This window comes from Streptomyces caniscabiei (genome assembly GCF_014930365.1).
Taxonomy (GTDB): Bacteria; Actinomycetota; Actinomycetes; order Streptomycetales; family Streptomycetaceae; genus Streptomyces; species Streptomyces caniscabiei.
The window spans coordinates 226889-342231 of record NZ_JABXWI010000005.1; the positions used below are offsets into that span (position 1 = coordinate 226889).

The 115343-nt window shown below is 71.4% G+C and carries 96 protein-coding genes and 1 tRNA gene (2 of these 97 running past the window's edge); 44 read left to right on the plus strand and 53 right to left on the minus strand.

The features are described from left to right. The 11 genes from HW837_RS48265 to HW837_RS16165 form a co-directional block, all read right to left on the minus strand. Nucleotides 1-616, minus strand: partial view of a phosphoglycerate kinase gene (locus tag HW837_RS48265; protein WP_193380825.1) — the 5' portion only. The gene continues 596 nt to the left of window position 1, outside the view; the window shows 616 of its 1212 coding nt (coding positions 1-616); it begins with the start codon at nt 614-616; its stop codon lies beyond the left edge, outside the window. A 135-nt stretch (nt 617-751) separates the two neighbouring features. Next, the gene (gene gap, locus HW837_RS16120; protein ID WP_193380824.1) at nt 752-1762 is read right to left on the minus strand and encodes a type I glyceraldehyde-3-phosphate dehydrogenase; all 1011 of its coding nucleotides are present in this window, start codon (nt 1760-1762) and stop codon (nt 752-754) included. Nucleotides 1763-2031: 269 nt separating this feature from the next. Beyond that, nucleotides 2032-4986 (minus strand): M14 family metallopeptidase, encoded by a 2955-nt coding sequence (locus HW837_RS16125; RefSeq protein ID WP_193380823.1) that lies wholly within the window; start codon nt 4984-4986, stop codon nt 2032-2034. A 180-nt stretch (nt 4987-5166) separates the two neighbouring features. Next, a complete protein-coding gene (gene whiA, locus HW837_RS16130) occupies nt 5167-6156 on the minus strand; it encodes a DNA-binding protein WhiA (protein ID WP_045560949.1) in 990 nt (329 codons plus the stop codon). Continuing rightward, nucleotides 6147-7226: a gluconeogenesis factor YvcK family protein gene (locus HW837_RS16135; protein WP_045560950.1), complete on the minus strand. Its 1080-nt coding sequence runs from the start codon at nt 7224-7226 to the stop codon at nt 6147-6149. The genes whiA and HW837_RS16135 overlap by 10 nt, the downstream gene beginning before the upstream one ends. Continuing rightward, on the minus strand, nt 7223-8290 hold the full coding sequence (gene rapZ / locus HW837_RS16140) for an RNase adapter RapZ (RefSeq protein WP_045560951.1): 1068 nt from the start codon (nt 8288-8290) through the stop codon (nt 7223-7225). Before rapZ ends, HW837_RS16135 begins: the two co-directional genes overlap by 4 nt. Continuing rightward, nucleotides 8287-10386: an excinuclease ABC subunit UvrC gene (uvrC, locus tag HW837_RS16145; RefSeq protein ID WP_045560952.1), complete on the minus strand. Its 2100-nt coding sequence runs from the start codon at nt 10384-10386 to the stop codon at nt 8287-8289. The genes rapZ and uvrC overlap by 4 nt, the downstream gene beginning before the upstream one ends. Before the next feature lie 68 nt (nt 10387-10454). After that, nucleotides 10455-11126, minus strand: coding sequence for a response regulator transcription factor (locus HW837_RS16150; protein WP_045560953.1), 672 nt, complete (start codon nt 11124-11126; stop codon nt 10455-10457). A gap of 307 nt (nt 11127-11433) precedes the next feature. Beyond that, nucleotides 11434-14238 carry a PAS domain S-box protein gene (locus tag HW837_RS16155; protein ID WP_093788380.1) on the minus strand — a complete coding sequence of 935 codons (2805 nt, stop codon included), beginning with the start codon at nt 14236-14238 and terminating at the stop codon, nt 11434-11436. Between the two features lie 9 nt (nt 14239-14247). After that, nucleotides 14248-15651, minus strand: a complete 1404-nt coding sequence (locus HW837_RS16160) for an ABC transporter substrate-binding protein (protein WP_234442710.1) — start codon at nt 15649-15651, stop codon at nt 14248-14250. Continuing rightward, nucleotides 15648-17042: an ABC transporter substrate-binding protein gene (locus HW837_RS16165; RefSeq protein ID WP_045560956.1), complete on the minus strand. Its 1395-nt coding sequence runs from the start codon at nt 17040-17042 to the stop codon at nt 15648-15650. Before HW837_RS16165 ends, HW837_RS16160 begins: the two co-directional genes overlap by 4 nt. Before the next feature lie 203 nt (nt 17043-17245). Here HW837_RS16165 and HW837_RS16170 point away from each other — a divergent pair, with 203 nt between their 5' ends. The 3 genes from HW837_RS16170 to HW837_RS16180 all read left to right on the plus strand — a co-directional run bounded on the left by HW837_RS16170 (nt 17246) and on the right by HW837_RS16180 (nt 19964). Continuing rightward, nucleotides 17246-17620 carry a response regulator gene (locus HW837_RS16170; protein ID WP_045560957.1) on the plus strand — a complete coding sequence of 125 codons (375 nt, stop codon included), beginning with the start codon at nt 17246-17248 and terminating at the stop codon, nt 17618-17620. A 228-nt stretch (nt 17621-17848) separates the two neighbouring features. Further along, nucleotides 17849-18832: a hypothetical protein gene (locus HW837_RS16175; RefSeq protein ID WP_045560958.1), complete on the plus strand. Its 984-nt coding sequence runs from the start codon at nt 17849-17851 to the stop codon at nt 18830-18832. 190 nt (nt 18833-19022) lie between these two features. Then, nucleotides 19023-19964, plus strand: a complete 942-nt coding sequence (locus HW837_RS16180; protein ID WP_193380822.1) for a carbohydrate kinase family protein — start codon at nt 19023-19025, stop codon at nt 19962-19964. Between the two features lie 120 nt (nt 19965-20084). On the opposite strand, the gene uvrA is transcribed toward HW837_RS16180, so the two are convergent. Further along, nucleotides 20085-23198, minus strand: a complete 3114-nt coding sequence (gene uvrA, locus HW837_RS16185; protein ID WP_193380821.1) for an excinuclease ABC subunit UvrA — start codon at nt 23196-23198, stop codon at nt 20085-20087. A 225-nt stretch (nt 23199-23423) separates the two neighbouring features. Between uvrA and HW837_RS16190 the strand changes: the two genes are divergently transcribed. The 5 genes from HW837_RS16190 (at nt 23424) to HW837_RS16210 (ending at nt 27739) form a co-directional block, all read left to right on the plus strand. Next, nucleotides 23424-24137 (plus strand): maleylpyruvate isomerase family mycothiol-dependent enzyme, encoded by a 714-nt coding sequence (locus HW837_RS16190; protein ID WP_045560960.1) that lies wholly within the window; start codon nt 23424-23426, stop codon nt 24135-24137. Between the two features lie 9 nt (nt 24138-24146). Then, on the plus strand, nt 24147-24803 hold the full coding sequence (locus HW837_RS16195) for an MBL fold metallo-hydrolase (protein WP_045560961.1): 657 nt from the start codon (nt 24147-24149) through the stop codon (nt 24801-24803). A 325-nt stretch (nt 24804-25128) separates the two neighbouring features. Further along, nucleotides 25129-26028 (plus strand): ABC transporter substrate-binding protein, encoded by a 900-nt coding sequence (locus HW837_RS16200; protein ID WP_193380820.1) that lies wholly within the window; start codon nt 25129-25131, stop codon nt 26026-26028. Beyond that, complete coding sequence (locus HW837_RS16205) at nt 26025-26942, plus strand: amino acid ABC transporter permease (RefSeq protein WP_193380819.1); 918 nt, start codon at nt 26025-26027, stop codon at nt 26940-26942. Before HW837_RS16200 ends, HW837_RS16205 begins: the two co-directional genes overlap by 4 nt. Further along, nucleotides 26939-27739, plus strand: a complete 801-nt coding sequence (locus tag HW837_RS16210; RefSeq protein WP_177261674.1) for an amino acid ABC transporter ATP-binding protein — start codon at nt 26939-26941, stop codon at nt 27737-27739. The genes HW837_RS16205 and HW837_RS16210 overlap by 4 nt, the downstream gene beginning before the upstream one ends. A 54-nt stretch (nt 27740-27793) precedes the next feature. Here the strand turns inward: HW837_RS16210 and aroQ are convergent, their stop codons facing one another. Beyond that, the gene (aroQ, locus tag HW837_RS16215; RefSeq protein WP_045560964.1) at nt 27794-28267 is read right to left on the minus strand and encodes a type II 3-dehydroquinate dehydratase; all 474 of its coding nucleotides are present in this window, start codon (nt 28265-28267) and stop codon (nt 27794-27796) included. A gap of 101 nt (nt 28268-28368) precedes the next feature. Here aroQ and HW837_RS16220 point away from each other — a divergent pair, with 101 nt between their 5' ends. Together HW837_RS16220 and HW837_RS16225 are read left to right on the plus strand one after the other, a co-directional pair. Continuing rightward, a complete protein-coding gene (locus tag HW837_RS16220; protein WP_193380818.1) occupies nt 28369-29415 on the plus strand; it encodes a S66 family peptidase in 1047 nt (348 codons plus the stop codon). A gap of 124 nt (nt 29416-29539) precedes the next feature. Then, on the plus strand, nt 29540-30817 hold the full coding sequence (locus tag HW837_RS16225; RefSeq protein WP_193380843.1) for an MFS transporter: 1278 nt from the start codon (nt 29540-29542) through the stop codon (nt 30815-30817). Between the two features lie 10 nt (nt 30818-30827). On the opposite strand, the gene HW837_RS16230 is transcribed toward HW837_RS16225, so the two are convergent. The 6 genes from HW837_RS16230 to HW837_RS16255 form a co-directional block, all read right to left on the minus strand. Further along, a complete protein-coding gene (locus HW837_RS16230; RefSeq protein ID WP_045560967.1) occupies nt 30828-31928 on the minus strand; it encodes a calcium:cation antiporter in 1101 nt (366 codons plus the stop codon). Nucleotides 31929-32038: 110 nt separating this feature from the next. Next, nucleotides 32039-33046 (minus strand): TerC/Alx family metal homeostasis membrane protein, encoded by a 1008-nt coding sequence (locus HW837_RS16235; protein ID WP_045560968.1) that lies wholly within the window; start codon nt 33044-33046, stop codon nt 32039-32041. Between the two features lie 311 nt (nt 33047-33357). Then, on the minus strand, nt 33358-35436 hold the full coding sequence (locus HW837_RS16240) for a TerD family protein (RefSeq protein WP_045560969.1): 2079 nt from the start codon (nt 35434-35436) through the stop codon (nt 33358-33360). A 46-nt stretch (nt 35437-35482) separates the two neighbouring features. Then, the gene (locus HW837_RS16245; protein ID WP_045560970.1) at nt 35483-36061 is read right to left on the minus strand and encodes a TerD family protein; all 579 of its coding nucleotides are present in this window, start codon (nt 36059-36061) and stop codon (nt 35483-35485) included. A gap of 170 nt (nt 36062-36231) precedes the next feature. Further along, on the minus strand, nt 36232-38367 hold the full coding sequence (uvrB, locus tag HW837_RS16250; protein WP_045560971.1) for an excinuclease ABC subunit UvrB: 2136 nt from the start codon (nt 38365-38367) through the stop codon (nt 36232-36234). Between the two features lie 40 nt (nt 38368-38407). Then, nucleotides 38408-39277, minus strand: coding sequence for an MHYT domain-containing protein (locus HW837_RS16255; RefSeq protein WP_045560972.1), 870 nt, complete (start codon nt 39275-39277; stop codon nt 38408-38410). 280 nt (nt 39278-39557) lie between these two features. On the opposite strand from HW837_RS16255, the gene HW837_RS16260 reads away from it, so the two are divergent. Both HW837_RS16260 and HW837_RS16265 read left to right on the plus strand, forming a co-directional pair. After that, nucleotides 39558-40427 (plus strand): glycerophosphodiester phosphodiesterase, encoded by an 870-nt coding sequence (locus HW837_RS16260; RefSeq protein ID WP_045560973.1) that lies wholly within the window; start codon nt 39558-39560, stop codon nt 40425-40427. Between the two features lie 84 nt (nt 40428-40511). Further along, nucleotides 40512-41066, plus strand: a complete 555-nt coding sequence (locus HW837_RS16265; protein ID WP_045560974.1) for a methylated-DNA--[protein]-cysteine S-methyltransferase — start codon at nt 40512-40514, stop codon at nt 41064-41066. A gap of 131 nt (nt 41067-41197) precedes the next feature. On the opposite strand, the gene HW837_RS16270 is transcribed toward HW837_RS16265, so the two are convergent. Then, entirely contained in the window at nt 41198-41626 is a 429-nt protein-coding gene (locus HW837_RS16270) for a VOC family protein (RefSeq protein ID WP_177261673.1), read from the minus strand. Between the two features lie 108 nt (nt 41627-41734). Between HW837_RS16270 and HW837_RS16275 the strand changes: the two genes are divergently transcribed. Then, on the plus strand, nt 41735-42631 hold the full coding sequence (locus HW837_RS16275; protein WP_234442713.1) for a pseudouridine-5'-phosphate glycosidase: 897 nt from the start codon (nt 41735-41737) through the stop codon (nt 42629-42631). Between the two features lie 129 nt (nt 42632-42760). Further along, nucleotides 42761-43660 (plus strand): carbohydrate kinase family protein, encoded by a 900-nt coding sequence (locus tag HW837_RS16280; protein WP_045561009.1) that lies wholly within the window; start codon nt 42761-42763, stop codon nt 43658-43660. A 67-nt stretch (nt 43661-43727) separates the two neighbouring features. Here HW837_RS16280 and HW837_RS16285 read toward each other — a convergent pair whose 3' ends face one another. Then, nucleotides 43728-44525: a methyltransferase domain-containing protein gene (locus tag HW837_RS16285; RefSeq protein WP_045560977.1), complete on the minus strand. Its 798-nt coding sequence runs from the start codon at nt 44523-44525 to the stop codon at nt 43728-43730. 232 nt (nt 44526-44757) lie between these two features. On the opposite strand from HW837_RS16285, the gene corA reads away from it, so the two are divergent. Continuing rightward, nucleotides 44758-45885: a magnesium/cobalt transporter CorA gene (corA, locus tag HW837_RS16290; protein ID WP_045560978.1), complete on the plus strand. Its 1128-nt coding sequence runs from the start codon at nt 44758-44760 to the stop codon at nt 45883-45885. Between the two features lie 4 nt (nt 45886-45889). Here corA and HW837_RS16295 read toward each other — a convergent pair whose 3' ends face one another. Then, nucleotides 45890-46318 (minus strand): CBS domain-containing protein, encoded by a 429-nt coding sequence (locus tag HW837_RS16295; RefSeq protein ID WP_045560979.1) that lies wholly within the window; start codon nt 46316-46318, stop codon nt 45890-45892. A gap of 167 nt (nt 46319-46485) precedes the next feature. Further along, nucleotides 46486-47121 (minus strand): nucleoside/nucleotide kinase family protein, encoded by a 636-nt coding sequence (locus HW837_RS16300; RefSeq protein WP_193380817.1) that lies wholly within the window; start codon nt 47119-47121, stop codon nt 46486-46488. Between the two features lie 193 nt (nt 47122-47314). Here HW837_RS16300 and HW837_RS16305 point away from each other — a divergent pair, with 193 nt between their 5' ends. The 3 genes from HW837_RS16305 (at nt 47315) to HW837_RS16315 (ending at nt 50216) form a co-directional block, all read left to right on the plus strand. Continuing rightward, the gene (locus HW837_RS16305) at nt 47315-47998 is read left to right on the plus strand and encodes a DUF2293 domain-containing protein (RefSeq protein WP_078853756.1); all 684 of its coding nucleotides are present in this window, start codon (nt 47315-47317) and stop codon (nt 47996-47998) included. A gap of 186 nt (nt 47999-48184) precedes the next feature. Then, the gene (locus tag HW837_RS16310; protein WP_045555780.1) at nt 48185-48664 is read left to right on the plus strand and encodes an anthrone oxygenase family protein; all 480 of its coding nucleotides are present in this window, start codon (nt 48185-48187) and stop codon (nt 48662-48664) included. Between the two features lie 64 nt (nt 48665-48728). Then, nucleotides 48729-50216 (plus strand): glutamate synthase subunit beta, encoded by a 1488-nt coding sequence (locus HW837_RS16315; protein ID WP_045555196.1) that lies wholly within the window; start codon nt 48729-48731, stop codon nt 50214-50216. Nucleotides 50217-50330: 114 nt separating this feature from the next. Here HW837_RS16315 and HW837_RS16320 read toward each other — a convergent pair whose 3' ends face one another. Beyond that, nucleotides 50331-50855: a carboxymuconolactone decarboxylase family protein gene (locus HW837_RS16320; protein ID WP_045555197.1), complete on the minus strand. Its 525-nt coding sequence runs from the start codon at nt 50853-50855 to the stop codon at nt 50331-50333. Between the two features lie 41 nt (nt 50856-50896). Between HW837_RS16320 and pdxR the strand changes: the two genes are divergently transcribed. The 4 genes from pdxR (at nt 50897) to HW837_RS16340 (ending at nt 56672) form a co-directional block, all read left to right on the plus strand. Continuing rightward, nucleotides 50897-52309: a MocR-like pyridoxine biosynthesis transcription factor PdxR gene (gene pdxR, locus HW837_RS16325; RefSeq protein WP_086787160.1), complete on the plus strand. Its 1413-nt coding sequence runs from the start codon at nt 50897-50899 to the stop codon at nt 52307-52309. Between the two features lie 225 nt (nt 52310-52534). Further along, the gene (locus HW837_RS16330) at nt 52535-54913 is read left to right on the plus strand and encodes a PEP/pyruvate-binding domain-containing protein (RefSeq protein WP_193380816.1); all 2379 of its coding nucleotides are present in this window, start codon (nt 52535-52537) and stop codon (nt 54911-54913) included. Beyond that, entirely contained in the window at nt 54913-55803 is an 891-nt protein-coding gene (locus tag HW837_RS16335; RefSeq protein ID WP_045555200.1) for a hypothetical protein, read from the plus strand. Before HW837_RS16330 ends, HW837_RS16335 begins: the two co-directional genes overlap by 1 nt. A 140-nt stretch (nt 55804-55943) precedes the next feature. Next, a complete protein-coding gene (locus HW837_RS16340) occupies nt 55944-56672 on the plus strand; it encodes a phosphatase domain-containing putative toxin (RefSeq protein WP_193380815.1) in 729 nt (242 codons plus the stop codon). Nucleotides 56673-56842: 170 nt separating this feature from the next. Here HW837_RS16340 and HW837_RS16345 read toward each other — a convergent pair whose 3' ends face one another. The 3 genes from HW837_RS16345 to HW837_RS16355 form a co-directional block, all read right to left on the minus strand. Then, complete coding sequence (locus HW837_RS16345) at nt 56843-57658, minus strand: SAM-dependent methyltransferase (RefSeq protein WP_045555202.1); 816 nt, start codon at nt 57656-57658, stop codon at nt 56843-56845. Nucleotides 57659-57737: 79 nt separating this feature from the next. Next, a complete protein-coding gene (locus HW837_RS16350; protein WP_045555203.1) occupies nt 57738-58028 on the minus strand; it encodes a DUF397 domain-containing protein in 291 nt (96 codons plus the stop codon). A gap of 9 nt (nt 58029-58037) precedes the next feature. Beyond that, entirely contained in the window at nt 58038-58898 is an 861-nt protein-coding gene (locus HW837_RS16355) for a helix-turn-helix domain-containing protein (protein ID WP_045555204.1), read from the minus strand. 286 nt (nt 58899-59184) lie between these two features. Here HW837_RS16355 and HW837_RS16360 point away from each other — a divergent pair, with 286 nt between their 5' ends. The 3 genes from HW837_RS16360 (at nt 59185) to HW837_RS16370 (ending at nt 62824) form a co-directional block, all read left to right on the plus strand. Further along, nucleotides 59185-60072 (plus strand): ATP-binding protein, encoded by an 888-nt coding sequence (locus tag HW837_RS16360; RefSeq protein WP_193380814.1) that lies wholly within the window; start codon nt 59185-59187, stop codon nt 60070-60072. Further along, complete coding sequence (locus HW837_RS16365; RefSeq protein ID WP_045555205.1) at nt 60063-60530, plus strand: hypothetical protein; 468 nt, start codon at nt 60063-60065, stop codon at nt 60528-60530. The genes HW837_RS16360 and HW837_RS16365 overlap by 10 nt, the downstream gene beginning before the upstream one ends. Nucleotides 60531-60820: 290 nt before the next feature. After that, nucleotides 60821-62824, plus strand: coding sequence for an ABC transporter ATP-binding protein (locus tag HW837_RS16370; RefSeq protein WP_045555206.1), 2004 nt, complete (start codon nt 60821-60823; stop codon nt 62822-62824). Nucleotides 62825-62827: 3 nt separating this feature from the next. Here the strand turns inward: HW837_RS16370 and HW837_RS16375 are convergent, their stop codons facing one another. The 4 genes from HW837_RS16375 to HW837_RS16390 form a co-directional block, all read right to left on the minus strand. Further along, nucleotides 62828-63013, minus strand: a complete 186-nt coding sequence (locus HW837_RS16375) for a hypothetical protein (protein ID WP_045555207.1) — start codon at nt 63011-63013, stop codon at nt 62828-62830. Nucleotides 63014-63239: 226 nt separating this feature from the next. Then, entirely contained in the window at nt 63240-64649 is a 1410-nt protein-coding gene (locus HW837_RS16380; RefSeq protein WP_193380813.1) for an amidohydrolase, read from the minus strand. Between the two features lie 61 nt (nt 64650-64710). After that, the gene (locus HW837_RS16385) at nt 64711-66693 is read right to left on the minus strand and encodes an FUSC family protein (RefSeq protein WP_193380812.1); all 1983 of its coding nucleotides are present in this window, start codon (nt 66691-66693) and stop codon (nt 64711-64713) included. Between the two features lie 577 nt (nt 66694-67270). Beyond that, the gene (locus HW837_RS16390) at nt 67271-68002 is read right to left on the minus strand and encodes a DUF7873 family protein (protein WP_093788339.1); all 732 of its coding nucleotides are present in this window, start codon (nt 68000-68002) and stop codon (nt 67271-67273) included. A 242-nt stretch (nt 68003-68244) separates the two neighbouring features. Between HW837_RS16390 and HW837_RS16395 the strand changes: the two genes are divergently transcribed. Then, nucleotides 68245-68643, plus strand: coding sequence for a RidA family protein (locus tag HW837_RS16395; RefSeq protein ID WP_045555210.1), 399 nt, complete (start codon nt 68245-68247; stop codon nt 68641-68643). Between the two features lie 129 nt (nt 68644-68772). Here the strand turns inward: HW837_RS16395 and HW837_RS16400 are convergent, their stop codons facing one another. Together HW837_RS16400 and HW837_RS16405 are read right to left on the minus strand one after the other, a co-directional pair. Then, entirely contained in the window at nt 68773-69519 is a 747-nt protein-coding gene (locus HW837_RS16400) for an aspartate/glutamate racemase family protein (RefSeq protein WP_193380811.1), read from the minus strand. Nucleotides 69520-69521: 2 nt separating this feature from the next. After that, the gene (locus HW837_RS16405) at nt 69522-71033 is read right to left on the minus strand and encodes an NCS1 family nucleobase:cation symporter-1 (protein WP_045555211.1); all 1512 of its coding nucleotides are present in this window, start codon (nt 71031-71033) and stop codon (nt 69522-69524) included. Between the two features lie 194 nt (nt 71034-71227). Between HW837_RS16405 and HW837_RS16410 the strand changes: the two genes are divergently transcribed. After that, on the plus strand, nt 71228-71977 hold the full coding sequence (locus HW837_RS16410) for a GntR family transcriptional regulator (protein WP_193380810.1): 750 nt from the start codon (nt 71228-71230) through the stop codon (nt 71975-71977). Nucleotides 71978-72088: 111 nt separating this feature from the next. Here the strand turns inward: HW837_RS16410 and pip are convergent, their stop codons facing one another. Then, nucleotides 72089-73057, minus strand: a complete 969-nt coding sequence (gene pip / locus HW837_RS16415; RefSeq protein ID WP_045555213.1) for a prolyl aminopeptidase — start codon at nt 73055-73057, stop codon at nt 72089-72091. A 117-nt stretch (nt 73058-73174) separates the two neighbouring features. After that, nucleotides 73175-73900: a uracil-DNA glycosylase gene (locus HW837_RS16420; protein WP_193380842.1), complete on the minus strand. Its 726-nt coding sequence runs from the start codon at nt 73898-73900 to the stop codon at nt 73175-73177. A gap of 93 nt (nt 73901-73993) precedes the next feature. On the opposite strand from HW837_RS16420, the gene HW837_RS16425 reads away from it, so the two are divergent. Beyond that, on the plus strand, nt 73994-74533 hold the full coding sequence (locus HW837_RS16425; RefSeq protein WP_045555214.1) for an RNA-binding S4 domain-containing protein: 540 nt from the start codon (nt 73994-73996) through the stop codon (nt 74531-74533). Between the two features lie 59 nt (nt 74534-74592). Here the strand turns inward: HW837_RS16425 and HW837_RS16430 are convergent, their stop codons facing one another. From HW837_RS16430 to HW837_RS16440, 3 genes are all read right to left on the minus strand, one after another. Beyond that, complete coding sequence (locus tag HW837_RS16430) at nt 74593-75111, minus strand: DoxX family protein (RefSeq protein ID WP_193380809.1); 519 nt, start codon at nt 75109-75111, stop codon at nt 74593-74595. A gap of 120 nt (nt 75112-75231) precedes the next feature. Then, on the minus strand, nt 75232-75924 hold the full coding sequence (locus HW837_RS16435) for a class I SAM-dependent methyltransferase (protein ID WP_045555216.1): 693 nt from the start codon (nt 75922-75924) through the stop codon (nt 75232-75234). 103 nt (nt 75925-76027) lie between these two features. Further along, nucleotides 76028-77020, minus strand: coding sequence for an acyltransferase domain-containing protein (locus tag HW837_RS16440; RefSeq protein ID WP_093788525.1), 993 nt, complete (start codon nt 77018-77020; stop codon nt 76028-76030). 87 nt (nt 77021-77107) lie between these two features. On the opposite strand from HW837_RS16440, the gene HW837_RS16445 reads away from it, so the two are divergent. After that, on the plus strand, nt 77108-77374 hold the full coding sequence (locus HW837_RS16445) for a DUF6343 family protein (RefSeq protein ID WP_045555217.1): 267 nt from the start codon (nt 77108-77110) through the stop codon (nt 77372-77374). 15 nt (nt 77375-77389) lie between these two features. On the opposite strand, the gene HW837_RS16450 is transcribed toward HW837_RS16445, so the two are convergent. The 4 genes from HW837_RS16450 to rpsA form a co-directional block, all read right to left on the minus strand. Then, nucleotides 77390-77770 carry a tetratricopeptide repeat protein gene (locus HW837_RS16450; RefSeq protein ID WP_045555218.1) on the minus strand — a complete coding sequence of 127 codons (381 nt, stop codon included), beginning with the start codon at nt 77768-77770 and terminating at the stop codon, nt 77390-77392. A gap of 49 nt (nt 77771-77819) precedes the next feature. After that, complete coding sequence (gene coaE / locus HW837_RS16455; protein WP_045555219.1) at nt 77820-78449, minus strand: dephospho-CoA kinase; 630 nt, start codon at nt 78447-78449, stop codon at nt 77820-77822. A gap of 64 nt (nt 78450-78513) precedes the next feature. Further along, the gene (locus tag HW837_RS16460; RefSeq protein WP_045555220.1) at nt 78514-79452 is read right to left on the minus strand and encodes a PAC2 family protein; all 939 of its coding nucleotides are present in this window, start codon (nt 79450-79452) and stop codon (nt 78514-78516) included. Nucleotides 79453-79621: 169 nt separating this feature from the next. Continuing rightward, nucleotides 79622-81118 carry a 30S ribosomal protein S1 gene (gene rpsA / locus HW837_RS16465; protein WP_045555221.1) on the minus strand — a complete coding sequence of 499 codons (1497 nt, stop codon included), beginning with the start codon at nt 81116-81118 and terminating at the stop codon, nt 79622-79624. 311 nt (nt 81119-81429) lie between these two features. Here rpsA and HW837_RS16470 point away from each other — a divergent pair, with 311 nt between their 5' ends. Then, on the plus strand, nt 81430-82347 hold the full coding sequence (locus HW837_RS16470; RefSeq protein ID WP_078853237.1) for a class I SAM-dependent methyltransferase: 918 nt from the start codon (nt 81430-81432) through the stop codon (nt 82345-82347). A gap of 25 nt (nt 82348-82372) precedes the next feature. Further along, nucleotides 82373-84868 carry an ATP-dependent helicase HrpB gene (gene hrpB / locus HW837_RS16475; RefSeq protein WP_193380808.1) on the plus strand — a complete coding sequence of 832 codons (2496 nt, stop codon included), beginning with the start codon at nt 82373-82375 and terminating at the stop codon, nt 84866-84868. Here the strand turns inward: hrpB and pgfA are convergent. From pgfA to HW837_RS16490, 3 genes are all read right to left on the minus strand, one after another. Continuing rightward, complete coding sequence (gene pgfA, locus HW837_RS16480; protein WP_193380807.1) at nt 84858-85850, minus strand: cell envelope lipid trafficking protein PgfA; 993 nt, start codon at nt 85848-85850, stop codon at nt 84858-84860. The two genes, hrpB and pgfA, sit on opposite strands and share 11 nt — an antisense overlap. Nucleotides 85851-85872: 22 nt before the next feature. Then, nucleotides 85873-86007, minus strand: coding sequence for an SPW_0924 family protein (locus HW837_RS16485; RefSeq protein WP_107073670.1), 135 nt, complete (start codon nt 86005-86007; stop codon nt 85873-85875). Nucleotides 86008-86168: 161 nt separating this feature from the next. Then, a complete protein-coding gene (locus HW837_RS16490; protein ID WP_193380806.1) occupies nt 86169-87956 on the minus strand; it encodes a lytic transglycosylase domain-containing protein in 1788 nt (595 codons plus the stop codon). A 376-nt stretch (nt 87957-88332) separates the two neighbouring features. Between HW837_RS16490 and HW837_RS16495 the strand changes: the two genes are divergently transcribed. After that, nucleotides 88333-89184, plus strand: a complete 852-nt coding sequence (locus HW837_RS16495) for a DUF4184 family protein (protein ID WP_193380805.1) — start codon at nt 88333-88335, stop codon at nt 89182-89184. Between the two features lie 555 nt (nt 89185-89739). Here the strand turns inward: HW837_RS16495 and polA are convergent. Continuing rightward, the gene (polA, locus tag HW837_RS16500) at nt 89740-92466 is read right to left on the minus strand and encodes a DNA polymerase I (protein ID WP_045555226.1); all 2727 of its coding nucleotides are present in this window, start codon (nt 92464-92466) and stop codon (nt 89740-89742) included. 173 nt (nt 92467-92639) lie between these two features. Here polA and HW837_RS16505 point away from each other — a divergent pair, with 173 nt between their 5' ends. The 9 genes from HW837_RS16505 (at nt 92640) to HW837_RS16545 (ending at nt 102627) form a co-directional block, all read left to right on the plus strand. Further along, nucleotides 92640-94919: an FdhF/YdeP family oxidoreductase gene (locus HW837_RS16505; protein ID WP_193380804.1), complete on the plus strand. Its 2280-nt coding sequence runs from the start codon at nt 92640-92642 to the stop codon at nt 94917-94919. Between the two features lie 64 nt (nt 94920-94983). Further along, the gene (locus HW837_RS16510) at nt 94984-95472 is read left to right on the plus strand and encodes a PaaI family thioesterase (protein ID WP_045555228.1); all 489 of its coding nucleotides are present in this window, start codon (nt 94984-94986) and stop codon (nt 95470-95472) included. 81 nt (nt 95473-95553) lie between these two features. Then, the gene (locus HW837_RS16515; protein WP_086786248.1) at nt 95554-95964 is read left to right on the plus strand and encodes a hypothetical protein; all 411 of its coding nucleotides are present in this window, start codon (nt 95554-95556) and stop codon (nt 95962-95964) included. Then, nucleotides 95961-96620: a hypothetical protein gene (locus HW837_RS16520; RefSeq protein WP_045555787.1), complete on the plus strand. Its 660-nt coding sequence runs from the start codon at nt 95961-95963 to the stop codon at nt 96618-96620. Before HW837_RS16515 ends, HW837_RS16520 begins: the two co-directional genes overlap by 4 nt. 279 nt (nt 96621-96899) lie before the next feature. Continuing rightward, nucleotides 96900-98129, plus strand: a complete 1230-nt coding sequence (locus HW837_RS16525) for a branched-chain amino acid ABC transporter substrate-binding protein (RefSeq protein WP_045555230.1) — start codon at nt 96900-96902, stop codon at nt 98127-98129. 108 nt (nt 98130-98237) lie between these two features. Beyond that, on the plus strand, nt 98238-99170 hold the full coding sequence (locus tag HW837_RS16530) for a branched-chain amino acid ABC transporter permease (RefSeq protein ID WP_045555231.1): 933 nt from the start codon (nt 98238-98240) through the stop codon (nt 99168-99170). A gap of 5 nt (nt 99171-99175) precedes the next feature. Further along, a complete protein-coding gene (locus HW837_RS16535; protein ID WP_045555232.1) occupies nt 99176-100999 on the plus strand; it encodes a branched-chain amino acid ABC transporter permease in 1824 nt (607 codons plus the stop codon). A gap of 3 nt (nt 101000-101002) precedes the next feature. Then, a complete protein-coding gene (locus tag HW837_RS16540) occupies nt 101003-101914 on the plus strand; it encodes an ABC transporter ATP-binding protein (protein WP_193380803.1) in 912 nt (303 codons plus the stop codon). Continuing rightward, the gene (locus tag HW837_RS16545; RefSeq protein WP_045555234.1) at nt 101911-102627 is read left to right on the plus strand and encodes an ABC transporter ATP-binding protein; all 717 of its coding nucleotides are present in this window, start codon (nt 101911-101913) and stop codon (nt 102625-102627) included. The genes HW837_RS16540 and HW837_RS16545 overlap by 4 nt, the downstream gene beginning before the upstream one ends. An 86-nt stretch (nt 102628-102713) precedes the next feature. Here HW837_RS16545 and HW837_RS16550 read toward each other — a convergent pair whose 3' ends face one another. Continuing rightward, entirely contained in the window at nt 102714-103370 is a 657-nt protein-coding gene (locus HW837_RS16550; protein ID WP_045555235.1) for an ANTAR domain-containing response regulator, read from the minus strand. 91 nt (nt 103371-103461) lie between these two features. On the opposite strand from HW837_RS16550, the gene HW837_RS16555 reads away from it, so the two are divergent. Then, nucleotides 103462-103544: transfer RNA gene (locus HW837_RS16555), tRNA-Leu, on the plus strand. An 85-nt stretch (nt 103545-103629) separates the two neighbouring features. Then, nucleotides 103630-104415 carry a hypothetical protein gene (locus HW837_RS16560; RefSeq protein ID WP_045555236.1) on the plus strand — a complete coding sequence of 262 codons (786 nt, stop codon included), beginning with the start codon at nt 103630-103632 and terminating at the stop codon, nt 104413-104415. 4 nt (nt 104416-104419) lie between these two features. Here HW837_RS16560 and pyk read toward each other — a convergent pair whose 3' ends face one another. Further along, nucleotides 104420-105856, minus strand: coding sequence for a pyruvate kinase (pyk, locus tag HW837_RS16565; RefSeq protein ID WP_193380802.1), 1437 nt, complete (start codon nt 105854-105856; stop codon nt 104420-104422). A gap of 110 nt (nt 105857-105966) precedes the next feature. Continuing rightward, nucleotides 105967-106686 (minus strand): SIMPL domain-containing protein, encoded by a 720-nt coding sequence (locus HW837_RS16570; RefSeq protein WP_045555238.1) that lies wholly within the window; start codon nt 106684-106686, stop codon nt 105967-105969. Between the two features lie 179 nt (nt 106687-106865). Between HW837_RS16570 and HW837_RS16575 the strand changes: the two genes are divergently transcribed. After that, entirely contained in the window at nt 106866-108674 is a 1809-nt protein-coding gene (locus tag HW837_RS16575) for a 5'-nucleotidase C-terminal domain-containing protein (protein WP_045555239.1), read from the plus strand. 19 nt (nt 108675-108693) lie between these two features. Here HW837_RS16575 and HW837_RS16580 read toward each other — a convergent pair whose 3' ends face one another. The 4 genes from HW837_RS16580 to pepN all read right to left on the minus strand — a co-directional run. Next, nucleotides 108694-109857, minus strand: a complete 1164-nt coding sequence (locus HW837_RS16580; RefSeq protein ID WP_045555240.1) for a GDSL-type esterase/lipase family protein — start codon at nt 109855-109857, stop codon at nt 108694-108696. 64 nt (nt 109858-109921) lie between these two features. After that, a complete protein-coding gene (locus HW837_RS16585) occupies nt 109922-111358 on the minus strand; it encodes a lysine N(6)-hydroxylase/L-ornithine N(5)-oxygenase family protein (RefSeq protein WP_093788317.1) in 1437 nt (478 codons plus the stop codon). Next, nucleotides 111355-112728: a pyridoxal phosphate-dependent decarboxylase family protein gene (locus HW837_RS16590; protein WP_193380801.1), complete on the minus strand. Its 1374-nt coding sequence runs from the start codon at nt 112726-112728 to the stop codon at nt 111355-111357. The genes HW837_RS16585 and HW837_RS16590 overlap by 4 nt, the downstream gene beginning before the upstream one ends. 195 nt (nt 112729-112923) lie before the next feature. Further along, a protein-coding gene (gene pepN / locus HW837_RS16595; protein WP_193380800.1) for an aminopeptidase N crosses the window boundary here: on the minus strand, nt 112924-115343 show its 3' portion. Its footprint extends 85 nt past the window's final position; only the last 2420 of its 2505 coding nucleotides appear in the window; its start codon lies off the right edge, out of view; the stop codon is at nt 112924-112926.

Below are 115343 nucleotides of genomic sequence, written 5' to 3' on the forward strand. Positions count from 1 at the left end.
TGTCGGAGACCTTGGCGCCGCCGAGCGCGACCACGTAGGGCCGCTGGACGTCGTCGGTGAGCTTCCTGAGGACGCCGACCTCGGTGGCGATGAGGTACCCGGCGTAGTGCGGCAGGCGGGCCGGGAGGTCGAAGACCGAGGCGTGCTTGCGGTGCACCGCGCCGAAGCCGTCGCCCACGTAGACGTCCGCGAGGGCGGCCAGCCGGTCGGCGAAGGCGCCGCGCTCGGCGTCGTCCTTGCTCGTCTCGCCGGCGTTGAAGCGCAGGTTCTCGACGACGGCGACCTGGCCGTCGGTCAGGCCCGCGACCGTGGCGGCGGCGGACTCGCCGACCGTGTCCGTCGCGAACGCCACGTCGGTGCCGAGGAGTTCACCGAGGCGGGCAGCGGCCGGGGCGAGCGAGAAGGCCGGGTCCGGGGCGCCCTTGGGGCGGCCCAGGTGGGAGGCGACGACGACGCGCGCGCCCGCCTCGGCCAGCGCCTTCACGGTGGGCAGGACGGCGCGGATACGGCCGTCGTCGGTGATGGTGGTGCCGTCGAGCGGCACGTTGAGGTCGGCGCGGACGAAGACCCGCCGGCCGGCGACTGGCTCGGCGAGGAGCTCGTCGATCGTCTTCATGGAAAGGGCTCCCGAGGAGGCTTGTGGTGCTCGTGATCGTAGGAGGAACCGCTTTTGTACGTGAGTCAGGGCTCGGGCGACGCGTCCCTGCGCCGCCCGAGCCCTGCTCTCACACGGAAGTGCCCGCTCTGTCGATCAGAGCTGGCCGCCGACGAAGACCGTGAGGTCGACGAGGCGGTTGGAGTAGCCCCACTCGTTGTCGTACCAGCCGAGGATCTTCACCGTGTTGCCCTCCTGGACCATGGTCAGGGAGGAGTCGAAGGTGCAGGAGGCCGGGTCGCTGACGATGTCCGAGGAGACGATCTCGTCCTCGGTGTAGGCCAGGTAGCCCTTGAGGTCGCCGTCCTCGGAGGCCTTCTTGAACGCGGCGTTGACCTCGTCCTTGGTGACCTCGCGCTGCAGCGTGACGACCAGGTCGGTGGCCGACCCGGTCGGGACCGGGACGCGCATCGCGATGCCGTCCAGCTTGCCCTTGAGCTGCGGGAGGACCAGCGCGGTGGCCTTCGCGGCACCCGTGGTGGTCGGGATGATGTTCTCGGCGGCGGCGCGGGCGCGACGCAGGTCCGAGTGCGGGAAGTCCAGGATGCGCTGGTCGTTGGTGTAGGCGTGGACCGTCGTCATCAGACCCTTGACGATGCCGAAGTTCTCGTCGAGGACCTTGGCCATCGGCGCCACACAGTTGGTGGTGCAGGAGGCGTTGGAGATGACGTGGTGGTTCACCGGGTCGTACTTGTCCTGGTTGACGCCCATCACGATGGTGATGTCCTCGTCCTTGGCCGGGGCCGAGATGAGGACCTTCTTGGCGCCGCCGGCGAGGTGCTTCGCGGCGTCGGCCTTCTTCGTGAAGATGCCGGTGGACTCGATGACGATGTCCACGCCCAGCTCGCCCCACGGGATGTCGGCGGGGTTGCGCTCGGAGAGCACCTTGATGGTGTGGCCGTCCACGGTGATCGTGTCGGCGGTGTGCGACACCTCGGCCTTGAGGCGGCCCAGGATGGTGTCGTACTTCAGGAGGTGTGCGGTGGTCGCGGTGTCACCCAGGTCGTTGACAGCCACGATCTCGATGTCAGCACCCTGCTCCAGCAGCGCGCGGAAGTAGTTACGACCGATGCGGCCAAAGCCGTTGATGCCTACGCGGATCGTCACGAACCGATCTCCTCGTTGGTACGCCGGCTCAGTGCCGGCGAGCTGTATGGGATGTCCCCGACCGCCTACGACCCTACAGCCCCGGGGGCCGTCGAGTGACATCGAGATGCCCTATACATGCCGGTGCGGTCCGTACTCGCCAGTAGGGGTACGGACCGCCCTGGTTTTACAAGGTGATTACCTTTTGAGCGGCCCCCCGATCATCTGATTTCAGACGTCCGGAGGGCCGCCCACGAGGCCTTTCCTCACCCGTTCGGCTCAGTCGGCACTCAGTTCGTCAGTGCCGCCAGCGCCTTGCCGAGCAGTGCCTTGCGGTCGGCCGCCGAGACGACCTGCTCCAGACCGAAGCCCAGCAGCACCGTGTCGTCCGTGGTGATCGCGCCGAAGGTCTTGAACAGTTCACCCGAGAGTCCCCAGTCCTTCACGACCGCGGGGCTGCCCGCGGGCGGGCCGGGGGTGCTCCACGCGCCGAGCGAGGTCTCGAAGCTGTCCACCGCGCCGGGCGTGCCGCCGACGACGACGGTGGCGTTGTCGGCGAGGAGACCGCGACCGCCGCTGCCGGGGTCGGTGACATAGCTGAGCGACACCTCGACCTTCTTGCCGGCGTACGCGGACAGGTCGAACTCGACCTGCTGCCAGCCGTCGGAGGCCCCGGTGAAGCTGTTCCAGGCGCCGCTGGTGCCGCTGGGCGTGCAGCCCCCGGCGCCCACGGTCAGGTACCGCTTCAGGGCCGGGTGACCCTGGACGAAGAACCCGGCCTCGCACTCGGTGGGCACGGCGGAGGAGGTGGCACCGCCGGCGTCCGGCAGCGTCGTCCAGTCGTCCGCGCCGACGGTGTGCGCCTCCAGGAGGGCGTGGTCGTAGCCCTCCTCGGTGCTCCACAGCAGCTGGGTGCGCAGGGTGGGCCGGTCCGCCGCGGTCACCGACGTGAGGTCGATGGTGCGGGTGAGACGGTTCCACGCGTAGTCGGTGTGCGTGGCGGCAGCCATGGACGCGCCCTCGTAGGGGCCGTACGGGTTGACGGTCCCGGGGTACTGACCCGCGCCTGCGCTCTCGAACTGCGGGAACGTCTCCACGGGCAGGGCGTCGGAGGTGACGCCGAACGATCCGGCGGTGTTCAGTGGGTTCCCGGGCGCGTCGCCGAGGGTTCCCGAGAAGCCGTCGAGCTTGGCGAGACCGGCGAAGGCGGTGGCGTTCGGCAGGGAGGTACGGCTGTAGGCGCCCAGGTAGTACTGGCTGAAATCGTTCGACAGGGTGCCGTCGCCGAGGTCGACGGAGCCGCCGGCGCTCTCGCCCGACTCGATCAGCTTGCCGCCCTCGTTGAGGTAGGCGCGCAGGGCGAGCTGGGTGGCGACGCCCGGCCGGACGGCGCCCGTGTAGTGCACGACCTGCTTGAAGTGCTTCAGCACGCCGAGCGCGTCGGGCGCGCCCTGGGTGGCGACGTCCCAGACGAGCGCCTTCTTGCCGTTGGCCTTCAGCGCGTCGACGTAGACCTGGGTCTGGGTCGCGGTCGCGCCCTCCTCGGCGACGACGAGCGTGTCGGCCTTGGGGCGTTCGGCGATCGTGTAGGTGAAGCGCTCGCTCCTGGTCGGCTTGCCGCTCTTGGTCTCACCGGTGAACCAGACCTCGACCTTGTCGCCCGGCTCGCCGTCCTGCACCTTGGCCCGGTACTCGTCGAAGTACAGGTTGTCCGCGCCGCCGAAGGTCTCGCCGCCCTTCCAGGCCTTGAGCGTCTGGTCGTACGTGGGGCCGCGGCCGTTGATCCGGTAGTTCAGCTCCTTGTCGCGCACCGACCTGCGGGCGACGACGGAGATCGTCTGGTCGGCGCCGCGCGAGTACGACGTGGAGAAGGCGGCCGGGGTGAAGTCGGGGGCGTCGATGCCGACCGAGGACTTCGGCTGGTCGGGCTTGACGGCGGACTCGGCGACGGAGAGCGCGAAGGGGATGTTCTTCGCGAACTCCTGCTGGATCAGCTTCTCGTCGTCCGGGAACGTGAAGACCGAGGCGCAGTCCTCGGGCTTCCAGGCGTCGGCCGGGTCGATGTTCGACGCGGTCTGGCAGGTCGACATCTCGGGGGTGAAGAACGCCGCGCCGTTGACGTTGGAGGCGTGGCCGTTCGCCTCGCCGTTCGTCGTGTACAGCTCGGAGGAGAGCTGGGGGTGGTACCCGGGGATCGCGGGGTTCTCCGGGGTGCCGGCCAGCGACTTGTAGAGCACGTCGTCCGGGCTGGGGCTGGCCACCTGCCAGCCGACGCCGTAGAGGATGAGCTCGGCGGCCGAGTGGTAGTTGATGCCGTACTCGAAGCCGATGCGCTTCTCGAAGGCGTCCAGGACCTTGGTCTCCGGCTCCGAGTTCGGGCCGTCGCCGCGGTAGGTCTCACTGGTGGGGAACGGGGAGGAACCCTCGTTGTCGTAGCCCCACTTGTAGGCGAAGTTGCGGTTGAGGTCGACGCCGTCGCCGACGGTGATGGCGTTGTCGCCGTTGACGTCCCGCAGGTTCTTGCGCCACTGGCGGTTGCCGTCGGCCTGGTGCGTGAAGTCGTAGCCGTCGGGGTTGGCGGAGATCACGAACCACAGCTCGGTGGAGTCGACGATCTTCTTGATCCGCTTGTCCGTCTTGTAGTTGTCCAGGTAGTGGTGCATCAGGCGCCGGGTCATCTCCGGCGTGATCCACTCACGGGCGTGCTGGTTGGACAGGTACAGCACCGACGGCTTGGCGCCGTCCTTGGTCTTCTTCGCGTTCTTGGTCAGTTTGACCGCGAGGATGTCCTGGCCCCGCAGGGTCTTGCCGAGGGAGACCACCTTGGTCAGGGAGGGGTGCTCCTGACCGGTCCGGAGGATCTCCTCCTTGAGGTTGCCGGCGCCGCTGTAGGGGCGGTAGACCCCGTCGCCGGCGGCGTCCACGCGGGCCTCGGCCTTGCTGGTGAGGCGGTGTTCCCTCAGCTCGACGCCCTGCTCCTCCAGGGCGTCCGCCTGCTTGTCGGTGAGGTAGACCTCGACCGACGCGGTGCCCTTCTCCGGCGCCTGCTCGCTGAGTTCATGACCGTCCTGCCCGGCCGCGAGCAGCAGCGGTATCTGCTTCTTCGTCACCTCGGCGCGGAAGACCTTGACCTCGTCCGTGTCCGAGCCGTCGTTCTCGGCAGCCTGGGCGAGCGGTGCGAGTCCCGCACCACCGCCCAGCAGGAGCGCGCCGGCGGCGAGGATCGATCTCGCTCTTCGTCTCATGAGCCCCCCTTGCAGTGGTTCGCCCCAGCGGCGAACAGACGCCAGGCTCATGTCAGACATGGGTCACGTCAAGGGTGCCTCACAGGCCATACGCGGAATTCACACAGAAAGCCGAATGCCGGTGCCGACAGCACCCAAATGGGCGTCGGCACCGGCGAGTTGAGCTGCACGAGGGTGGGGTCACCCCACGAGATTCTCGGCCATCTCCTCGGTCAGGCTGGACTCGGTCCCCGGGATGCCGAGGTCCGACGCGCGCTTGTCGGCCATGGCGAGCAGCCGCCGGATCCGGCCCGCGACGGCGTCCTTGGTCAGCGGGGGGTCGGCGAGCGCGCCCAGCTCCTCCAGGGAGGCCTGCTTGTGCTCCATCCGCAGCCGTCCGGCGGCCGCGAGGTGCTCGGGGACGTCGTCGGCGAGGATCTCCAGGGCGCGGCCCACGCGGGCGCCGGCCGCGACGGCGGCACGGGCCGAGCGGCGCAGATTGGCGTCGTCGAAGTTGGCGAGCCGGTTCGCCGTGGCCCGGACCTCGCGGCGCATCCGCCGCTCCTCCCACGCCAGCACGGACTCGTGGGCGCCGAGGCGGGTCAGGAGCGCGCCGATGGCGTCCCCGTCCCGTACGACGACGCGGTCCACGCCCCGTACCTCGCGCGCCTTCGCCCCGATCGAGAGCCGGCGGGCGGCGCCGACCAGCGCGAGGGCGGCCTCGGGGCCCGGGCAGGTCACCTCCAGGGAGGACGAACGGCCGGGTTCGGTGAGCGAACCGTGGGCCAGGAAGGCGCCGCGCCAGGCCGCCTCCGCGTCGCAGGTGGCCCCGGAGACCACCTGGGGCGGCAGACCGCGGATCGGGCGGCCCCGGCCGTCCACCAGGCCGGTCTGGCGGGCCAGCTGGTCACCGCCGGCGACCACCCGGACGACGTAACGGGAACCGCGGCGCAGACCCCCGGGGGCCATCACGATCAGTTCGGACCCGTGTCCGAAGATCTCCGCGATGTCCCGCTTGAGTCTGCGAGCCGCCATCGCTGTGTCCAGCTCCGCCTCGATCACGATGCGGCCGCTCACCAGGTGCAGCCCGCCCGCGAACCGCAGGATCGCCGAGACCTCCGCCTTTCTGCAGCAGGTCCGGGTGACGGGTAGCCGGGAGATCTCGTCCTTCACCGCTGCCGTCATCGCCATGGGCCGATCCTTCCATGCATCCGAAAAATACGGTCGTACGCGGCGGCCAACAGCTCCGGATCATGCCGCGGAGATCCGTCGGTCCGAGCCACCGGCGCCAGCTCGACCGCGGCGCCGAACCGTTTGGCGGCGTCGGTCAGCAAATCGCGGTCGGGCACGGCGGCCTCGTCGGCCAGCACCACGTCCAGGGCGAGTTTAGGGGCGTGTCGTGCCAAAACCTCCAAATGACGCTGCGGGGAGAAGCCATCGGTTTCTCCCGGCTGCGGGGCGAGGTTCAGCGACAGCACCAGTCGGGCCTTGGTCTCGGTGAGGGCGTCGAGCAACTCGGGCACGAGCAGATGCGGGATCACCGAGGAGAACCAGGAGCCGGGGCCGAGGACCACCCAGTCGGCGTCGCGGACCGCCGCCACGGCCTCGGGGACGGCGGGCGGGTCGTGCGGCACGACGTGCACGGACTGCACCTCGCCCGGGGTGAGGGCGACGGTCGCCTGCCCCCGCACGGTGTCGACGTCGTCCGGGCGGGCCGGATCGTGCCCCTTGACCAGCGCCTGGAGCTCCAGCGGGACCGCGGACATGGGCAGCACCCGGCCCTGGGCGCCGAGCAGCCTGCCAACCAGGTCGAGGGCCTGGACGTGGTCGCCGAGCTGTTCCCACAGAGCGACGATCAGCAGATTGCCGACCGCGTGCTCGTGCAGGTCGCCCTTGGACTGGAAGCGGTGCTGGATGACGCGCGCCCAGGTCTGGCCCCAGTCGTCGTCGCCGCAGAGCGCGGCCAGCGCCTTGCGCAGATCGCCGGGCGGCAGGACGCCCAGCTCGTCACGGAGGCGTCCGCTGGAGCCGCCGTCGTCGGCCACCGTGACGACGGCGGTGAGGTCGCCCGTGATCCGGCGCAGCGCGGCGAGCGAGGCGGACAGCCCCATGCCGCCGCCGAGCGCGACGACCTTGGGCTGGGCTCCTCGGCGGCGCGGCCTGGCACCGCGGGCCTCGACGGGCCTGTCCGCACGGCCCTCCGGGGCGACCCGGCGCAGTCTGCTCAACCTGCTCAGCCGGGACGAGGTGGGTCCGGTCACTCGCGCCCCATGTCCCGGTGCACGACCACGGTCTCGACGCCCTGGGAGGCGAGGCGGGCGGCGAGCTTCTCGGAGGTGGCGACCGAGCGGTGCTTGCCACCGGTGCAGCCGACCGCGATGGTCACGTACCGCTTGCCCTCGCGGCGGTAGCCGGCGGCGATCATCTGGAGCAGCTCGGTGTAGCGGTCGAGGAACTCCTTGGCGCCGGGCTGGTTGAAGACGTACGCGGAGACCTCCTCGTTGAGGCCGGTGAACGGGCGCAGCTCCGGGACCCAGTGCGGGTTGGGCAGGAAGCGCATGTCGACGACCAGGTCGGCGTCGACCGGGAGGCCGTACTTGAAGCCGAAGGACATGACGGTCGCCCGCAGCTCGGGCTCCTCCTCGCCGGCGAACTGGGCGTCCATCTTGGCGCGCAGCTCGTGCACGTTGAGGCTGGAGGTGTCGATGACCAGGTCGGCGTCGCCGCGCAGCTCGCGCAGCAGCTCCCGCTCGGCGGCGATCCCGTCGGTGATGCGGCCGTCGCCCTGGAGGGGGTGCGGGCGGCGCACCGACTCGAAGCGGCGCACCAGGGCGTCGTCGGAGGACTCCAGGAAGACGATGCGCCGGGTGACGTGCTTGGTCTCCAGGTCGGCGAGGGAGTCGCGGAGGTTGTCGAAGAAGCGGCGGCCGCGGACGTCGACGACGACCGCGATCCGGGCGACGTTCCCCTGGGAGCGGGCGCCGAGTTCCACCATGGTGGGGATCAGCGCGGGCGGCAGGTTGTCGACGACGAACCAGCCGAGGTCCTCCAGACACTTGGCGGCCGTGGACCGTCCGGCGCCGGACATGCCGGAGATGATGACCAGCTCGGGGATGGCCGCCTCGGGGACCCCGGCTGTTTCGTTGCCCGTACTCACGTGTGCTCCGTCTTCCTGTGGCGCTGGGGGCCTGGGCGTGTCGTCGCCCGCCGCGCTGTGGGCGGCCCCACGCTCCGCTGTGTGCTCGTGGTGCTGTTGTCCTGGACGCTTGGAGCGCTCCGGGGGTTCTGTGTGTTCCCGTCCGGGGCGTTCTTCGTGCTCGGTCATGTCTCCTGCCCTCGCCGCCGGTCCGGGGGGCCCGCGGCCACGGGCTCCCCAGAGGGGTCCGCCGTCGTACCGGGCTCCTCTTCCTCCATGATCTCTCCGGTCGCCGTGTTCACGGCGGGTGCGGCCGGAGCCGCCTCGGCGAGGGCCACGGCGATCGTCTCGGCGGTCTTGCGCCCTATGCCGGGCACCTCGCAGATCTGCTCGATCGTCGCGGACCGCAGCTTCTTCAGCGAGCCGAAGTGCTTCAGCAGGGCCTGCTTGCGAGCCTCCCCGAGGCCGGGCACGTCGTCCAAGGGGCTCGCCCGGAATCGCTTGGCGCGTTTGGTCCGCTGGTAGGTGATGGCGAAGCGGTGGGCCTCGTCACGGACGCGCTGCAGCAGATAGAGGCCCTCGCTGGTGCGGGGCAGGACCACCGGGTCGTCCTCGCCGGGCACCCAGACCTCCTCCAGCCGCTTGGCGAGGCCGCAGACGGCGATGTCGTCGATGCCCAGTTCGTCGAGGGCCCGGCGGGCGGCGGCCACCTGCGGCTGCCCGCCGTCGACGACGACGAGCTGGGGCGGGTAGGCGAACCGCTTGGGGCGGCCGTCGTCGTCCTTGAGACCGCCTGCCGGGCCCTCGGCCGCGTCCTGGGATGCTGCGGCGTCCTCCTCGACCCACTCGCCGGTCTTCTCCTTCTCCGCGAGGTAGCGCCGGAAGCGGCGGGCGATGACCTCGTGCATGGAGCGGACGTCGTCCTGGCCCTCGCCGTGCCAGACCTGGGTGTCGCCGACGCGGCCCTTGATCTGGAAGCGGCGGTACTCGCTCTTGCGGGCCAGTCCGTCCTCGAAGACGACCATGGAGGCCACGACGTCGTCGCCCTGGAGGTGGGAGATGTCGTAGCACTCGATCCTGAGCGGGGCGCTGTCCAGGTCGAGGGCCTCGGCGATCTCCTCCAGGGCGCGGGAGCGGGTGGTGAGGTCGGAGGCGCGCCTGGTCTTGTGCAGCACGAGCGACTGCTGGGCGTTGCGCGCGACCGTCTCCATGAGCGCCTTCTTGTCCCCGCGCTGCGGGATGCGCAGGGAGACCATGGCCCCCCGGCGCTCGGTGAGCCACTCCTGCACGGGGCCCACGGGGTCGGGCAGCGCCGGGACGAGGACCTCCTTGGGCACGGAGTCGCCGGTCTCCTCGCCGTACAGCTGCTGGAGCGCGTGTTCGACGAGGTCACCGGTGGTGACGGCCTCGACCTTGTCGGTGACCCAGCCGCGCTGGCCGCGCACCCGTCCGCCGCGGACGTGGAAGATCTGGACGGCCGCCTCCAGCTCGTCCTCGGCGACGGCGATCAGGTCGGCGTCGGTCGCGTCGGCGAGCACGACCGCGTTCTTCTCCATCGCCTTCTTCAGGGCCTCGATGTCGTCCCGCAGCCGGGCGGCCCGCTCGTACTCCATCTCCTCGGCCGCGTCCGTCATCCGCTTCTCCAGACGACGGATGTACGTGCCCGTGCGCCCGGCCATGAAGTCGCTGAACTCCTCGGCCAGTTCGCGGTGGTCCTCGGCGGAGATCCGGTCGACGCAGGGGGCCGAGCACTTGCCGATGTAACCGAGGAGACAGGGGCGGCCGGTGCGGGCCGCGTTCTTGAACACCCCGGCCGAGCAGGTGCGCACCGGGAAGACGCGCAGCAGCAGGTCGACGGTGTCCCGGATCGCCCACGCGTGCGCGTACGGCCCGAAGTACCGCACGCCCTTCTTCTTGTGACCGCGCATCACCTGCACGCGCGGGTACTGCTCGTTCATCGTGACCGCGAGGTAGGGGTAGCTCTTGTCGTCGCGGTACTTGACGTTGAACCGGGGGTCGAACTCCTTGATCCAGGAGTACTCCAGCTGAAGCGCCTCGACCTCCGTGGACACCACGGTCCACTCCACGGAGGCGGCCGTGGTGACCATCGAGCGGGTGCGCGGGTGGAGGCCGGCCAGGTCCTGGAAGTAGTTGGCCAGGCGCTGGCGCAGGCTCTTCGCCTTCCCGACGTAGATCACCCGGCGGTGCTCGTCACGGAACTTGTACACCCCGGGGGAGTCCGGGATCTGTCCCGGACTGGGGCGGTAGCTGGAGGGATCGGCCATGCACCACACCCTACTGGCGGGGAGTGACAACCCGGGGGCCCTGTGGACAAGGGCCGACGCCCCCGGTGCTAGCGCGTCTCCAGGAACGTCAGCACGGCCAGTACCCGGCGGTGGTCGTCCGGTTCCTCGGGCAGTCTCAGCTTCCCCAGGATGCTCCGCACATGCTTCTCCACCGTCCCCTCGGTGACCCACAGCCGCCGGCCGATCCCCGCGTTGGACCGCCCCTCGGCCATCAGGCCGAGGACCTCCCGCTCCCGGTTGCTGAGCATCGACAGCGGGTCGTCACGTCGCTGCGCGGCGACCAGCTCCTGCACCAGCGACGGGTCCACCACCGACCCGCCGCGCCGGATCCGGTCCAGCGTCTCCAGGAACTCGTCCACGACGGTGATCCGGCTCTTGAGCAGATATCCGATGCTGCGCCCGCCCGCCAGCAGCTCCAGCGCGTCCTCGACCTCGACGAACGCCGACAGCACGAGGATCCCGACCGACGGGTACCGCTCCCGGATCTCCCGCGCGGCCTTCAGCCCCTCCGTGGACTGCGTCGGCGGCATCCGGATGTCGACGATGGCGATGTCCGGAAGCTCGTTCTCCACCAGCTCCATGAGTCCCGCGGCGTCACCGGCCTGACCGGTCACCTCGTATCCGACGCGCTCGCAGAGGCTCGCCAGGCCCTCCCGCAGCAGCACGTCGTCGTCCGCGAGCACCACTCGTCCGCGCACCGGGTGCGTATCGGCCTCCATGGTCTCGGTCTCCCCCTTGCCCGACCTGTCCCGTTTGTCTCAACAGCCTGCCTGAACACGGTCTTACGGCTAGCCGGAAGCCTAGTTGGGGGCGGGCCGTGAAGACACCTGAACGTTTGGCCGCGATGCTCGAAGAAGCGCAGCCGCGGACGGCACCGGCGACTCTGACGAGAGACGGCGAGGCATCCGCATGCCCGAGAGCCGGACGGCCGTCTCCGCCGTCCGATTCGACCGCCCGGAACGTACGCCCGTACCGAGTCCCGGACTCCCCCCTTTGAACGGGCCTCACCGCGTACGCTTCGGGCGGTCACACGCGCGTCGCGACGGCCGTCGCGGCCTCCTCGGGCGGGGTCAGCGGCAGCCGCACGCTCAGCGTCGTCCCGCCGCCGGGCGGGCTGGTGACCGTCAACCTGCCGCCGATCGCTTCCACCCGGTCGATGAGCCCGATCAGTCCCGATCCCTTGTCGGGTTCGGCTCCCCCGACGCCGTCGTCCCGGATGAGCAGCTCCAGCACGCCCGCGCGTTCCTCCGCCGCGACCGTCACCACGCTCGCGCGCGCGTGCTTGACGGCGTTGGTGAGGCTCTCGGAGGTGACGTAGTACGCGGCCACCTCGACCTGTTCCGGGAAGCGGGTGCGGGCGAACCCGAGGTCGAGCTCCACGGGGACGGCGGAGCGGCGGGCCAGGGTACGCAGGGCGGGGCCCAGGCCGCCCTTGGAGAGGATGGAGGGGTGGATGCCCCGGGCGACCTGGAGCAGGTCCTGGAAGGCGTCGTCGAGACCCTTGGCCAGATGGTCCAGCTGCCGGGCGAGCTCGGAGGAGGGGTCGTCCACCAGGGTCTCCGTCATCCGCAGCTCCAGCTGGAGGGAGACCAGGCGCTGCTGGACGCCGTCGTGCAGATCGCGTTCGATGCGGCGCCGCGAGGCGTCCCCGGCGGCGACCACGCGCGCGCGTGAGGCGGTCAGCTGGTCGCGGCTGTCGGCGTTGGCGATCGCGGTGGCGATCAGCGCGGTGAAGTCGGCGAGCCGGGACTCGGCACCGCCGGGCAGCGGATCGGTCAGCGAGGCCGCCACGACCACCCCCCAGATCCGGCCGTCGACGACGATGGGGGCGCCCACGGCGGTCTCCGACCGGACCACGCACCGGGTCCGGGCCACCTCGTCGATGGTCCTGGCGGCCGCCTCCCGGCGGGTCAGGCAGGCGGCTTCGACTTCGTCCACGCGCGCGTGCGCGACCCCGAGGACCTTGACGCCGCCGTCGGGCTCGTACCGGATGACGGCCGAGGCCGTGCCCAGCAGCGACGCGACCTCCTCCGCCACCGTCGCGAACACCTCGGCCGGCGGCACCCCGCGCGCGACCGCGGTGGCGACCCGGCGCAGCGCGGCCTGTTCGAGCGCGGCCCGGCGGCTCTCGGTCACATCGCGGGCGGCGGCGTAGATGAGGCCCTCCTCGTGGACCGACCGGGCGCTCCACTGGAGCCAGCGTTCGGTGCCGTCGGGCCGGAGGTACCGGTTCTCGAACTCGGCGACCTCGGCGCCGCTCGCCAGCAGCGCGACGGCCGCCCGGGTGCTCTCCCGGTCGTCCTCGTGGACGAAGTCGAGGAACGGCCGGGAGGTCAGGGTCCGGACCGGATAGCCCAGGGTGCGTTCGAAGGCCGGGTTGACGCGCTTGAAGTAGCCGTCGACGCCGCTGATGCAGAGCAGGTCCAGGGAGAGGTTGAAGATGCCCTCCAGTTCCCGTTCCGCCCGCCGGCGCCGGCCGTGGGCCGCGGCGAAGGACGCCATCGTGCCGTTCATGCCGCCCAGCAGCTGGGCCCAGGTGCCGTCGAAGGAGTCGACGTCGGCGCGGTGTCCGAGCCGGCCCGCGTCGATCGCGGTGTTCATGTCCCGGATCTCGCCCGCCAGCCGCTCGCTGGTCACCCGCAGCTCGCGGAACGTGTCGGCGACGTCGCCGAGTTCGTCGCGCCCCGCGTAGCGGATGTCGTACGAGAGGTCGCCGTCCGAGAGGGCGCGGGCGCCCTCGGAGACCTCGCCGAGGGGGCGGGTGATCGAGCGGCACAGGGCGAGCGCGAGGAAGGTGACGAGGGCCAGGACGACGAGGCAGATCGTCAGTTCGATGAAGGTGCGGGTGCTGGTGGTGCGCAGGTCCCGGTGCGCGGTGTCGTCCAGTTGCCTGGCGGCCCGGTCGCGGATGCCGCGCAGGGCGTCGGTGTAGTCCTCGGACTCGCCTAGCCAGTCGGCGTACGAGGGCCAGTCGGCGGGCTGGGGATCGGGGTCGGCGACCAGGTCGCGGGCCGCGCGGACCGCGCGTCCGGGGGCCTGGAACCTCGCGGCGTGCAGTTCGGCCTTCAGCTCGTCCGAAGCGGTCTGCTGGAACGCCCTGAGCTGGGCCTTCTCCAGTTCGGTCCAGCGGCCCGCGGCGGTGGCGTGTCCGTCGCCGGGCGCGTGGAAGAGGATGGCGAGCTCCGCGCGTTCGCTCTCGGCGGCGGCGACGGCCCGCAGCATCGCGATGTGGGCGTCCGCCGCCCGGCCCGCGGCCCGGGTGGGCCGCCCGGATTCGAGGTCGGCGACGATGTCGAGCACCTTGTTCTCGATCGCCTCGTACCGCTGGGCGACGGTCGGCGCCTCCAGGGACCCGGTGCCCGTCTGGACCCTGAGGGCGTGCAGCTGGCGGCGCACGGAGTCGAGGATCCCGGCGTCGTCGGACTCCGTGCGGCCGACGGTCTCCTCGAAGGCCCGGCGCAGCGCGTGGTCGGTGGCCCGCTGGGCCTCGGTCCGCTCGCGCAGGGCGTCCGGTGCGGCACTCAGCCGGGCTTCCACCGCGGCGATCCGCTCCCGGGCGACGGCGTCGGAGACCTCGCTGATCTCGAAGGACACCTCGATCGCGGTGTCGAAGTCGCGCAGGGTGCGGGCCTCACGCCCCTGGTCGACGGCGGCGAACGCCGTGACGGCCAGCAGGACGGTGACCGGCAGCAGGACGAGCAGCGTCAGCTTGGGACCGACGCGCAGCCGGGACAGGAACGGGACGGTGTCCACGGCCGCGGCGCGGCGGGGCGCCGGCTTCGTCTCGGGGCGCGGCGCGGGGGCCGGTCGGCTGGGCGGTGGGCGGAGCACGGCGGGGCCTCACGGACCGGTCGGGGGGTAGTGACCGTGGTCCGCCAGATCCTTGTCGACGGCGCGCACCGCCTCGTCGAGGGCGGGCCGTACCGCCGCTCCCTTCATGATCTTCGCGAACGCCTCGGCGAAGGCGTCGGTGATCGCCGGGTAGGCGGGGGTCTGCGGCCGGGGGCGGGCGGCGCCGCCCCGCAGCTGCTCTATGTAGAGGCGCGCGGGCCCGCCCTCGGCGAACGCGTCGGTGCGTTCGACGGCGGTGCCGGTGGCGGGGATGGCGCCGTTGACGTCGGTCATCCGCAGGACTTCGTCGGGGCGCAGCAGGAAGGACAGGAAACGCCAGACCGCGTCGCCGTCGGCCGCGCCCGCGGGCACGCCCCACTGCCAGGAGCCCATCCCGGTGGCGCTGCCCGTGCCGAAGTCGGGCAGCGGCACGATCGCCACGTCGCCGGGGTGGGCCTCGGTGTAGCGCCCGTACCACCAGTGGCCGGTCCAGGAGACGGGACTGCGGTCCTTCTGGAAGGCCTCGGCGTCCTTGTTCTCGTCCACGTATCCCGCCTTCACCCAGCCCTGCAGCGTCGTCAGCGCCTCGACCGTCCGCGGCCCGTTGAGCACTCCGTCGGCCGTCCGGTAGGTGGAGCGTTCGATCAGGTCGCCGCCCGCCGACCAGACGGCCGGCGCGAAGCCGTACGTCCCCCATTCCGTGCCGGCCCACGGCAGCTGGAGGTCGAGGGGCCTGTCGTAGCCCAGGGCGCGCAGTTTCTTCAGGATGCCGGTGAACTCGTCGGCGGTCCAGGCGTCGTCGACGCCCTTCGGGACGCGTACGCCCGCTTCCTTCAGCACCGACGGCCGTACGTACAGGCCGAGTCCGGAGTCGAACGTGCCGAGGCCCCACAGCCGGCCGCGGTAGGTGCCCTGTTCGAGGACGGACGGGAGCAGGTCCGCGCGCAGGGCCTCCGGGACGCAGGAGTCGATGGGCCTGAGATGGCCGGCCCAGGCGTGGCTGAACAGCTTCGGGGCGTCGAAGTCGAGCAGGTCGGGCAGTTCCCCGTCGGCGGCGGCCGCGCGGACGAGGTCCTCGTAGTCGCCCTCCGGGACGTCGACCAGACGGACCGTCACCTCGTCCTGGGCGGTGTTGAACGCCTCGACCTGGGCGCGTACGGCGTCCAGTTCACCGCGCGCGGACGGTTCGTGGAACCACATCGTGATCTGCGCGGGGGCGTCGATCCGTCCGTCGCAGGTCGCGTCGGCGGCCCGCCGCGGGCGCTCGCCGTCGTCATCGCCCGCCTCGCAGCCCCCGAGCAGCAGGGTCATGCAGAGCGCGAGCGCCGCCCGGGCGCGAAGGGGCGTCCGCCGGACGCGGAGGCGTCCGGTCGTCCGGGGAGCGCTCCGCCGGGGCCGGGCGGCGCGGGTCACGGACCGCTCTTCGGGTAACCGTCGTGGGCGGCGAGATCCTGGTCGATGGCCTCGACCGCGTCATCCAACGTCTTCTCGACGGGTGCTCCGGAGAAGACGATGTCGGCGACGGCGTGCGAGAAGGCGACGGTGACCGCCGGGTACGCCGGGGTCTGCGGCCTGGGCCGGGCGACACCGCCGCGCAGCTGCTCGATGAACAGCCGCTCCGCGCCGTCCTCGTCGTACAGCGGGGAGAGCTTCACGGCTCCCTCGGTGCCGGGGATCGCGCCGTTGGCCTCGCTCATCCGGGCCACCTGCCCGGGTCGCAGCAGGTACTCCAGGAAGCGCCACACCGCGTCGCCGTCGGCGTCCCCGGAGGGGATGCCCCACTGCCAGGAGCCCATGCCGGTGACGGTGCCCGTGCCGAAGTCGGGCAGCGGCACGATCGCCACGTCGCCCGGGTGCGCCTCGCTGAACTCCCCGTACTTCCAGTGCCCCATCCAGGAGATGGGCGTGCGGCCCTTCACGAAGGCGCTCTTGTCCTTCTCCCGGTCCCTGTCGACGTAGCCCTCCTCCACCCAGCGCTGCATGGTGGTGAGCGCCTCGACGGACTCGGGGCTGTTGAGGAACCCGTCGGCCGTGCGGAACTCCACGGGGTCGATGAGGTCGCCGCCGGCGGACCACACGGCGGGTGCGAAGGCGTAGGTGTTCCACTCGTCGGCGGTCCTGGAGTCGATGAAGTTCAGGTCGAGCGGTGCCTCGTAGCCCGCCTCGCGCAGGGTGCGCAGGATCCCGGTCAGCTCGTCGGCGGTCCAGGCGTCGTCGACGCCCTTCGGGATGCGCACGCCCGCTTCCTTCAGCACCGACGGCCGTACGTACAGGCCGAGTCCGGAGTCGAACGTGCCGACCCCCCACAGCCGGCCGTCGTAGGTGCCCTGTTCCCGGACGGAGGGCAGCAGGTCCTTCCTGGTCCTCTCGGGGACGCAGGAGTCGATCGGCCTGAGCGTGCCGGACCAGGCGTAGCTGTAGAGGTTCGGGCCGTCGAAGTCGAGCAGGTCCGGCAGATCGCCGCTGGCCGCCGCGGACAGCACCAGCTCGGTGTACGGGCGCTGCTCGGGCAGGGTGACCAGCTCGACCCGTACCTGCTCCTGGGCTCCGTTGAACTCCTTGACCTGGCGCTGGAGCGTGGTCTGCTCGCCGCTCTGGCCCGCGTGGAACCACATCGTGATGTGGGCGGTTCCGTCGATCCGGCCGTCGCAGGTCGTGTCGCCCGCCGCCTTGTTCTCCTCGTCCACCCGGCCGTCGCCGTCGCCGGAGCCACATCCGGCCAGGAGCAGCGCGACAGCCGCCACGCCCGACATCAGGGCACGGCGGACAGGACGTTTTCCGAGGTCCCGGCATTGCGTGTTCATCGCACACCCCCACTCGACCGGACGGCACGGCCCCCAGGGCGACGACATGCTACTCCTCGTGTCGCGTGCGATTCCCTGAGTGAGGTGAACCCCTCGATCCGGCACAGGACTTCAGCACATTCCCGCTGACGGGTGTCCGGCGGCGACGACACTTTACGGCTAGCCGGAATGTATGCACCTGACCCCCTTGGAAGGCTGTGCCCATGTCCATGCGCTGTCTCATCGTCGATGACAGTGCCCGGTTCCTGGAGGCCGCCCGTACGCTGCTGGAGCACGACGGCGTGCACGTCGTCGGTGTGGCGTCCACGGGCGCCGAGGCACTGGCACGGGCCGGGGAACTGGCCCCGGATCTGGTCCTGCTGGACATCGACCTCGACGGCGAGAGCGGACTGGAGCTCGCGCCGAGGCTCGCGCGCACCGCTGCCCCCGTCATCGTGCTGATCTCCACGCACGCGCCGGACGACGTCCAGGAACTCGTGGCGACCACTCCCGCCCGGGGTTTTCTGCACAAGTCGAAGCTCTCGGGACAGGCGCTGCGGGCCCTGTCGGGGCCCGATCGCGGGGCGTCGGAGCATTGAGGAACCCGGCGACGGTGTCCGGCCATGTCACGCGGCAGGTGTTGTCGGGACCTGACCGACACGCTTCAATGCGGAGGAACTCGGAGCGAGGAACGCGGCCGTACGGATGTGAAGGCGGACGGCCGCCCAGGGTTCCTGGAGCCCCGAGCGTCCGCCGGGCGCCCGATCGGCACGCGCGGTCCCGAGCACGCGTCGCGCACTCGTCATCGTCTACGGAAAGGTCCCTGCATGCGGCACGCCACAGAGCACGCGGACGTCGCGGCGGTCACGGACGTCGCAGCCGTCGCGGACGTCGCCACGGCGGAGCTGGAGTCGGTCCTGCGGGGCGGCCCCTTCCATGTCGCCCTGCGCGCCGCGATCGCCGCCCGCGGGCTGCCGCTGCAGCGCGTGCAGCACCATCTGACGCGCCACGGGGTCAAGGTCGGTGTCACCAGCCTCAGTTACTGGCAGCAGGGCGCCCGGCGTCCGCAGCGTCCCGAGTCGCTGCGGGCGGTGCGGGCCCTGGAGGAGATCCTGCAACTGCCGGACGAGTCGCTGATCCGGCTGCTCGCGCGGGCCGACGAGCAGTCCGGTCCGCAGCGCCCCGCCGGCCGCTCGTACCGCTCGGTGGTGGAGGCCTCCGGCGTTCTCCGGCGGCTCCTCGCCGAGCTGGACGTGCCGCTCGACGGCGGGGTGCACACCGTCGGCCACCACGAGCGGGTCCGGATCGGGGCCCGTCGCGAGCTGCTCGGCCGCGAGTCCCAGCAGATCGTGCGCGCCCACAGGGACGGGGTGGACCGCTATGTGGCCGTCCACCACGGCGATCCGGGCTGCGCGCCGGAGCGGACGGCCGTCCGTGCCCTGGAGAACTGCCGCAGCGGACGCGTGCGCTGGGACCCGGACACCGGTGTCCTGGTCGCCGAGCTCCTCTTCGACACGCGGCTGCGCAGCGGCGACACCCACCTCTTCCGCTACGGCTTCGACGACGGCACGGGCGGTGTCTGCACCGAGTACGTCCGCGCCTTCCGCTCCACCGGCGGCCAGTACGCCCTCCAGGTCCGGTTCGACGACCGTGCCCTGCCCCTGCGCTGCCACCGTTTCAGCCAGCACTCCGCCGCGGCCCCGCGCGGCGGCCGGCAGAACCTCGCCCTGAGCGGCCTCCACCGCACGGTGCACCTCGTCGAACCCCGGGCGCGGACGGGGATCGTGGGCATCGGCTGGGAGTGGGAGTGAGCGGCCGGGCCGAGCCGGGGGCTGAGCGGCCGGCCGGGGACTGAGCCGCCGGGCCGGGGTCTTGGCCGCCGGAGTCCGAGGGCCGGGGAGCACGGCCGGCGGTGGGGTCGGCGCCGGGGCGGGCGCCGTCGCGGGGCGTACGCCTTTGCGGTACGTTCCGGGCCGAGAGCCCCCAGAAAGGATCCGTCCCGTGATCGTCGTCGCCGGTGAAGCCCTGATCGACCTCGTGCCGCAGGGTGCGGGCGCGCTCGTGGATCTGCGGCCGGCTCGCGGCGGCGGCCCCTACAACACGGCCGTGGCGCTCGGCCGTCTCGGCTCTCCCACCGCCTTCTGCTCCCGGGTGTCGTACGACGTCCACGGGGAGGCCCTGCTCACCGGTCTGCGCGAGGCCGGTGTGGACGTGGCCGCCGTGCAGCGGGGCTCCGAACCCACGACCCTCGCCCTGGCCTCGGTCGGCACGGACGGCTCGGCCCGGTACTCCTTCTACGTCGAGGGCAGCGCCGACCGCCTGTTCGAGACGCCCGGCCGGCTTCCCGAGGGTACCCGGGCCGTCTCCTTCGGCACCTGCTCGCTGGTCCTGGAGCCCGGCGCGAGCGCGTACGAGAAGCTGCTGCACACGACCGCCGCCCAGGGGGTGTTCACCGCCCTCGACCCCAACGTCCGGCCGGGTCTGATCCCGGACGCGGACGCCTACCGGGCGCGTTTTCGGAGCTGGTTGCCCTCGGTGTCGTTGCTCAAGCTCTCCGAGGAGGACGCGCGGTGGCTGGGCGGCACCCCCCGTCTGTGGCTGGACTCCGGCCCGGCCGCCGTCGTGGTCACGCACGGCGGCGACGGGCTGACCGTCCACACCCGGGCCGGCGGGGAGCACTCCGTACCGGGCGAGAAGGTCGACGTCGTCGACACCATCGGCGCCGGTGACACCGTCAACGCGGCCCTCCTGCACGGCCTGGCGGTCCGGGACGCGCTCTCCGGCGCGGCCCTCGCCGCCCTGGGCGCCGAGGACTGGACCCGGCTGCTGCGCTTCGCGGCCCGCGCGGCGGCGATCACCTGCTCCCGCGCGGGCGCGGAACCCCCGTACGCGGCGGAGGTGGGCGAGCCGCGGCTCCACTCCCCCGCGGTGCGGGAGGGCTGACGCGAGTTCCGCTGACGCCGGGCGGGTGCGGCCGGCGAGTGAACGGGCGGCGGCCCGTGGGGAGGTTCCCACGGGCCGCCGTGTTCTTCCCGGTGCGACAGCGCGCGCCGCTCGGACGCCTCAGGCCTTGGGCGCCCGCGTGGTCTTCTTCGCGGGAGCGGCCTTCTTGGCGGTCGCGGCGGCCTTCTTCGCGGCCGTGGTCTTGGCCGCGGTGGTCCTGCCTGCCGTGGACTTGGGCGCCGACGTCTTGGCCGCCGTCGTCTTCGCCGCCGATGTCTTGGCCGCCGTGGTGGTCCGGGCCGTCGTCGTCTTCCGCGCGGTCGCGCCGGCGGCGACGGTCTTCTTCGCCGTGGTCCTGCGCGGGGCCTTCACCGGGGCCGCGTCGCTGATCCGGTCGGCGCCGAGGATCTCCCGCAGGAACTTGCCCGTGTGGCTGGCCGGCACCCCGGCGACCTGCTCGGGCGTGCCCTCCGCGATGACGAGGCCACCGCCGGCGCCGCCCTCGGGACCCATGTCCACGACCCAGTCGGCGGTCTTGATGACATCGAGGTTGTGCTCGATGACGATGACCGTGTTGCCCTTGTCGACCAGGCCGGAGAGCACCTTGAGGAGCTTGCTGATGTCCTCGAAGTGCAGACCGGTGGTCGGCTCGTCCAGGACGTAGACCGTGCGGCCGGTGGAGCGCTTCTGCAACTCGCTGGCGAGCTTCACGCGCTGTGCCTCACCGCCGGACAGGGTGGTCGCGGCCTGGCCGAGCCGGACGTAGCCGAGGCCGACGTCCTTGAGGGTCCTGAGGTGGCGGGCGATCGCGGGGACGGCCTCGAAGAAGTCGGTCGCCTCCTCGATCGGCATGTTCAGCACGTCGGCGATGGACCTGCCCTTGTAGTGGACCTCCAGGGTCTCCCGGTTGTACCGGGCGCCGTGGCAGACCTCGCACGGGACGTAGACGTCCGGGAGGAAGTTCATCTCGATCTTGATGGTGCCGTCGCCCGCGCAGTTCTCGCAGCGGCCGCCCTTGACGTTGAAGGAGAAGCGGCCGGGCAGATAGCCGCGGACCTTCGCCTCGGTGGTCTCGGCGAACAGCTTGCGGACGTGGTCGAAGACGCCGGTGTACGTGGCCGGGTTGGACCGGGGCGTCCGGCCGATCGGCGACTGGTCGACGTGCACGACCTTGTCGACGAGGTCGTCGCCGTCCACGCGCGTGTGCCGTCCCGGAACGCTCCTGGCGCCGTTCAGCTCGCGGGCCAGGTGTGTGTACAGGATGTCGTTGACCAGCGTCGACTTGCCGGATCCGGAGACGCCGGTGACCGCCGTGAAGACACCCAGGGGGAACGAGACGTCGATGTCCTGGAGGTTGTTCTCGCGGGCGCCGTGCACCGTGAGCTGCCGGGTCGGGTCGAGCGGGCGGCGGATGTCGGGCAGCGGGATGGCCTTGCGACCCGACAGGTACTGCCCGGTCTGCGACTCGGCGTTGCCGAGCAGTTCCTTCAGGGAGCCGCTGTGCACGACCTTGCCGCCGTGCTCACCGGCGCCGGGGCCGATGTCGACGATCCAGTCGGCCATCTTGATGGTGTCCTCGTCGTGCTCGACGACGATGAGCGTGTTGCCCATGTCGCGCAGCCGGACCAGGGTCTCGATGAGCCGGTGGTTGTCACGCTGGTGCAGACCGATGGAGGGCTCGTCGAGGACGTAGAGCACGCCGACGAGGCCGGAGCCGATCTGGGTGGCCAGGCGGATGCGCTGGGCCTCGCCGCCGGAGAGCGTGCCGGCCGCGCGGTTCAGCGAGAGGTAGTCCAGGCCGACGTCGACCAGGAACCGCAGCCGCTCGTTGACCTCCTTCAGCACGCGCTCGGCGATCTTCTTGTCGCGGGCGCTCAGCTTCAGCTCGCCCAGGAAGTCCGCGCAGTCGCTGATCGACATGGCGGAGACCTCGGCGATCGACTTCTCCATGATCGTGACCGCGAGGACGATCGGCTTCAGCCGGGTGCCCTCACAGGTGGGGCAGGGCACCTCGCGCATGTAGCCCTCGAAGCGCTCACGGCTGGCGTCGCTCTCGGCCTCGCTGTGCCGCCGCTTCACGAAGGGGACGGCGCCCTCGAAGGCCGTCGTGTACACCCGCTCCCGGCCGTACCGGTTGCGGTAGCGCACCTCGATCTGCGTCTTGTGGCCGTACAGCAGAGCCTTCTTCGCGCGCTGTGGGAGACCGGCGAAGGGGATGTCGGTCCGGAACCCCAGGGCGTCCGCGAGGGCTCCGATGAGGCGGCCGAAGTAGTCCTTGGTGTGGCCGTGCGACCAGGGGTGGATGGCGCCCTCGTCGAGCGACTTGTCCTCGTCCGGGACGATCAGCTCGGCGTCGACCTCCATGCGCGTACCGATGCCGGAGCAGTCGGGGCAGGCGCCGAAGGGCGAGTTGAAGGAGAAGGAGCGGGGCTCCAGCTCCTCGAAGGACAGGTCGTCGTACGGACAGTACAGGTGCTCCGAGAACATGCGCTCGCGCTCGGGGTCGTCCTCGGGGAGGTCGACGAAGTCGAGCACGACCATGCCGCCGGACAGACCGAGGGCCGTCTCCACGGAGTCGGTGAGGCGGCGCTTGGCGGTGTCCTTCACCGTGAGGCGGTCGACGACCACCTCGATGGTGTGCTTCTCCTGCTTCTTCAGGGTGGGCGGGCTGGAGAGCTGGACGGTCTCGCCGTCCACCCGGGCGCGGCTGTACCCCTTGGTCTGGAGGTCCGCGAAGAGGTCGACGAACTCGCCCTTGCGCTCCCGCACGAGCGGGGACAGCACCTGGAAGCGGCTGCCCTCCGGCAGCTCCAGCACCCGGTCGACGATCGCCTGCGGCGACTGGCGGGAGATCGGGCGGCTGCACTGCGGACAGTGCGGCTTGCCGATCCGCGCGAAGAGCAGGCGCAGGTAGTCGTAGACCTCGGTGATGGTGCCGACCGTCGAGCGCGGGTTGCGCGAGGTCGACTTCTGGTCGATGGAGACCGCCGGGGACAGACCCTCGATGAAGTCGACGTCCGGCTTGTCCATCTGCCCGAGGAACTGGCGGGCGTAGGAGGAGAGCGACTCGACGTACCGGCGCTGCCCCTCGGCGAAGATCGTGTCGAAGGCCAGCGAGGACTTGCCCGACCCCGACAGGCCCGTGAAGACGATGAGCGAGTCGCGTGGCAGGTCGAGCGAGACGTTCTTCAGGTTGTGCTCGCGCGCGCCACGGACGATGAGACGGTCGGCCACGCCGGTCCGCACCTTTCTTGAGTGAATGACAGGGGCCAGAGCCCCCGTCTTCCACAGACTAGGGGGAGCCACTGACAGCGCCGGTCCTGTTTCCCCGTTCCGACAACAAACCCGGGCCTTCCAGCATGCCCGACGCCACGACCGACCATATAGCACGTGCATTCGATTTACGGCCGCGCTCCGCCACCTTCACCCGAAGGTGTGGCCGGGGCTAGGGTCGACGGCATGATGGATCACGCGCGTGACCTGGCCTCTGTACGCGAAGCGACGGACCGGCTCCTCACCGCAGCCGCCCGCCTGGACAACGCCGCTGTGACCCAGCCGTCACGGCTGCCCGGCTGGACCCGTGGTCATGTCCTCGCCCACCTCGCCCGCAACGCGGACGCCCTCGTGAACGTCCTCGAAGGGCGTCCCATGTACGTCTCCGGCGACGCCCGGGACGCCGACATCGAGCGGGACGCGCCGCGACCGCTGAAAACCCAGCTCGCCGACGTACGCGACAGCGCGAACCGCTTCCAGGACGCCGCGTCGGCGTCCCAGGACTGGTCCCGCACGGTCGAGCTGCGGGGCGGGGTCCTCGACGCCGCGGCCCGGCTGCCCTTCCGGCGGTGGATCGAGGTGGAGCTGCATCGGGTGGATCTGGGGATCGGGTACGAGCTGGAGGATCTGCCGGGGGAGTTCGCCCAGCGCGAGATCAACTTCCTCGCGGACCGGTTCCGTGACCACCCCGACGTCCCCGCGCTGATGATCAGACAGGACGACGGGCGCATGATCCCCACCGGAGCCGTCGGCACCACCACCCCGGAACGGCTGGAGAGCGGCCACCACCTCGTGATCAGCGGCACCCGGGCCGACCTGCTCGGCTGGCTCGCCGGCCGCCGCGACGGCGCCGCCCTGCGCGTCGAAGGAGGCGCGCTCCCCTCGCTGCCCCCGCTATAGGCTGCCCTCATGACGTACAGCGGAGCGGTGAAGGTCGGCGGTCCTGCGGATGTGCACGAGCTGCCGGACCTGATGATCTCCAAGGTCGCGGTGGGCCCGATGGACAACAACGCCTATCTGCTGCGCTGCCGGGCCACCGACGAGCAACTGCTGATCGACGCCGCGAACGACGCCCGCACCCTGATCACCCTGATCGGTGACGACGGGATCGCGTCCGTCGTCACCACGCACCAGCACGGCGACCACTGGCAGGCGCTCGCCGAGGTCGTCGCGGCCACCGGCGCCCGTACGTACGCCGGCCGGGACGACGTCGAGGGCATCCCGGTGCCGACCGACGTGCCCGTCGGCGACGGGGACACGATCCGGGTGGGGCGCGTGGAGCTCACCGCGCGCCACCTGGTGGGTCACACGCCGGGTTCGATCGCCCTGGTCTACGACGACCCGCACGGGCATCCGCACGTGTTCACCGGGGACTGCCTCTTCCCGGGCGGCGTCGGCAACACCCGCAAGGACCCCGAGGCGTTCGCCAGCCTGATCCACGACGTCGAGACCAAGATCTTCGATGTGCTGCCCGACGAGACCTGGGTCTACCCGGGCCACGGCAACGACACGACGCTCGGCGCGGAGCGCCCGCACCTGCCGGAGTGGCGCGCACGGGGCTGGTGAACTCCCGCGTGCCGTAGGGCAGTTGGTGGGGCACTCGGACGGGGGCGCGACCGCTCCGGTACGCGCCCCGTGTGAATCGAACGCACACACCGGTGTCCCGCGCGCGCTCCCGGCGTACGCCGTGGCGTAGTCCACTGGAAGCAGGTCCGCACGGGATGACGGCTCCCGCGCGGATGGGCCGCCGGCCTCACCAACCCCGCCCTCGGCCGGCGGCCCCGCCCTCTCGGTCGGACGCGTTCACGCAGCCGCAACACCCGTTCCCAGAATGCGGACAAACACCCGTGTGACCTCGACAGACGGCATGTCGCGCTGTCAATCTCACGCCATGCGTCCTGTCCCGCGAACCGCGCGCTCCCCGCGCCGTGCCGCCTCCACCGCCATAGCCGCCCTGCTCGCCGTCGTCGCGGTGGGCTGCGCCCCGCAGCCGGAGGAGGACGCCTCCGGCTCGGCCTCCTCCTCGGCGTCCGGATCCTCCTGCGCCAAGGGCGACTTGAGCACGAAGACGTCCGGCAAGCTGACCGTCGCCACCGACGAACCGGCGTACGAACCCTGGTTCAAGGACGACGACCCGAAGAACGGCGAGGGCTTCGAGTCGGCGGTCGCGTACGCCGTGGCGAAGCAGCTCGGCTACGGCGAGGCGGACGTCGTCTGGCAGAGCGTGCCCTTCAACAAGGCCTTCGCGCCGGGGGCGAAGACCTTCGACTTCGACATCAACCAGGTCTCGATCAGCAACGAGCGCAAGAAGGCCGTCGACTTCTCGTCGGGCTACTACGACGTGCGCCAGGCCGTCGTCGCCCTCAAGGGCTCCGCCGCCGCGAAGGCGACGAGCATCGCGGCCCTGAGGAAGCTGCATCTGGGCGCCCAGGTCGGCACCACCAGCCTGAACTACATCCAGGACGTGGTGAAGCCGACCCGGGAGGCCGCCGCGTACGCCAAGAACGACCAGGCCAAGTCCGCGCTGAAGAACGGCCAGGTCGACGCGATCGTGGTCGATCTGCCGACCGCGTTCTACATCACCTCGGCCGAGGTGACGGACGCGAGGATCGTCGGTCAGTTCGAGAACCAGGGCGGCACGCCCGAGCAGTTCGGGCTCGTCCTCGACAAGGGCAGTGCCCTCACGTCCTGCGTGACGACCGCCGTGGACGCCCTGCGCGAGGACGGCACCCTGGCGAAGATCGAGCAGGAGTGGCTCTCCGACGCCGTCGACGCCCCGGTCCTCAAGTGACGGTCGTGAAGCAGGAGCCCGGCCCGGAGGAGTCGGACGACCACGGTGACCCGCCCGGCGCGGACGAGGGCTACGTCCCCTCGCGCCGGCGGCTGGACCGGGAGCGCTACAGGCGCGACCGGGCCCGCCGCGCCACCGCCGTCGCCGCCCTGTCGACCCTGGCCACGGCCGTCGTCCTCTACCTGGTCGTCGTCAACGCCCCCGGCTGGCCGCGCACCAAGGAGACGTTCTTCAGCGCGGAGTACGCGCACGAGGCGCTCCCCAAGGTCCTCGAAGGGCTCTGGCTCAACGTACGGCTGCTGCTGGTCTGCGGAGTCGCCGTGCTCGTCCTCGGCATGCTCATCGCCGTCGCGCGGACCCTGCGCGGCCCGGTGTTCTTCCCGCTGCGGGCGCTGGCGGCCGCGTACACCGACTTCTTCCGCGGACTGCCGCTGATCATCAACCTGATGATCGTGGTCCTGGGCGTGCCCGCGCTCCGGCTCCAGGGGGTGACCGTCGACCCGGTCCTCCTCGGCGGCACCGCGCTGACGCTCACGTACTCGGCGTACGTGGCCGAGGTGTTCCGCGCCGGCATCGAGTCCGTGCACCCCTCGCAGCGCGCGGCGGCCCGCTCGCTGGGCCTGAGCAACCGGCAGGCCCTGCGGCACGTCGTACTCCCCCAGGCGGTACGCCGTCAGGTGCCGCCCCTGCTCAACGACCTCGTGTCGTTGCAGAAGGACACCGGCCTGGTCTCGATCGGCGGTGCGATCGACGCGGTGCGCGCCGCCGACATCATCGTGGGCCGCAGCCTCAACTACACGCCCTACATCGTCGCGGGACTGGTCTTCGTCGCCCTGACCATCCCGATGACCCGCTTCACCGACTGGGTCACGGCCCGCATGGACCGGCAGCGGGCGCAGGGAGGGACGACATGAGCGACAGCCGAGACACGGTGGAGACCGGGCAGGCCGGGCACGCCTCCGAGGGTGGCCCCGTGCTGCGGATGGAGTCCGTGCGCAAGACCTTCGGTGGCTCCGTCGTGCTGCGGGACGTCGATCTGGAGGTCGCACCGCACACCGTGACCGCGCTGATCGGCGCCTCCGGATCCGGCAAGTCGACGCTGCTGCGCTGCGCCAACCTCCTGGAGGACATCGACGACGGGGCGATCTGGCTGGACGGCGAGGAGATCACCGACCCGCGCGTCGACCAGGACGCGGTCCGGCGGCGCATCGGCGTGGTCTTTCAGTCGTACAACCTGTTCCCGCACATGACGGTGCTGGACAACATCACCCTCGCCCCGCGCCGGGTGCACGGCGTTCCCCGCGCGGAGGCCGAGGAGCGGGCGCGGGAGCTGCTGGACCGGCTGGGGCTGAGCGGGAAGGCGGGCGCCTATCCCGACCGGCTCAGCGGCGGTCAGCAGCAGCGAGTGGCGATCGTGCGCGCCCTGGCCGTACGCCCCCGGCTGCTGCTCCTCGACGAGATCACCGCGGCCCTCGACCCGGAGCTGGTCGGCGAGGTCCTGAACGTCGTCCGTGATCTGAAGGCCGACGGCATGACCATGGTCCTGGCCACGCACGAGATGGGCTTCGCCCGCGACGTCGCCGACCAGGTCTGCTTCCTGGACGGAGGTGTCGTGCTCGAACGCGGCACCGCGGACCAGGTCTTCGGCGACCCGCGGCGGGAACGTACGCGTCAGTTCCTGCGCCGGATCGTCGACGCGGGCCGCCTGTAAGGGGCGCCTGCCTGGAGATCGGGCCTTACCCGCCGACCTCGGGCACTGTGGGACTCAGGCGTCCGCCCGGCCCGCCCCGGCGAGCGCGGCGACCCGCTCCACGCCGAAGACGTAGCCCTGCACCCCGCACCCGGCGATCACCCCGTCGGCGCGCAGGGAGACGTACGAGTGGTGCCGGAACGTCTCGCGCTGGTGGATGTTGGAGATGTGCACCTCCAGCACCGGCAGCCCGTCACAGGTGTTGAGGGCGTCCAGGATCGCCACGGAGGTGTGCGAGTAGGCGCCCGGGTTGATGACGATCCCGCTGTGGTGGAGCCGGGCCTCGTGGATCCAGTCGACCAGTTCGCCCTCGTGGTTGGACTGCCGGAAGTCCACCGTGCCGCCGTGCGCGGCCGCCGCCTTGGCGCACATCGCCTCGACGTCGGCGAGGGTGTCCGAGCCGTAGATCTCGGGCTGCCGCTGCCCCAGGAGGTTCAGGTTGGGGCCGTTGAGAATCATGATCGGGGCGTGGGCCAGGCTGCGGGGCACGGTTCCTCCGGTCCGTTCGGGGTGGACGGCCCGTCGGGACCGCCGCTCGCCCCCGGTTTATCACGGTGAAACCGCCGGGCAGGAGGCCGTACCCTCCCCGCATGACCACGCCTTCGTACCCTCCCAAGCCCTCCCCCGGTGACCGGGTGGCCGTCGTCTCGCCCGGTGCCGGTCTGCCCGAGCTCTTCCCGCGCCCCTTCGAACTGGGCCTGGAGCGGCTGCGCGAGGAGTACGGTCTCGTGCCGGTCGAGTATCCGACGACACGGAAGATGGGAACGACGCCGAGGGAGCGGGCGGACGATCTGCACGCGGCCTTCGCCGACCCGGACGTCAAGGCGGTGCTGACGTCGATCGGCGGCGACGACCAGATCACCGTGCTGCCCTTCCTGGACCGGGAGTTGCTGCGGGCCAACCCCAAGCCGTTCTTCGGACTGAGCGACAACACCAACCTGCTGGCGTATCTGTACAACACCGGGATCGTCGGCTATCACGGCGGCACCGTGATGACCGCGCTCGGCAGGTCCGGCGCCATGGCGCCGCTGACGGCCGACTCCCTGCGCGCGGCCCTGTTCACCTCGGGTCCCTACGAACTGCGGCCCGCCGAGCGCTTCAACGACGTCGACCGCGACTGGGCCGACCCGGCGACCTTCGACGCGGAGCCGGCGACGGTGCCGGGCGCCGGCTGGACCTGGGTGAACGCCGATCGCGTGGTGGAGGGCCGCAGTTGGGGCGGCTGTCTGGAGATCGTCGGCTGGCTGCTGATGGCCGACCGCGAGGTGCCGCGCGATCTGTCCGTGTTCGACGGCGGGGTGCTCTTCCTGGAGACCTCGGAGGAACTGCCCGGCGGCGAGGAGGTCTTCCGCACCCTGCGCAACATGGGCGAGCGGGGTCTGCTCCGCCGTTTCTCCGCGCTGCTGATGGGCCGTCCCAAGACCTGGTCCTTCGAGCACCCCAACACCCCGGAGGAGGCGGCCGGTTACGCGGCCGGGCAGCGGGAGGCCGTCCTGCGCGCCATGCGGACGTACGCCCCCGACGCCACGATCGTCTTCGACGTGGACCTCGGGCACACCGATCCGCAGTTCGTCGTCCCCTACGGGGGCGTGATTCGGGTGGACGGGCCCGCCCGGCGCATCACGGTGACGTACTGAGAGCCGTTGACGCCTCCTGGACCACCTTGGCCTCGCACGGGCCTCCGCACGCCCCCCGTAACCGCCCGTCACCGTGGGTAGTTGAGGCGGCATGCAACCTGCACGCACCGTGAAACCGCCCTCCATGCTGCGGCTGGCGTCCGCCTCGCTCGCCGGGACGGCCATCGAGTTCTACGACTTCTTCGTCTACGGGACGGCGGCGGCCCTCGTCCTGGGGCCGCTGTTCTTCCCGACGTTCTCGCCCCTGGCGGGGACCCTCGCGGCCTTCGCGACGTTCGGGGTCGGGTTCGTGGCGCGTCCGCTCGGCTCGGTGCTGTTCGGGCACATCGGGGACCGGCACGGGCGCCGGCCGGTCCTCGTCGCCTCGCTGCTGCTGACCGGGGGCGCGACCGTGGCCGTCGGCTGTGTCCCCACCTTCGACTCGATCGGTGTCACCGCCCCCTTCCTCCTGCTCGTGCTGCGTTTCCTGCAAGGGCTCGGGCTCGGCGGGGAGTGGGGCGGCGCGGTGCTGCTGACGGCGGAGCACGCGCCGGCCGACCGGCGCGGACTGTGGTCGAGCTTCCCCCAGGTCGGGCCGGCGGTGGGCTTCCTGCTGGCCAACGGGGTGATGCTGGCGCTGTCGGCCACTCTGACGGAGGCCCAGTTCGCCGCCTGGGGGTGGCGGGTGCCGTTCTGGGCGGCGGGCGTGCTCGCCCTCGCGGGGCTGTGGCTGCGGTCGTCGCTCACGGAGAGCCCACGGTTCCTGGAGATCACCGAGCCCGCGCGGGTGCCGCTCGCCGAGGTGGTGCGCGACCACTGGCGCCTGGTCCTGCTGACGGCGGGCGCGCTCGCCGTCGGGTACGCGGTGTTCTACTCGGTGACGACCTGGTCCCTCGCCTACGGCACGGAGCGGCTCGGGGTGAGCCGCACGGTCATGCTGACCTGCGTCATGGGCGCCGTGGTGGTGAAGGGTGCCCTGACACCCGTGGCGGCGGTGCTCGGCGACCGCTACGGACGGCGCCCGATGTGCCTGATCGGCTGCGGCGTGACCGTGCTGTGGATGTTCCCCATGGTCGCGCTCCTGGCGACCGGCGAACCCCTGCTGATCTTCTTCGGGTTCCTCGTGGCGATGCTCGGTTTCGTCTCCATGTTCGCCGTCATCGCCGCGTACCTGCCCGAGCTGTACGAGCCCCGGGTGCGCTGCACGGGGGCCGCCGTCGGCTACAACCTCGGCGGGGTGCTCGGCGGCGCCCTCACCCCGATCGTGGCCACCGCCGTGGCGCAGGGCGGGCGGGTGCCGTGGGGTGTGGGCGCCTATCTCACCGGGATCGCCCTGCTGAGCCTCGGCTGTTTCGCCCTGCTGCCGGAGACCCGGCCCGTGCCCCTGACGACGCCGGCGGAGGCGGAGCCCGTGACGGGATGAGCCCCGGGTCCTACGGGTTCACCGCCAGCTCCAGATACGCCGCGAACAGCACCAGGTGCACTCCGCCCTGCAGCGGTGTCGCGCGTCCCGGCACCACGGTCAGCGAGGCCACCACGACGGTCAGGGCGAGCAGCACCATATGGGTGGCGCCGAGGCCGAGGACGAGGGGGCCGGAGAGCCAGATCGAGGCGAGGGCGACGGCAGGGATGGTGAGGCCGATGCTGGCCATGGCGGAGCCGAGGGCCAGGTTGAGGCTGGTCTGGACGCGGTCTCGGCGGGCGGCGCGCAGCGCGGCGATCGTCTCGGGCAGCAGCACCAGCAGCGCGATGATCACACCGACCACCGCGTGCGGCAGCCCCGCCCCTTCGACTCCGGACTCGATGGTCGGCGAGACGCCCTTGGCGAGGCCTACCACGCCGATGAGCGCCAGGCCGAGCAGTCCGAGGCTGATGCCGGCGGTGCGGGCCGACGGCGCCTCGGCGTGGTCGTCCTGCGTGATCACCTCGCCCATCCTGGTGATCGGCAGGAAGTAGTCCCGGTGGCGCACGGTCTGCGTGGCGACGAACAGCCCGTACAGAGCCAGTGAGGACAGGGCCGCGAAGGTGAGCTGGGCCGTGGAGAACTCGGGGCCCGGCTTGCTGGTGGTGAAGGTGGGGAGCACCAGGCTGAGCGTGGCCAGCGTGGCGACCGTGGCGAGGGCGGCGCCGGTGCCTTCCGGGTTGAAGACCGCGAGTCCGTGGCGCAGTGAGGCGACGAGCAGGCAGATGCCGACGATGCCGTTGCAGGTGATCATCACGGCCGCGAAGACGGTGTCCCGGGCGAGGGTCGCGCCCTTGTCCCCGCCGTCGGCCATCAGCGTCACGATCAGGGCGACCTCGATGATCGTGACGGCGACCGCGAGGACGAGGGAGCCGAAGGGTTCACCGACCCGGTGCGCGACGACCTCGGCGTGGTGCACCGCGGCGAGGACGGCTCCCGCGAGCACCAGGGTCACCAGGGCGACGGCTCCAGGGGGCAGATCACGTCCCCAGGTGAAAGCGAGCAGGACGACCGCGGCCACCGGGACGACAGCAGTCCATCGCGTCGTGAGCGACCGGAGCCGAGCGAGCATACGGTGATCCTTTCAGACGTGAAGGGGCCCCGCACTCCGGTCGACGCGTGGAACTGCGTCTCCGTCGTGCGGGGCCCCATCCGTGTATCAGTGTGCGGTGTCGGCCTCCGTCAGGCCTCGACGCTGTCCTTGTCCGCGCCTTCGACCTTGTCCTGATCGGCCTGGGCCTCGGCCTGCGCCTGCTTCTTGGACGCGATCAGGCTGGTGATCGTGGTGACGATCAGCACCGCGCAGATCACGCCGAGAGACACCGGGATGGAGATCTCAGGAACGTGTACCCCGGACTCGTGCAATGCGTGCAGCACCAGCTTCACACCGATGAAGCCGAGGATGACCGACAGACCGTAGGACAGGTGGACCAGCTTCTTCAGCAGGCCGCCGATGAGGAAGTACAGCTGTCGCAGGCCCATGAGCGCGAACGCGTTGGCCGTGAAGACGATGTACGGGTCCTGCGTCAGGCCGAAGATCGCGGGAATGGAGTCCAGTGCGAAGAGGACGTCGGTGGTGCCGATGGCGAGCATCACGACGAGCATCGGCGTCATGACGCGCTTGCCGTTCTCCTCGATCCACAGCTTGGTGCCGTGGTACCGGTCGGCGACGCCGAAGCGCTTCTCGACGGCCTTGAGGAGCTTGTTCTCCTCGTACTCCTCCTCCGCCTCGTCGGCCCTGGCCTCCTGGATCAGCTTCCAGGCGGTGTAGATCAGGAAGGCGCCGAAGATGTAGAAGACCCAGGCGAAGCTGGCGAGGATCGCCGCGCCCGCGGCGATGAAGATCGCGCGGAGCACCAGGGCTATCAGCACGCCGATCAGCAGCACCCGCTGCTGGTACTGCGACGGCACCGAGAACTTCGCCATGATCAGGACGAAGACGAAGAGGTTGTCGACGCTCAGCGACTTCTCGGTGATGAAGCCCGCGAAGAACTCTCCGGCCGGCTGACCGCCGCCGAAGACGAGCAGCCCGAGTCCGAACAGGGCGGCCAGGACGATCCAGACGACCGTCCAGATCCCGGCTTCCTTGATGGACACGTCATGGGGCTTGCGGCCGATGAAGAAGTCGACCGCGATGAGGGCGGCAAGGCCCACCACTGTGAGGACCCAAAGGGTCACGGAAACATCCACTGCGCCTCCGGCAGTACGTAACGGCAAATTTCAGCGTCGTCGCTACCGGAGGTCTCTTCCACCCGGTCCTCCAGGGCGTTCCACAACGCCTGGTGCCGCCGGGCCGACGCCCCGGGATCTGGATCGATCCGTATTGACGGGTACGCCGCAGCAAGTAGGGAGTACTCCCCTCCGCACGAAAAGAGTACCCAATCACCAAGAATAGGTAAAGGGCGAGGCAAAGAAAGTATCAAAACCGCAGGTCAAATAGCTTTACGAGTGCTTGGCACGGGCTCGGAGCGAGGTCGTTCCCGGAGGTTCGGCAGCAGTGCTCAGCGGTTCCAGGAGCGGCGGGCCTCCGCGACCCGGGCGAGCACGTCGTGCATGACCGTGCTGCCCGGCGGGATGCTCGACGGCTCGTACGTCCACGCGTGCCCGACCCAAGGGTCGGCGAGGTGGTCGTCGGGGGTGGGGGTGAGTCGCATCAGCGAACGCCACAGCGGGTCGAGCAACGGCCCGTAGGCGGCGGCTTCCTGCCGGTCGGCGACCATCATCAGATGGACCCCGACCGCGGGGCCCTCGTCCGCGAGATAGCGGAGCTGGGTGACGGCGCGGTCGTCGAAGCCGTGTGGGAAGTCGTTGACGATCAGCAGTTGTTCGGCGGTGTCGAAGCCGGGGGGCAGCGCGTCGGGCGCGCCACCGCGCACGGCCATCTGCACGAGGTCCACGCGCTGGGTGAGCCGCCCCAGCACCTCCGAGACACCCGCCGCTCCGGCGGCGGGCGGCCCGGCGAGCACACCGGCCTGCGTCAGGGGCGCCAGCGCGGACGAGCCCGCTCCGGCCGCGTCGACGACGTGCACGGCGAACTCGCCCGGCGGGTAGACCGCGAGCAGTCGGGCGGCCAGAGCCACCGCCGTGTCCAGCGCCAGGCGGCGGAGCTCGTCGGAGTCGGCGAGCGAGTCGCGGGAGCCTGAGCGGCCGCTGTCGATCCACAGGCCGCGCTCCAGCGGCAGCCGGACCAGCATCGGGATGCGCACGTCCTCGCTCTCCGGCAGATGGAGATCGCCCAGACGCAGGGCCATCGGGATCTCCATCGGCACCCGGTAGCCGTGCCAGACCGGGTTGTCCCAGCTCGCGTACGCCGGGGGCAGTGCGGGCTCGACGACGTCCGCCTCGGCCCCGAGCTGCGCCAGGTCCCGGTCGAGAGCGGCCCTGGCCTGGTCGACGAGCTCGGCGTGCTTGGCGCGGGCCGCCTCGCGCGCGGCGTCGCCCTGGCCGCTGATGCGGCTGCGCGGGTCGGACAGGACCTTGTCCAGCTCCTGTTCCATCCGCGACTCGGCGAAGTCGACGGCGCTGCGGTAGGCGGCCGTGGTGCGGGCGAGGTCCTCGAACATGCCCCACACCTGGTTGTAGAGCCGCTCCTCCATGGACCAGCCGGTCGCGTCCCCGGCGACGGGCCGCGCGGGCTGTCCCGGCTCGGCCGGGGGCGCGGTCGGCGCGGGCGGTGGCGGCGCGGTGGTCTGGCGGCCGGGGTGGGCGTAGTTGACCGGGCCGCCCGCGGTGGCCGGGCCGGGCTGGCCGGTGGCCGGGTCGGCCGGGGTGGAGCCGCCGTGCTGCGCGGCCGCGGTGTGATCGGGCAGCGTGCCGTCGTGCGGGGAGCCGTACGGGGGTGTCGTGCCGTACGGCGAGGTGGGCTGGTGCCCCTGGGACGGCGCGGGGTTGCCCGTCATGCCCTGGGGGGTCGCGCCTTGGGGTGTCGCGCCGCCGTGGGTCTCGTCCGGGCCCTGTGCGGGTGCGGTCGTCCGGTGGGGGCGGTCCGCGTCCGGCAGCCGGGGCGGAGGGGCGGCCACCGAGCGGGCGAGGCCCTGGGCCACCGCCTCGTTGATACTGCCGGCCAACTGCTGGGCCTGCGGCAGTCCCTGGTCGGCGAGCAACGCCGCGAGGCCGCCCGCGTACCCCTGGCCGACGGCGCGGACCTTCCAGGCGCCCTGCCTGCGGTACAGCTCCAGGGCGACGACGGCCGACTCCGGTTCGAGGTCGGTGATGGTGTAGCTGGCGACCTCGGTGCCGTCGAGTCCGGTGACCGCGACGAAGGGGGCGGCCACGGCGCCGAAGCGCGCCGGGCCGCCGGTTCCCGTCGGGAGGGCGAGCAGCACGGTCACCCGGTGCACGGACGGTGCCAGGGCGTCGAGGTCCACGGCGAGGCGGTGGTCGGCCGCCGCCTGCCTGGGCACCTCGATGCCCGGGAGGGTGGGCGCGCCCGGGTGGGCGACCCACTCGACACCGTGCACGCGGCCCTGCTCGTCGCCGAGGGTGGCCCCGGCCACGATCGGCGTGCCGGCCGAGACGCGGATCTCCAGTCGGACCTCGGGCAGCGGATGGTTCTGCCCCCGGACCAGCTCGGCCGTCATCGACTTCGTCCCCCTGTGTCGCGTGCTCTGTGTACTCGGTGCGTGCCTACAGGACCGGCAGGATCGCCGGCATCAGGTCCTGGAAGGTGCGGCCGTTGGCGGGCGTGCCGATGGCGGTCATCTGCCAGCCCGTGCCCGCGCGGTGCACCTTGGCCATGATCTGGGCGGTGTACTGGCCGCCGCCCGCGAGGGTGTAGCGCGCCAGCTCCTGGCCGTTGGTCTCGTCGACCAGGCGGCAGAACGCGTTCTGCACTTCCTGGAAGGTCTGGCCCGTGAAGGAGTTCACCGTGAAGACGATCTGGTCGATGTGGACCGGAACCCGGGCCAGGTCGACGAGGATCGCCTCGTCGTCGCCGCCCTGGCCGACGCCGCCGACCAGGTTGTCGCCGGTGTGGCGGACGGAGCCGTCGTCGCTCACCAGGTGGCGGAAGAAGACGACGTCGACGGGCTGCTTGTCCGCGAACAGCACGGCGGAGGCGTCGAGGTCGATCTCACGGGTGCGGGATCCGAACAGGCCGCGCCTGGGGGCAGCCTGCCAGCCGAGACCCATGCGCACCGCGGTCAGGCTGCCTCCGTCGTTCTTCTGCAGACTGATGGCCTGACCCTTGGTCATGTTGACGGTCACGCGCTGATTCCCCTCTCGACTGTCCCCTGTTCCCGCGGAGTCCGCGGATGTGCAGCACCTTACGCAGCGGCACTGACATTGCCGCAGCCTGTGTCGCACTTTGTGTCGGTCTTGCAACACAGCGCGCCGACGCCGGAGGAGGGCCCCTCCCCCAGCGTCCGTGGGGGAGGTCAGGCCAGGCCCGCCTCCTTCATCTGCCGCAGTTCCTTCTTCATCTCGGACACCTCGTCACGCAGCCGGGCGGCGATCTCGAACTGCAGCTCCGCTGCGGCCGCGCGCATGCGCTCGGTCATGTCCTCGATCTGCTGGGCGAGATCGGCCGCGGGGCGGTCGGTCGGGACGGTCTCGCCGGCCTTGGCCCTGCCCTTGGCGGACTTGGCCGACCTGCCGCCGAGGGAGGGCACGGGGGCCTTGGCACCCTTGCCGTCCTTGCCCTGGCGATAGCCCGAGCCGAGCAGCTGCTCGGTGTCGACGTCCTCGCGGGCGATCTGCGCGACGATGTCGTTGATCTTCTTGCGGAGCGGCTGGGGGTCGATGCCGCGGGCCGTGTTGTACGCGACCTGCTTCTCCCGGCGCCGGTTGGTCTCGTCGATGGCCTTCTCCATCGCCGGGGTGATCTTGTCGGCGTACATATGGACCTGACCCGACACATTGCGCGCCGCGCGGCCGATGGTCTGGATCAGTGAGGTCCCGGAGCGCAGGAAGCCCTCCTTGTCCGCGTCGAGGATCGCCACCAGGGAGACCTCGGGGAGGTCGAGGCCCTCCCGGAGGAGGTTGATGCCGACGAGGACGTCGTACTCACCGGCGCGCAGCTCGCGCAGCAGTTCGACGCGGCGCAGGGTGTCGACGTCGCTGTGGAGGTAGCGGACCTGGATACCGAGTTCCAGGAAGTAGTCGGTGAGGTCCTCGGCCATCTTCTTGGTGAGAGTGGTGACGAGGACCCGCTCGTCCTTCTCGGTGCGTTTGCGGATCTCGTGCACCAGGTCGTCGATCTGGCCCTCGGTGGGCTTGACGACGACCTCGGGGTCGACCAGGCCGGTGGGGCGGATGATCTGCTCGACATGGCCGTCGGAGCGGGACAGCTCGTACTGGCCGGGGGTGGCCGAGAGGTACACCGTCTGGCCGACGCGTTCCTGGAACTCCTCCCATTTCAGGGGGCGGTTGTCCAGGGCGGACGGAAGCCGGAAGCCGTGGTCGACGAGGGTGCGCTTGCGGGAGGCGTCGCCCTCGTACATCGCGCCGATCTGGGGCACGGTCACATGGGACTCGTCGATGACGAGGAGGAAGTCGTCCGGGAAGTAGTCCAGCAGGGTGTTCGGCGGGGAGCCCGGCTCGCGGCCGTCGAAGTGCATCGAGTAGTTCTCCACGCCGGAGCAGGAGCCGATCTGGCGGAGCATCTCCAGGTCGTAGGTCGTCCGCATGCGCAGCCGCTGGGCCTCCAGGAGCTTGCCCTGCTTCTCCAGCTCGGCGAGACGCTCCCCCAGCTCCTTCTCGATGTCGTTGGCGGCGCGCTCCAGGCGCTCGGGGCCGGCGACGTAGTGGGAGGCCGGGAAGACGTACAGCTGCTGGTCGTCGCTGATGATCTCGCCGGTGAGCGGGTGGAGGGTGGAGAGGGCCTCGATCTCGTCGCCGAACATCTCGATGCGGACGGCCAGCTCCTCGTAGACCGGGAAGATCTCGATGGTGTCGCCGCGGACGCGGAAGGTGCCGCGGCTGAACGCCAGGTCGTTGCGGGTGTACTGGATGTCCACGAAGCGGCGCAGCAGCGCGTCCCGGTCGAACTCCTCGCCGACCTTGAGGGGGACCATGCGGTCCACGTACTCCTGTGGGGTGCCGAGGCCGTAGATGCAGGAGACGGAGGCGACCACGACGACGTCGCGGCGGGTGAGCAGCGAGTTGGTCGCGGAGTGCCGCAGGCGTTCCACCTCCTCGTTGATCGAGGAGTCCTTCTCGATGTAGGTGTCCGACTGCGGGACGTACGCCTCGGGCTGGTAGTAGTCGTAGTACGAGACGAAGTACTCGACCGCGTTGTTCGGCAGCAGCTCGCGGAACTCGTTGGCCAGCTGGGCGGCCAGTGTCTTGTTCGGCGCCATCACCAGGGTCGGGCGCTGGAGCTTCTCGATCATCCACGCGGTGGTGGCGGACTTGCCGGTGCCGGTCGCGCCGAGCAGCACGACGTCCTTCTCACCTGATCCGATGCGCCGGGCGAGGTCGGCGATGGCCGTGGGCTGGTCGCCGCTCGGCTGGTAGGGGCTGACGACCTCGAAGGGCGCCACCGTGCGTTCGATCTTGGAAACGGGCCGCATGCAATCCACCGTACGACCCCGCACTGACAACGGGCTCCGATCAGCGATTCTGCGGTGTGCGGGAACGCCGCTCGCGGTGCTCCTGATCGGCGCGGGAGTCCGGGTGCCGGCAGGTGTGGGCGGTCGTCTGGGCCGGGATCCCGGGCCGGCGCTCGGCCGGCGCCGCGTGGAACCTGCCCATGATCATGAACGGGTCGAACATCACGACGACGCCTGCGAGGAGCAGGAACACCAGGGGGCCGATCATCAGCGGGGCGAGCAGGGCGGCGGACGAGGAGCCGTCGGCCGGGGCCGAGCCCGTGGCGCTGTGGAGGTGGACGCTGAGGGCGGCCATGCCGGTGTAGTGCATGCCGCTGACGGCGATCCCCATGACGAGGCTCGCGCCCACGGTCCACAGGAAGCCGCGGACCTGTCCGGCGGCCCACAGGGCGGCGATCGCGGCGACCACGGCGATGACGACCGAAGCGGCCACGGTGACGGTGTTGTACTCGAACGTGCCGTTGAGCCGCATGCCGGCCATGCCCAGGTAGTGCATGGAGGCGATGCCGAGGCCGGTGATGGTGCCGCCGGTGAACAGCGCGGCGCCGGTGGCCCCCTTGGAGGCGACCATGAAGATCCCGATGCCGACCATCACGATCGCGACGGCCAGGCTCGCGAACGTGGTCAGCGGGTCGTACTGGATCGGGGTCTGCAGGACCTTGAACCCCATCATCGCGACGAAGTGCATGGTCCAGATGCCGGAGCCGATGGCCGCCGAGCCCAGCGCGAGCCAGCCGACCCGCCAGCGGCCGTCCACGAGCATCGATCTGGTGGTGCAGCGCAGGCCGAGCGCGCCTCCGAGGCAGGCCATGAGATAGGCCACCACCGGTGTGACGAGTCCGTAGCTGAAGCCGTCGACCGTGCCCTGCATTCGCGGCTGCCTTTCCCGCCCTGTCGCGTCCCTGGATTTCGTGCAATGCCCCCAGCCCCGGCACCGCCACGACGGTCAGGGTTGTCGCAGAGAGTATGACCCCCACCGGAATGGTCGAACGATTTTCCGGCAAAGAAACACGGCCTTGCCCCACTTGTGCGGTGCCCGTGAGCGGACTTGGGCAACTCCATTCAATTCGTGGCCATCCTGCGCCCCTCTGCCGTTGACCCTCTGCTGTCACTCTTGAGCTGACCGTGATCGATCGACGAGAGGAGTACGCATGCACGTGCGCGCAGTTGCCGCCGCGACCACAGCGTTCTTGGGGGCCACCGTCCTCCTGCTCCCCACTTCCGCCGCTCACGCGGCCGCCGACGCCGGCAATCCACTGGTGGTCGCGCATCGCGGAGCTTCCGCCTACGCGCCCGAGAACACCCTGGCCGCTGTCGACAAGGCCTACGAGATGGGCTTCGACTGGGTCGAGAACGACGTCCAGCGCACCAGTGACGGCAGGCTCGTCGTCCTCCACGACGCGACGCTGGCGCGGACGACCAACGTCGAGGACCTCTATCCCGAGCGCGCACCCTGGAACGTGGCGGACTTCACCGCCGCGGAGATCGGGCGCCTGGACGCGGGCAGCTGGTTCGGCGACGCGTACGCGGGCGCGCGTGTGCCCACACTGGAGCAGTACATGCGGCGGGTCTCACGCAACCACCAGAAACTCGTCCTGGAGATCAAGAACCCACAGCTCTATCCGGGGATCGAGCAACAGACCCTGAAGGTCCTCGGCAACGAGGGCTGGCTCGGCCCGGCTCACCTGGAGGAGCTGGTGATCCAGAGCTTCAGCGCCGACACCGTCCGCCGGGTCCACGAACTGAGCCCGGCGGTGAAGACCGCTCTGCTCGGCACACCCGACATCGCCGACCTGCCCGAGTACGCGACGTTCAGCGACCAGATCAACTCCTCGTACACGACCATCTCCGAGTCCTATGTCGCCACGATCCACGCCCTCGGAGGTCCGCACGGCAAACCACTGGAGATCCTCACCTGGACCGTGAACGACGCCGCCAACGCCCGCCGGGTGGCCGACTACGGCGTGGACGGCATCATCACCAACAAACCGGACGTGGTCAGGGACGCCACGCAGGGCTGACCCGGCCGTCCGCGGCCGGTGGTGTGCGTTCCGGGCGGAACGCACACCGCGGTCGTTGTCAGTGGCGGCCCCTACGGTGGTCCCATGAACAGCCATGCGCAGGACGAGCAGCAGGTGGTGTGGGCCGTCGTCGGCTCGGACATCGGCCCGCTGCTGCTGGCCGCGACGGACGAGGGCCTGGTCAACGTCGTGTTCCACGCCACGGACCCGGTGCGCGACCGGGCTCTCGACCGGCTCGCCTCCCGCCTCGGCACCACTCCGGTGGAGGCTCCCGGCGCGCCTGCGCTGGCCGAGGCCATACGTCAGTTCGAGGCCTACTTCGCGGGCGAGCGGCACGACTTCGCGCTGCCGCTCGACTGGTCGCTGATCTCGGGGTTCAACCGTCAGGTGCTGCGCGAGCTGGCGTCGGGCGTCCCCTACGGCTCGGTCGTGGGCTACGGCGATCTCGCGCGGCGCGTGGGACAGCCCGGCGCGGCCCAGGCCGTCGGTGTCGCGATGGGGTCGAACCCGCTGCCCGTGGTGGTGCCGTGCCACCGGGTGGTGGAGAGCGACGGGGGCATCGGCGGGTTCGGCGGCGGCCTGGAGACCAAGCGGAAACTGCTGGCGCTGGAAGGGGTGCTGCCGGAGCCGTTGTTCTGAGGAGGCGGTGGACCGGCCTGTGCGCGTCTCCGGGTGGGGCCTGTGGGCGTCGGTCTGGTCGGCGAGTGGTCTGTGCGCGTCGGTGCGCGGAGGCCGGCCGGAAACCGCTCGCGACGGCGGCCTGGGCGGCGCTACTCGTAGTGCCGCGCCTCGAAGATGTTGCCGTCCGGGTCCCGGAAGTAGAAGCTTCGCCGGGCCGGTCCGCGGGCGCCGAAGGAGTCGTGGGAGACCTCGGAGACAGGGACCTCCTGTTCCTCCAGCCGGCCGCGCAGTTCGTCGAAGGCGGGGCCGGGCATGGCGAGGCAGACGTGGTTGACGGGGTGCCCGGCACCGGCGGCGGCACCCGGCACCATCCGCATCTTCGGGGCCATGGCCAGCGGCATGAGGTCGAGGATTGTCTCCTCGTTGACACGGACGGAGGGGAAGGGCGCCTGTCCCGCCGTGTACTCCGTGACCCTCACGGGTTCCAGGCCCACGGCCTTCTCGTAGAAGCCGGCCGCGGCGATCGGCTCCCGCACCCATAGGACGACATGGTCGAGTCGTGTCGTGTTCTCCTTCATGCACCTCAGGCTGGTGTCCTGCACCACAGCGCGCAAGGGTTTGGCCGGGCGCGCCGTCCGCCAGGGATGAGGGAAGAACGTCAGACAGGAGGCAAGCGCGTGCTGGTGATGTCCGAAGAGGTGCGGGAAGCGGTTGACGCGCGTCGACCCGTGGTGGCGCTGGAGTCGACGATCATCGCGCACGGGCTGCCCCGCCCCCGCAATCTGCGGGTGGCCCTGGAGCTGGAAGAGGTCGTACGGAGTGAGGGCGCCGTACCGGCGACGATCGCCGTGCTGGACGGGCGGCCCCACATCGGCCTCGACAAGCAGCAGTTGGAGCGCGTCGCGAACGAGGACGGCATCCGCAAGCTCGGGCATCGCGATCTGCCGCCGGCGGTGGCCGCGGGCGTGAGCGGGGCGACCACCGTGTCGGCGACCGCCCAGCTGGCGGCACTCGCGGGCGTACGGGTGTTCGCGACGGGTGGACTCGGGGGCGTGCACCGGGAATGGACGGTGACCCAGGACGAGTCCGCCGACCTGGGGCTCCTCGCGCGTACCCGGATCACGGTGGTGTGCGCGGGCGTGAAGTCGATCCTCGATGTGCCGGCGACCCTGCAGCGGCTGGAGACGCTGGGTGTCGCGGTCGCCGGGTACGGCACGGACCGCTTCCCCGGCTTCTATCTGTCCGACTCGGGCCATCCGGTGGAGTGGACACTCGGGTCTCCGGACGAGGTCGCGGACGTCATGCGGGCTCAGGACGCGCTCGGCGGCTCCGAGTCGGCGCTGATCGTCGCCAACCCCGTGCCGGAGGAGGAGCAGCTCGATCCCGAGCTGCACGCGCGCGTGCTCGCGGAGGCGCTGGCGGCGTGCGAGGAGGAGGGCGTCACGGGCCAGGCGGTCACACCGTTCCTGCTGAGCTATCTCGTACGGCACACCGACGGCGCCTCCCTGAGCGCCAACCTGGCGGCCGTACGCGGCAACGTACGGCTCGCGTCACGGATCGCGGCGGCCTGGGCCGGGGCGTGAGGTGACCCGGCGCGGCGTGAGCGAACCCGGTGGTGTGCGGTGAGCGGGTTCGGGGGTGCTGGGGGCGGGTCCGGTGGTGCTGATGGCGGGTTCGGTGCTGGGGGCGAGTCCGGTGGTGGGGGCGGGGCACTGCTCGTCGTCGGGGACGTCGTCACGGATGTCGTCGCCCGGCACCGCGGGCCGCTCGCGGCGGGCACCGACACGGCCTCCGCGATCCGGACGCTGCCGGGCGGGGCGGGCGCCAACGTGGCCTGCTGGGCGGCCCATCACGGCTGCGCGGACGTGCGGCTGCTCGGGCGTGTGGGCACGGACAGCGCCGCGTGGCACGAGCGGGAGCTGCGGGCCTCGGGCGTGCGCCCCCGTCTGGTGGTCGACCCGGAGGCGGCCACGGGGACGGTGATCTGCCTGGTGGACATGGGCGCGGCGGCCGAGCGCACGTTCCTCACGGACAGCGGTGCCGCGCTGCGCCTCGATCCGGACGACTGGTCGCCGTCGTTGCTCGACGGGGTCGCGCGGCTCCATCTCTCGGGCTATCTGTTCTTCGCCGAATCGAGTCGTGCGCTGGTCGCCGTGGCCCTGGAGTCGGCACGCGCGCGTGGCGTGCCGGTGAGTGTGGATCCCGCGTCGGCGGGTTTCCTCACGCGGTTCGGCGTGGACCGTTTCCTCGCCCTCGTCGAGGGGGTCGATGTGCTGCTGCCCAGCCGCGACGAGGCCCACCTGCTGACGGGGCTGCCCGATCCGGCCGACGCGGCGGCCAAGTTGAGCCGGCTCGTGCCCCTGGTGGTGGCCAAGCAGGGGGCGGACGGCGCGCTCGTGGCACGTGGGGGCGGTGTCGTGGCCCGGATCCCGGCGGCACCCGCCACCCCCCGCGACACCACCGGCGCGGGCGACGCCTTCACGGGGGCGTTCCTGGCGGCGCTGCTCGCGGGCGCGAATGCCGAGGACGCTGCGGCCGAGGGGTGCGGGGCGGGAGCGCGAGCGGTGGAGAAGGTGGGCGGGAGACCGCCGGGGGCCGAACAGGCGCCGTGACCGGGCGGCTGGGCCGCATCCCTCCCGCCGCCGGTTCTCCCGTGCCCGCCGCCGGACCGGCCCGCCCCTACGCCTTTCGGCCCCAGGCCGAGATCAGGGGTGGGGCGGCGATGTCCAGCGCGCCGGAGGCCACGGCCGACAGGTGCCGGTCGATCTCCTCCGCCGTGGCGAGGTTCGCCGTGACGAGCGCTTCGCGGAGCCGGTCGACGGTCGTCGCCTCCAGGGCGGCGCAGTCCGGTGAGGCGACGGGGAAGTACGCGTCGGCCTCCACCCGGCGCAGGCCGGCGGCCCGCAGCAGGCGCGGGAGTCGGCGGCCGTGCGCCGGTGCGGTCCCGCGTTCGGCGAGCAGCTCGCCCACGGCCCGGCGAAGCCGGTTGGCCGACTGGTGCTCGGGGCCGGACTCCTCCAGGCAGGCCAGAGGCTGGAGGGCGGTGTCGAGGTCCTCGACCAGGAGTCGGCCACCGGGACGCAAGGCCTTGATCATCGACGCCAACGCTTGCTCGTGGTCCGGTGCGTGCGCCAGGGCGAGCCGGGCGTGCACGAGGTCGAAGCCGTCGCCCGGGGGCTGGTCGACGCCCACGTGGTGGACGAGAGCCTCGACCGGCGGGCGGGTGACCGAGGGCACGGCCCAGGAGATGTCGGTGTCCGTCGCGATGACCTTGCCCGTCGGCCCGACCTTCTTCGCCAGCCAGGAGACCACCGAGGCGCCCCCCGCGCCGACCTCCCAGCAGCGCCAGCCGGACCCCACACCGAAGGCCTCCATGTGCCGGAACGTCGTGGGGTCGAAGAGCGTGGCGAAGGCGTCGGGGCCCTGCCCCGTCTCGGCCCGCCGGTGGTCGAGGAGATACCCGTCGGTTCGCATCATGCCCAGATCATCCCATTTGACTGACTTGCCCTTGACGGCGACTCTCCCGCAGTCGCCGTCCCGTCCCGCAGGACAAGCCGGAAATCCGGAACGGCCCCACCGGCTCGGACGTCTACAAGTGAAGCGGAACGTTCCGTTCCCACAGCCTTACCCGGCTCTCGTTCGGCCCTGGCAAACTGGCGCCACAAGGCACGGAGTGCGGTGCGAGGAGATCCACGCAAGGAGAGACCAGATGTCCATGGCAGGGAATCTGCGGAAGGTCACCGGCCTCGACAGGGTCGTCGGCCTGCGCACGATGGCACGGCTGGCCCGACGGCGTCCCCGCGTCGACCTCAGCCATCCGGCCCGCTCCCCGCTGGGCACCTCGGTGGTGAACTGCGTGACCTACCACAAGGGCGTCCGATCCCCCGCGGTGCGTGATGTCGTCGAGGCCGTCAAACAGGTCCGCAGGCACGACCACGGCTTCGTCTGGCTGGGGCTGCACGAGCCGACACAGCGGGAGTTCGCCGGCATCGCCGAACTCTTCGACCTGCACCCGCTGGCGGTGGAGGACGCGATCGAGGCCCATCAGCGCCCGAAGCTGGAGCGCTACGACGACACGCTGTTCGCGGTGTTCAAGACCGTCTGCTACGTCGAGCACACCGAACTGACCGCGACCAGCGAGGTGGTGCACACCGGCGAGATCATGGTCTTCGTCGGGCCCGACTTCGTGATCACCGTCCGCCACGGACGGCACGGATCGCTCGGTCCGCTGCGGGAGGAACTGGAGGCGAATCCCGAGCAGTTGGCCAAGGGTCCGGCCGCGGTGCTGCACGCGATCGCGGACCATGTCGTCGACGACTATCTGAGCGTCACGGACTCGGTCCAGACCGACATCGACCAGGTCGAGAGCGACGTGTTCGCCGCGAACGGCGCGCGGGTCGACCCGGGCCGCATCTACCAGCTCAAGCGCGAACTGCTCGAACTGAAGCGGGCGGTGGCCCCGCTCGCCCGCCCGCTCCTGGAGCTGACCTCACGACCGATCCGGGTGGTCGACCCGGAGATACAGGCCTACTTCCGCGACGTCTCCGACCACCTGCTGCGGGCGACGGAACAGATCGCCGCGTTCGACGAACTGCTCAACTCGATTCTGCAGGCGCATCTCGCACAGGTCAGCGTCGCGCAGAACGAGGACATGCGGAGAATCACTGCGTGGGCCGCGCTGATCGCCGTGCCGACCATGGTGTGCGGGGTCTACGGAATGAACTTCCAGTACATGCCGGAGCTGCACTGGAAGTTCGGCTATCCGCTGGTCCTGGGAGTCATAGCCGTCGCCTGCGTCACCCTCTACCGGGGCTTCAAGCGCAACGGCTGGCTGTGACGGGTCAGTGCGTCGCGCTCTTCGCGTAGACGCTCTCGACCCAGGAGGCGATCTGGTCGTCCGACAGATGATGGGCCAGGTCGGCCTCGCTGATCATGCCGACGAGACGCTTGTTCTCGATCACCGGGAGCCGACGGATCTGGTGCCCCTTCATCTCCTGGAGCACCTCGCTGACGTCGGCGTCCGCGTCGATCCAGCGCGGTGTGCCCTTGGCCATTTCGCCGGCCGTGATCGTCGAAGGGTCGTGGCCCAGGGCGACACAGCCGACGACGATGTCGCGGTCGGTGAGGATGCCGCAGAGCCGTTCGTTCTGGTCGCTGATGGGCAGTGCCCCGACGTTCAGCTGGCGCATCAGCTGGGCGGCTCGGTCGAGGGTCTCGTGGGCGGGGATCCACTGGGCGCCGCGGTGCATGATGTCTCCGGCGGTGGTCATGTAGTACCTCCCGTTGCCGGACGGCCGGCGCGGTGCAGGACGCACCGCTGGTCCCGGCGCCCTACATTCTTGCCGCGTCCGGGCCGGGGCGCACGTGGAGCGTCGTGCGGTTCGCCACCGGCCGTAGGTCGGAGTTCGCTCGACGCGGCGGACGGACTCGTCGCCGGTCAGCCGTTCCAGGCGGGGTGTCGTGGGTCGTCGGCGCGGACCAGGACATCGGCCGTGGCGGCCGGGTCGGTCTCGTAGCGCTCGAAGGCGGGGAGGGTCCAGTGCTCGTGTTCCGGTGTGCGGCGGCGCAGGGCGCCCGGGGAGAGGAGGACATGGACGGTCAGGTCGAAGGGAAACCAGTGCTTCAGGAGGAGGGGGCCGTGCGTCAGCAGGATCGCGCCGGGCGGGAGTGCGACGTAGGGGCTGCGCGTCGCGCGGTCGGTGGTGGGGTCCCAGAGGTCGGGAAGGATCCGCCCCGTGCCGCCGGGGTCGAGCGGGCCGAAGACCTCGCGCCACAGGGCGGCGGTGTCGAACCAGCCGTCGTAGTACGCCTCCACGTCCTCGTGGCCGTACTCGAACCGCAGCGACGCCGGCCGCAGGAAGCCCTCGGTTCCCACGACGAGGGAGGAGCGACCGCGTATGCGCAGCGCCTCGGAGACCAGGGCGGCGAGGTCGCCGGGGCGAGCCGCTGGGGCGCCGTCGAAGGCGACCCGCGGCCAGGGCGAGCCGTCGTCCGGCTTCAGGTCGAGGAGGCGGTCGGCGAGAAGGTCGCCGAGCCGTTCCCAGGTGATCGCTTCGAATCGCACACGGCCCATGATGCCGCGCGCCGCACACGGCGCCCGACCCGGCCGCCGGCCCGCCCGCCCGAGGGCACATCCGACGACTCGGCGATGCGGTCCACCCGGCGGCCCGGCCGACTGTCCGGTCTGTCCACCGGTCCGCGGACCGGTGGGCCGTCCGGTCCGAGGAGGGCGTGACCGTGCGGTCACCAGGGGGAATGAACCGCGTATGGCAGCGCTCGCTACTCCCCCGCCCCGTACCGGACTCGTCGTCGTGCAGGCGCTCCGGAGGAAGCACTGCGCCGAGTGCCGGAGCGGGCCGGTGGCGCTGCTGGTGCTGGAGGAGGGGGCACCGCGCTGCCTGGACTGCGCGGACCTCGGGCACCTGGTGTTCCTGCCTCGGGGCGACACCGCGCTCACCCGCAGGGCGCGGGAGGAGAGTTCGCTGTCGGCCGTGGTCGTACGGTTCAACCGGCGCCGCGGCCGGTACGAACGGCAGGGGGTCCTGGTCGAGGAGGCCGCGCTCGGCCGGGCCGAGGAGCGGTGCCTGGCGGACGCGGAGGTGCGGCGCCGCCGTCGGGTACGGGACGCGAGGCGGCGGGCGGCGGAGGACGTGCGCTTCACGGACGCGTTCGCCACGGAGGTACGACGGCTGTTCCCCGGCTGTCCGCCCGAGCGGGCCCGGGAGATCGCCGCCCACGCGTCGGTGCGCGGCAGCGGCCGCGTCGGCCGCAGCGCGGCGGGCCGCGCACTGACGGAGGTCGCGGTGACCTCGGCGGTCATCGCGTCCGTACGCCACGTGGACACGCCGTACGACCACCTGCTGATGACCGGCGTGCCCCGGCACGAGGCACGCCGCCGGATCACACCCACCGTGGACGCGACGCTGCGGGGGTGGCGGGGAGCTGGGTGAGGGAGGGGGAGGGGGGAGGGGGCCGGGGGGAGGGGGCCGGGGGGGGAGGCCCCCCGGAGCAGCGGGGCGGGGCCGGGCCTGTGCGTAGGTGAGTGAGTGGCTGGGGGATGGGGGTTGTGCGGAGGTTCACTTGTGGGGAGGGCGAGGGGTGGGAAGGGTTTTCGGGGAATCGAGGTGGGAGCGGACATGATCGATGGGCCGTACTTCGTGCTGACGGTGCTGGGCCTGCTCGGGACGGCGGTCGTGGCGGGCGTGTTCTTCGGGTTCTCGACGTTCGTGATGAAGGGGCTGGCGTCGTTGCCGCCCGCGCAGGGCGTGGCGGCGATGCAGGCGATCAATGTGAGCGCGCTGACGCCGGCGTTCATGCTCCTGTTCGTGGGGACGGCGGTGCTGTGTGCCGTGCTGGCCGTCGTGACGTTTGTGCTGTGGCCGGACGACGGCAGGGTCGAACTGCTGCTGGGCAGCGCGCTGTATCTGTTCGGCTGCTTCGGGGTGACGATGGTGGCGAACGTGCCGCGCAACGAGACGCTCGCCAAGCTGGACGCGGGCACGCGGGAGGCGGCGACGTACTGGCGCGACTATGTGAGCCGGTGGACGACGTGGAACCACGTGCGGGCGGTCGCCGCGGCCGCCGCGGCCCTGTCGTACCTGCTGGCGCTCGCCTGAGGCGGGGGCGGCGGGCCCGTCGTATCGTGGCCCGTACGCGTACCTCTCCGTGAGGGAGACGGCCATGGCCGATCCCAAGGGTTTTCTGACCACACCACGCGAGGACTGGCCCCGTCGCCCCGTGGAGGAGCGGGTCCGGGACTGGGACGAGGTGTATGTTCCCGGGGCCCTGCTGCCGATCATCAGCAAGCAGGCCGACCGCTGTATGGACTGCGGGATCCCGTTCTGTCACGACGCCTGTCCGCTGGGGAATCTGATCCCCGAGTGGAACGACCTCGTGTCGCGGGAGGACTGGCGGGCGGCGAGCGACCGGCTGCACGCCACGAACAACTTCCCCGAGTTCACGGGGCGGTTGTGTCCCGCACCCTGTGAGGCGGGGTGTGTGCTGGCGATCAACCAGCCCGCGGTGACCATCAAGAACGTGGAGGTGGCCATCGCGGACCGGGCCTGGGAGGACGGTTTCACCCCGCCGCGTCCGCCCGACCGGCTGTCCGGGAGGACGGTCGCCGTCGTCGGCTCCGGGCCCACCGGTCTGGCGGCGGCGCAGCAGCTGACGCGGGCCGGACACACGGTCGCGGTGTACGAACGGGCCGACCGGATCGGGGGGTTGCTGCGGTACGGGATCCCGGCGTTCAAGATGGAGCGGCGTCATCTGGACCGGCGGTTGGAGCAGATGCGGGCGGAGGGCACGAAGTTCCGGACGTCGACGGCGGTGGGGGTGGATGTCGGGGCGGCCGAGTTGCGGGCCCGGTACGACGCGGTGGTGATCGCGACGGGGGCCACGGCGTGGCGGGAACTGGACGTGCCGGGGCGGGAGTTGGCCGGCGTTCATCAGGCGATGGAGTATCTGCCGTTGGCGGACCGGGTGTGCGAGGGGGATCTGGAGGTGTCGCCGTTGTCGGCGGCCGGGAAGCATGTCGTGATCGTCGGGGGTGGTGACACGGGGGCGGACTGTCTGGGGACGGCGGTGCGGGAGGGGGCCGCGTCGGTGACCCAGCTGGACATCTATCCGCTGCCGGAGGCGGAGCGTGACGAGGACGTCGAACCCTGGCCGACGTATCCGAAGGTGTACCGGCTCTCGGCGGCGCACGAGGAGGCGCGGGACCTTCGGTCCGCGCCCGCGGCGCACGCGGACGCACGGCTCTTCGCGGCGTCCACGCTCCGCTTCACCGGGGACGGGTCGGGGCGGGTGCGGGAGTTGCACCTGGTCGAGGTGGACGAGCGGCGGCAGGTCAGGCCGGGCACCGAGCGGACGCTGCCCGTCGATCTGGTCCTGCTCGCGCTCGGGTTCTCCGGTCCGGACCGGCACGACGGGCTCGTGGACCAGCTCGGGCTGGCCCTCGATCCGCGCGGGACGATCACGCGGGGGCCGGACTTCGCGACGAACGTGCCCGGTGTGTACGCCGCGGGGGACGCCGCCCGGGGCCAGTCGCTGATCGTGTGGGCGATCGCCGAGGGGCGGGCCGTGGCTGCCGCGGTCGACCGGGGGCTGACCGGGGCGGACAGCCTGCCGTCACCGATAGGACCGTACGACCGCCCGATGACGGCGTAGCCACCGGCCACGCGGCGGGTGCGGGAGGGAGCGGCGGCGGTCGGTCGGTCGGTTCGGTCCGTCGGTCCGACGGACCGACGGACCGACGGACCGACGGCCGGCCGACCGGGGGGACTATCGGCTGTCCGTGCCGGCTTGTTTCGCGGTGGCCAGGGCGATGCGGTTCCACGTGTTGATGGTGAGGATCAGGGCCAGGACGTGGGCCAGTTCGGTGTCGTCGAAGTGGGCGGCGGCTTCGGCGTACACGGCGTCGGGGACCCCGCCGTCGGAGACGAGGGTGACCGCTTCGGTGAGGGCGAGCGCGGCCTGTTCACGGGCGGTGAAGAAGTGCCGGGCCTCGCGCCAGACCGGGATCATGTGCAGCCGGTCCTCGCTCTCGCCGGCCTTGCGGGCGTCGTTGGTGTGCATGTGGAGGCAGTAGGCGCAGTGGTTGAGGTGGGAGGCGCGGATCTGGATCAGTTCGACCAGGGCCGGGTCGATGCCCTCGCGGGCCGCCGCGTCGAAGCCGATGAGGGCGCGGAAGGCGTTCCGCGCCGACTTCGCGAAGTCGAGACGGGGGACGGCGGCTTCCGCCGGGTTCGCCGTCACGGTGGCGCTCACGTTCTTCTTTGCTGTTGCCGTGTTCGTCGTCATGACCATGAATCTATGAGGCGGAAAGACCTGTCATAGGGTGCATTTCCATGGCAGATTCGTGGGTCAATTCGGCGGGGTCGATCGGGGCCGATCTGCATCTCGAACTGTCCGGTGGGGGCGGGCGTCGGGCGGCGCTGATCCGGGCGTTGCGGGACGCGGTGCGGGGCGGCCGGCTGGCGCCCGGGACCCGGCTGCCCCCGTACCGCTCGCTCGCCGCGGACCTGGGCGTCGCGCGCAACACGGTCGCCGACGCGTACGCGGAGCTGGTCGCGGAGGGCTGGCTGACGGCCCGGCAGGGGTCGGGGACGCGGGTCGCGGAGCGGGTCGAACCCCTGGGCGGCACCGCGCGCGGACCTCGGAGGGCGCCGCCACGCGCGCGTGGGCCGCGGCACGATCTGCGGCAGGGCACACCGGACGCGTCGGCGTTCCCGCGGACGGCCTGGGCGGCGTCGTACCGCAGGGCGCTGACGCGGGCGCCCAACGAGGCGTTCGGGCCGGGTGATCCGGCGGGCCGGGTGGAGCTGCGGGAGGCGCTCGCCGAGTACCTGGCACGTGCGCGGGGCGTGCGGACCGAGCCCTCGCGCATCGTGGTCTGCTCCGGTTTCGCGCACGCGTTGCGGCTGCTGTTCCACGACCGGGTGCTGCGGGGGCCGCTGGCCGTGGAGTCGTACGGCCTGGGCTTCCATCGGGAGCTGCTGGCGGCGGCCTCCGTGCGGACCGTTCCGCTGGCACTGGACGAGGACGGTGCCCGGGTGGACGGGCTGGACCGCGAGAGGGCGGTGCTGCTCACGCCCGCACATCAGTTCCCCACCGGCGGGCCGCTGCACCCCGAGCGGCGGGCCGCAGTGGTGGACTGGGCCCGCGCGCGTGGCGGGCTGGTCCTGGAGGACGACTACGACGGGGAGTTCCGTTACGACCGTAAGCCCGTCGGGGCCGTGCAGGGTCTGGACCCCGACCGGGTCGTCCACCTCGGCTCGGTCAGCAAGAGCCTGTCGCCCGCGCTGCGGCTGGGGTGGATGGTGCTGCCGGAGCGGTTCGTGGACGCCGTGCTGGAGGCCAAGGGCGAGCGGGAGGCCTGGGCGAGCGTGCCGGATCAGCTGGCGCTGGCGGACTTCATGGTGTCAGGGGCGTACGACCGTCATGTGCGGCGCATGCGGCAGCGCTACCGGGCGCGTCGTGACCGCCTGGTCGCGGCCCTGGCCGCGCACGCGCCGCACATCGAGGTCACCGGGATCGCCGCCGGCCTGCACGCCGTGCTGCGGTTGCCGCCCGGTACCGAGCGGTCCGCGGTGAAGGCGGCGGCCTGGCGGGGTGTCGCGCTGGACGGGCTGTCGGCGTTCCGGCATCCCGAGGCTCGGGGGGACGCCCCGGACGGGCTGGTCGTGGGGTACGCGACGCCGCCGGAGCACGCGTACGGGGCGGCGGTGGAGGCGTTGTGCGGGGTGCTCCCGCCCGAGTGAGCGGCCGTTAATGGGGGTGAGTCCTGGACGGTCGGGGAGGGAGCGTTCCCGGTCGACAGGAAAAGCGGGGCGGTGGGAACATTGAGGTCAGGAGGTACGTCACCGCTGTCGCCGCGGGCACCCCACAATTCGGTGGTGGCCTGCCCCCATCCTTCGTTCCGTCGTCAGGCGTAGGGCCCCTCCCTCGCGTCCCCCCTGTTGACGGTCGGTCCGGGAGGGTGCTCGATGACGACGCTCGACGAACGTCACGGAGAACACGGAGAAGGTGCGCACGGCGGGGCTCCGCCCCGGAGCGGCCGCACACCGGGTTCCCACGTCGTCCCCCTGCACCAGCCGGCGGCCTCGCTCCCCCTCCTCACCGGTTCCAAGGCGGCCCACCTCGCGCGAGCGGCCCGCGCCGGGCTGCCCGTGCTACCCGGGTTCGTGATCCCGTACGACCTTCGGGATGCGGGTGACGCGAGTGACGCGGGTGACGAGCGGCGGGAGCCCGGTGACCCGCGGGATCTGTCGCGTGCCTGGGCCGAGCTGTCCCGGAACGGTTCGCGGTCCCTGGTCGTACGGTCCTCCTCGCCGCAGGAGGACACGGAGGAGTCTTCTCTGGCGGGACGGTTCGACTCGGTGCTCGACGTGCGGGGGTGGGAGGAGTTCCGGGCGGCGGTGCGCACGGTGCTCGGCTCGGCGCGGCAGCCGGACGGTGACACCGCGCCCATGGCCGTGCTCGTCCAGCCGATGCTCAGGGCCCGGACCGGGGGTGTGCTGTTCGGCGCGGACCCCGTGGCCGGGCGGACCGACCGGATGCTGGTCAGCGTGGTGCGGGGCGGGCCCGACACGTTGGTGAGCGGGGAGCGGCCGGGGACGAGCCACTGGTTGAGCAGGTGGGGGCGGCTGCTGCGGACGGAATCGCCCGAAGCGGGATCCTCCGAAGCGGGATCTGCCGGAGAAGGATCTGCCGGAGCAGAAGCCGTCGGAGAGGGTCCCTCCGTAGCGGAATCCTCCGGAGCGGAATCCTCCGGAGCGGGTGGATCGCAGGCGGCCGGTGCCCCGTCGGCGGTCGGCGGTGGGGCGTTGCTCACCGGGGCCGAGGCGCGTCGTCTGGCGCGGCTCGCGCGGCGGGCCGCGCGGGTGTTCGGCGGGCCCCAGGACATCGAGTTCGCCTTCGACGAGGACGGGCGGCTGTGGTTGCTCCAGAGCCGACCGATCACGGCGATGGGGCCCCGTCCACCGCGTGGCGCCCGGCTGCTCGGTCCCGGGCCGGTGGCGGAGACCCTCCCGGGGCAGTTGGAGCCACTGGAGGAGGATCTGTGGGTGGCGCCGATGGACCGGGGGCTCGCCTGCGCGCTCGACCTCGGCGGGAGCGCGTCACGGCGGCGGCTGCGGTCGGCGCCGGTGGTCACGGCGGTCGGCGGGCGGGCCGCGGCGGACCTGCGGCTGCTGGGCGCCGTCCCGCCGCGGCACCCCGCGCTGGCGTGGCTCGACCCGGCGCCCGGTGCCCGGCGGCTGGGTGCCGCCTGGCGGGTGGGGCGGCTGACCTCGACGCTGGCGGGCCTGGCGACGGACCTGGTGGCCGATGTCGACCGGCGGCTGGTCGAGACCCCGCCGACCGGTGAGCTGCCGACCGTCGAGCTGATCTCGACCCTGCGCTGGACGCGTTCCGTCCTGGTCTCCCTGCACGCGCAGGAGGCCCTGGCGGGTGCTCTCCTCCCGGAGGCCCACGTCACGGCGGCGGGGACCGCGCTCGCCACGCTCACCGAGTCGAGGTACCGGGACCGGCGCCTGTCGGACCACCAGGTGGTGGCCGCCGAGCCCGTGGTCCTCGCCCTGACCGCTCCCAGCCTGTGGGGCGAGCTGCGCCTGCCGCCGCCCGAGCCCGTCCACCACAACGGGGCCTCCGCGACCGCCGCCACGACGACCACCGTCGCGTCCGCCACCACGACGACCACGCCCACAGCCGCCAGGGCAACCGCGACCTCCCCCCTCCGCACCCCCCTCTCCCCCGGCGCCCTCCCGCCACGCGAAGCCCTGCGTCTGCGGATCCGTTGGGTGCAGGAGCTGCAGGTCAGGCTTGTGCGGGAGGCGGCGCGCAGGTTGCTCGTGCGGGGTGTGCTGGGTGAGGCACGGCGAGTGGGGCTGCTGCGCTGGAAGGAGTTCGTGACCGCGCTGGAGACCGGTGGGCTGCCGGGGGACTTCGAGGAACGGCTGCCCCGGGCGGTGTCCGCGCCGCTGCCGGACCGGTTCCGGCTCGCGGAGGGCGGTGTGGTCGTCGCCGAACGCCCCACCGGGCCGTCCGGTGCGGGGGGTGGGGACGGAGGCCGGGGCGTGTCCGGAGGCCGCGGTTTCGGCACGGTGTGGGACGGCGTGGGGACCGGGCCGCCGGAGGCCGTGCTGGTGGTCCGGACGCTCGATCCGGCGCTGGCACCGCTGCTGCCGCACCTCACGGGGCTGGTGGCGCAGACGGGCAGCCCGTTGTCCCATCTCGCGGTACTGGCCCGGGAGTTCGGTGTGCCGACGGTGGTGGGCGTCGACGACGCCGTGCGCCGCTTCCCGCCGGGCACCCGTTTGACGGTCGACGGCGGCTGTGGCGACGTACGGGCGGAGGGTTCGTGATGAGACGCCTCGCCTACCTCTTCGGGGGCGCGGCCGCGCTCGGCGCGGGCGTCTACTTCGTCGTCTATCTCTACCGGTGGCAGTGGCAGCGGGCCATCCTCAGCGGGGTGCTGCTCCTGATCGTCGGGGTGCTGTTGCTCGGGCTGGTGCTGCTGGGGCGGCTGGCGCGGATCGAGGAGCGGATCCGGGAGAGCGACCGGCGGCAGCAGGACGCGCTGGCCCGGCTCCGGCAGACGCACACGCGGGAGCGCGGCGACCGGTTCCGCTGGCTGGAGGATCCGGCGAGTCGTACGTATGTCTTCGTCCCGGTGCTGTTGATCACCGGTGTGGTGCTGTCGGGGATCGCGTGGCTGGTGCAGCGGATCGCGTCGGTCACGGCGCGGCCGGCGGCGGAGCGTCACCTCGCCGGGCGGCTGGCGGTGCTCACCTCGCCCGATCCGGCGCCGGACGCCGATCTGGAGGACACTGCTCCGCCCGGGATCGGCCGGCGTCGGGGGCGGGCGGCGCGCTTGGTCACCGTGGGCGTCGGGGTCGGCCTGTTGGTCTCGCTGGTGGTCGGGCTCGCCGACCTCACCCAGACCAGGAAGGACGAGCGGAACGGGGCCGAGGCGACGTCCGTGCTGGTCAAGGTGGACATGCGGGGTGTGCCGACGAACGCCGAGCGGCAGTCCATGGCCGCGTCGCAGGCCTGGGAGCGGTGCCGGAACTCCACGTCCGTGCCGTTGCGGCGGACCACACTCGGCGAACTGGGCGACGGACTGTTCGCAGGCGTCGTCCGCCCGTCCCTGACCGATCACGACCGTCTGCGGTTGCGGGGCTGCCTGGAGGACGCCGACGTGGACCGCGCCCATCTCACGGTGGTCGGCATCGGCGACGCGGACGAGCAGTGAGACTGCGCAGGTCAAGCGATCGAACAAGATCACCGCAAGTGCCATAAACAGCGTGAAGTTGCACACAATCAGACAGAACACTTATCTCGGGCAGGCTACGATGCCGGACAGACCCCCCGTCCCCAACCCCCGGGTCATCCATGTCTGTCGCCCTCACCCCTCCGCCCGTACACCCGGATCAGCGCCCCGCCCCCTCCGCCCGCCCCCTCTCGCTGCGCCGCAAGGTGGTGCGCGTGTTGATCGGTGTGCTGCTGGGCTACCTCGCCCTGTGGGCCACGGGTTCCCTCGGCATCCTGGCCATGTCGTACATGGCCCGTGAGACCACCTCGGTGCCCGCGGGGACGCACTCGGTGAAGGGCATCCACAACTTCCAGCCCGTCGGCACGGACGGCGAGCTGTGGCGCGGCGCCGCCCCCTCCCCCGCCGGTTACCGCGCGCTCGCCGACCTCGGTTTCACCACGGTCGTCGACCTGCGCGCCGAGAAGCTGAGCGCCGCCCAGCTCGCCCTGCCGCGCGAGGCGGGCCTCGACGTCGTACGGGTGCCGATGCGTGACGGGCAGACCCCGACGCCCGAACAGGTGCGTCGCCTGCTGGACACCGTCTCCGAGAGCTCCGGGCCGGTGTTCGTGCACTGCGGCGCCGGCGTCGGCCGTACGGGGACGATGGCCGCGGCCTACCTGGTGAAGACCGGGCAGGAGGACTCGCCCGGCGCGGTCTGGCGCAACCTGTCGGTCGGGCCGCCGTCGATCGAGCAGATCTACTACGGGCTGATGCTGGAGCGCGAGCGGGAGACCGCGCAGCCGCCGCTGCCGGTGGTCGCGGTGAGCCGCGTCGTCGACGCGCCGCGCCGGATCTGGTCGTACCTGTAGGCGACTGAAGTCGACTCAATGCGACTCAAGGCGGCTGACGGCGGCTGACGGCGGCTGGCTGAAGGCGGCCATAGACGCCTGTGGGCGCACACCACGGAAGACGACTGCGCGGCGCGGGCCTCCTGGCCCGCGCCGCGCAGTCGTCGGTGTGCGGGTCCTCGACGCGGGCGCTACGGCTTGCGTGCCACCGCCCCGTACCCCGGGATGACCCCGTCGTCCTGGCCGGGGACCGGGTCGCCGAGTTCGGGGTGCCAGTGGTGGGGCACCTCGACGCCGGGGTCGACCATTTCGAGGCCGTCGAAGAAGCGGGTGAACTCCTCGCGGGAGCGCAGGGCCAGGGTGACGCCCGCGGCCCTGAGCTTCTCCGTCGCCGCCTTCGACTCCTCCGGCGTGAAGTCGGCGGTGGCGTGGGTGACGACCAGGTAGCTCCCGGAGGGCAGCTCGGACATCAACCGCTGGACCAGGGCGTGCGCGCCGTCCTCGTCGGAGACGAAGTGCAGCAGCGCGATCAGCGAGAGCGCCACGGGCCGGTCGAAGTCCAGGACCTTCTTGGCGCCCTCGACGACGGCGTGCGGGTCGCGCACGTCGGCCTGCAGATACTCGGTGCGCCCCTCCGGCGTACCACGCAGCAGGGCCGCCGCGTGGGCCAGCACGATCGGATCGTTGTCGCAGTAGACGACGCTCGTGTCGGGGGCGACCCGCTGGGCGATCTGGTGCAGGTTCGGCTCGGTCGGGATCCCGGTGCCGATGTCGAGGAACTGACGGACGCCATGCTCAGCGAGCCAGCGGGTGGAGCGGTGCATGAAGGCACGGTTGACCTGAGCCATCACCGGCACGCGGGGGTCGAGGGCCAGCATCTGCCGGCCCATGGCCTCGTCGACGGGGTAGTTGTCCTTGCCACCGAGGTACCAGTCGTACATCCGTGCGGGATGGGGTCTGCTCGTGTCGATCTCGACGGGGGGACGCCCGTTCATGACGTACTCCATAAAATTCCGCAGCAGTAAGTGATCAATTCAGGGCCAACATAGGGGTACCGGCTGAGCAACAGGGAGGGCGCAACAGGCCTCAGGAGAGCAGGAAGTCGGCCACCCCCGCCTTGGCGCCCTGGATGAAGGCGTTCATCTCGTCGGGTGTGTAGATCAGCGCCGGCCCGTCGGGGTCGGTGGACTGCCGTACGGCGATCCGGCCGTCGGCGAGCTTCATGGCCTCCAGGCAGTTCCCTCCGTTGCCTCCGCTCCAGGGCTTGTGCCAGCCCTCGCTGCCCAACTCCCGCGCGGGCATGCCGTTGTAGACGCGCAGGTGCGACTGCGTGCGTGTGCGCGCCTGGGACTGCGACTGCGACTTGATGAGTTCCATTCGGTGTCTTCAGAGCTCCTCGCGGAGATCCCAGAGGATCCCCTTCGTGCGTTGTGCCGTGGCGGCCTGCGCCGCCATGCGGTCCATGACCTCGAGGTGGGTCGCCACCTCTGAGCGGTCGTCCAGGTAGACGGCGCCGGTCAGGTACTCGCTGTAGACCATGTCCGGAAGCTCCGGCATGGCGAAACGGAACAGGACGAACGGCCCGTACGTACCGGGGTGCGGTCCTGTGTCGAACGTGGCGACCTGCAGCGTCACATGGGACAGCTCCATCGCCTCCAGCAGTCGGTCGATCTGGGCGCGCATGACCGCCGGTCCGCCGACGGGGCGGCGCAGGGCGGTCTCGTCCATCACGAACCACAACCAGGGCGCCCCCTCCCGGGTGAGCAGTTCCTGTCGTTGCATGCGCAGGTCGACATGGCGCTCTATGTCCTCGGGCTTGGTCTGGCCGATGGCGCCCGAGGTCATGACGGAACGCGCGTAGTCCTCGGTCTGCAGCAGGCCGGGGACGAAGTGGGGGTCGTAGCCGCGGATCAGGGAGGCCGCGCCCTCCAGGCTGACGTACATGGAGAACCAGCCCGGCAGGATGTCGTGGTAGCGCTGCCACCAGCCGGGTTTGTTGGCCTCCTCGGCGAGCCGGACGAAGGTCTCCGCCTCCTCGTCGCCGACTCCGTACTCCTTCAGCAGGAGCTGGAGATAGGGAATCTTGAGGGCGACCTCGGCGGTCTCCATACGGCGGACCGTGGCGGCGGTGACGTGCAGGACACGTGCGGCGTCCTCGCGTCTGATGCCCGCGCGCTCGCGCAGGTCCAGCAGACGCCGGCCGAGCACGACCTGCCCGACCGTCGGCGCGGACCGCGGCTCGCTCATCTCGCCCCTCTTCCCTGTGACCCTGCGCTGACCTGCGTCGATGTGCGGCCCGTCCCGGTGCCGACAGCCTTGCGGCGCCGTTCGGAGGCCTCACTCGCCGCGCTTGTCCGTGTACACATACGAACACTGTGCGTGCATACGAACGTTGTGCGAGGGATTTCCAACTGGCGCCGCTACACGTGCTGTTGCGTGCAGTGTGCCACGACCGTTCAGAGAGTCATACGGCACTCTGCAATTTTCAGAGTGACACTTGCCAAGTGTTCACGGCGGGGCGATAGTGGCAAGCGTGATTCCGCCCCCTGCGCCGTTAGGAACAGACGCCGCCGGTGACCGTGTCGGTCCCGGGACGGCCGCCGGGGCGCGCCCCGAGACAGTCACCGAGCGCCGGTTCCGGTTCGAGCTGGCCGCGCACCCGGGTGCCGTGGCCCAGGCCCGGCGCGTGACCCGTGACCAGCTCACCGGCTGGGCCCTGTGCGAGGACACCTGCGACACGGCCGCCCTGGTCGTGTCCGAGCTGGTGACCAACGCGATCGTGCACACCGCGAGCACCCAGATCGTCTGCGAGCTGCATGACGTCGACGACCTGGTGCGGATAGCGGTACGGGACGAGGGCTGTGCTCCCGGCGAGCCGCAGCCCTCACCGCAGCGGCCCGAGGAGGAACACGGCCGGGGACTGCTCCTCATAGAGTCCCTCTGCCGATCCTGGGGGGCGCAGCCGGTCGGTCTGGGCCTCCTGGTGTGGGCGGACGTGCCGCGCGGACTCCTCGCCTCCACGGCCCCGGCGATCCCGCCGCAGACCGTCGCGGCCGACGCGCCCGAGACGGTCGCCGACCTCACCCTGGGTACGGGCCGGGGTACGGACACGGCGGCCCGGTCCGATCTGGGCTGGGGTGCGAAGAAGCCGCCGTCGGAGGACCGGGACGGTGAGGTGGAGGCCTTCCGCCTCACGAGCGTCCAAGGCCGCACGAGCGTCCCGGGCCTCGCGACTGTCGAGAGCCTCGCCGGCGTCCAGGGCCTCACGAACGTCCAGGGCCTCACGAACGTCGAGAGCCTCAAGGGCGTCGACGGCCGCCGCGCCGGTGCCGATGCCGGGTACCGCACGGGTTTCGAATGTCGTACGGAAGTCGGAGTCCGGCCGCAGGTCGGCCGGCGGACGGGGGCCGAATGGGTGTGAGCGCGTCGATCGGTCCCCCTCGGCCCCCTGGTGGGGGCAGAGTGGCCCGCGTGGTGAGCCTCGACACCCTGACCCGACTGCGCCGCGCCCAGCGTTCCGCCGCGCCGCCCCGCCCCATTCCCCTGCCCGAGGGCATGACCGCGCCCATGGGATGCGACGCCGTCGCCGTCCCCGCGCGCTTCGGGCCGATGGTCCTGCCCCGGCTGCCCCGGGTGGGCTGTGTCTACGCCGACCGGGCGCACTGGTGGTGGATCGTGCCGTCCGACTCCGACTACGCGCTGGAGTGGCCGTCGCCGGTGCGCTACACCACCGGCGCGCTCGTCTCCGACGGTGCGGCCGCTCCCGGGCTCATCCTCAGGCCCGAGGGGACGATTCCCTATACGCCGCCGATACCGCTGTATCTGGCGCTGTGCCGGGTGACGGGGACGACGCCCACGTGGTCGCGGATGACCGCGTAGGGCTCCGCGCAGGGCTCCGCCGGTTGGGCCGTTCCCGGTAGGGGCTGCGCCCCTGTGCGCGTTCGGTTCAGGTGGGATCCGTCTCATGTGCGGCTGCCCGGTTGTGGGGGCCGGCCGCGCAGTTCCCCGCGCCCCTGACGGGCCTGCGGCCCTTCAGGGGGATCCCGAAGGCGCTTCCCCGCGCGCCCCTTGTGCTCCGGGTGGGTCGTGGTGGCACCGTCGTGCGCCCTGGTCGGGAGCGGAGGGCACCGGGATAGTGGCCGTCTGCGACGACTCGGGGGAGGCCGTGAGTGGGGAAGGCACGTGACGGGGGCAAGCCGGAGACATCCGAGTCGGAGACGCTGCTCTTCGGGGGGCCGCTGCGGTACGACATGGGCTGGTCGCAGCACGCCAACGCCTTTCTGGAGCTGAACTTCCGCGCGATGGTGCGTCGGCTGCCGTCGCTGCTCGCGTCGAGCTTCCGGCTGGCCTGGCAGGCGGACCGGCGGGCCGCCCGGACCGTGCTGGCCGCCGAGACGGGCCGCGGCCTCGCCCAGGCGGTGAGCCTGCTCGCGGTGAACATGATCCTGGCCCGGCTGATGGCCGACGGCACGGTCGAGGAGCGGCTGCGGGAAGCGGTCCCCGCGCTCGTCACCATCGCCGCCGTCATGCTGGTGGCGACGCTGCTGCGGGCCGCGTCGACGTACGCCACGGGCCGGCTGGAACCGAAGGTGGAGCGGGTCGCGACCGAGCTGTACCTGGAGCGGGCGGCGGCCGTGGAGCTGTCCGCGATCGAGGACGACGGCTTCCACAAGCTGCTGGACACCGCGAAGTACGGCGCCCAGTCGGCCCGCCGGATGATCAGCTACTCGGCGCGGGTGGTCAACGCGCTGATCTCGCTGATCGCGGCGGCCGGTGTGCTGACCGTGCTGCACCCGGCCCTGCTGCCGCTGCTGGTCACGATGACCCTGCCGAGCGCCTGGAGCTCCCTGACGATCGCCCGCCGCCGCTACACGTCGTTCCACGCCTGGGTGCAGCACGCCCGGGCGGGCTATCTGATCGGCTCGCTGCTGATCGAGCCGGAGGCGGCCCCGGAGATCCGGGTGCACGGCGTCGGCCCCTTCCTGCTGCGCCACTACCGGTCGATGTCGGAGACCGCGGAGGCCGAGCAGGCCCGGCTGGCCCGGCTGGCGGCCCGTACGGGCCTGTACGCGGCCCTCTGGACCGGGCTGGCCACCGTGGCGACGTACGCGACGCTGGGCGGTCTGCTGCTCGGCGGTGCCATGGCGCTGTCCGTCGCGGGTACGGCGGTGATCGCGATCCGCACCGGCTCAGCGAGCCTCGACACGCTGGTCCTGGAGGTGAACTCGCTGCACGAGGAGGCCCTCTTCGTGGGCGACATGCAGCGGCTCTACGTCGAGGCCGCGAGGCGCGCGATCCCGGAGGGCGGTGACCCGCTGCCCGAAGACCCGCGGGAGATCCGGGTGGAGAACGTGACCTTCGCCTACCCGGGCAAGGCCGGCCGGCCCGCGCTCAAGGACGTCACCCTGACCGTGCCGATCGGCAAGATCGTGGCCCTCGTCGGGGAGAACGGCTCGGGCAAGACGACCCTGGTCAAGCTGCTCGCCGGGCTGTACGCCCCGGACCAGGGCAAGATCATGTGGGACGGTGTGGACGCGGCGGGCGCCGACCGGCGGCAGCTCGCCGAGCGCATCGCGATGGTCGCGCAGGACTTCAAGCGGTGGCCCTTCACCGCCCGCGTGAACATGGCGATCGGCCGCCCGTCGGCCCCGATGACGCAGGAGCGGCTCGCCGCGTCCGTCGCGGAGGCCGGGGCGCAGGACGTGATGGACGATCTGCCGCGCGGCCTCGACACGCTCCTGGGCAAGGGGTTCAGCGGCGGGCACGAGCTGTCGGGCGGGCAGTGGCAGCGCCTGGGCATCGCGCGGGCCGCGTACCGGCGCGGGCACATCCTCATCGTGGACGAGCCGACCGCCGCCCTGGACGCGCGTGCCGAGCTGGAGGTCTTCGAGAAGATCCGCGCGCTGGCGGGCACCGGGCAGACGGTCGTCCTGATCACCCACCGGCTGGCCTCGGTCCGCCACGCCGACCTGGTGCACGTCCTGGACCAGGGGCGCCTGGTGGAGTCCGGCACCCCGGACGAGCTGCTTGCCACCGGCGGGGTCTACGCCGAGCTGTACTCGCTCCAGGCGGAGCAGTTCGCGGTGCGGGCGCCTGCCGAGCAGACGGCCAGGGCCGACATGCCCGCCGAGCAGACGGCCGCCGCGAGGCTTCCCGCGCCGAAGGCGGGGTGACGGTCAGGCCGACGCGGTCGCGGCGGTCTCGGCGCCGCGCACGATGACCAGGAACATGTCCGTCGCGATGTCCATCACGACCTCGGCCTGCTGCCCCTCGAGGCGCGCCGCGTGCGCCAACTCCTCCGCCGGCCACGAGCCGCGCGGCCCACCGGCGGGAAAGCGCCCCAGCACCGTTCGCCCGTTCACCCTGCACCTCCATGTCGCGCTGCACCCGCGAGCCCGTAGCCCGCGGCTAGTCAGCTCGTAGATTTAAACGCCAACCATGGGGTGAACGGCTCGCGAAGTGACGGTACTGAGACGTAGTTGACACGAGGTCAACGAAGGATCGTGAGACACCTCTCAGAAACCACACATTCCGGTGACACCGGGTGCCCACACTTGCACTATTTGTCACTCGGGCGGGACGCGTCGGCTATTCGGGCGGCTTGTCGTAGTCCTGGATCCGGCCGCCGTGGCCGCGGTCGGTGAGCGCGGCCAGGCGGCCGGTCATCTCCCGCACCGTCGCCCGCACGTCGACGGTGAGCAGCTCACGGTCACGCATGAGGACGCGGCCGTCGACGATCGTGGTGGTCACGTCGGCGGAGCGGGCGCTGTGCACGAGGGTGGCGGCGAGGTCGTGCACGGGCTGGGTGTGCGGGCCGCCGAGGTCGACCAGGACGATGTCGGCACGCCGGCCGGGGGCGAGGCTGCCGACGGCATCCCCCAGTCCCACGGCCCGGGCGCTCTGGAGCGTGGCGTGGTGCAGGGCCTGGCGGGAGGTCAGCCAGCGCGGGTCGCCCTCGGTGGACTTCTGCACCAGCGCGGTGAGGGCCATGGCCTCCCACACGTCGAGCGAGTTGTTGGAGGCGGCCCCGTCCGTGGCGAGCCCGACGGGGATCCCGAGGCGGCGCAGGGCGCGGACCGGGGTCGTGGGCCAGGCGAACTTGAGATAGCCGCGGGGTGCGCTCGCGACGGCCACCGGTCCCGTCGCCCGCTCCAGGACCGGCAGGTCGCGCTCGACGATCCCGGTGCCGTGCGCGATGAGGACGCCCGCGGGGAGGCCTAGCAGTCCGGTGCGTTCCAGGACCTCGACGGGGGTGACACCGTGCCGGGCCAGGCTGTTGTCGGTCTGGTCGCGGCTCTCCGCGGCGTGCAGGTGCACCGGGAGGCCGTGGTCGCGGGCGAGTGCGGCGGTCGCGGCGAGGTCGGCGTCGTCGACGGTGTAGGGGGCGTGCGGAGCGAGGGCGGTGGTGATGCGCCCGCCGGCCGCGCCCCGGTGCCGCAGCGCGAACTCCAGGGACTTCTCGCGGCCTTCGGGCCCCTGCGAGGAGAAGAAGGCCTGGCCCAGATGGGCCCGCAGTCCGGTCTCCTCGACCACGGCGGCGACGGTGTCCATCGCGAAGTAGTGGTCGGCGAAGCAGGTCACCCCGCCGCGGATCATCTCCGCGCACGCCAGCCGGGCCCCCAGCTCGACGTCCCGCGCCGTCAGGTTGGACTCGACGGGCCAGATGACGTCGTTGAACCACTCCTGTGCCGGCATGTCCTCCGCGATACCGCGCAGCGCCACCATGGGCGCGTGCGTATGGCAGTTGACGAGCCCCGGCATGGCGATCTGGCCCCGCGCGTCGATCCGTTCCGCGGTGGGCACGGGGGCCGTCTCCTCCGCCGGTCCGATGCCGGCGATCACCCCCTCCCGTACGACGATCGCGGCGTCCTCCAGGAACGCGATCCCCTCGTGCTCGTCGTGGACGAGGGCGGTGCAGCCGGTGATGACGAGATCGGCGGGCGACGGGGGCACGGGGGAAGGGAGTGAAGGCGGCGCATGCGGCGGAGGCGGCGTCATGTCGTCACGGTACGACCGGGGCACGCTCGGGAGGGGGTGACTCGGACATCCGGTGGCGCCGTCACGCCGTCAGGCCCGGCCTCGGCAGGAGGTCGGCCGTGTCCGGTGGGGCCGGGAGGCTGATGTCGGTGTGCCTGCGGTGGCGGGCGAGTTCGTCCAGGAGTGCGGTGAGCCGCTCGGTGTGGTGGCGGCCGAGCCGTCCCGTGTCGTCGAGGTGCACGGCGCAGGCGGTGGTGGTGTCGACCAGCCGTTCGAGCAGGGCGGCGATCTCGTCGGTGCCCTCGGTGTGCCGGGCCAGGGCGGGCAGTTCGGCTCCGGAGAGGGCGATCGCGGCGCGGGCGGCGGCGAGCGAGCGGTAGGCCTCGCGGCGCAGGGTCCAGCGGGCGGCCCGTTCGTCGGCCTCGCCCGGTACGGCGGCCCCGACGGAGACGGTGACCCCGTAAGGCGTGGACGCGCCGCTCGACGGGGGCACTCCGCCCGCTTCCGGGAAGGCGCCCGGTGTGCGCGCCTCGCGCAGGACGTGCGCGAGATAGGCGTGCGCCGCTGTGCCCGCTTCCGTGAGCCGGGCGCGTACGCCCCCGCCGCGCTGCCCCCTGGGCATCGGCAGGTGACCGACGATCAGGACGATGGCGCAGGCCAGCAGGGTCTCGGCGATACGGCTCCAGGATGCCTGCGGGTCTCCGCCGACCATGACGAGGGCGAGCACCAGCACGGTGACGACCGCGGTCTGGGCGGCGAAGTGCCGTGTGGCGACGGGGATCAGCGCCCCGCTGACCGCGACCAGCGCGATCAGCCCCTCCGGCCGGGGCAGCACGGCGGCGAACCCGGCGAAGAGCACGGCGCCCAGCACGGTCCCGGCCGCCCGGCACAGCACCCGGGACACGAGCGGCCCGAGGTCGGGCTTGACCAGGAAGACGGCGGTGGCGGGCAGCCAGTACCAGTGCTGGTGGTGCAGCGCCTGCGCCACGGCCGCCGCGGCACCGAAGGACAGGGCGACCCGCAGCCCGTACTCGCGCCCGCCGGAGCCGAGGCCGAGCCGGACGAGCGAGCCGAGGGTACGGCGGCGGGTGTGCAGGTCGGACGGGTCGCCGCCCCGGTCGAAGGCCTCGGCGGCGCGCAGGAGCGCGTCGTCGAGGGCGCGCAGCGCGGGCGCGGAGCGCGCGGGCGCGGGCAGCGGGCCGGTGCCGGTGTTGCCGCGTACGGCCGCGGCGAGCCGCCGTAGCCCCTCGGACGCGCGGCCGACGACGGCGTCCCCGGCCCAGGCCAGCGCGGTCGCCGCCTCGGCGAGTGGGAGCGCGGCGGTGTACTGGGCGTGCAGGCGCCGCTCCGCCGACGAGCTGGCCCAGCGCCGCAGCCGAGGCCCGGCGAGGGCGTCCTGGGCGTGGTCGAGGGCGGCGGTCAGCGCGGCCCGCCGGGCGATGGCGTCGGGGGTGCCGACGGCGTCCAGCAGCGCCGCGATCGCGTCGTACACGGCGGCGACGGCGTCCCGTTCGCCGTCGAAGCGGTAGTCGCCGGCGGTGAGGACCGCGGGGGTGGGCAGCGCGAGGCGCAGCGCGAGCAGCCATCCGGCGCCGGCGAGGTAGGCGAGCGCCCGCTGCCATCCCGGTTCGGGCAGCGGCATCCCGGCGCCGATGGCGGCGGCGACCAGCAGTTGGGTGCCCGCTCCGGAGGCCACGGGCCCCACCGCGCTCATCGCGCCGGCGAGCAGTCCGAGCGCGGTGAGCAGCAGGGTGAGGACGACGGCTCCGGCGTACTGTCCGGCGTACGTCCCCACGAGGAGCCCCACGGCTCCGGCGAGCGCGGGCACGCCGAGGCGCTGCACGGAGACGCGCCGGCTGCCGGGGCGGTCGTTGATTCCGGCGAGCATGGCGCCGAGTGCGGCGAGGACCCCGACGGAGGGGCGTCCCGACACCACGGCGACCAGCAGCAACGGTCCCCCGGCCAACGCCCCCCGCAGCACCGCGTTCCAGGGCACCGGCCCCCGCTGCGCACGCAGAGCATGGGCGAGCCAGGGCGGCAGGGCGAGGACGGCGCGGCGGGACACGGGGCTCCTGTCGTCGGGTGAGGGCGGGGGTGTGCCTTCGGGCGACGGTGGCCGGGGCGTGGGCGGTGGGCGTGCGCGTGAGCTTGAGCGTCGTGAGTGGGGTGCGTGTGCTGTGCGTTCCACCGTAGGTCTCGGAACTGGAGAATATGGGACGCTCGTATTACCGCGACGTGACGATCTCTGTAGAGGCCATGTTCTTTATGAACGCAATGGAGGTGGACCCGGGGGCGTAGCCGGCCCCCGGGCCCTGGTATGCCGCCTTCTGGCACGCCGTCACGGTTGAGAACTCAGGTCAGTCATCATGTCGCCGCGTCCTGCCTTTGGACCACCACGCATCGAGCTGCGCGGGCTGGACTTGAACCAGCATTTCGACGTCCGGGGCCCGAGTCCGGTCGTTACGGCGATCGGCGGCGAATACTGAGTCTGGAGCAATAGTCTGAGATTGATCACGGCCCGTCCCTGAATTCCTTGGCGGGTACGGACCGCTCCGTCACGACAAGCCTCAGCTTCAGCTTGCGCTCCTCGCGCACCCCGCCCGGCTCACAGGCCGACCGGGGAGTTCATGAGGCTACCCGAACTATCCGAACAGGTAGCCGAATACAGCGTCACCGACCCGCTGGTCGACGACCTCCACGCCGTTCGCTTCCTCCCGCGCGAACTTCACGGCCTGCTGAAGCTTCTCGACGCGGCCGAGGATCTCGTTCACACGGCGGGCGGGCAGGGCTCCGGAGAACTTCACGGTCGTCCAGTAGCCGACCGGAATGTCCTCGTAGTACACCTCCACCTGGGCGGGGTGCTTGTCGGTCGCCTCGGCCTTCACATGGTTGCGCGGGACCTTCTTGGTCCGCACCGTCCGCACCGCCTCGGTCTTCCAGGCGTCGGTGGACGGATCCTGCGCCCACGCCTCGGAGGCGTCGAGCACGGGCAGCTTCCGCACCAGGGCGTTGATCTCGCCGAGCTGCTTCTCCAGGAAGAGCAGATAGGCCACGGGCACATCGGCGACGAGCACCCGGCCCTCGACCTTCACATCCGCCCGCGCCGTGCAGTTGGCCCAGTCCTTGGTGGCGGTCACGTCGAACAGTCGCGTGAGAACGCCGGCCGTCTCCCGCAACACGTCCTCCGCCCGCACCTGCACCCGGGTCGACTCGGGCGGCAACTGCTCGCCCTCCTCGTCCTTCGGCTGATAGGTACGCGCGATTCCGGCCAGCAACGCCGGCTTCTGCAGCCCGTGATGAGCGGCCGTCAGGTCCTGCTGGGACTTGGCCTTGACGCCCTTCTCCACTGCGATGATCTGATTGAGTTTCGCCACGCGGATGACGTTAACAGCGGAACTCCCCTCACTCCGAAGGATTATTTCGAGGGGCTGCTCGGACCGGGATGGGAAATCGGGCGGAATGCCGGCGGGCCCGCCCCTCCGCCGGCACCCCGCCCCTCCGCCGGCACTCCTCCTCCCTCCCGCAGCCATAAATCGGATGCGGAGGGTAGAGCGGAACGCGGATGATCGACAGGTTGTCCCCCCTCGTTCTTCCCCGCCCTCCACCGGGAGCAGTGATGATCCGGCGCACCAACGCCCCCAGCCTCTTCTCGCCGCCCGTCTACGCGCACGCGTCCGTCGTCGAGGCCGGGGCCAGGCTCGCCTTCCTCGCCGGTTCCGTCCCGCTGGATGCCGACGGGAAGCTGGTCGGGGAGGGTGATCCGGTGCGGCAGGCCGAGCAGGTGCTGGTCAACCTCGGGGAGCAACTGCGGGCGGTGGGCAGCGACTTCGAGCACGTCGCCTACACCGACGTGTATGTCGTGAGCAGCGAGCCGGCCGTCCTCTCCGCCGTCTGGAACGTCGTCGAGGCGTCCGGCCTGAGCATCGGCCCCCACTCCTCGACCCTCCTCGGCGTGGCCTGCCTCGGCTACACGGGCCAGCTGGTGGAGATCACGGCGACGGCGGTGGTCCCGTAGCAGCGGAGGTCCGCCAAGAATCGCGAGGGTTCTAGGGGCCGCAAGAACCGCAGGGGCCGCAGGGGCCGCGAGGGCCATGGGAACCGTAGGGGCCGCGAGGGCTGCGGGGGTCGCGGCCCTGCGAGCCCTCTACCGCGCCCCGCCCCCGTCCCCGTCCCCGTCCCCGTCCCCGTTGCCCCAGGTCCTCCTCTTCGGCAGCGGCTTCGCGTAGCTCCCCGCGCGGCTGGTGGTCAGTCCCAGCGTGACCAGCGACTCGGCGAGTTTCACCGCCGCCCCCACCCCGTCGACGACGGGCACCCCCAGCTTCTCCCCCACGGTCCGCTGCAGCCCGGTCATCCCCGCGCACCCCAGGACCAGTACCTCGGCCCCGGCGTCGCGGGCGCGCTGCCCGGCCGCGAGGAAGGCCCGGGTGGTGCGGTCGGTGTCGGCGAGGTCGAGGACGCCGAGCCCGGTGCCGACGATCGCGGCGCAGTTGCGGCCCACACCGGCGGCCTCCAGGCTGTCCTCGATCTGCCCGCAGGTGCGGTCCAGCGTGGTCACCACCCCGTAGCGCCGTCCGAGCAGGCAGGCGAGGTGGGCGGCGGCCTCGGTGATGTCGACGGCGGGGACGTCCAGCAGTTCCCGGGCCCCCTCGCGCCCGTGCTCCCCGAAGCCGGCCATGACGACGGCGTCGTACGGCTCCTCGTAGGTCCGCAGGGTGTCGAGGACGGCGGCGGCGGAGAGGTAGCTGTCGAGCCAGCCCTCCGCGGACTCGGGGCCCCAGGCGGGGGTCAGTCCGGTCACGGTGGTGCCCGGGCCTGCGGCGGCCCGGGCACCTCGCACGATCTCCTCGGTCATTCCCTGCGTCGTGTTGCAGTTCGTGACGACGATGCGCACGCTCAGCCCTCCACGGCGGGGCTCGACGCGGACGAGGAGGTCTCGGGCGAAGCCGTCGCGGAGGGGGCCGACGCCGCGGCCCGCTCGTCCCGGCACAGCACCGCGTACAGTGCGGCGGCCAGCGCCGTACCGATGAACCAGGAGTACGGGGCGACCGCGCTGAAGGTGGTCACGAGGGCGAGCACCGCCGAGACCGCGGCGGCGGGCAGGAACGCCCACAGCGCCTTGGGGTTGACGCCCTTGCGGTAGTAGTAGCGGGAGCCGGGCTCGGCGTTGAAGAGTTCGTCGACGTCGATGCGGCCGCGCTTGACCCAGAAGTAGTCGAGCATGATCACACCGAACAGCGGGCCGAGGAAGGCGCCCAGGCCGCCGAGGAAGTACTGGACGACGGTGGGGTTGGAGAACAGGTTCCACGGGGTCACGACCAGCGCCGCGACCGTGCTGATCATGCCGCCGACCTTGAAGGTGATCTTCTGCGGCCAGACGTTGGCGAGGTCGTACGCCGGTGAGACGAAGTTGGCGACGATGTTGACGCCCATGGTGGCGATGGCGAAGGTCAGGGCGCCCAGGACGAGCACCCAGGTGTTGCCGACCTTGGCGACGAGTTCGGCCGGGTCGGTGATGGCCTCGCCGAACACCTCCAGCGAGCCGGCCGTGACGATCACCGACACGACCACGAAGGCGGTCGAGTTGATCGGCAGGCCCCAGAAGTTCCCGCGCTTGACCGTCCGGTAGTCGGGGGCGAAGCGGGAGAAGTCGCAGAAGTTGAGCATCAGCGTGCCGTAGGTGGCGAGGACCAGCCCGATCGCGCCGAACCACTGCCGCCACTGCTCGCCGACGGAGACCGGGTTCGGGGTGGAGGTGAGGGAGATGGTCCAGCCGGCCTTGGCGAGGACCCAGACGGCCAGCGCGATCATGACGATCCAGATCGCCGGGCCGCAGAAGTCCTGGAACTTGCGGACCGACTCCATGCCCTGGCTGATGATCAGCGCCTGGATGAGCCAGAGGGCGACGAAGGTGCACCAGCCGAGCTGGTGCAGGCCGAGGAAGGAGTTGTGCGTCCAGGACTCCAGGCCCGGCCAGGCGGCCAGCAGCATGACGTTGACCGCGACGGACGCGAGGTAGGTCTGGATTCCGTACCACATGATGGCGATCACGGCCCGGATGAGGGCCGGGATGTTGGCGCCCCAGACGCCGAAGCTGATGCGGCTGACCACGGGGAAGGGCACACCGTGGCGCTGCCCGATCCTCCCCATCCAGTTCATCCCGATGTAGATGATCACGAAGCCGACGAGCAGCGAGGTGAACACCTGCCAGACGTTCATGCCGAGGACGAGCAGGCCCGCGGCGAACGTGTAGTTGCCGAGGTTGTGGACGTCGGACATCCACAGGGCGAAGAGGTCGAAGACCTTCCAGTTCCGCTTCTCGGCGGGGGCGAGGTCTTCGTTGGTGAGGCGGGGGTCGGGGACGAACGCTGTGGTGCCGGTGGCTTCGACACTGTCGGCGAGGGACACGGGGCCTCCAGGAGCGAGAGGAGACGAGCGTAGGTGGCGGGGACGGGTGCGGCACCGGCGTGGGGGAACGGGGGAGCACCACGGATTGTTTGGTATACCAAACTGCGCTCATAGTGCTCCCGTCAACCGTTCTGACCGATGTCGCTGTTGTTAACGCCAGGTAAAACACCGCACGCGTCGGCGAAGATTGGTCCATGAGCTCCCTGGCTCCGGAAGGAGCGAAGATCGAACCCCTGGGTGCGGTGCGCGAGCGCGTCCTCGGCACCCTGCGGCAGGACATCATCGCGGGACGTCTGCGCCCGGGCGACCGGCTCGTCGAGCGCGAGCTGGCCGACCGCTTCGGGGTCTCCCGGGTCCCGGTCCGCGAGGCGATCCGCGCGCTGGTCGCCGAGGGCTTCGTCCACTTCGAGACCCCGCGCCGTACGGTCGTGCGCCGGCTCACCCCGGCGGACGTGGCGGAGCTCTTCGAACTGCGCGAGGCGCTGGAGGTGTACGCGGCCGGGCTCGCCGCCTCCCGCGCCACCCCGGAGTCCCTCGCCGAGCTGTCGGCCCTGCTCGACCGGGCGGCGGAGGCGACCCGCGCCGGGGACGCCGAGACGATCACCGACATCAACACACGCTTCCACGACCGTGTCCTCGCCATGGCCGGCAACAGCCTGCTCGCCTCCGTCATGGAACCGGTCGACGGCCGACTGCGCTGGCTGACCCGCCAGAACACCGAGTGGCCTCAACTCCTCACCGAACACCGGGAGTTGTACGAGGCCATCGCCTCCGGCGACCCCGACCGCGCCCGCGCGCACGCCCTCACCCACGTCCGGACCAACTACCGGTCGACCGTGCGGCACCTGTTCGGCGAGAACGGGGAGGACAGTGGACCGGGGGACGGTCGCGGGACCGGGGACGGCGGCGGGACCGTGGAGGACGGCCGAACCGGCGGGGCGTGAACCCCGGTGAACCCTGAACACCGCTGCGGCACATCAGCGGCCGTGACGCCACGTGGACAACCGTCGGGACAACCGGCGGCCCGCGCCCGCGTCGTCCGGCGCCCGGTCCGCTCAGCCGTTGACGGCGTAGCGGTCCGTCGCCGCCACCAGTGCCTCCGTCATGTCCGGCGCGCCCGCGTCGTGGCCCACGTCGTCGACGAGGACCAGCTCGCTGCCGGGCCAGGCGTGGCGGAGGCGCCAGACGATGCCGAGGAGGTTGCCGGGGTCGAGGCTGCCCTGGACGAGGGTGCCCGGGATGCCCTTGAGCAGCGGCGCGTCGCGCAGGACCACACCGTCACCGTCGCCGTCGCCGCCGAGGAAGTGGCCGTTGCCCCAGTAGTGGGTGACGGTACGGGCGAAGCCGTAGCGGAAGACCGGGTCCTCGTAGCGCGGCACCGAGCGGGGCGGCTGCGCCGCGATGGCCGTCTCCCAGTCCGTCCAGGCCCGCGCGGCCCGCGCCCGCACGGTTTCGTCGGGCGACTCGAGCAACCGGTTGTAGGCGGCCGGCAGGTTCCCGTCCCGCTCGTCCTCGGGCAGTTCGGCCAGGAACCGTTCGAACGCGTCCGGGAAGAACTGTCCGAGTCCCCTGGTCAGCAGGGCGACTTCGGCGTCGGACCCGGTGGCGACCCCGGTGAGGACCAGCTCTGTCACGGCCTCCGGATGCGTCTGGGCGTACCGCAGGCCGAGCGCGGACCCCCACGACACGCCCCACACCAGCCACCGCCCGATCCCGAGGTGCCGCCGCAGCAGCTCCAGATCGGCGATCAGACGATCCGTCGTGTTGACGCTCATGTCGGTCCCGTACGCGCTCGCCGGCGGCGTCGAACGCCCGCAGCCCCGCTGGTCGAGCAGCACGATCCGGTAGGCCGCGGGGTCGAAGAGCCTGGGGAACCAGGCGTTGGCCCGGGAGCCCGGTCCGCCGTGCAGCACGACCGCCGGTCTGCCCCGCGGATTCCCGCAGACCTCCCAGTACACGCGGTTGCCGTCCCCGACGTCGAGCATGCCGTGGTCGTACGGTTCGATCTCCGGGTAGAGGGGCATTGCGCGACCCTAACCGCCGTACGACAGGGCCTGCAGCCGGTTTTCCGCCCGGCCGGTACGCCGCTGCCCGCCCGACCGGTACACCGCCGCCCGGCCGCTACACCGCCGCCCGGCCGGCTACGGGGCGACCGCCAGCCCCGCCGAGGTCGCCGCCGTACACAGGACGTCCCGCAGCATCTCCGGGGTCAGGCGGCCGGTGAAGGTGTTGCGCTGGCTGACGTGGAAGCAGCCGAAGAGGTCGAGGCCGTCGAGCGGTACCCGGGTGCCGTGGGCGAAGACGGGCCGGGGCCGGGGCACGTCCCAGCCGGCCTCGGCGAGCGCGGGCAGCGCGGCCTGCCAGCCGAAGGCACCGAGCACGACCACGGCCCGCAGGGTCGGCCGCAGCAGCTCCAACTCCCGCACCAGCCAGGGCCGGCAGGTGTTCCGCTCCTCGGGAGTCGGCTTGTTGGCGGGCGGCGCGCAGTGCACGGGTGAGGTGATCCGTACGCCGTACAGCTCCAGGCCGTCGTCCGTGGCGACCGCCGTGGCACGCGAGGCCAGGCCCACATCGTGCAGCGCCGCGTACAGCACGTCGCCCGAGCGGTCGCCGGTGAACATCCGCCCCGTCCGGTTCGCCCCGTGCGCGGCGGGCGCGAGGCCGACGATCAGCAGCGCGGCGTCGGGCGGCCCGAAGCCCGGCACCGGCCGCCCCCAGTACTCCTGGTCGGCGAACGCGGCCCGCCGGGTGCGCGCCACCTCTTCCCGCCATTCGACCAGCCGGGGACAGGCCCGGCACCCCGTGATCCGCGAGTCCAGCGCGGCGAGACCGGTGCCCTCGGCGCCGTCTCCACCGTCGGCCCCCATGTCGCCACCACCACCGCTGCCGCCGTCCATGTCTCCACGGTACGTCCGGTGATCGCCCGCCCCGTGCGGCCGGGCGGGGGCTAAGGTCGGGGTATGGCCTCTGAAGGTACGCAGGAGCGGGCGGGCGATCCGGCCGCGACGACCGGTGGCACCGACGGACCGGCCGCGACCAGCGGTGGCACCGACGGACCGGCGGCGGCGTCCGCCCAGGCGGCCCGTCCGGCGAGCGGCGAGAGCGTGCGCGTCGACAGCTGGATCTGGTCCGTGCGTCTGGTCAAGACCCGTTCGATGGGCGCCACCGCCTGCCGGGGCGGCCACGTCCGCGTCAACGGCGAGCGCGTCAAGCCCGCGTACGCGGTGCGCGTCGGCGACGAGGTGCGGCTGCGCCAGGCCGGGGGCCACGAGCGGGTCGTGATCGTGCGGCGGCTGATCCGCAAGCGGGTCGGCGCGCCCGTCGCCGCCGAGTGCTACGTCGACAACTCGCCGCCGCCCCCGCCCCGCGAGGCCGTGGCCCCCGCCGGCATCCGTGACCGGGGCGCCGGCCGCCCCACCAAGCGCGACCGCCGGGACATGGAGCGTCTGCGGGGCCTGGCGGAGGCGGCGAACGCCGACCGGCACCGCCGACCCACCTGATCCCTCCCGTCGACGGCCCCCGAGACGCCGTCGCTCGTCGCGCTGCCCAACCGCGACGGTCACGCCCGGCAGCCGCGCACGAGCCGCGTCAGCCCGGCCGCGTCGTGCCGTCGCACCCAGGCGATCAGGGCGAGCGGAACGATCAGGATGAGCGGTGTCGCCGCGTACTCCCCGTCGAAGGCGGTGATCTGCGTGATGAACGCGCCCACCATCAGCGCGCTCAGCGACACCGCCGCGACCGGGGCCAGCACGGGGATCAACAGCCCGACGGCGCCCGCCAGTTCGAGCAGGCCGATGGTGTACATCCCCGCGCTGCCCCAGCCGAGCGTGTCGAAGGACTCGACGGCCGACGGGTGTGCGATCAGTTTGGGCAGCGCGCTCGCGAGCCCGTAGAACAGTGCGAGCGCGATCTGCAGCGCGCGCAGCGAGATCCGGGCGCCCTTGCCGCGCGCGGTGGCCTTCGTACGGGCGGCCGGGACGGCGGTGCGGCCCGGGACGGCGGTGGAGGCGAGGGCGGCGGTGGAGGCGGGGGCGGCGGTGGAGGCGACGCGGCTGGCGGGAGCGGTGGTCTCGGACATGGGGTCTCCTGGGTGAAGCGGTTCCGTGTTCGCTGTCACGGAGGTAGACCGGGCCGCTCCCCCGAACTCATCGCCGCGCGCCGGGAATTCACGCCGGGTTTCCGGCCCCCGCCGGGCCGCTCATCCCGTCGGTACCGCCTTCACCCAGATCCGGTCCTCCGTCAGATACCGGTCCACCGTCAGCCCCGCCTCCGCCAGCGCCTCCTCGAACTGCTCCTTGGTCATGGGGCGCGAGCGGAACGTCTGGGTCCACTCGCCGTCCGGGAAGAAGTACTCCGCGAACACCGAGTTGACCCCGTCCCCGACCTGTTCGGTGGAGGCTATGCGGACGGTGAAGCCTCGGGGGTCGACCCGCTCCCTGGGGACGTTCGTGTGGTAGTCCTCCCCCTCGCGCTGGATCAGCACGAAGCCGTCGTCCGCGAGATGCCGCAGACAGGCCGCGAGCATCCCGCGCCGCACCTCGGGGTCCCCGGTGTGGACGAGGAAGGAGGCGAGCAGCACCACGTCGAACGGCTCGCCCAGGTCGAGTTCCTCGATGGAGGCGTGGATCGTGCGGGCGCCGCGGACCCGCTCCAGCATCTGGGCCGACTCGTCGACGGCCGTGACGGTGAAGCCCCGCTCGATCAGGGGGTGGGTCATCCGGCCCACCCCGCAGCCCAGTTCGAGAATGCGCGCGCCCGCGGGTGCGACGCTCGCGATCACCTCCGGTTCGTCCCCGACCGGCAGCCGTGCGTACAGCTCGACCGCGCAGCCGTCCGGGGTGATCGCCCCGGACCCGGTCCCCTCGTACCCCTCACGCATGTGAATGCCCATGTCCGTCCAACGGCCGGGCGTGCAGGGGCCGTTCCTGCCGGGAATCACCCGATGGGGTGAACTTGCGTGTCCGGCGCCCCCGTTGGGGTGGGCCCTGCACGCCTCACCAGGCGAACCAGCCGTGCCCGCTGTACCAGTGCCCGCCCGCGCGCAGATGATCGCCCACGGCCCGTTCGAGACGTGTCCGGCGCGGCAGTGTCTCCATGGGCAGGTCGGGGTCCCCGAAGACGAAACGGACCGGCAGGTCGTCCTCGGGTTCGCCGATGGTGCCGCCGACCCGGAACCGCCGCTGGAACCGGACGATGTTGGAGTCCTCGGGCAGATACCGCCGCAGCTGCGGGTCGAGGAGCCAGGAGTGGCAGCAGCCCGCGGTGTACCGCTCCTCGGGGAAGTGCCGGGCGAAGAAGTCGTGGGCCGACGCCAGCGACCGGTCGCACGCGGTCGGCGTCAGGGGCCCCGCGTAGTCGGGTATGTGCAGGTCGATGCAGGGCTCCCCGGGCCCCAGGGGCAGGCCGGCCGCCGCCAGCGCGACACCCTCCCGGCCGGCCACCCGGGACCGCTGGTACTGCAGGCGGCCGAGCTGGAACAGCTCCCCGTGGAAGTGCAGCGCGAACCAGGTCGGTGCGACGAGCCCGCCCACGCCGTACCTCCGGCGGTGCAGCACCAGCCCGCGGCCCAGGTCGGCGAGGGTGCGCCGGGAGATGTCGTCGGGAATCCCGCGCTCCCGGTGGTACGCGCGCACGTACGGCAGGGCCGCCACGAAGACGAACACATGGAAGTAGCGGCCGAGCGGACCCGAGTCCCAGGGCAGCGGCAGGAGCCTCGGCCCCTTGCCGACCCTCCCCAGGTCCCGCGCCAGACCGTCGACGCACCGCCCGAGCAGCCAGGTCGCGCCCTCGTCGGCCGCCAGGGTGCGGCGCAGCGCGATCAGGTCGTTGACGTCCTCGTAGGGCACGGCGAGGTCCACCAGCGCGTCGAGCAGTTCGTCGTCGGCGTCCGGCAGCCGCGCCTGCACCGCGTGGGCGCTCCCGCTCTCCTCCAGGCCCCCCAGCCAGTCGGCGAGCCTCTCGTCCGCCCGCACCGCGTCCAGCAGCACCATCGTCTCCCCGTTTCCGTCGGTCTCCTGGGGAAACGCGTGGGACGAGGAGTACGTTTCCGAACACGACGGGGAGGAGTGGCGTCGATGCGTACCGGCAGTGAACCGACGACCGCGCGCAGTCCTCTGCGGATGCGGCTCTGGCTGAGCGTATGGGGCCTGATCTGGGCGATCGCCGGGACGGCGGCCTTCGCTCTCGTCGGCCGTCCCGGCTGGGCCGTGGCCTGCGGGGTGCTGTGGCTGATCGTCACCGTGGACCTGTTCATGGTCCTGCGCCACATCCGTCAGGGCCCGCACTACCAGCCGGGCCGCGACGTCCCGCCGTACCAGCCGCCGCGGCATCACCACCCGTAGCGGCGGGACCGGCGGTCAGGAGTCGAACCGGGCCGCTTCCACGTACTGCGGGTTCGGGTCGAGGGCCGCGGCGAGCCGGAAGTGCCGCTTGGCCTGGTCCGGGCGGGCCTGGCGCTGGTAGGTGCGGGCCAGGGCGAAGTGCGCGAACGCGTTGTCCGGCTCGCGCTCCAGGACGATGGTGAACTCCAGCTCCGCGGGCCGCAGTTGGGCCGCCGCGAAGAAGGCACGGGCACGCAGCAGCCGGGCGGCCGTGTTCTCGGGGTGCTCGGCTATGACTCGGTCGAGCAGCTTGACCGCGCCCCGGGGGTCGTTGGCGGCGAGCAGTTGCTCGGCGGCGCGGAAGTCGATGACATGCGTCTGAGGGCTACGTCCGGTGGAACCGCTGGTCTCGGGCACGGCTGAGTCCTTCCCTTGCTGGGACGGTTCAACGCCCTCCGCGGCCCCGCTATTCCTGTGTGTGTTCGGTTCCCGTCCGGGACGCGTGGGCCCGGCGGGCGAGGTCCTCCCACACCTCCCGCACGCGTCGCCGCAGGTCGTCGAGGGGGACGTCGTTGTCGACGACGATGTCCGCGATCTCCAGCCGCTTCTCACGGGTCGCCTGGGCGGCCATGCGCGCGCGGGCGTCCTGCTCGGTCATGCCCCGCAGCCGTACCAGCCGGTCGAGCTGGGTCTCGGGGGCCACGTCCACGACGACCACCAGGTCGTACAGCGGGGCCAGGCCGTTCTCGGCGAGCAGGGGGACGTCGTGGACGACGACGGAGTCCTCGGCGGCGGCGCTCTCCAGTTCTCGGGAGCGGGCGCCCACCAGGGGGTGCACGATCGCGTTCAGCGCGGCGAGCTTCTCCGGGTCGGCGAAGACGAGGGAGCCCAGCCTGGGGCGGTCCAGCCCGCCGTCCGGCGCGAGGACGCCCTCGCCGAACGTCTCGACGACGGCCGCGAGCCCGGGGGTGCCGGGTGCGACGACCTCGCGCGCGATGCGGTCGGCGTCGATCAGCACGGCGCCGCACTCCACCAGCAGCCGCGACACCTCGCTCTTGCCGGCGCCGATGCCGCCGGTCAGACCCACTTTCAGCATGCCCGGCAGCTTAGGCCCTGCCACTGACACACCTGAAGAGCGGACCCGGGAGGGCCCGGCCGGCTCAGCCGTCGCCCTCGCGCTCCGCCAGGAACTTCTCGAACTCCCGCCCGATCTCGTCGGCAGAGGGGATGTCGACGGGCTCGGCGAGCATGTTGCCCCGTGTCTCGGCACCCGCGGCGGCGTCGTACTGGTGCTCGAGGCCCTGCACGAGGGCGACCAGTTCCTCGTCGCCCTCGCGGATCTGCCGGTCGATCTCCGTCTGCGTGCGGTGCGCCTCGGTGCGCAGGGCGTGGGCGACGGAGGGCAGCACCAGGCCGGTGGCGGCCGTGACGGCCTCCAGGACGGTCAGGGCGGCGTCCGGGTAGGGCGAGCGGGCGATGTAGTGCGGCACGTGCGCGGCGACGCCCAGCACGTCGTGCCCGGCCTCCGTCAGGCGGTACTCCACGAGCGACTCGGCGCTGCCGGGCACCTGGGCCTCCTCGAAGGGGCTGCGGTGGCCGGGGACGAGCTCGGCCCGGTTGCCGTGCGGGGTGAGGCCGACCGGGCGGGTGTGCGGGACGCCCATGGGGATGCCGTGGAAGTTCACCGACAGACGGACGCCGAGCCGCTCCACGATCTGTTGGACGGCGGCCGCGAACCGCTCCCACTCCACGTCCGGCTCGGGGCCCGACAGCAGCAGGAACGGCGCTCCGGTGGCGTCCTGGACGAGCCGTACCTCCAGGGCCGGTACCTCGTAGTCGCTCCAGCGGTCGCGCTTGAAGGTCAGCAGCGGGCGGCGCGCCCGGTAGTCCACGAGCCGGTCGTGGTCGAAGCGGGCCACCACCTGGTGGGGCAGCGAGCCGAGGAGCCGTTCGACGATCTGGTCGCCCGTCTCACCCGCGTCGATGTATCCGTCGAAGTGGTAGAGCATGACAAGTCCCGCCGACTCCTGGGCGAGCGCCATGTCGACGACGGCCAGGCCTTTCGGCTCCCATGCGTACAAACCCTGCGGATCAAGCACTGTGACCGCTCCTCCTCGTGTTCGTACTGCACAACGCGGGGCGGGGGCCTGGCATTCCCGGGAACGTGAACACCTCGGCGGGGACGTCCAGTTCATGACGCACCTCGGGCCCGCGTCCAGGAAGGACGCGGGCCCGGGGTGTTATCGGCTAGCTCTCAGCCGTGTGCGTTCAGCTCTGGCCGCCGGCCAGCTTCTCGCGGAGCGCGGCGAGGGCCTCGTCCGAGGCGAGCGCGCCGGAGGTGTCCGCACCCTCGGAGGAGTAGGAGCCACCACCCGCGGCCGGAGCCGCACCCGCGGCGTCGCCGCCCTCGGCCGCGGCAGCGGCGTCGGCCTCGCGGGACTTGATGACCTGGGCCTGGTGCTGCTCGAAGCGCTGCTGCGCCTCGGCGTACTGGCCCTCCCAAGCCTCGCGCTGGGTCTCGTAGCCCTCGAGCCAGTCGTTGGTCTCGGGGTCGAAGCCCTCGGGGTAGATGTAGTTGCCCTGGTCGTCGTAGGACGCGGCCATGCCGTACAGGGTCGGGTCGAACTCGACCGAGGCCGGGTCGGCACCGAAGGACTCGTTGGCCTGCTTGAGGGACAGCGAGATCCGGCGACGCTCCAGGTCGATGTCGATGACCTTGACGAAGATCTCGTCGTTGACCTGGACGACCTGCTCCGGGATCTCCACGTGGCGCTCGGCCAGCTCGGAGATGTGGACCAGACCCTCGATGCCCTCGTCCACGCGGACGAACGCACCGAACGGAACCAGCTTCGTGACCTTGCCGGGCACGACCTGGCCGATCTGGTGGGTCCGGGCGAACTGCTGCCACGGGTCTTCCTGGGTCGCCTTCAGCGACAGGGAGACACGCTCGCGGTCCATGTCGACGTCGAGGACCTCGACGGTGACTTCCTGGCCGACCTCGACAACCTCGGACGGGTGGTCGATGTGCTTCCAGGACAGCTCGGAGACGTGGACCAGACCGTCGACGCCACCCAGGTCCACGAAGGCACCGAAGTTGACGATCGAGGAGACCACGCCGGAGCGGACCTGACCCTTCTGGAGGGTCGTGAGGAACGTCTGGCGGACCTCGGACTGGGTCTGCTCCAGCCAGGCACGGCGGGACAGGACCACGTTGTTGCGGTTCTTGTCCAGCTCGATGATCTTCGCCTCGAGCTCCTTGCCCACGTAGGGCTGGAGGTCGCGGACGCGGCGCATCTCGACGAGGGAGGCCGGCAGGAAGCCACGGAGGCCGATGTCGAGGATGAGACCACCCTTGACGACCTCGATGACGGTACCGGTGACGATGCCGTCCTCTTCCTTGATCTTCTCGATGGTGCCCCAGGCGCGCTCGTACTGGGCGCGCTTCTTCGAGAGGATCAGGCGGCCTTCCTTGTCCTCCTTCTGGAGAACAAGGGCTTCGATCTCGTCGCCGACCTTGACGACCTCGTTCGGGTCGACGTCGTGCTTGATCGAGAGCTCGCGGCTCGGGATGACACCTTCGGTCTTGTAACCGATGTCGAGCAGGACCTCGTCCCGGTCGACCTTCACGATGACGCCGTCGACGATGTCGCCGTCGTTGAAGTACTTGATCGTCTCGTCGATCGCGGCGAGGAAGGCTTCCTCGTTACCGATGTCGTTGACCGCTACCTGCGGGGTGGTGGCGGTGGTCTCGGTGCTGCTCGTCATGTGGGAAAGGGCTCCGGTACGGACGGTGAGTCGTAGGTACTGCTACGCCGGGAGCCCGTATCGCTCTGAAGAAGCCGGACAGCATAGGAAGCGCCACGAAAATCCGGTGGCGCCTCGACAACCGAGGGGACATACGACAGATGCGAGCGCAGCCTGCTACGTCTGAGGTGCGCAGGCCCGCAGCGCAACTTGTAGCATACGGGGGCAGCCAGGCAGGGTCAATGCGCGAAGGCGCACACCCGGGGCGGAACGCCGCATACCCGGCACAAAACCTGCCTCTCGAGGCCACGCAGGCCTGGGAGACCCCTCTCGTGTCACCGCCGGAGCGGGTCGCGGCACGCAGGTTACGGAAGAGTACGACGAGGGAGCCGATCATCCAAGAGCCCGAAGTCCACGAAGCCGACGCGGCCCACGAGGCCGGCGGTGCGTCCGGGGCGGACGAACCGGAGGCCACCCGCCGCGACGCCGGGGTGACGGAGAGTTCCCGGGCCAACCGGGGCTGGTGGGACCGCAACGCCGACGACTACCAGGTCGAGCACGGCACGTTCCTCGGCGACGACCGCTTCGTGTGGTGCCCGGAGGGGCTCGACGAGGTGGAGGCCGAGCTGCTGGGGCCGTCCGAGGAGCTGAAGGGCAAGGACGTCCTGGAGATCGGCGCCGGTGCCGCGCAGTGCGCGCGCTGGCTGGCCGCCCAGGGAGCCCGTCCGGTGGCCCTGGACCTCTCCCACCGCCAGCTCCAGCACGCGCTGCGCATCGGCGGGTCCTTCCCCCTGGTGTGCGCCGACGCGGGCGACCTGCCCTTCGCGGACGCCTCCTTCGACCTGGCGTGCTCGGCGTACGGGGCGCTGCCCTTCGTGGCCGACCCGGTGCGGGTGCTGCGGGAGGTCCGCCGGGTCCTGCGCCCCGGGGGCCGTTTCGTCTTCTCGGTGACCCACCCGATCCGCTGGGCCTTCCCCGACGAGCCCGGCCCGGAGGGACTGTCCGTCTCCGGCTCCTACTTCGACCGCACGCCGTACGTCGAGCAGGACGAGGCGGGCGACGCCGTGTACGTGGAGCACCACCGCACGGTCGGCGACCGCGTCCGGGACGTCGTGGCCGCGGGCTTCCGGCTGGTGGACCTGGTCGAGCCGGAGTGGCCCGCCTGGAACACCTCCGAGTGGGGCGGCTGGTCCCCGCTGCGCGGGAACCTGATCCCGGGGACGGCGATCTTCGTGTGCGAGCGGGACTGAGCCGGGCACGCGACACACTGGGGGCGTGATCCGTTACGACGCCCTGGACGCGCTGCCCGTGCGCGCCGCGCTGCCCTCGCTGGACGACGCCCTGGAGGGGCACGGCACCGCCGTCCTCGTGGCGCCGCCCGGCACCGGCAAGACGACGCTGGTGCCCCTGGCCCTGGCGGGCCTGCTGGACAGCGGGCCGGCGCGGCGGGTGGTCGTCGCCGAGCCGCGGCGGATCGCGGCACGGGCGGCGGCCCGCCGGATGGCGTGGCTGCTGGGCGAGAGGCCCGGCGACAGCGTCGGCCACACCGTGCGCGGCGAACGGGTCGTGGGACCGCGCACGCGCGTGGAGGTCGTCACGACCGGTGTTCTGCTGCAACGGCTGCAACGCGACCAGGAGTTGCCCGGCGTCGACGTCGTCGTGCTCGACGAGTGCCACGAACGGCATCTGGACGCGGACACCGTCGCGGCGTTCCTGCTCGACGTGCGGGCGGCGCTGCGGCCGGAACTGCGGCTGGTGGCGGCGTCGGCGACGACCGACGCGGAGGGCTGGGCGCGGCTGCTGGGCGGGGCGCCGGTGGTCGCGGCCGAGGGGGTGTCGTATCCGGTCGAGGTGGTGTGGGCGCCGCCGGCCCGTCCGGTGCGGCCGCCGCACGGGATGCGGGTGGACCCGGCCGCGCTGACGCATGTCGCGTCGGTGGTGCGGCGGGCGCTCGCCGAACGGGAGGGCGACGTCCTGTGCTTCCTGCCCGGCGTGGGCGAGATCGCGCGCGTGGCGGGGCAGTTGGGAGGGCTCGGTGACGTGGAGGTGCTCCAGGTGCACGGGCGGGCGCCCGCCGCCGTGCAGGACGCGGTGCTGGCGGGCGGGGAGCGGCGTCGGGTGGTGCTGGCGACGTCGGTGGCCGAGTCGTCGCTGACGGTGCCCGGGGTACGGGTGGTCGTCGACTCAGGGCTCGCGCGGGAGCCGCGGGTCGACCACGCGCGGGGCCTCGGCTCGCTGACGACGGTACGGGCCTCGCAGGCGGCCGGACGGCAACGGGCCGGACGGGCCGGGCGCGAGGCCCCCGGCGCCGTGTACCGGTGCTGGGCGGAGGCCGAGGACGCCCGTCTGCCCCGCTTCCCCGCGCCGGAGATCAAGGTGGCCGATCTGACGGCGTTCGCGTTGCAGGCGGCGTGCTGGGGCGATCCGGAGGCCACGGGGCTCGCTCTGCTGGACCCGCCGCCGGGCGGGGCGATGGCGGCGGCGCGGACCGTGCTCTCGGCGATCGGGGCGGTCGACTCCGCGGGCCACGCCACGGATCGGGGTGTACGCATGTCCCGCCTGGGTCTGCATCCCCGGCTGGCCCGGGCCCTGCTGGACGCGGCGCCGCTGGTGGGCGCCGAGCTCGCGGCGGAGGTCGTGGCGCTGCTGAGCGAGGAGCCGCCCCGGGAGTACGGCGACGACCTGGCCGCCGCGTTGCGGAGCGCCCGGCGCGGGGGCGACGCCTACGCGGCCCGTTGGCGCGCGGAGGCCCGGCGACTACGGACCGCGTCGCAGCCCGCGCCCGCGGCGGGTGCCGGGGGCGAGCACGGGGCCGGAGTGATAGCCGCTCTGGCGTTCCCGGAGCGGGTGGCCCGACGTGACGACGGAACGTTTCTCATGGCCTCCGGGACCCGGGCCGAGGTGTCGGAGGCGTCCGGGCTGCGAGCAGTGGGCTGGATCGCCGTGGCCGTCGCCGACCGGGCGGTGGGGAGCGGGCACGCGCGCGTGCGGCTCGGGGCCGCGATCGACGAGGAGGTCGCCCGGGAGGCGGCCGGGGGGCTGTACCGCCGGGACGAGGAGGTCGTGTGGCGGGACGGGGACGTGGTGGCCCGGCGGGTGGAGCGGCTGGGGGCGGTGGAGCTGGCGGTGCGGCCGTTGCGGGAGGCGGAACCCGCCCTCGTACGGGAGGCGTTGCTGGCGGGGCTGCGGGAGGAGGGGTTCGGGCTGCTGCGGTGGTCCGAGGACGCGGCGCGGCTGCGGCAGCGGCTGGCGTTCCTGCGGGAGCGGCTCGGTGAGCCGTGGCCCGAGGTGTCCGACGGCGCCCTGCACGCGCGCGTGGCGGAGTGGCTGGAGCCCGAGCTGAGCCGGGCCCGGCGGCGGGCCGACCTCGGGCGGATCGACGCCGGGCAGGGGCTGCGGCGGTTGCTGCCGTGGGCCACGGGGGACGCCGTACGGCTGGACGAGCTGGCGCCGGAGCGGATCGAGGTGCCGAGCGGGTCCCGGATCCGGGTCGACTACACGCGGCCCGAACAGCCGGTGCTGGCGGTGAAGTTGCAGGAGATGTTCGGGCTGCGGGAGTCGCCCGTGCTGGCTGGGGTGCCCGTGCTGGTGCACCTGCTGTCCCCCGCCGGGCGGCCCGCCGCCGTCACCGCCGACCTCGCCTCGTTCTGGCGGGACGGGTACCGGGCCGTGCGGGCGGAGTTGCGGGGCCGGTACCCGAAACATCCGTGGCCCCAGGACCCGGCGACGGCGGAGCCCACCCGGTACACCAACGCGCGGCTCAGGCGTTGACCGGCTCGGACGCCGGGGGTTTGGCGGACTGCGGTGCGCCGGGCCTGCGGCCGCGGGCCTCGACGTAGAGGGAGAGGGCGAGCAGCAGCAGCCCCAGGCCCAGGAAGCCCCAGGGGAGGTAGGAGGTCATGAGGAGGACCGGCAGGCGCTGGGACTCGACCAGGTCGACGGTGTGTTCGATGTAGTCCTCGCGCATCTTCACGTGCCCGGCGAAGGCGGTCACCTTCTCGCGGTCGCCCAGCAGCGTCCCGCCGCGCAGTTCCTCCTTGTGGATCTCCTCGCCGTAGACGGGGGCGCCGGTGACGGGTTCGACCCAGAACTTGCGGACCGTGGTGTACCAGCGGGTGGTGCCGGTCTGGGCGACGGTCTCCCGGGTGATGCCTTCGACGGGCATGGTCCGGGGGAAGGGGACCTGGGTCCAGGGGATGGTCTGTTCGAAGTAGTAGACCTCGACGCCGCGGAAGTCCTGGGTGCCCTTGTAATGGATGGGGGCGGTGATCCGGGCCTGGGCGTCGAAGTACTCGTAGTCCCTCTTCTCCGTGAGGAAGGGCCACTTGAATTCCAGGCCCTGGCGTTTCACGGGGTCGCCGTCGACCGACTCGCCCTTGGCGTGGACGGGTTCCTGGGTGTGGGCGTCGAAGATGTAGCGCTCGGGGATGCGGGAGACCGTCTCGCCGTCGGGACCCTGGACGTACGACAGGCCGTCCCAGACGACGACGTCCCGGTCGGTGGTCTTCTCTATCTCCTCGGAGGCCTCCACGTTGCCCTTGAGGGTCTGCACGATGGTGACCTTCGGGACGGTGCGGGCGGTCATCGTGGCGTAGTCGAGGAGGGTGGCGTCCTTCGCCTCCAGGACCATGTCCTGGTACTGGTTCGCCGGGATCTTCGCCAGGTTCGGGAAGGCGTACCAGCGCGTGAGTGGGGACAGCGCGGTGAAGAACACGGCGAGCGCGAGCAGGATCAGACCGGCCCTACGGCGCATCTCGGGCCTCCCTCCCTGGCGGTCACGGATGTGCGGGGACCGTCGTCAGCAGTGGCTTCGGTGAGGTCTTCCCCGTCGGTGAGCCCAGCGCGGTGAGCGTGAACACCAGGGCGAAGGCGAGGGCGAGACCGGTCACGGCGGCGATCAGGGCGCGCATACGGACCTCCCGGCCACGGGCCTGATGACGGGAACTGATACATCGTCAGGTCCGGCACGGTAGCAACGGGCGGGCGAGATGAGAACAGGTCGCGCACACACGGCGGCGGCGCCCCTCCGGGAGGAGGAGCGCCGCCGTGGCCGTACGGGCGACCGCCGGGTCTAGGACTCGCTGGGGCTGGGCGTCGTCGGCTCGGTCGTCTCGGTGGGCTGGGTGGGCTCGGTCGTCTCCGCCGGGGCCTCCACCTTCAGTTCGAGCGTGAGGGTCGCGCCGCCCTCGGTCTCGATGCGCAGCAGGAACGTGCCGACGGTGTCGTCCGCGTAGAGCTTCGGGAGCTTGAGGGCACCGTCCGCGTCGGTCTCCAGAGCGGTCAGCGTGCGGATCGGATTGCCCGCGGCATCCTTGCCGAAGTAGGGGCCCTTGTCGTTCACGGTGGGGTCGATGAGGGACTTGATCAGGGTCGCCTTGACGGCGACCTTGTCGGCGACCGCTCCCTTGTAGGTGGCCTTGACCCCGATCTGCTCGGCGAACTCGCCGTTGGCCACACAGGTCAGCGCGTCCGTGCCGGTGCGGGCGAGGGCGTCGGCCGCGCGGGCGGTGACGGTGACCTTGTGGTCGAGGGCGGTCACGGTCCGGCCCACGACGGTGGACCGGACCGTGACGGTGCCGGTCTTCTCGCCGGCCACGAGCGCGGGGGCGGTGGCCTTGCCCGTGCTGTCGGTGATGACGGTCGCCACCTTCTCGCCGCCGATGAACGTGGTGCCGCTGTCGCCGACGACGGTGAAGCGGACCCGGACCTTGGCGACGGCCTTGCCGGCCTTGGTCTCGGTGCGGGCGGCGAGCTTGCCGGTGAAGGTGTCCCCGGCCATGGCCGTGAGGGCCGACGCGCCCGCGTTCTCCAGGTGGTGCACGGTGTCCGTGGCGGTGGGCGGCGTGGTGGTGGGCGGCTTCGGGGTGCTGCCGCCGCCCGGCTCGTTGGTGCCCGGCTTCGACGGGTTCTGCGGCTTCGACGGGTTCGACGGCTTGGGGCTGGGACTCGTCGTGGAGCCGCCACCGTTCCGGCCACCGCTGTTGTTGCCGCCGTTGTTGCCGCCGCCGGTGTTGCTGCTGTTGCCACCGCTGGGGTACTGCGGCAGGGAGCCGGTGCCGTCCGGGATCTCGTGGGTGCCCTTGCGGTAGTGCTCCAGCCACGTCATGACGGTGTTGTAGTACTCCGTCGAGTTGTTGTAGCTGAGGATCGCGCTGCGCAGGTTCGCGTCGTTCGACAGGTCCCAGTCGAAGCGGCACAGGTAGTGACCGGCGGCGAGGGCCGCGTCGTAGACGTTGTTGGGGTCCTCGGCGCCGTCGTCGTTGCCGTCGCGGCCCGCCCACTCCCAGGTGGACGGGATGAACTGCATGGGGCCGACCGCGCGGTCGTGCGTGCTGTCGTCGTCGTACACGCCGTTGTCGGTGTCGCTGATGTTCGCGAAGCCGTTGCCGTTGAGCTGGGGGCCGAGGATCTTCTCGCCGATCGTGGTGCCCTCGGCGTCGACACGGCCGCCACTGGCCTGACCGGACTCCACCTTGCCGATGGCGGCAAGGAGTTGCCAGGGCAGGTTGCAGCCGGGCTTGGACGCGCGCAGGGACGCCTCGGCCTTCTTGTAGGCGTCGAGGACGGTCGCGGGTATGCCGCTCTCGTTGCCGCCGGCGGCTCCGGAGGTGTCGCTCGGACCCGTCGTCGGGTTGGGGCTGTCGAGGGTCGGAAGGTCCGTGTAGTACCGCGAGTTGCCGGTGGCGGTGTCGTCGGCCTGGGTGCTCATCTCCGGGGAGGGCGAGCCCGTGGTCTGTCTGCCCGCGCCGTCGGTGGTCACTCCCGGGGCCTGCGAGGCGGCCATCGCCGCCACGGTGGCCGCGGCCAGGACGGTGGTGGCCGCCCCCTTGCGGAGCCTCAAACCGAACTGCGCCGCCATTGAGTGAACCCCTCCCGGTGGCCGAACGCCTTGGCGTTCTTCCCGTATCGTGATGTCTCGGGCATTTCTTCCGGTTTCGCCGGACCGGCTTCCCCGCCCAGGTACACCGACTCCGGAGTTCCGGTCTTGGTTGCACTGTTCCGGCATTCCTTTTCCGGAACTCCGGTGACCACCGCGCCGACCGGCGCGACAGCCCAGGCGACCCTACGACAACTTCCGTCGCCCGGACACCCGTTCGTGCCCGATATTCACCGATTGGCCTTATCGGTTTACTGTCTGCCGACGTCTTTCCGGGGGCCGCGCCCCTGTCGCGCATACTGGCGACCGGTCATCGCCGGTCGCTCCAACCGGCCAAAGTCCGTCACAGGGGGACGACTTGCCCTTCACGCTCAGCCACGCGGCCGCCGTACTGCCCGCCCTGCGGGGGAACGGAACCGGACGCGGGCCCCTGGTGCCCTCGGTGCTCGTGGCCGGTTCGTTCGCGCCCGACATGACCTACTACGCGGCGAGTGTGCTGCCCGAGGCCATGGAGTTCGGCGACGTCACCCACTCCTTCGCCGGGGTCTTCACCGTCGATGTGCTCGTCACCTGGGCGATGGTCGGGCTGTGGCTGCTGCTCCGGGAGCCGTCGGTGGCGCTGCTGCCGAGGGGGCGGCAGGGGAGAGTGGCCGCGCTGGTGCGGTGCGGGACGGGGGCGCGGCGGTTCAGCCCGTCGGTCGCGCTGTGGTGGTACGTCTCGGCCGCCCTCGGTTCGCTGACCCATGTGGTGTGGGACGCGTTCACGCATCTCGACCGGTGGGGGATGCGGCTCTTCCCGGTCCTCGGCGAGGAGATCGCGGGCTCGCCGCTCTACTGGTACCTCCAGTACGGGGGCTCCGCGGTCGCGGCGGTCGTGCTCGTCGTCTTCGTCGTGCGGGCGCTGCGCCGGCAGCCGGCGGGAGAGCCCGTGGGCGTGCCGGTCCTCTCCCCGGCCGACCGGTGGGTGGCGGGCGTCGTCATCGGCGGGTGCGCGCTGGTCGCGGCGGTGCAGCGGGTGGCCCGGTGGTGGGCGCACTGGGGTTCGGTCGCCAAGCCGTACGAGGTGATCCCGACCGTGTGCTTCGGGGCGGGCGCCGGGCTGGTGATCGGCGTGGTCCTGTACGGGATCGGGGTCAGGGCGCGGCGCCCGGCTCCTGCCGTCGCGGTGCCCGGGGCCGACGCGGAGGCGGACAGTCCGGTCCGCCGCTGAGCGGGGCACGCCGGGCCGGGGCTCCGCTGGGGATGCGGGGTCGGGCGGCGCGGGCGGCGTACGGCGGGACGTGGCCGAGAAGGGCCGCGACGGGGTGGGTCAGCGGCCAGGGGTAGAGGCTGTGGGGCCGGCGGACGCGGGGGCGGGTCCAGGGGCCCCGGGGGAGGCGGGACCGGACCCCTGACAGACGGGTGCCGGCTGTCGCTGTACGACGGCGGAGCGTGCGTATGCCCATGCGGGCATCCTTCCGGCTGCGCTCCGCTGGGGGCTCGGTGGTGGGGGCCGGTCGGGTGAGTGCGGGGGTTTGTGGGGCCGCGTTCGGGTGCGGGTCCGGTGGGGCTTCTCGCGCAGTTCCCCGCGCCCCTGAAAAAGCAGGGGCTGCGCCCCGTGCTTCTTCGGCCCGAAAAGGCCGCAGGCCCGCGAGGGCTTGCGGCCTTTCAGGGACGCAGCCTTTCAGGGACGCGGCCTTTCAGGGGCGCGGGGAGCTGCGCGACCAGCCCCCACCGGACCGCACCCGAACGACGCACCCCGCCCGCCCCTACCCCTGCGTGTCCGCTAGTGCGCCGCCGACTCCCAGTCCGGGCCGTGGCCCACCGAGACGTCCAGGGGGGCCCGCAGATGGACCGCGTCGGACATCTCGTGGCGGAGGAGCTGTTCGGTGCGTTCGCGTTCGCCGGGGGCGATCTCCAGGACGATTTCGTCGTGGACCTGGAGGAGCATCCGGGAGGCGAGGCCCGCCTCGTCCAGGGCGCGGCCCACGTTGAGCATGGCGATCTTGACGATGTCGGCGGCGGTGCCCTGGATCGGCGCGTTCAGAGCCATCCGCTCCGCGGCCTCGCGGCGCTGGCGGTTGTCGCTGTTGAGGTCGGGGAGATAGCGCCGGCGGCCGAAGAGCGTCGCCGTGTAGCCCGTGGCCCGCGCCTCGTCCACGACCCGGCGCAGATAGTCCCGCACCCCGCCGAACCGCTCGAAGTACGCGTCCATCAGCGAGCGCGCCTCGCCCGCGTCGATGTTCAGCTGCTGGGAGAGGCCGAACGCGGACAGCCCGTAGGCCAGGCCGTAGGACATCGCCTTGATCTTGCGGCGCATCTCCGCGTCCACCGCCGACTGCTCGACCCCGAACACCTGGGCGGCCGCCGTGGTGTGCAGGTCCTCGCCGGAGGTGAACGCCTCGATCAGGCCCGCGTCCTCGGAGAGGTGGGCCATCACGCGCAGTTCGATCTGGCTGTAGTCCGCGGTCATCAGGGACTCGAAGCCCTCGCCCACGACGAAGCCGCGGCGGATGGCGCGGCCCTCGTCGGTGCGGACGGGGATGTTCTGCAGGTTCGGGTCGACCGAGGACAGGCGGCCCGTGGCGGCGACCGTCTGGTTGAAGGTGGTGTGGATCCGGCCGTCCGCGGCGACCATCTTGATCAGGCCCTCGACGGTGACCCGGAGCCTCGCCTGCTCGCGGTGGCGGAGCATGACGACCGGCAGTTCGTTGTCCGTCTGGCCGGCGAGCCAGGCGAGGGCGTCCGCGTCCGTGGTGTAGCCCGTCTTCGTGCGCTTGGTCTTGGGCAGGCCCAGCTCGCCGAAGAGGACCTCCTGGAGCTGCTTGGGCGAGCCCAGGTTGAACTCGTGCCCCGCCGCCGCGTGCGCCTCCTTGACCGCCTGCTGCACGGCGCCCGCGAACATCTGCTCCATGGCCTCCAGGTGCGCACGGTCGGCCGCGATGCCGTGGCGCTCCATCCGGGCCAGCAGCGCGGAGGTGGGCAGCTCCACGTCACGCAGCAGCTCCGCCGCGCCGACCTCCTCCAGCCGCTCCCCGAAGGCCTCGCCCAGGTCGAGGATCGCGCGGGCCTGCACCATCAGCGCGTCGGCCTCGGCGCCCTCGTCCGCGCCGAAGGCCAGCTGGCCGTCGGCCGTGGCGGCGGGGGCCAGTTCGCGGCCCAGGTACTCCAGGGAGAGCGCGTCCAGGTCGAAGGAGCGGCGGCCCGGTTTGACCAGGTAGGCGGCGAGCGCGGTGTCCATGGACACGCCGTCCACGGTCCAGCCGTGCTCGGCGAAGACCCGCATCGCGCTCTTGGCGTTGTGGAACACCTTCGGCCGGGCGATGTCGGCGAGCCAGGCCGCCCACGCCGTCTCGTCGGTCTCGTCCAGCTGCGTGGGGTCGAACCAGGCGGCCGCTCCCCCGCCGGCGGCGAGCGCGATCTCGGTGACCGAGCCGGTGCCGAGCGCCCAGGTGTCGACGGTGGCGACGCCGAGGACGTCCGTGCCGTGCTCGGTGAGCCAGGGGGCCAGTTCGCCGGAGGCGAGGACCGTGCCGTCCACCTCGACGCCGGGGGCGGCCGGCGAGGCGGTGTCGGCCTCCTCGGCGCCCGGGTCGACGGCGAGCAGGCGCTCGCGCAGCGAGGGGTTGCGGATCTCCAGGGTGTCCAGGACCATCGCGACGGCCTTGCGGTCGTACGCGGCGCGCTCCAGGTCGCCCACGCCCTTGGGCAGTTCGACCGTGCGGACCATCTCGGTGAGGCGGCGGTTGAGCTTGACGGCCTCCAGGTGGTCGCGGAGGTTCTGCCCGGCCTTGCCCTTGACCTCCTCGACGCGCTCGACGAGATCCGCGAACGAACCGAACTGGTTGATCCACTTCGCGGCGGTCTTCTCGCCGACGCCGGGGATGCCGGGGAGGTTGTCGGACGGGTCGCCGCGCAGGGCCGCGAAGTCCGGATACTGGGCCGGGGTGAGGCCGTACTTCTCGAACACCTTCTCCGGGGTGAACCGGGTCAGCTCCGAGACGCCCTTCGTCGGGTAGAGCACGGTGGTGTGCTCGCTGACGAGCTGGAAGGAGTCGCGGTCACCGGTGACGATGAGGACCTCGAAGCCCTCGGCCTCGGCCTGGGTGGCGAGGGTGGCGATGATGTCGTCGGCCTCGAAGCCGTCGACGGCGAAGCGGACGGCGTGCATCGCGTCGAGCAGCTCGCCGATCAGCTCGACCTGGCCCTTGAACTCGTCCGGGGTCTTGGAGCGGTTCGCCTTGTACTCGGTGAACTCCTCCGAGCGCCAGGTCTTGCGGGAGACGTCGAACGCGACCGCGAAGTGCGTGGGGGCCTCGTCGCGCAGCGTGTTCGCCAGCATCGACGCGAAGCCGTAGATCGCGTTGGTCGGCTGGCCCGTCGCCGTCGTGAAGTTCTCCGCGGGCAGCGCGAAGAACGCGCGGTAGGCCAGCGAGTGCCCGTCCATGAGCATGAGCCGGGGACGGCTGCCGCCGGGGGTGCTGTCGGTCTTCTTCGATGCTGTCTCTGCCACGACCCCGATCCTGCCACGTACCACTGACAGCCGGACCCCAGGGACGTACGGAGGACCGGACGGAGCCAGCACGCCGCCCCCCGATCGCCCTCGTTCCCGTCCGATCGCTCGTGCGAGGATCGGAGGTGTAGCCAACCGCCCGAGCAGCACGTGTATGCGAATGGGGAGCAGTCATGGCCGGCAAGGCGCCGAAGAATGATCCGGTTCAGGACGCGCCCCAGGTCGCGGGGCCCAAGCACGCGGCGGCGGGGCTGCCGGCGATCGGGCACACGCTGCGGATCGCGCAGCAGCAGATGGGCGTGAAGCGGACCGCGCTGACCCTGCTGCGGGTCAACCAGAAGGACGGCTTCGACTGCCCGGGCTGCGCCTGGCCGGAGCCGGACCACCGGCACGCGGCGGAGTTCTGCGAGAACGGCGCGAAGGCGGTCGCCGAGGAGGCCACCCTCCGCCGGGTCACCCCGGAGTTCTTCGCCGCCCACAGCGTGGCCGACCTCGCCACGCGCAGTGGTTACTGGCTGGGTCAGCAGGGGCGGCTCACCCACCCCATGTACCTCCCCGAGGGCGGCGACCGGTACGAGCCGGTGTCCTGGGACCGCGCCTTCGGCATCGTCGCCGAGGAGCTGAAGGCGCTCGGCTCCCCCGACGAGGCCCTCTTCTACACGTCCGGCCGGACCAGCAACGAGGCCGCCTTCCTGTACCAGCTGTTCGCCCGCGAGTTCGGCACGAACAACCTGCCGGACTGCTCCAACATGTGTCACGAGTCATCGGGCTCGGCGCTCTCGGAGACCATCGGCATCGGCAAGGGCAGCGTCCTGCTGGAGGACCTCTACCAGGCCGACCTGATCATCGTGGCCGGGCAGAACCCCGGGACCAACCACCCCCGGATGCTCTCCGCGCTGGAGAAGGCCAAGGCCAACGGCGCGAAGATCGTCACCGTCAACCCGCTGCCCGAGGCCGGCCTGGAGCGGTTCAAGAACCCGCAGACGCCGCAGGGCATGCTCAAGGGCGCCGCCCTCACCGACCTGTTCCTCCAGATCCGCATCGGCGGCGACCAGGCCCTGTTCCGCCTCCTGAACAAGCTGATCCTGGAGACCGAGGGCGCGGTCGACGAGGAGTTCGTCCGCGAACACACCCACGGGTACGAGGAGTTCACGGAGGCGGCCCGCGCGGCCGACTGGGACGAGACGCTCACGGCGACCGGACTCACGCGCGAGCGGATCGACGAGGCCCTGCGCATGGTCCTCGCCTCGAAGCGGACCATCGTCTGCTGGGCCATGGGCCTCACCCAGCACAAGCACTCGGTGCCGACCATCCGCGAGGTCGTCAACTTCCTCCTGCTGCGCGGCAACATCGGCCGCCCCGGCGCCGGCGTCTGCCCGGTGCGCGGCCACTCCAACGTGCAGGGCGACCGCACGATGGGCATCTTCGAACGGCCCTCCCCGGCGTTCCTGGACGCCCTGGAGAAGGAGTTCGGCTTCGCGCCGCCCCGCGAGCACGGTTACGACGTCGTCCGGGCCATCAAGGCCATGCGGGACGACCGAGCGAAGGTGTTCTTCGCGATGGGCGGCAACTTCGTCTCCGCCTCCCCCGACACGGAGGTGACCGAGGCGGCGATGCGCCGGGCGCGGCTGACCGTGCACGTGTCGACGAAGCTGAACCGCTCGCACGCGGTCACCGGCGCGCGGGCGCTGATCCTGCCCACCCTGGGCCGCACCGAGCGCGACCTCCAGGGCGGCGGCGAGCAGTTCGTGACCGTCGAGGACTCCATGGGCATGGTGCACGCCTCACGCGGCCGGCTGGAGCCCGCGAGCGGGCAGCTGCTGTCCGAGCCGGCCATCGTCTGCCGGCTCGCCCGGCGGGTTCTCGGCGAGGACAGCAGGACGCCCTGGGAGGAGTTCGAGAAGGACTACGCGACGATCCGCGACCGCATCGCGCGCGTGGTGCCCGGCTTCGAGGACTTCAACGCGCGCGTGGCCGACCCGTCCGGCTTCGCCCTCCCGCACGCCCCGCGCGACGAGCGCCGCTTCCCCACCGCCACCGGCAAGGCCAACTTCACCGCCGCGCCGGTGGAGTACCCGAAGCTGCCCGAGGGCCGTCTGCTGCTGCAGACGCTGCGCTCGCACGACCAGTACAACACCACCATCTACGGCCTGGACGACCGCTACCGCGGCATCAGGAACGGCCGCCGGGTCGTGCTCGTCAACCCCGAGGACGCACGGGAGCTGAAGCTCGCCGACGGGTCGTACGTGGACCTCGTGGGCGAGTGGAAGGACGGCGTCGAGCGGCGCGCCCCCGGGTTCCGCGTGGTGCACTACCCGACGGCGCGCGGCTGCGCGGCCGCCTACTACCCGGAGACCAACGTCCTGGTACCGCTGGACTCCACCGCCGACACCAGCAACACCCCGGCCAGCAAGTCCGTCGTGGTCCGTCTGGAACAATCGTCCACCGACTGAGCGTTTGCTCAGCAGTCCGGCGCTCCTCCGCCGGCGGCGCACGCGAGACGACGAACGGAGCCCCATGGGCGAGCAGCACCACGCGAAGTTCCCGCAAGAGGTCATCGACGAGTACGCGGCCCTCGGCATCGACCTGGTCGCGATGTTCTCCGCCGGCCACCTGGGCACCCGGATGGGCGTACAGATCGTGGAGGCCTCGGCGGACCGGGTCGTCGGCACGATGCCGGTGGAGGGCAACACCCAGCCGTACGGGCTGCTGCACGGCGGCGCGTCCGCCGTGCTGGCGGAGACGCTGGGCTCGGTCGGCTCCATGCTGCACGCAGGCAGCTCCAAGATCGCCGTCGGCGTGGACCTGAACTGCACCCACCACCGGGGCGCACGGTCCGGCCTGGTCACCGGCGTCGCCACCCCGCTGCACCAGGGGCGCTCGACGGCGACGTACGAGATCGTCATCAGCGACGAGGACGGCAAGCGGGTCTGCACCGCCCGGCTGACCTGTCTGCTGCGGGACGCCCCCACCGCCCCGAGCCCGCGGGACCGGACGGCCGAGTGACACGTGCGGACGAGGGGCGGGCCTGGACGGGGACCTGTTCACCTCTGGCCCCCCGGCCCGCGCAGGCCCTAGCGTCGGGGCATGGCAACGGGAGGAGCCCCCTGGCCGGGGGCGGCGCTCGGGTCGGCGCTGCTGATCGGCGTCCTGGTCACCGGGTGCGCGGGGGCGACCGGCGCGGACGGGGCGGCGAGCCCCTCGACGACCGCGCGGGGCGGCGGCTCGCCGTCGCCCACGCCGCCCGAGGAACTCTGCGCGAGGCTCGTCTCGCACTGGTCGCTGGAGGTGCTGGACGGCGACACCTACGGGGACTATCAGTCCATGGGACTGTCGAACGGGCAGTACGACATCCTGCGGGACGTCGTCGACGAGGCCAGGGCCGAGAAGAGGCGCGCGGGAGCCACGGCGGCGCGGCGACTGATCGAGCGGCGGGCCCGCACGGGCTGCGAGGAGTGGTACCGCTCGGGCGGTCCGGGCGAGGGGCCCTGGAGTTGAGCGGCGTCGGCCCCGTGGAGCCGGGCGAGGGCACGCGCGCGTGGGACGGCGTCGACGGGACGGCGGACGCCGGCACCCCGCCCCCGCCCGGACCGCCGCGCGGACGTTACGCCCAGGTGTACGCCCGGCACCGGCGGGCCGTGCTCGCGGGAGCGGCGGCCGTCGTCGTGCTCGTGGGTGGCGGCTACCTCTACGCCACGCGGCCCACCTCGGCGCCCACGCCGGAGCCGGCCCCGAGGGAGGCGCCGTACCCCTCCCAGGCCGTCGTCGTCAGCTACCTCGGCCCGGTGGCACGATCCGCCCGGACACCGCGCGGTCGCTTCGCCTTCGAGATGGAGCTGGGCGTGCGCCACGGCCCCCCGATCACCGTCGAGCGGATGACCCAGCCCTACGAGGGACTGTCCCTGCGCACGGACCCGCGCACTCCGCTCCGGATCGGGACGAAAGAGACCCGAAAGATCGTCATCACCATGCGCGTCATCGAATGCGGGAAAGCACCGGAGAACGCCGGGCTCCCCTTCCTGGATGTAACTCTACGTAATACGCGCGCAATAGAAGCGCATAGTTTCATCTTGGGCGAGCGCTACGCGCAGGACCTCTCCGACGCCCTCCGAGTCGCCTGTGGCAACGATTCCGCGTCATCACCAAAAGGCTGAACACTCCTGAACCTACCCGCGTCGACCCTGCACGTTCTCACTATGTGGACAGGGCGAATCGGCCGGAATTCCGCGCATCCACCCACTGAGTACCGCTCTGCATTACCTCGTGTCATAACAAGAGCGTCACAGCCTTGGTCAGACTCTCCTCCACGTTGTGCACACACGCTTAGAGTCACGGCCAGTCACCGCGCCAACGGAATCGAAGTCACGTCTTCGGCCCAGCGCTCGACTCGGCCACTTCCAACAGGAAGGGCCGTGCCAGGGAAAGGACTGATCGTGCGTCAACGTTCGCTCATCGCCATCACCGCCGCGCTGGCGGCGGGAGCACTCACTCTCACCGCCTGTGGTTCGCGCGACGAGGACAAGGGCGGCTCGGACACCGGCAGTGGCACCACTGTCGTCATCGGCGTCGACGCCCCGCTGACCGGTGACCTCTCGGCGCTGGGCCTCGGCATCAAGAACTCCGCCGACCTCGCCGCCAAGACCGCCAACAAGGACAAGTACGTCGAGGGCATAACCTTCAAGGTCGAGGCCCTCGACGACCAGGCGCAGCCCTCCTCGGGCCAGCAGAACGCCACCACGTTCGTCGCCAACAAGGACGTCCTCGGCGTGGTCGGCCCGCTGAACTCCTCGGTCGCCGAGTCCATGCAGAAGGTCTTCGACGACGCCAAACTCGTCGAGGTCTCCCCGGCCAACACCGGCCCGACCCTGACCCAGGGCGCCGACTGGCAGACCAAGAAGGTCCGCCCGTACAAGTCGTACTTCCGCACCGCGACCACGGACGCCATCCAGGGCCCGTTCGCCGCGCAGTACCTGTACAACAAGGGCAAGAAGAAGAAGGTCTTCGTCATCGACGACAAGAAGACCTACGGCGCCGGCCTGGCCGCCACCTTCACCGACGAGTTCAAGAAGCTCGGCGGCGAGGTCGTCGGCACCGAGCACATCGACCCCGAGACCAAGGACTTCTCCACGGTCGCCACCAAGGTCAAGAACTCCGGCGCCGACGTCGTCTACTACGGCGGCGAGTACCCGCAGTCCGGCCCGCTGACCAAGCAGATCAAGGCCGCGGGCGCCAAGATCCCGGTCGCCGGCGGCGACGGCATGTACGACCCGACCTACATCGAGCTCGGCGGCAGCGCCAGCACCGGCGACTTCGCCACCTCCGTCGGCGCCCCGGTCGAGGAGCTCCCCTCCGCCAAGACCTTCATCGAGGACTACAAGGCCGGCGGCTACAAGGAGCCCTACGCGGCCTACGGCGGCTACTCCTACGACTCCGCCTGGGCGATCATCGAAGCCGTGAAGAAGGTCGTCGAGGACAACGACGGCAAGCTTCCCGACGACGCCCGCGCCAAGATCACCGAGGCCATGCAGAACATCTCCTTCGACGGTGTGACCGGCAAGGTCTCCTTCGACGAGTACGGCGACACGACCAACAAGCAGCTCACCGTCTACAAGGTCGAGGGCGGCGCGTGGAAGGCGGTCGACTCCGGTACCTACACCGGCTGACCCAACCCGCACACATCTGAGCCGCGCGGGGCGCTGCACCACAGCGCCCCGCGCGGACTCACATCCGGTCACATTCGTCGAACATCCGAAAGTCTCGGAGGACATGCGGTGAACGAACTGCCGCAGCAGCTGGTCAACGGCCTGCTACTAGGATCCATGTACGGGCTGGTCGCCATCGGCTACACGATGGTCTATGGCATCGTCCAGCTCATCAACTTCGCCCACGGTGAGATATTCATGCTGGGCGGCTTCGGCGCCATCACGGTCTATCTCTACGTGCTGCCCGACGGAACGAGCATGTGGGTCGCACTCCCGCTGATGCTCGTCGGAGGCATCATCGTGGCCGTACTGGCCGCCGTGGGAGCGGAACGCCTGGCCTACCGGCCCCTGCGCACCGCACCCCGCCTCGCCCCCCTCATCACCGCCATCGGCCTCTCCCTGGCCCTCCAGCAGGCCGTGTGGGCGTGGTACCCGGACGCCAAGGAGTCCATCAACTTCCCGCACATCGACGGCGGGCCCTTCGAGATCGGCAACGTCACCATCCAGACCGGTGACATCTTCCTGCTCGTCGCCGCCCCGATCAGCATGGCGATCCTCGCCTACTTCGTCATGAAGACCCGCACCGGCCGCGGCATGCAGGCCACCGCGCAGGACCCCGACACCGCCAAGCTCATGGGCATCAACACCGACCGCATCATCGTGGTCGCCTTCGCCCTCGGCGCCGCGTTCGCCGCCGTCGGAGCCGTCGCCTACGGCCTCAAGTACGGCCAGGTCCAGTTCCGCATGGGCTTCATCCTCGGCCTCAAGGCCTTCACCGCGGCCGTCCTCGGCGGCATCGGCAACATCTACGGCGCCATGCTCGGCGGCGTCGTCCTCGGCCTCGCCGAAGCCCTCTCCACCGCCTACATCGCCGACATCCCCGGCATGGAACAGTTCGGCAGCCAGTCCTGGGCCAACGTCTGGGCGTTCGTACTCCTCATCCTCGTCCTCCTGGTCAGGCCACAGGGTCTGCTCGGTGAGCGCGTGGCGGACAGGGCGTGACACCGATGACCACAGACACCACCGCGATCCCCGCCTCCGCCAAGCACGACAGCGCCCCCAAGGGCCTCGTCGGCATCCCGGAGAACATCGGCCGCGCCCTCGCCACCGGCGGCGGCGTCCTCACCGTCGTCTCCACCTTCCTCGCCTGGACCTGGACCTCCGCCTTCCCCGGCGACCTCACCTACTACGGCTACCCCGGCGGCCTCCAGGTCCTCGTCCTCATCGGCGGCGCGCTCACCACCCTCTTCGGCCTCGCGTCCTACGGCGTCAAGGGCCTGCGCTGGCTCGTCCCCGCCGGCGCCGACAGCGCCATCAGCCTCGCCGCGCTGGGCACCTTCATCACCACCTGGTACACGGTCCTCGCCATCAGCATCCAGCTCGGCGGCGTCGTCAACCTCGAACCCGGCGGCTACGTCGCGGCCATAGCGACCCTCGCCGCCCTGCTCGGCGCGCTCTCGCTGCCCTTCGAGCACCCCGAGGCCGAGACCGCCGACCCCGAGGACACCCCGGGAGAACGGCTCGCCCGCGTCGGACGCCAGATCCGCGCCCTGATCAAGTCCGCCTTCGCCACCGGCACACCCACGCCGGCCCCGAAGCTGCCCGCCTACGCCGAGATCCTGATCATCGTCGCGGCCATGGCCCTCGGCCTGCTCGTCTTCACCTACGGCATCGGCACCGAGTACGACGAACTGTTCATCGGCTTCCTCATCATGGCCGGCTTCGGCTTCGGCGCCCTGGCCAAGGCGGGCCTGGTCGGCCGCGTCTCCGCCGTCACCACGAAGCACCGCACTGTCACCATGGCCGGTGCCTTCGCCGCGGCGGCGGCCTTCCCGTTCACCCAGTCCGACGACCAGTACGCGACCATCGGCGTCTACATCCTGATCTTCGCCACCGTCGCCCTCGGCCTCAACATCGTCGTCGGCCTCGCCGGCCTCCTCGACCTCGGATACGTCGCCTTCCTCGGCGTCGGCGCCTACACCGCGGCCATGGTCTCCGGCTCCCCCTCCTCCCCCTTCGACATCCACCTGCCGTTCTGGGCCAGCGCCATCCTCGGCGCCGTCGTCGCCATGATCTTCGGCGTCATCATCGGCGCCCCGACCCTGCGACTGCGCGGCGACTACCTCGCCATCGTCACCCTCGGCTTCGGTGAGATCTTCCGGCTCGCCGTCCTCAACATGGACGGCACCTCCGGCCCCGACATCACCAACGGCTCCAACGGCATCTCCTCGATCCCGAACCTCAACATCCTCGGCTTCGACTTCGGCCAGGAGCACACCATCGCCGGGTTCACCATCGCCCGGTTCGCCAACTACTTCTTCCTGATGCTCCTCATCACGTTCATCGTCGTGGTGGTCTTCCGACGCAGCAGCGACTCCCGCATCGGCCGCGCCTGGATCGCCATCCGCGAGGACGAGACCGCGGCACTCGCCATGGGCATCAACGGCTTCCGCGTCAAGCTCATCGCCTTCGCCCTCGGCGCCGCACTCGCCGGCCTCGCCGGCACCGTCCAGGCCCACGTCACCTACACCGTGACCCCCGAGCAGTACCAGTTCGCCCATGTGGTCCCGCCGAACTCGGCGTTCCTCCTGGCCGCGGTCGTCCTCGGCGGCATGGGCACCATCAGCGGCCCCCTCGTCGGCGCCGCACTGCTCTACCTCATCCCGGCCAAGCTCCAGTTCCTCGGCGACTACCAGCTCTTCGCCTTCGGACTCGCGCTCGTCCTGCTCATGCGGTTCCGCCCGGAAGGCCTCATCCCCAACCGGCGCCGCCAGCTCGAGTTCCACGAAGAGGCCGAAGCACCCACAGTCCTCAGCAAGGCAGGGGCCTGACCCATGACCACCGACACCACCACCAAGGACGCCGTACCCGGCGCCAACGCCCCCGGCGAGACCGTCCTCGACGCACGCGGCGTGACCATGCGCTTCGGCGGCCTCACCGCCGTACGCAACGTCAACCTCACCGTCAACAGCGGTGAGATCGTCGGACTCATCGGCCCCAACGGCGCCGGCAAGACGACCTTCTTCAACTGCCTCACCGGCCTCTACATCCCCACCGAGGGAGAGGTCCGCTACAAGGGCCAGGTCCTGCCGCCCAAGTCCTTCAAGGTCACCGCCGCCGGCATCGCCCGCACCTTCCAGAACATCCGTCTCTTCGCCAACATGACGGTCCTGGAGAACGTCCTCGTCGGACGCCACACCCGCACCAAGGAAGGCCTCTGGTCCGCCCTCCTGCGCGGCCCCGGCTTCCACAAGGCGGAGAAGGCCTCCCGCGAACGCGCCATGGAACTCCTCGCGTTCGTCGGCCTCGACGCCAAGGCCGAACACCTCGCCCGCAACCTCCCCTACGGCGAACAGCGCAAGCTGGAGATCGCCCGCGCACTCGCGAGCGAACCCGGCCTGCTCCTCCTCGACGAGCCCACCGCCGGCATGAACCCCCAGGAGACGCGAACGACCGAAGAACTGGTCTTCGCCATCCGCGACCAGGGCATCGCCGTCCTCGTCATCGAGCACGACATGCGGTTCATCTTCAACCTCTGCGACCGCGTCGCCGTCCTCGTCCAGGGCGAAAAACTCGTCGAAGGCGACAGCGCCACCGTGCAGGGCGACGAACGCGTCGTCGCCGCCTACCTCGGCGAACCCTTCGAGGACGCACCCGGCAAGGAAGAGGTCGCCGAGGTCGAAGCCGCCGAAGCACACGCCGAGGCCACGACCGACGCCGCGCCCGGCAAGGAGAACGACCGATGACCGCACTGCTCGAAGTAGAGGACCTCCGGGTCGCCTACGGCAAGATCGAAGCCGTCAAGGGCATCTCCTTCAAGGTCGACGCCGGCGAGGTCGTCACCCTCATCGGCACCAACGGCGCCGGCAAGACCACCACCCTGCGCACCCTCTCGGGCCTCCTCAAGCCCGTCGGCGGCCAGGTCAAGTTCAACGGCAAGTCGCTGAAGAAGGTCCCCGCGCACGACATCGTCGCGCTCGGACTCGCCCACTCCCCCGAGGGGCGGCACATCTTCCCGCGCATGACCATCGAGGACAACCTGCGCCTCGGTGCCTTCCTGCGCAACGACAAGGCCGGCATCGAGAAGGACATCCAGCGCGCCTACGACCTCTTCCCCATCCTGGGCGAACGCCGCAAGCAAGCCGCGGGAACCCTCTCGGGCGGTGAGCAGCAGATGCTGGCGATGGGCCGCGCGCTCATGTCCCAGCCGAAGCTGCTGATGCTGGACGAGCCCTCCATGGGTCTGTCCCCGATCATGATGCAGAAGATCATGGCCACGATCGCCGAACTGAAGTCCCAGGGCACCACCATCCTGCTCGTCGAACAGAACGCCCAGGCGGCGCTCTCCCTCGCCGACCAGGGTCACGTCATGGAGATCGGCAAGATCGTCCTCTCGGGCACGGGCGGCGACCTGCTGCACGACGAGTCGGTCCGCAAGGCCTACCTCGGCGAGGACTAGCCTCCGGCCCACCTACGACGAGGCCCGCACCCCCTTTCAGGTAGGGGGTGCGGGCCTCGTCGTCGTTTTCGTGAGGGCGGGCGCGGTCAGCCCTTGGCCGCCTTCTTCTCGTCCGCGTCCTGGATGACCGCCTCCGCCACCTGCTGCATCGACATCCGACGGTCCATCGACGTCTTCTGGATCCACCGGAACGCGGCCGGCTCCGACAGCCCGTACTCCGTCTGCAGGATCGACTTCGCCCGGTCCACCAGCTTCCGCGTCTCCAGCCGCAGCGTGAGGTCGGCGACCTCCTTCTCCAGCTCCTTCAGCTCCGTGAACCGCGAGACAGCCATCTCGATCGCCGGCACGACATCACTCTTGCTGAACGGCTTCACCAGGTACGCCATCGCACCGGCGTCCCGGGCACGCTCCACGAGGTCGCGCTGCGAGAACGCGGTCAGCATCAGCACCGGCGCGATGCGCTCCTCGGCGATCTTCTCCGCCGCCGAGATCCCGTCCATCTTCGGCATCTTCACATCCAGGATCACCAGATCCGGCTGGTGCTCCCGGGCCAGCTCGACGGCCTGCTCCCCGTCACCGGCCTCGCCCACGACGGAGTAGCCCTCCTCCTCGAGCATCTCCTTGAGGTCGAGACGGATCAACGCCTCGTCCTCGGCGATGACGACACGGGTCGTCAGCGGAGGCACGTGCGACTTGTCGTCGTCGGGCGCGTCGAGGGGCTGGGGCGACTCGGGGGCGGTCACGTGGGCTCCTTGTTCGGGGCAGGGGTACTGCTGACATGAGGGTACCTAGCTGCGACGCAGCTCGGAGAACCGGTACACTTCCGGAGCACTGGCCGGGTTGGTGGAACGGCATACACGGAGGTCTCAAACACCTCTGCCCGTGAGGGCTTGCGGGTTCGAATCCCGCACCCGGCACTGCCACCGAAAGCGGATGTCCACGTTCTCGTGAACATCCGCTTTTTGCTGCACTCAGTCGCGATCAGTGACACAGAGTGGCCGCATGAACTTCCATGGCACTGAAGTGCGACAGAAGGCCCTCACGCTGCTGCGCGGCGGCGCGAGGAACGCGGATGTCGCCCGGAGCCTCAATGTCCCGCTCGGCACGGTCAGTTACTGGAAGCACATGGACCGTGCGAAACGCGGCGAGTGCCCCGGACGCACCCAACCACCGTGCCCCCGATGCGACGGAGACCTGGACCCATCGGCTTACGCCTACCTCCTCGGCCTGTACCTCGGCGACGGTCACATCATTCAGAACCGCGCGATGCGAGTGCCCAGCTTGTCCATCGCCTGCGCCGAGGCGCACCCCGGGCTCATGGACGAATGCGAGAAGGCCATGCGAGCGGTGTTCCCTGGAAACTCGGTCTGCAGAGTCCGCCGAAAGGGATACCGAGAGGTCAAGCTGTACTCCAAGCACATCTGGTGCCTCTTCCCCCAGCACGGCCCCGGTATGAAGCACGAGCGCACCATCGCCCTCGCCCCCTGGCAACAGGCCATCGTCGACGCCCACCCCTGGGAGTTCGTCCGAGGCCTGATCCACTCCGACGGTTGTCGCCTGACCAACTGGACGACCCGCCTCGTCGGCGGCGAGCGCAAGCGCTATGAGTACCCGCGCTACTTCTTCACCAACAAGTCCGACGACATCCGGCAGCTCTACACCGACACCCTCGACACGCTGGGCGTCGAGTGGACGCACTGCACCCGCGACGGCAACCCGTACAACATCTCCGTCGCCAAGAAGGCCTCCGTCGCCCTCATGGACACCCACGTCGGCCCCAAGTACTGACCGCCTACTTCGGGCCCTCGGCCTCGCCGATGTGGTGGACGCGGACCATGTTCGTCGTGCCCGCGACGCCCGGTGGGGAGCCCGCCGTGATCACCACCACGTCGCCCTTCTCGCAGCGGCCGTGCCGCAGCAGCAGTTCGTCCACCTGGTCGACCATCGCGTCCGTGCTGTCCGCGTGCGGGCCGAGGAACGTCTCCACGCCCCACGTCAGGCTCAGCTGCGAGCGCGTCGCCGGGTCCGGGGTGAAGGCCAGCAGGGGGATCGGGGAGCGGTAGCGGGAGAGGCGGCGGGCCGTGTCGCCGGACTGGCTGAACGCGACCAGGAACTTCGCGTCGAGGAAGTCGCCGATCTCGGCGGCGGCGCGAGCCACCGCGCCGCCCTGGGTGCGGGGCTTGTTGTGCTCGGTGAGGGGCGGGAGGCCCCGGGAGAGCATCTCCTCCTCCGCCGCCGCCACGATGCGGCTCATCGTGCGGACCGTCTCCACCGCGTACTTGCCGACGCTCGTCTCGCCGGACAGCATCACCGCGTCCGCGCCGTCGAGCACCGCGTTGGCGACGTCGCTGACCTCGGCGCGGGTGGGCCGGGAGTGGTGGATCATCGAGTCGAGCATCTGGGTGGCGACGATGACCGGTTTGGCGTTGCGCTTGGCGAGTGTGACCGTGCGTTTCTGGACCAGCGGGACCTGCTCCAGGGGCATTTCCACGCCCAGGTCGCCCCGCGCGACCATGACCCCGTCGAAGGCCGCGACGATCTCGTCGATGTTGTCGACCGCCTGTGGTTTCTCGATCTTGGCGATGACGGGGAGTCGGCGGCCTTCCTCGTCCATGATCTGGTGGACGCGTTCGATGTCCCGGGCCGAGCGGACGAAGGACAGGGCGATGACGTCGAAGCCCGTGCGCAGGGCCCAGCGGAGGTCTTCCTCGTCCTTCGGGGAGAGGGCGGGGACCGAGACGGCGACGCCGGGCAGGTTGAGGCCCTTGTGGTCGGAGACCATGCCGCCTTCGACGACCCTGGTGTGGACGCGGGGGCCGTCGACCGCCGTGACCTCCAGGGTGACCTTGCCGTCGTCGACGAGGATCTGTTCGCCGGGGGTGACGTCGGCGGCGAGGCCGGCGTAGGTCGTGCCGCAGCCCTCGCTGTCGCCCGCCGCGCCCTCCTCGACAGTGAGAGTGAAGGTGTCGTCGCGTTCGAGGAGTACGGGGCCTTCGGTGAAGCGGCCGAGGCGGATCTTCGGGCCTTGAAGGTCGGCGAGGGTGCCGACGCTGCGGCCGGTCTCGTCGGCGGCCTTGCGGACGTGCCGGTACCTCTCGTCGTGTTCGGCGTGGTCGCCGTGGCTGAGGTTGAAGCGGGCGATGTCCATGCCGGCCTGGACCAGTGCGTTGATCTGGTCGTACGAGTCGGTGGCGGGCCCGAGGGTGCAGACGATCTTTGCTCGGCGCATGGTGCGAGCCTATGGCTTACCCGCCGGTAGCGACTTGGCGGAGCGTGACTACTCAACGGCCTTCGGGTGAAGGGTAATTGACAAGTAGTCACCAGGAGTTGGAGGGCTCGTCACAGGCGTGGCGGGTGCATCGTGAAGCGGGCGTTGACCTGTGCGTGGACGCGTTGGCGTTGGGGTTCGAGGTCGAGGGGTGCGGCGTCGGTGTCGTCGGCGCCCTTGGCTCTGGCGGAGCGCATGAGGCCACCGGGGGCGTTGGGGCGGAGGGGTTGGGGGGCTTCGGCGCCGATGTCGGCGAGTTCGACGAGGGCGGCGAGAGTGGTGCCGAGGGCTTCGGCGTATTCGCGGGCGCGTTGGACGGCTTCGGTGACGGCTTTCTGCCTGGCTTTCCGGTGGGCGGGTGAGTCGGGGCGGAGGGACCACCAGGGGCCGTCGACGCGGGTGAGGTCGAGGTCGGCGAGGCGGGTGGTGAGTTCGCCGAGTGCGGTGAAGTCGGTGAGTTCGGCGGTGATGTGGACGCGGCCGTGGTAGGCCTGGATGCGTTCTCCTCGGCCCTTCTCCTTGAGTTCGGGGGTGAGGGAGAAGGCGCCGGTCTCCAGTCGTTCGACGGCTTCGCCGTAGGTTTTGACCAGGTCGAGGACGGTGGTGTTGCGGCGGGTGAGGTCGTCGAGGGCGGCGCGCCGGTCCTTGCCGCGGGCGAGGACGGTGACTGAGATGCGGGCTATCTCGGGGTCGACGTCGAGGCGTGCTTCGCCGCGTACGGCGATGCGGGGCGCGTCGGGGGTGCCGTAGGGGACGGCGGTGGGCTGGGCTTCCTCGCTGCTGGTGGTCATACGCCCCACTCTGTCACTGGTGGGCTGGTGGCGGGGGCGGGGCGGTCACCAGATCGAAACCTGTGGGGTCTGTTGCGGTGGGGGCGGGTCGGGTCAGAATCTACGCGCGTTGTGGCGTCGGCTGTCGACTCTGTCTACGCGCGTTGAGATCGTCCGAATTTTCCGAGGAGTGCCCCGAGATGCCCTTGAACCGCCGGAAGTTCCTGAAGAAGTCGGCCGTGACCGGTGCGGGCGTGGCCGTCGCCGGTACGGCTCTCGCTCCGAACGCGCAGGCGGCCGAGGTGACGGCCGGTGGGAAGAAGGCGCCGAAGCGGTACAGCTTCACCGTGATGGGGACGACCGACCTGCACGGGAACGTCTTCAACTGGGACTACTTCACGGACAAGGAGTTCGACGACAAGGCGCACAACGACGTCGGTCTGGCGAAGATCTCCACGCTGGTGAACCGGATCCGCAAGGAGAAGGGGCGCCGGAACACGCTGCTCATCGACGCCGGTGACACCATCCAGGGCACGCAGCTGTCGTACTACTACGCGAAGGTGGACCCGATCACCGCCAAGGGTGGTCCGGTGCATCCGATGGCGCAGGCGATGAACGCGATGGACTACGACGCGGCGGCGCTGGGCAATCACGAGTTCAACTACGGCATTCCGGTGCTGCGGAAGTTCCAGGAGCAGTGTCGTTTCCCGTTGCTCGGGGCGAACGCGCTGGACGCGAAGACGCTGCGTCCGGCCTTCCCGCCGTACAGCATGCACCGGCTGTGCACGCCGCACGGGCGTGATGTGAAGGTGGCGGTCCTGGGGCTGACCAACCCGGGGATCGCGATCTGGGACAAGGCGAACGTGCAGGGGAAGATGACGTTCCCGGGGCTGGAGGAGCAGGCGGCGAAGTGGGTGCCGAAGCTGCGGTCGATGGGGGCGGACGTCGTCATCGTGTCGGCGCACAGTGGGTCGTCGGGTACGTCGTCGTACGGTGACCAGCTGCCGTACATCGAGAACGCCGCCGGGCTGGTCGCCGAGCAGGTGCCGGGGATCGACGCGATCCTGGTCGGGCACGCGCACACGGAGATCCCGGAGTACTTCGTCACCAACAAGGAGACGGGCAAGCAGGTCGTGCTGTCGGAGCCGCTGAAGTGGGGGCAGCGGCTGACGCTGTTCGACTTCGAGCTGGTGTGGGGCAAGGGCTGCTGGAAGGTCGAGAAGGTCGCGGCGCAGGTGCTCAACTCCAACACGGTGGAGGAGGACCCGGTGATCGTGAAGATGCTGGGTGACGAGCACGAGAAGGTCGTGGCGTACGTCAATCAGATCATCGGTACGAATGCCGCCGAGATGACGTCGGTGGAGGCGCCGTACAAGGACGTGGCGATCATCGATCTGATCAACCACATCCAGGCCGACACGGTGAAGCAGGCGCTCTCCGCGACCGAGTACGGGTCTCTGCCGGTGCTGTCGCAGGCGGCGGCGTTCTCGCGGAGCGCGGTGATTCCGGCGGGGAACGTCACCATCCGGGACGTCGCCGGTTTGTATGTCTTCGAGAACACGCTGGAGGCGCGTCTGATGACGGGTGCGCAGATGAAGGCGTATCTGGAGTTCTCGGCGAACTATTTCGTGCAGACGGCGGCGGACGCGGTGGTCGATCCGGCGAAGCTGACGAACGCGAACGGGACGCCGGACTACAACTACGACGCGGTGAGCGGGCTGTCGTACGAGATCGACATCGCGAAGCCGGCGGGGTCGCGGATCGCGAATGTGCGGTTCGAGGGTGCTCCGCTCGCGGATGATCAGAAGTTCGTGTTCGCGGTGAACAACTACCGGGCGAACGGCGGTGGCAACTTCCCGCATGTCGCGGCGTCCCCGTTGCTGTGGTCGAACTCGGACGAGATCCGTAACACGATGATCGCGTGGGTGAAGGCGAAGGGGTCGATCGATCCGGCGCAGTTCGCTTCGGTGGAGTGGAAGCTGACGCGGAACGGTACGCCGGTCTTCTAGGGGGCGTTACGCCGGTCTTCTAGAGGTCCAGGAGGGACAGGTCGACGGCGTCGGCGATGGCTTTCGCGCCGGCGTCGTTGACGTGGAGGCCGTCGCCGCTGTTGTAGGTGTCGCGGATGCGGGTGGGGTGGTCCGGGTCCGCGACGGCGGCGGCGATGTCGACGACGGCGTCGAAGGGGTGGCTGTCGCCGAGGAGCCAGGTGTTGACGTCGGCGCGTACGGTCTGGCCCTCCTCGGTGTCGTAGCCGGGGTAGACGGTGCCGGCGTAGGGGCCGAGGGTGGTGCCGATGACGGTGAGTCCCGCGGTGTGCAGGTGGTCGGCGAGGCTGGTGAGCCCGGTGATCAGGTCGGCCGCGGTGGGGATCTTGGCGGGTTCGGGGAAGGCGATGGCGCCGGGCAGGCCCAGGTCGTTGAGGCCGGTGTGGACGATGACGTGGCTGACGCCGGGTACGTCGAGGACGTCGTGTTCGATCCGGGCGAGCAGGTGGGCGCCGATCTCGTCGGTGAGGAGGCGGTTGCCGGAGATGCCGGTGGTGACGATCCAGCCGTGGGTGAGGCGGCGGTCGAGCTGGGCGGGGAAGCTGTGGCCGGTGCCGGGGGTGGTGGCCATGCCCTCGATCCAGGAGTCGCCGAAGGCGACGGCGATACGGGTGGTGTCGGGGGCGAGGACGTCGAGGCCGGTGACGAAGTGTCCGGTGATGAGTTCGTCGGACTCGTCGAGGGATTCGGCGGTGAGCTGGTCGCCGGGGACGACGTGGCCGATGTCGTGGGGGATGGCGCTGTGGGTGGTGAGGCCGGTGTCGCCGGGGAGGTAGAGGCTGAGGGCGAGTTCGCGGCCTGCGGTGACGGGGGTGTGGAGGGGGTCGCTGACGATCTCCTCGCCGGGCGGGACGGTGACGGTCTCGGCGCCGGCGAAGAGCAGGGTGAGGTCGGTGGTGGGGTCGATGGCGCTGCCTTCGACGCGGTGGGCGAGGTGGGCGCCGCCGATCTCCAGGGGGGTGCGGCCGTAGCGGTTGCTGAGGCGGACGCGCAGGGCCTCGCCGGCGCCGGTGGGGCGCAGGGTCTGGCGTACCGTCTGGTCGGTGAAGCCCCGCACTTCGAAGAGTTTGAAGGCTTCGTGGGGGTCGATGACGGCGGAGCGGTGGGCGGCGATCCAGGTCGTGCCTGCGCGGGTGCTGGCCATGACCGAAAGGTAGGCAGTTTCTCTGCGGCCGTCACCACTCCTGCCCTACTTCTTTGCCTTTCGATTACCTCACGTCGACGAGGGGGGTGAGGGGGACGGCGGGGTCGGCCCTGCGCGCGGGCGGGATCTGCGGCCGGGGTTCGAGGCCGAAGGTGGTGAAGGCGGTGCGGCCGGGCAGGGGGTAGGGCTCCTTGCCGGTGAGGGTGTTGAGGATGGTGGCGCTGCGCCAGGCGGCGAGGCCGAGGTCGGGGGCGCCGACGCCGTGGGTGTGCAGTTCGGCGTTCTGGACGTAGACGTGGCAGCCGGAGGCGGTGACGGACGGGTCGAGGATCATCCGGAACCTCTCGTCGACGCGGGGCCGCTCGCGGCTGTCGCGCCGCATGTACGGGTCGAGGCCGGCGAGGACGCGGTCCAGGGGGCGTTCGCGGTAGCCGGTGGCGAGGACGACGGCGTCGGTGGTGAGGCGGGAGCGGGTGCCCTGCTCGATGTGTTCGAGGTGGAGTTCGACGCGGGTGGTGGCGAGCCGGCCGGCGGTGCGGACGTGCACGCCGGGGGTGAGGACGGCGTCGGGCCAGCCGCCGTCGAGGGTGCGGCGGTACAGCTCGTCGTGGATGGCGGCGATGGTGTCGGTGCCGATGCCCTTGTGGAGCTGCCACTGGGCGGCGACGAGCCGGTCCCGGGTGGGTTCGGCGAGGGCGTGGAAGTAGCGGGTGTAGTCGGGGGTGAAGTGCTCCAGGCCCAGCTTGGAGTACTCCATGGGGGCGAACGCCTCGGTCCGGCCGAGCCAGTGCAGTCCCTCCCGGCCGGCGGGCCGGTGGCGGAGCAGGTCGAGGAAGACCTCGGCGCCGGACTGTCCGGCGCCGATGACGGTGACGTGCGGGGCGGTCAGCAGGCGGTCGCGCTCGCCGAGGTAGTCCGCGGCGTGGACGACGGGCACGCCGGCCGCCTCGACGAGCGGCTTGAGGGGTTCGGGCACATAGGGCTCGGTGCCGACGCCCAGCACGATGTTCCGGGCGTGGGTCCGGCCGAGCGCCTCGACCTCTCCGTCGGCGCCGAACCTGCTGAAGTCGACCTCGAACAGGTCCCGTTCGGGGTTCCAGCGCACCGAGTCGACCTGGTGGCCGAAGCGCAGTCCGGGCAGGTTCTCGGCGACCCAGCGGCAGTAGGCGTCGTACTCGGCGCGCTGGATGTGGAAGCGCTCGGCGAAGTAGAACGGGAAGAGCCGGTCGCGGGTCCTGAGGTAGTTCAGGAACGACCAGGGGCTCACCGGGTCGGCGAGGGTCACCAGGTCGGCCAGGAACGGCACTTGGACGGTGGCGCCGTCGATGAGCAGCCCCGGGTGCCAGTCGAAGCCGGGGCGCCGCTCGTAGAAGACGGCGTCGAGTTCGGCGAGGGGGTGGGCGAGGGCGGCGAGGGAGAGGTTGGCCGGTCCGATGCCGATGCCGACGAGGTCGCGGGGGGCTTCGGGGTCGGGCTGGTCGTGCGCGGGGGTCGTGCTCATGCGGGGGTGTGTCCTTCGGCGAGGCTTGCGCGGTCTACGAGCTTCAGCAGGGCGGTGAGGTCGTCCGGCCGGGCGTGGGGGTTGAGGAGGGTGGCCTTGAGCCACAGCCGGCCGTCGAGGACGGCGCGGCCCAAGACGGCCCGGCCGTCGTGGAGGAGCCGGCGGCGGACGGCGGCGACGGCGGAGTCGGGTGCTCCGGCGGGCCGGAAGAGGACCGTGCTGAGGGTGGGCCGGTCGTGCAGCTCGAAGCGGGGGTGTGCCTCGACGGTGGCGGCGAACTCCTGGGCGAGGGCGCAGACGTGGTCGACGAGCCGGCCGAGTCCGGTGCGCCCGAGGGTCTTGAGGGTGACGGCGGTCTTGAGGATGTCGGGCCGGCGGGTGGTGCGCAGCGACCGGCCGAGGAGGTCGGGCAGGCCGGCCTCGGTGTCGTCGTCGGCGTTGAGGTAGTCGGCGTGCTGGTGCAGGGCGGCGAGGTCTGCCGCGTCGCGTACGGCGAGGAGTCCGGCGGCGACCGGCTGCCAGCCCAGTTTGTGCAGGTCCAGGGTGACGGTGTGGGCGTGGGCGAGGCCGTCGAGCCGGGCTCGGTGGCGGTCGCTGAAGAGGAGGCCTCCGCCGTAGGCCGCGTCGACGTGGAGCCGGGCGCCGTGGGTGCGGCACAGGTCGGCGACGGCGGGCAGCGGGTCGATGAGTCCGGCGTCGGTGGTGCCGGCGGTGGCGGCGACGAGGAGGGGGCCCGGGAGGTGGGTGAGGGCGTCGTCCAGGGCGGCCGGGTCGAGGGTGCCGGCGGGGGTGGGGACGACGACGGGTTCGGGGAGGCCGAGCAGCCAGGCGGCGCGGGCCAGGGAGTGGTGGGCGTTGGCCCCGTGGACAAGCCGTACGCCCGGGTGGGCCTCCCGGGCCAGGAGCAGGGCGAGCTGGTTGGATTCGGTGCCCCCGGTGGTGACCAGCGCGTCGGCGGCGCCGGCCTCCTCGGCCAGGGCCCGCGTCACCAGGGCTTCGAGGGCGGAGGCGGCCGGGGCCTGGTCCCAGGAGTCGAGGGAGGGGTTCAGCACGGAGACGGCGAGGTCCGCGGCGGCGGCGACGGCCAGCGGCGGGGTGTGCAGATGGGCGGCGCAGAGGGGGTCGGCCGGGTCGGCGGTGCCGGCGGCGAGGGCCCGGACCAGTCGGTGCAGGGCGTCCGGGTCGCCGTCCGCGGGCAGCGGCTCGCCGAGGGCGTCCCGCACCCTCGCCGCGACGGCCTCCGGGCCGCCGGCCGGGAGGGGGCCGCCCCGTGTCTCGGCCCCTTCCCGCAACGCGTCGAGCACGGTGTCGAGCAACGGCCGGAGCGCGCCGGGACCTTGGGGTCCCGAGGCGAGAGGCGGGGCGGTCATGGGTTCCTCCGAGCACGGGGAATCCCATCTTGTACGCCAATCGGGTGCCGAGCCCGAAAAGGCGGCTGATTACAACCAAAAGAGGGTAGTGCAGCGCGCCCGAGAGGGGCGCGGGGAACTGCGCGACCAGCCACACACGGCCGCAAGCCCGCAGAACACCCGAACCCCCAGGGCGGAACCCGGAAAACCGGCCCCCTACGCTTCGCGCACGCGCAGGGCACGCGCCAGGTCGTCCAGCTGATCCACCAGCTTCCGCCGCAGCGCCGGGATCACCTCGCCGTCCTCAAGACACCGCTCCCCCAGCCCCAGCGTCTGCGGATCCACCGCGTACACGGGGAACGCCCACCGCCCCGCCGCTTCCGCGATCGCCGGTCCGCGCCGAGCGGCAAGCGACACCGCGTCGGCCCAGTAGCGCTCGACGTACTCCGTGAGGAGGTCCGCCTGTTCGGGCTGCCAGAACCCCTGGGCCGTGGCGGTGAACAGGTAGTTGGAGAGGTCGTCGGCGGTGAACATGGCCTCCCAGGCCGCCCGCTTGGCCTCCGGGTCGGGCAGCGCGGCCCGGCAGCGGGCGGCGCCTTCCCGGCCGCTGGCGCTGGGGTCCCGCTCCAGTTCGGCGTCGATCGTGGCGGTGTCGACCGCGCCGAGGACGGCGAGCCGGCCGAGGACGCGCCAGCGCAGTTCGGGGTCGAGTTCGGGTCCGCCCGGCACCGTGCCGTCGGCGAGCCAGGCGGCGATGGTCTCGGGGTGGGCGGCGACGTCGATGAAGTGGCGTACGGCGGTGAGGCGCAGGCCGGGGTTGTCGCCGTCCTCGGTGCGGCGGATGAGGTCGCGGCACAGGGAGCCGAGGGTGGCCAGGCCCGCGGCGCGCTGCTCGGGGGCGAGGAAGCGGTCGGCGACCTGGGTGCCGGCGAAGGCGAGGACGCCCTGGACGATGGCGAGGTCGCTCTCGCGGGGCAGGTGGGTGCGGGCCGCCTCCAGGTAGGCGGTGGGCGGGAGTTCCGCGTCGCGCACGGCGTCGCGCAGGGCGTTCCAGACGACGGCGCGGGTGAGCGGGTCGGGCAGGCCGCAGAGGTGGCCGGTGACGGCGGTGAAGGACTCGGGGTCGAAGCGGACCTTGGCGTAGGTGAGGTCGCCGTCGTTGAGGAGGAGGAGTGCGGGCCGCTTGCCGATGGGTTGGGGGTCGGTCTGGGGGAGGTCGAGTTCGACGCGGTCGCGGAGGGTGAGGTGGCCCTGGTCGTCGCCGTGGTCCTGGTCGTAGAGGCCGACGGCGATGCGGTGGGGGCGGGTGCCGGCGTGGTCGACGGTGAGGGTGTAGGTGCCGTCGGCGGCGCGGGTGACCTTGGGGGTGAGGGTGTCGACGCCGGTGGTGCGCAGCCAGGCGTCGGCCCAGGCGTGGACGTCGCGTTCGGTGGCGCCGGCGAGGTTGTCGATGAAGTCGGCGAGGGTGGCGTTGCCGAAGCGGTGGCGGGTGAAGTGGGCGTTGATGCCGGCGAGGAAGTCCTTCTCGCCGAGCCAGGCGACGAGTTGGCGCAGGGCGGAGGCGCCCTTGGCGTAGGAGATGCCGTCGAAGTTGAGGAGGGCGGCGGCGGTGTCGTCGACGTTCTCGGGGGCGACGGGGTGGGTGGAGGGGCGCTGGTCGGCGTCGTAGCCCCAGGCCTTGCGGGCGACGCCGAAGTCGACCCAGGTGTCGGCGAAGCGGCTGGCCTCGGTGAGGGTCTGGTAGCCCATGTACTCGGCGAAGGACTCGTTCAGCCAGATGTCGTCCCACCACTTGAGCGTGACGAGGTCGCCGAACCACATGTGGGCCATCTCGTGGGCGATGACCATGGCGCGGGTCTGGCGTTCGGTGTCGGTGACGGCGGAGCGGTAGACGAACTCGTCGCGGAAGGTGACGAGGCCGGGGTTCTCCATGGCGCCGGCGTTGAACTCGGGGACGAAGGCCTGGTCGTAGGAGTCGAAGGGGTACGGCTCCTCGAACTTCTCGTGGTAGCGGTCGAAGAGGGCGCGGGTGACGTCGAGGATCTCGTCGGCGTCGGTGTCGAGGTGGGGGGCGAGGGAGCGGCGGCAGTGGATGCCGAAGGGCAGGCCGCGGTGTTCGGTGCGGACGGAGTGCCAGGGGCCGGCGGCGACGGCGACGAGGTAGGTGGAGATCAGCGGGGTGGTGGCGGCCCGCCAGGTGCCGTCGTCTCGTCGTTCGGTGACGCCGTTGGCGAGGACGGTCCAGCCTTCGGGGGCGGTGACGGTGAGGTCGAAGGCGGCCTTGAGGTCGGGCTGGTCGAAGGCGGCGAAGACGCGCTGCACGTCGTCCATGAAGAGCTGGGTGTAGACGTAGGTCTCGCCGTCGGTGGGGTCGGTGAAGCGGTGCATGCCCTCGCCGGTGCGGGAGTAGCGCATGGCGGCGTCGACGCGCAGTTCGTGGTCGCCCGGGGTGAGGCCCTTGAGGGTGAGGCGGTTGCCGTCGAGGGTCGCCGGGTCGAGGGCTTCGCCGTCGAGGGTGACGGAGCGCAGCTCGGCGGGCTTGAGCTCGACGAAGGTGTCCGCGGCCTTCTTCTTCCCCCGCACGGTGAAGTGGATGACGGTACGGGAGTCGAAGGTCTCGTCGCCGCGCGTGAGGT

Coding starts and splice junctions, on each gene's coding strand:
- HW837_RS16125 (WP_193380823.1), bottom strand. CDS start 4,986: ATGAGACGAAGAGCGAGATCGATCCTCGCCGCCGGCGCGCTCCTGCTG.
- HW837_RS16310 (WP_045555780.1), top strand. CDS start 48,185: ATGATCGATGGGCCGTACTTCGTGCTGACGGTGCTGGGCCTGCTCGGG.
- rpsA (WP_045555221.1), bottom strand. CDS start 81,118: ATGACGAGCAGCACCGAGACCACCGCCACCACCCCGCAGGTAGCGGTC.
- HW837_RS16240 (WP_045560969.1), bottom strand. CDS start 35,436: ATGACGGCCGAGCTGGTCCGGGGGCAGAACCATCCGCTGCCCGAGGTC.
- pgfA (WP_193380807.1), bottom strand. CDS start 85,850: ATGCGCCGTAGGGCCGGTCTGATCCTGCTCGCGCTCGCCGTGTTCTTC.
- HW837_RS16225 (WP_193380843.1), top strand. CDS start 29,540: ATGCTGCGGCTGGCGTCCGCCTCGCTCGCCGGGACGGCCATCGAGTTC.
- HW837_RS16150 (WP_045560953.1), bottom strand. CDS start 11,126: ATGGAGGCCGATACGCACCCGGTGCGCGGACGAGTGGTGCTCGCGGAC.
- corA (WP_045560978.1), top strand. CDS start 44,758: ATGTCCATGGCAGGGAATCTGCGGAAGGTCACCGGCCTCGACAGGGTC.
- HW837_RS16165 (WP_045560956.1), bottom strand. CDS start 17,042: ATGAACACGCAATGCCGGGACCTCGGAAAACGTCCTGTCCGCCGTGCC.
- HW837_RS16195 (WP_045560961.1), top strand. CDS start 24,147: ATGACGTACAGCGGAGCGGTGAAGGTCGGCGGTCCTGCGGATGTGCAC.
- HW837_RS16365 (WP_045555205.1), top strand. CDS start 60,063: ATGGGTGTGAGCGCGTCGATCGGTCCCCCTCGGCCCCCTGGTGGGGGC.
- HW837_RS16435 (WP_045555216.1), bottom strand. CDS start 75,924: ATGGGCATTCACATGCGTGAGGGGTACGAGGGGACCGGGTCCGGGGCG.
- HW837_RS16430 (WP_193380809.1), bottom strand. CDS start 75,111: ATGTCCGAGACCACCGCTCCCGCCAGCCGCGTCGCCTCCACCGCCGCC.
- HW837_RS16230 (WP_045560967.1), bottom strand. CDS start 31,928: ATGCTCGCTCGGCTCCGGTCGCTCACGACGCGATGGACTGCTGTCGTC.
- rapZ (WP_045560951.1), bottom strand. CDS start 8,290: ATGACCGAGCACGAAGAACGCCCCGGACGGGAACACACAGAACCCCCG.
- HW837_RS16535 (WP_045555232.1), top strand. CDS start 99,176: ATGACCACAGACACCACCGCGATCCCCGCCTCCGCCAAGCACGACAGC.
- HW837_RS16380 (WP_193380813.1), bottom strand. CDS start 64,649: ATGACGCCGCCTCCGCCGCATGCGCCGCCTTCACTCCCTTCCCCCGTG.
- HW837_RS16340 (WP_193380815.1), top strand. CDS start 55,944: ATGTCTGTCGCCCTCACCCCTCCGCCCGTACACCCGGATCAGCGCCCC.
- HW837_RS16200 (WP_193380820.1), top strand. CDS start 25,129: ATGCGTCCTGTCCCGCGAACCGCGCGCTCCCCGCGCCGTGCCGCCTCC.
- HW837_RS16590 (WP_193380801.1), bottom strand. CDS start 112,728: ATGACCGCCCCGCCTCTCGCCTCGGGACCCCAAGGTCCCGGCGCGCTC.
- HW837_RS16220 (WP_193380818.1), top strand. CDS start 28,369: ATGACCACGCCTTCGTACCCTCCCAAGCCCTCCCCCGGTGACCGGGTG.
- HW837_RS16575 (WP_045555239.1), top strand. CDS start 106,866: ATGCCCTTGAACCGCCGGAAGTTCCTGAAGAAGTCGGCCGTGACCGGT.
- HW837_RS16580 (WP_045555240.1), bottom strand. CDS start 109,857: ATGGCCAGCACCCGCGCAGGCACGACCTGGATCGCCGCCCACCGCTCC.
- HW837_RS16175 (WP_045560958.1), top strand. CDS start 17,849: ATGCGGCACGCCACAGAGCACGCGGACGTCGCGGCGGTCACGGACGTC.
- HW837_RS16560 (WP_045555236.1), top strand. CDS start 103,630: ATGAACTTCCATGGCACTGAAGTGCGACAGAAGGCCCTCACGCTGCTG.
- HW837_RS16485 (WP_107073670.1), bottom strand. CDS start 86,007: ATGCGCGCCCTGATCGCCGCCGTGACCGGTCTCGCCCTCGCCTTCGCC.
- HW837_RS16330 (WP_193380816.1), top strand. CDS start 52,535: ATGACGACGCTCGACGAACGTCACGGAGAACACGGAGAAGGTGCGCAC.
- HW837_RS16395 (WP_045555210.1), top strand. CDS start 68,245: ATGATCCGGCGCACCAACGCCCCCAGCCTCTTCTCGCCGCCCGTCTAC.
- HW837_RS16260 (WP_045560973.1), top strand. CDS start 39,558: ATGCACGTGCGCGCAGTTGCCGCCGCGACCACAGCGTTCTTGGGGGCC.
- HW837_RS16335 (WP_045555200.1), top strand. CDS start 54,913: ATGAGACGCCTCGCCTACCTCTTCGGGGGCGCGGCCGCGCTCGGCGCG.
- HW837_RS16510 (WP_045555228.1), top strand. CDS start 94,984: ATGGGCGAGCAGCACCACGCGAAGTTCCCGCAAGAGGTCATCGACGAG.
- HW837_RS16490 (WP_193380806.1), bottom strand. CDS start 87,956: ATGGCGGCGCAGTTCGGTTTGAGGCTCCGCAAGGGGGCGGCCACCACC.
- HW837_RS16410 (WP_193380810.1), top strand. CDS start 71,228: ATGAGCTCCCTGGCTCCGGAAGGAGCGAAGATCGAACCCCTGGGTGCG.
- HW837_RS16350 (WP_045555203.1), bottom strand. CDS start 58,028: ATGGAACTCATCAAGTCGCAGTCGCAGTCCCAGGCGCGCACACGCACG.
- HW837_RS16300 (WP_193380817.1), bottom strand. CDS start 47,121: ATGGGCCGTGTGCGATTCGAAGCGATCACCTGGGAACGGCTCGGCGAC.
- whiA (WP_045560949.1), bottom strand. CDS start 6,156: ATGGCGATGACGGCAGCGGTGAAGGACGAGATCTCCCGGCTACCCGTC.
- HW837_RS16190 (WP_045560960.1), top strand. CDS start 23,424: ATGATGGATCACGCGCGTGACCTGGCCTCTGTACGCGAAGCGACGGAC.
- HW837_RS16210 (WP_177261674.1), top strand. CDS start 26,939: ATGAGCGACAGCCGAGACACGGTGGAGACCGGGCAGGCCGGGCACGCC.
- HW837_RS16170 (WP_045560957.1), top strand. CDS start 17,246: ATGTCCATGCGCTGTCTCATCGTCGATGACAGTGCCCGGTTCCTGGAG.
- pip (WP_045555213.1), bottom strand. CDS start 73,057: ATGCCCCTCTACCCGGAGATCGAACCGTACGACCACGGCATGCTCGAC.
- uvrB (WP_045560971.1), bottom strand. CDS start 38,367: ATGCGGCCCGTTTCCAAGATCGAACGCACGGTGGCGCCCTTCGAGGTC.
- HW837_RS16545 (WP_045555234.1), top strand. CDS start 101,911: ATGACCGCACTGCTCGAAGTAGAGGACCTCCGGGTCGCCTACGGCAAG.
- HW837_RS16295 (WP_045560979.1), bottom strand. CDS start 46,318: ATGACCACCGCCGGAGACATCATGCACCGCGGCGCCCAGTGGATCCCC.
- HW837_RS16305 (WP_078853756.1), top strand. CDS start 47,315: ATGGCAGCGCTCGCTACTCCCCCGCCCCGTACCGGACTCGTCGTCGTG.
- HW837_RS16255 (WP_045560972.1), bottom strand. CDS start 39,277: ATGCAGGGCACGGTCGACGGCTTCAGCTACGGACTCGTCACACCGGTG.
- HW837_RS16315 (WP_045555196.1), top strand. CDS start 48,729: ATGGCCGATCCCAAGGGTTTTCTGACCACACCACGCGAGGACTGGCCC.
- HW837_RS16445 (WP_045555217.1), top strand. CDS start 77,108: ATGCGTACCGGCAGTGAACCGACGACCGCGCGCAGTCCTCTGCGGATG.
- HW837_RS16540 (WP_193380803.1), top strand. CDS start 101,003: ATGACCACCGACACCACCACCAAGGACGCCGTACCCGGCGCCAACGCC.
- pyk (WP_193380802.1), bottom strand. CDS start 105,856: ATGCGCCGAGCAAAGATCGTCTGCACCCTCGGGCCCGCCACCGACTCG.
- pdxR (WP_086787160.1), top strand. CDS start 50,897: ATGGCAGATTCGTGGGTCAATTCGGCGGGGTCGATCGGGGCCGATCTG.
- HW837_RS16585 (WP_093788317.1), bottom strand. CDS start 111,358: ATGAGCACGACCCCCGCGCACGACCAGCCCGACCCCGAAGCCCCCCGC.
- HW837_RS16275 (WP_234442713.1), top strand. CDS start 41,735: ATGTCCGAAGAGGTGCGGGAAGCGGTTGACGCGCGTCGACCCGTGGTG.
- HW837_RS16515 (WP_086786248.1), top strand. CDS start 95,554: ATGGCAACGGGAGGAGCCCCCTGGCCGGGGGCGGCGCTCGGGTCGGCG.
- HW837_RS16285 (WP_045560977.1), bottom strand. CDS start 44,525: ATGATGCGAACCGACGGGTATCTCCTCGACCACCGGCGGGCCGAGACG.
- HW837_RS16425 (WP_045555214.1), top strand. CDS start 73,994: ATGGCCTCTGAAGGTACGCAGGAGCGGGCGGGCGATCCGGCCGCGACG.
- HW837_RS16420 (WP_193380842.1), bottom strand. CDS start 73,900: ATGGGGGCCGACGGTGGAGACGGCGCCGAGGGCACCGGTCTCGCCGCG.
- coaE (WP_045555219.1), bottom strand. CDS start 78,449: ATGCTGAAAGTGGGTCTGACCGGCGGCATCGGCGCCGGCAAGAGCGAG.
- HW837_RS16355 (WP_045555204.1), bottom strand. CDS start 58,898: ATGAGCGAGCCGCGGTCCGCGCCGACGGTCGGGCAGGTCGTGCTCGGC.
- HW837_RS16570 (WP_045555238.1), bottom strand. CDS start 106,686: ATGACCACCAGCAGCGAGGAAGCCCAGCCCACCGCCGTCCCCTACGGC.
- HW837_RS16265 (WP_045560974.1), top strand. CDS start 40,512: ATGAACAGCCATGCGCAGGACGAGCAGCAGGTGGTGTGGGCCGTCGTC.
- uvrC (WP_045560952.1), bottom strand. CDS start 10,386: ATGGCCGATCCCTCCAGCTACCGCCCCAGTCCGGGACAGATCCCGGAC.
- HW837_RS16505 (WP_193380804.1), top strand. CDS start 92,640: ATGGCCGGCAAGGCGCCGAAGAATGATCCGGTTCAGGACGCGCCCCAG.
- HW837_RS16320 (WP_045555197.1), bottom strand. CDS start 50,855: ATGGTCATGACGACGAACACGGCAACAGCAAAGAAGAACGTGAGCGCC.
- HW837_RS16270 (WP_177261673.1), bottom strand. CDS start 41,626: ATGAAGGAGAACACGACACGACTCGACCATGTCGTCCTATGGGTGCGG.
- HW837_RS16345 (WP_045555202.1), bottom strand. CDS start 57,658: ATGGAGTACGTCATGAACGGGCGTCCCCCCGTCGAGATCGACACGAGC.